This is a genomic window from Chryseobacterium electrogenes (genome assembly GCF_053553015.1).
Genome location: NZ_JBNPPB010000002.1, coordinates 346,029 through 461,371, shown reverse-complemented (window position 1 = coordinate 461,371; position 115,343 = coordinate 346,029). Strand labels below are relative to the sequence as shown.

The following is a 115,343-nucleotide window of genomic DNA, read 5'->3' as shown; positions in this document are numbered from 1 at the left end:
CGTAAGATCAGCAGTTTCAAAACTTGGGCGCTCTACCGACTGATTATTATTCTTTCCAATAATAAAACTGCCTTTATTAGGAATAACCTCTAGCCAACCTTGGGCCAGCAACTCATCATAAATTGCTACTACAGTATTTCTATGAATATCTAAAACAGTACTTAAAGTTCTTGTACCAGGGAGTTTAGTCCCTAGCGGTAAGATCCCTCGCTGTATTGCTTTAATAATTTGATTAGACACTTGAATATAGATAAAAACACTTGAATCTCTGTCTATTCTTACAAAACTTTGAAAAGGAATCTTAGCCGGACTATCCATAATATTAAAACTGGCACCATAACACAGTCCGGTAATTTACTAATTTCGCCGCATATAAACCCGACAAATACCAATGATTAGAAGATATAGAACAATGAATAATACAAAATTGAGAACCAATTGGACAAAAGAAGAAATAGAAGAGATTTATAACCTTCCCTTACTTGACCTAGTCCATAAAGCTGCTACCGTCCATAGAGAATGGCATAATCCTGAAGAAATCCAATTATCAACACTACTATCAATAAAAACTGGAGGCTGTCCTGAAGATTGTTCTTACTGCGGGCAGGCTGCGCGGTATCATACGGATATAAAAGTTCAGGCATTACTGCCTACTGAACAAGTGATTGAACACGCTCAAAAAGCGAAAGACAATGGATCTTCCCGTTTTTGCATGGCTGCAGCATGGCGAGAAGTAAGAAATAATCGGGATTTCGACAGAGTAATAGATATGGTAAAAGGAGTCAATAATATTGGGATGGAAGTCTGTTGCACGCTTGGCATGCTAACCGAGGATCAGGCAGTCCGTCTTCAGGAAGCGGGATTACATGCATACAATCATAATTTGGATACTTCCGAACAGTACTATGAAGAAATCATTTCAACAAGAACTTTTGACAATAGAATTAATACGATAAATAATGTAAGAAAAGCAGGAATTACAGTTTGTTCAGGAGGAATAATTGGCCTTGGTGAAACGCATGGAGACAGAATCTCTATGCTATTGACTTTGGCAACTATGCCAAAACATCCCGAATCTATCCCTATAAATGCATTAGCGAGAGTAACAGGAACGCCCCTTGAAAATAATAAAAAAACAGATACGTGGGAAATGGTAAGAATGATTGCGACAGCACGCATCATCATGCCATCATCAATGGTACGCCTCAGCGCAGGACGCATTGAAATGACTGATTTCGAACAAGCATGGTGCTTCATGGCAGGCGCCAATTCAATCTTTACAGGTGAAAGAGAAACCCTTTTGGTAACTCCAAATCCCGGCGTTTCCGAAGACTTGCAATTGCTCAACATCTTAGGTCTAAAACCCATGAAAAGGACTACCGAAAAAGTCTAAAAACTTTTATAATTAATATCAATTAAGGATTTAATTAAATGAATTTAAAACAACGAGATAGAAAGATCAATTAACACCCTTACATACAGATAAAATCAGATGAAACAAAAATCCCTTTTCAGTTTTGAAAAGGGATTTTTGTTTATGTTGAATCTATTTTTATTTGAAATAAATAATCCCCGAGGCAGAGCCTCGAGGAATTCTTTAGATTAAATTTTAACTATTCAATCTTCTTTACCAATAATTTACAATCTTTGTTTTTCTACCCTGATATGCTTCAATAAACAATTCACTTCTTTTATAACTATAATTAGAATAAAAAAAGCGAAGTATTTCTTTATACTTCGCTGTTCTAATTTAAAAAATTGCTTAAAAACCCTAAATTACATCTGGCTTTTTATGGTGTTTTTTCTTTTTCTTAGGGCGTTTGTTCCACCATACAATAGTCCCTGTTACAGGCAAAGAAGCACAAATTAAAGAAACAGCAAATGCCAATATTTTAGTTGGATAACCAGCAATACCGCCTGTATGCAAATCATAATTTTTGGTCATAATATAATCGCCAAGCTTCAAATTATCACTGCTTTTCATCTTTTTTAATTCGCCCGTTTTTTGATCAAAATAATACCATTTGTAAGCACTAGTTTTATTCTTCTCGAGTCTAACTTGTACATCCTGATCTTCATCAGATTCCTTTAGTCTCACAGAAACCATATCTGCTGTAGGATTAATTTTAATTGCGGTAGACAATGCGTCACTCAAGAGATCTTGGGAATTAAGCTTTAAGGTACTTTTTAATTGCTTTTCGGTTTTACTTTCAGCAAGCTTTTCGTTTCCGTTTAAAAATTTTGTTACTGATTTTTTAAAACCCGGAAAGGTAAAAGTTAATCCAAAAAAGGCAATGATTAAAGCAAAAATCAAAGATTGGAAACCGAAAACATTGTGCAAATCATATACTAAACGCTTCCACTTTACGCTGTAATCTACCCAGACTGCTTTTTTCACCATTTTCTTTTTCCATTTCTTAGGCCACCACAAGACCAAGCCACTGATGCATAAAACTATAAATATAATGGTAGAAATACCGACAATAGTTCCGCCCAGTTTTGAGCCTAAAAGCAAGTACCGATGCAGCTGCAAAACGATTTGAAAAAACTCAAATTTCGAATCTTCTACAAACTGAACTTTACCCAGATAGGGATCTACAAAAACCCTTTTATGATATACCACATAATCCGAATACCAATACTTCTTCTTATCTTGCTCCATAGCCCGGAAAACCCAAGTTCTGTCCTTGGCAGGATAGACATCTACGCGGCTGACCTCCTGCCCCTCGGGCAATGCTTTATTTGCTATAACCAACAATTCTGACAAAGGCTTAGCCTGCATCTCTACAGGCTTTTGCTCTTTAATTATAAATCGTTCGGGATATGCAATTATTTTAAGATCATCATAAAAAACGTAAATGCACCCTGTAATACTGACGATAAAAACGACAAGACCTACCGCCAGCCCCAACCACTTATGCAACCAAAGAAATGACTTCTTTATCATTTAAAATTTATAATTTATCATAAACATCGCCGTAGCGCCTACTCCTCTTACATAGTTTGCCGCATTTGCACTATATTGGCTTGCAACCGTATAATATTTCTGATTGAATAAATTATCAAGGCCAAGGCTCATTCCCCAGTTTTTATCCAACTGATAATTGGCTGAAAGATTAAAGAGATTTATGCTTTTCACAGGCGCCTCTCCACCCGCGTACAATCCTTTGGCATTGGTCTCAAACCTATCTCGGTTGCCCGTCATCAAACAATTCATCACAATGTTGAACTGCGAACTTGGCGCAAATCTTACATAAGCTGTAGCCTTGGGAGGTGCAATGCGAGAACCACTTAGATACTTTTTGCTGCCGTCTTCTTTTTCTGCTTTACCTTCTACATAAGCGTAAGTGGCGCCAGCTTTCCACATAGAAGAAATATTGGCATCAAGAGTAACCTCAAATCCTCTGGTATTTTCTGGTGCACGTTCTGGCCTTAGCAAACCTTCGCTATTCTCTACTATATTAACGCCATCACGAGATGTACTAATGAAGTAAGCAGCTGTTAATGCAAATATATCATATTTAGAAGAAAATCCTATTTCATAATTATTGGTCAGGATTGGCTTCGTATTTACATTCGTCAATGTACTTTCTTGCGCAGATCTTACCAATCGTCCTAATTCGTTCACAGAAAAACCTTGCGTAAAACTTACAAAAGGATTAAAAATCTCATACTTCGCATACCTCAATCCAGCATTAAAAGTGGCACCTCTGTATGGGAAAGAACCGCCTTGCACTGCAATCACGCCAGATCCGTCTGCTGCTGTCGCAAGCGTTTTAAAATCTTTCACCTTAACAGTTGCATCTTCATAACGAACACCCCCTTTGAAAATAAAATCTTGGGTTAGGTCTAATTTAACTTGAGCATAAGGTGCAACGCTCGTCATATTCATTTTTGGAACATAAACGCGGCCGTCTGTCAAATCCTGATAAGTGATATCGTTAAGAAGGTCTAGACCATAAGTCACCTCACCCGGCAAAGTGGCCAAGGTAAAAGGTGTGTTAAAATTCAATCTTAATCCTTTTTTGTTAGAATTAATCTGTGTTTGCCCTGGGCCATACCATGATTTTGTCGAAACAATATAACGGTTCATAGACTGGAAGGAATTCATATAAAACGAAGCATCAAACTGTGTTTTACCAAAGATATTTTTGTTGGTATATTTCAAAATCAAATTATGATTGAACGGCGTACCAGTATGTTTTCCCGGATCTTCGCCTCTCACGCCAATCGTAGGAGACTCGCCAAAAGCACCAACTTTGCTTATATATTTTGTATGCTGTGTGCTGTTGTAAAAATTATACATTAAGCTAACCGCAGAAGCTTCGTTTATATCATAATTAAACCTTGCGTAGACGTTGTTTTGGTAAGAATTGGACGTTCCATCAGTTTGTCCCAACACCAGACCTTCCGCATCGCGTTGCAAGCCTGTATAATCTATAGAACCGCCCACCATGTATGAAAACTTCTTCAGCTGACCAGACAGAAACTGAGATGCTCTGTAACCCAATGTGCCACCAGTATTATATGGATTACCCGACAGGCCAATTGTTGTCTGTCCAGAAATTGGATTTGAGTTAAAGTTCTTTTTGGTAATATAATTAATAATTCCACCTCCGGATCCGTTGCCGTAGATAGATGTAGCGCCTTTAATAACTTCAATACGCTCTATAACGCTAGGATCTATCGTCCTGATATCGCGAAAGCCGTTCATTAAAGGTGTAGACTGCGGAATCCCGTCTACCAAAACCAAAACAGTTCTACCTCTTAGGGTCTGTCCGGCATTATTAGATTTATTATTATTAACAGTAAGGCCTGGCACCAAATTACCGATGATTTGCGATAGATCTGTGGTAAATTGCAACTGCTCCTGGATTTGCTTTTGATTAATCACCGTGACTGAAGAAGGGATTTGGTTAATATTCTCCAATTTTCTTCCCGCAGTTACGACAACCTCATCTATAGCTGATTCTTTAACGGGTTTATCAATTTGCAAAGAGTCGACTGTTTGTGCATTTATAGTATATCCTGCCAACAAGAAAAATAATAATGAAGGCTTTATAGCTGTTGTTAAAGAGTTAATCTTCATAGTTTTTATTGATTCTAAATAAGCGCAAAGATAAACGAATTTATATCAATCTAAAATAATGAATAACATTTATTGAAAAATAAAAATGTAATAGCACAGGTCATTATAGACGCTACCTTATCTCAAAAACAGAAAAATATTTAGCAACTAAAACCATTTGGTCAATTAAATTTTAGAATAAAATGCTTATTTTTTTAGAATATTAATGCTTAATTATCCTTCAAAATCACCACAATCATGTTCTTTAAAAAGAGGTAATGCCACTTTGGTAGTATAATATCTAGACAGTCTTTTATTCTTCAAATCATTTTTTTTACCATCTATAACCAATTCGTAGACAGGTGCTTTATCAATCAGAGTTAATGTGTAGGTTCTATCTGAAGTTTTCAAAATAGTTTTATTTTCAGATGTAGAAAATGTGAAATCTTTAATTTCAAAAGTATCATTTTCATCGCAGACATTTGTCCATATTATTTTATTAGCGGTAACAGATAAACTTGTTAAATCACAAGCGTAACAATTACCGGAAAATTCTATACCATATTTATCGTAACCACTTGGGCTCTTACTATCCAACAGATCAATAGGTACTAATGACGTAAGATCGTTTGGTAAATTGACTTTTTTCCCATTATTTTCTATTGTTTCTTTACTAGAGATAGAATCTGTTTTTGCTTTTACACTTTCAATAATTTCTGATTTTTTATCGGTGGTAGGCGTACAAGAACTGATCAAAACAGTCATAACCAAAAGGTTCATTATTATATTTTTCATAACAGTAAAATTATAAATTAATAAGCTTTCACAACATCCCTATTTGCTGGGATATTCAGAAACTAATATTCTTCAAGTTATGTTAAATTGAAAAATAATGAGTCATTATAATCTTTATAAAAACATAGCTATTTAACTGAACTATAAATAATTTAAGATTGTTAGGTTTTTCACATCAATATTAATTAATTATATAATTTTCTTTAACTTAGCTTCTGTTAAAAATATTGACTTAGATTGCTAATTCTGAACCTTTAAAATATTCAAATTTAGGAACTTGAAAACTTTTAAAATAAGATTCGTCAATACTTTTAGCATTATATCTAATTTAACAAAATAACCATCAATGAATTATAGTATTTTTAGTCTAACAATTGGATTTATGATTTGGCTTTTGGCAACGATTATTTTTCGAGTTGCAGGTCAATACTTCTTTTTGACAAACAATCGTTATGTAATGATTGGGCTTTATTTAGTTGTAGTTCCCGTATTAGGGCTATTGTCAAATTGGGTTTTCAACAAATATAAATTGAATAAATTACAAGCAATTAAATCTGCTGCAATAATGGTACTTCCAGGAATGATAATTGATACATTTTGCATTCAGTTCTTTTCCTTTGTATTTCCTAATTTACCAGAAACTGATGCTGCTACTTTCGGCTCTTGGTTAATGTGGGCATACTCTACCGTTTTAGTTTTTGGATTGATGAGAAAGGAAAAAATATAAATATGATTTCCATAAACTATAAACTTTATTTGATGGAAATTATTTAAAAAAAATTGATTAGTAAAAATTTGAATATATTAATCATAAAACTAAAATAACATAAAATATATACATTGTGAATTGCTTTCATTTTAATGTATCTTTGAGATATAACACAACCAAGCGGTAATGATCTTGAAGTCTATTTACGTTGTGAATTGCTTTCATTTTAATGTATCTTTGAGATATAACACAACGCTACGCTTTTTTTTTCGCTGACAAGCAGAGTTGTGAATTGCTTTCATTTTAATGTATCTTTGAGATATAACACAACCGGAATACTATACTTAACCGGTAGCGCGTAGTTGTGAATTGCTTTCATTTTAATGTATCTTTGAGATATAACACAACATGCAATACTTCGATCAGGATGTTGCACAAGTTGTGAATTGCTTTCATTTTAATGTATCTTTGAGATACAACACAACGGATAAGAGGCGAAGAATTATTAATTAATAGTTGTGAATTGCTTTCATTTTAATGTATCTTTGAGATACAACACAACATTCTTACAACAATGCAATTGAAGCTGTTTGTTGTGAATTGCTTTCATTTTAATGTATCTTTGAGATACAACACAACTCAGAAATCCATTTCCCTATAATTAAATTTGTTGTGAATTGCTTTCATTTTAATGTATCTTTGAGATACAACACAACGAGTTCCAACCCATTGCAGTTGTACCGCCGGTTGTGAATTGCTTTCATTTTAATGTATCTTTGAGATACAACACAACTAACCAACCCTGTACCGCTTCAATTATCGCGTTGTGAATTGCTTTCATTTTAATGTATCTTTGAGATACAACACAACTAGGTCTTAATACAACCGTTCAGCATGAGAGTTGTGAATTGCTTTCATTTTAATGTATCTTTGAGATACAACACAACGTAATCAAAATTATTATTCCCATTATTACCGTTGTGAATTGCTTTCATTTTAATGTATCTTTGAGATACAACACAACGTAATCAAAATTATTATTCCCATTATTACCGTTGTGAATTGCTTTCATTTTAATGTATCTTTGAGATACAACACAACTCTTCAATTAGCATGAAAAGAAGAAGAGATGTTGTGAATTGCTTTCATTTTAATGTATCTTTGAGATACAACACAACAAATCGGATAACCAAGCCACAGACGATAGAGTTGTGAATTGCTTTCATTTTAATGTATCTTTGAGATACAACACAACAGGTGAATTTTATAAATGCACAGTTAATAAGTTGTGAATTGCTTTCATTTTAATGTATCTTTGAGATACAACACAACGATTGGCCACGTAGTTCAAGCTTACTATTCGTTGTGAATTGCTTTCATTTTAATGTATCTTTGAGATACAACACAACAAGAAGTATTGGCAACAAGTGGCGTGAATCGTTGTGAATTGCTTTCATTTTAATGTATCTTTGAGATACAACACAACTCTGTTGATTTTATAGACTCGTTTACTGCTGTTGTGAATTGCTTTCATTTTAATGTATCTTTGAGATACAACACAACATAAATTCAGATGCATTAAAACCAATTCCGGTTGTGAATTGCTTTCATTTTAATGTATCTTTGAGATACAACACAACTCAGCTTTTACAGCCACTTGTGCTTGAGCGTTGTGAATTGCTTTCATTTTAATGTATCTTTGAGATACAACACAACGCGTTCGTGACTAATCTTAGAAGTAAGATAGTTGTGAATTGCTTTCATTTTAATGTATCTTTGAGATACAACACAACAGAAATATGATCCTGACCAATGTCTTGAAAGTTGTGAATTGCTTTCATTTTAATGTATCTTTGAGATACAACACAACAATCCCAAGTTCTTGAATCTTTGACAAGCCGTTGTGAATTGCTTTCATTTTAATGTATCTTTGAGATACAACACAACATTGGACACCTTCAAAAATTAAATCATACAGTTGTGAATTGCTTTCATTTTAATGTATCTTTGAGATACAACACAACGGTCTGCCAGAGGTGGCACATCTCGTGTACGTTGTGAATTGCTTTCATTTTAATGTATCTTTGAGATACAACACAACGTCTTTGAATTAGAAACAACAGAAATAGCGGTTGTGAATTGCTTTCATTTTAATGTATCTTTGAGATACAACACAACCATAGGTTGGATCTGAAAAATCTTCATTAAGTTGTGAATTGCTTTCATTTTAATGTATCTTTGAGATACAACACAACTGAAGAACGAATTAAGAACAGTTAAAGTTGGTTGTGAATTGCTTTCATTTTAATGTATCTTTGAGATACAACACAACCATGGCGCTGAATAGGATTTAAGTTTTACAGTTGTGAATTGCTTTCATTTTAATGTATCTTTGAGATACAACACAACAATGTAATTTTCCGGGGTTACGTCTAACAAGTTGTGAATTGCTTTCATTTTAATGTATCTTTGAGATACAACACAACAAAAACGTTGGGAGTATTAGACGAGGGACGGTTGTGAATTGCTTTCATTTTAATGTATCTTTGAGATACAACACAACTTAGCCGAGAAAGTAGGCATTAAAGAGCCTGTTGTGAATTGCTTTCATTTTAATGTATCTTTGAGATACAACACAACATTGTTTGCGGTCTTTCCCCGTATGCCTGTGTTGTGAATTGCTTTCATTTTAATGTATCTTTGAGATACAACACAACGTGGACGGTTTTAATTAATTCCGGAACGCTGTTGTGAATTGCTTTCATTTTAATGTATCTTTGAGATACAACACAACCTCTCGATTAAATAAGTTTTTCCGCCGGCTGTTGTGAATTGCTTTCATTTTAATGTATCTTTGAGATACAACACAACGGATTGGATAACGCGAGCATTACGTCGGTCGTTGTGAATTGCTTTCATTTTAATGTATCTTTGAGATACAACACAACTTTTCCAAACGATAAATCAACTGGTGCGCCGTTGTGAATTGCTTTCATTTTAATGTATCTTTGAGATACAACACAACATTACATTTACACGAACGACGATTTGGCAAGTTGTGAATTGCTTTCATTTTAATGTATCTTTGAGATACAACACAACTGAATAACATTGGTCCAGGTATCAGGTGCCGTTGTGAATTGCTTTCATTTTAATGTATCTTTGAGATACAACACAACCAGTTTACGCAAATGGGATTGAAAGAAAGAGTTGTGAATTGCTTTCATTTTAATGTATCTTTGAGATACAACACAACGTTTAAGCTGGATAAAACACCTGATTCTCTGTTGTGAATTGCTTTCATTTTAATGTATCTTTGAGATACAACACAACCTCAAAACAAAACCCACTGATAACCAATGGGTTTTGTTTGTTTTTAGAATTTAAAATTTAGAATAATTCAAGTTGTTGGAAGGTTGGTGGTGGTTCTTCTTTATTCCTAGCAAAGAAAATTTCTATATCTCCAAATTGCTTATCCGTAATGCACATAATAGCAACTTTCCCAGCTTTTGGGAGCATAAACTTCACTCTTTTGATATGAACTTCTGCATTTTCTCGACTGGGACAATGCCTTACATACATAGAAAACTGAAATAAACTAAAACCATCATCTATCAAGCCTTTTCTAAAGCGATTGGCATCTCTCATATTAGCTTTGGTCTCGGTCGGCAAATCATATAATACTAAAACCCACATAATTCTGTAAGCGTTAAACCTTTCGGCATTCATATCAATTCGGGATAAGAAATCAATCTTTTTTCGCCTGTATAACATTTGTACAGCGATACGGCTGTCGTTTTTACCGCTATTAACAGAGGTCTTTTCTTCTGATCAATCAAGACATCTTTGGTAGCAATCTGAAGAATATGTGCTTTAAACTCTTTGGTTAACTCTTCTGTTGCTACATTTTTATTGAGCCAATCCATAACCAACCAATCTACAAAAGGGCGATAAGGCTCCATGAGGTCATCGGCAAGGCAATATGGATTATATTTATTCTTATGAAAAATTCCAAGAACTGGGAGCAACCCTGTTTCTACAATCGCCCTCGCAACAATACTTCTAAGCACGGCATAACCAAAATTAAAAAACTGATTAGGAGAATCACCGTAACGTTGTCTTAAGAAATCTAAGCTTATCAGATATTTCCAATAATGTTGTGCAGCAATACCTTCCATATTAGTTATATCACCACTTTTGACATTATTTTGATAGTCAATCATTGGCTCGTAATAATTTCCTAATCGACGGAGAACTTCTTTTTGATTTTCAATTTTACATTCGATAGTTTGTTTCCATAATTGTTTTTTGAGTGGTTCACTGGCTTCTAATTGATCCTTAACTCTATCCGAATGCTCGGTATGCCCGTGTAAGGGTAACATAATTCCGTGGGGCAAATGATGCGCATCACAACTAATAACCACTACATTATTTCCCATCATTTTCTGAATCAGCTGATGCGAAATCGTAATCTGAAAATGATCCAACATCAGCAAACCCAAATCTTCAACAGGAACTTTGCCTTTCGCAACTTTAGTTTCTGGACACAAGATATGCATCTGCTCATCTTTGAGCTTGAGATACGCGGGATTGCCAATGTAAATGGAACGGGTAATCATGGGTTATGCTTTTGAAATATTGCCTAGACGGTCAATGCTCAATTTAATCAAAATTTCTTTTTCTTTTGTAAATTCTATTTTATTTAATTGTGTAAATTCTACTTTATTGACTATTGTTGTGGCGACTTGACAAGGAATTACAGAAAGTCTATTGCCTGTAAAACTTACTATTTTATAAATATTTTTACTTTTATTGTTTGAAATTTTACTAAAATTTATTGCTTTTATATTTTCCATTTCATCACCATCAGGAATGTAAACCAAATCATTTGGGCATAGATAAAAATCATTTAACCCTTTAAAATCAACAACAGACAATCCTTGCTTTTGTCTTTCAATAACAATATTCAAAGGAATAGTTTCATAACTTCTTTTTCCATTTCGATCTTCATATACTGCAAAAAACAAGTTTGTTCCCTTAGCCGCCTCTACATATTTATCTTTCTTATTTCCAATTTGTCCAACTTGAAATTTACTACCCAATTCAAATACTCTTACTTTATTAATAGGTTGATGTGATTTCCCATCGTTATATTTTTCGATGTTATTATTCAAATCTTCGATTCCCTCTGGGGAAAATGCCAATTCTGCACTCCCTTTAAATTCTAAATAATTTTTAAGTATTTTTTGAATTCCAGTATCGGTAATTGCATTGATAGATTTCAAATCAAACGATGTATCTAGACTTTTTCTTGTTGCAGTCAAGATTTTACCTTTAGGCACTTTAATTCTTGGTAAATCTACTTTACCAGAAACCGTTTCCTTATGCATAGGTTTTCTTATCGCCCAATTTGTCCCTGTCTGCTCTACCCTTTCTTTAACTTTAACACCATCTTTCTCTACATATTTTTCATAATAATTAGTCGCTTTATTAATGACACGAAGATTTTGTTTAAAGCTTACTATGATTTTATCTAAATTATTTCTAGCTTCAACTGTAAAGTTATCCCATGGTTTTAAAAACTGTTTAGGTATTTCTCTTTCGATTCTTTCGCCAGTTTGTGGATGATTGTAAACCGTTTTCTCAAACTTCATCAATTTCTTTTTCAAATCGTAACGTTTTGTCTCTGATTTGGCAGATTGATTGTTAAGCAAATTAACGTGATCCTTAGTCGCACAAGCAATGACTAAAGCATCCAAAGCGTGATGACGATGGTCAATTCTCTTCTTTGAAAAACCTTTTGAAAACTCAACAGGAACAGTTGGTAAAAACTTCTGATGATTCTCGTTCCAAGCTGTGAAATCTGTCGAATTGGTCAGTTGATTCATTCTTTCAAAACGAGGTAAAATCAAATCATTCCAAACATCATTCAGTCCCCAATCTTGTTTTAATTGAGTGGTAATTTTCCCATTTCCTGGCACTATGTTTTTAGAATTTACACCGTCATCTGTTGCTTCTGACTTACCTTTTTTACGAATTTTATTTGCTTTTTCTTCATCTTTCTCTTTCTTTGCTAAAACCTCTGCATCTTCAATTATTTTTTTTGCTTGTTCTTCATCAATTCTCACGATATTGGAAAGTACACCAGAAATATATTTGCTAATATAGCGTGTATCGTTAAGTTGTCGTTCAATCATTTTCTCAGGAATTTCTTCCAAAAGAAGTTTAGTTCTTTTTCCGCGATTATTATTGTAATGTTTTTTTACAAAATCTTCATAAGCATCTTGTTTAAAAACAGTAACCGATTTTCCGTTTCCGCATTCAATTTTAGTTCCGCCAAATTGTTTTATAAATTCAAGTCCTATATAATTATCTTTCAATTTATTAACCGCAGACTCACAAATTACTTTATTACCAAAACTATCATCAAAATATCGGCTTTGCGGAATGATATGTTCAATTTCATATTCCGGTGTGAACAATTTATTCAAAGGAATAATTTGACCTGTATAAGGCGATTTATATTTTTGCTCCAACCAAAGTTTATATCTTTTCAAATCCGATGGAGAAGGTTGTGCAGTTTTGCTGATTTTCAGAATATCGTCCTCAATTTCAATATCGGATTTTAAAATTCCATCTTCATAAATTTTTAAAATCTCTTGTTGCATCGGAGAATACGGACGAACATTTTCTACTGCATTATCATTCATCATTTCTGCCAACAATGCTTTGATGCGAAGATTGGTATTTTCATTTTCCGTTATTCTTTTGGTGACATCTGCTCTTTCATCTTTTGTTTGTTTCATATCTCTCCCGAGTTCAATATGGATTTCATTGAAGAAATCTTTAGCGCCATTTCCGTATTTCAGCCAAATATCTTTCACCACACGAAGCGTTTCTGTAATAACTTGCTCTACAATAGGATTACGAAGCGAATGTTGTTTAAATTCTTTTAAAAACTCTTCTAAATCGTCTGCCGAATTCCATTTTCCAATCATAGAAGCTTCAGAATGCCTGCCATAAACAATATATTGAGCCAGCCACAATTGCAGACCTTGAAAATGACTTTCCATAGTGAGATTAATAGCTTTTTCTCTTACTTTGTCTTTAATGTTTTCGTCATATTCTCCAGTAATAATTTTCTGAATTTTGTCTTTTGAACACTTATCGATATCTGCATAATTCCAATATTTCCCCAATCGCATCAAAGGCAACAATTTCTTAATTGCTTTCTCAGAAAAAGAACCATACTCACTTTTAAACGGCGGGAATTTTCTAAAAGCATCAATGAAAGAATTTTCATCAAGATTATTTTTATTAGCAAAAGATTTCAATGCTTTTTCGTATTCAATTTTATCGTTAACGGAATAGATGATGTGCCAAATCTTTTGTTCAATTTCTCTTGTGAAAAAATCTTTGGAAATATTTACAACTTTATCTAAACGCGAAAAAATCATCGTTTTTGTTTCGTTGCAAGGATATTTCTTATCCTCTACATAATTCCAACGATGTGTTTTTTCATTTAACTTAAAATGTTTAAGCAAGGCTTTTTGGTCAACTTCTTTTCTGTTATTTAAGAATTCAAATAGATTTTCGAAGTTTTCTGTTGTATTTAAAAATTCTTTAGTAACATTAGAATCATCATCTTTTTTATAAATATTAAGATTATAAATCCATTGCCAAACTCTGAATTCCTGATAATAAGGATTAGATTTTGGAATAGCCTTAAGATATTGAGTATGCTCTACTCCATTTTCATCTTGGTATTTTCTATATTCCAAAGTACAGTTTGAAATCGACGATTTCTGGCTTCTCAAAGGTCTTTGGTAGAAAATTATATCTTCGATCAAAAGGTGAACAAAATCTTTTTTGCTCAAAGTCAATTGATGCGCTTCATTATTTTTATACAATTCTCTAACGCAATCATTGTAGAAATCATCATTTTGTAATTCTGGATGAAATGATTTCTGTGTTTTTAAAATCTGTTTAAGTTCTTCTTTATAAAACTTTCTCTCAATGGTACGGACTAACTTTCCTTTAATTTTCTGTTTTGGATTCTGAAGAAGAGTTTCATAGATATAAGTCCCGACAGTTTTGCGAGAATTGTAGATTTCTTGTTCTGTTTTCTTTTTAACCAAAGTCCAGTCATTTTCGCTTGGTGCACGGAAACTTCTTTTTTCATTTCCGTCTTTATCTGTTCTAACACTTCCATCATCATTTAAATCTGTAGTAACAATAAAATCTCTAGTTTTATTCTTCCAGTCAAACAAAGGCGCTTTGCTTGCACGTCTGTAAATCCAACCATTTTCTAAAATCAATGAATACCAAATGTCAGATTTTCCTTTTTGAGGTTCATCAGCCAAAACATCTATTATGGTTAAAGAATAGAATTCAACCAACTTATTTGGGGTCTCTTCCTCCTCTTCTCCACGCAATTGATAATAACCTCGTTTTTGATTAAAATTCAATAGAATCCAGGCTAGTTCTTCTTTTTCAATTTTTTGAGTTAGAGCCTTATTACGAAGATAATATATCGTCCAATCATAAGGAACTTTTTTATTATTTTCTAAAAGCTGAGGTTGGTGATTTTTAAAATCAGAAAGCATCTCATCAAATGAATCTTTAAAAATAAATTCATTAGCATTATAGACCAATTTCGGTTCTGACTCGCTTTTAAATTTACCAAATCTCTTTTCAAAATCAATTTGTATAGCATAATGATTAGGAAGAAAATTCAAAACATTTAAAACTCTATGAAGTCTTTCTCTTCTTAAAAGAAATCTTTCACGCAATCTTCTTACACCTCGATAACCTGTTCTTGATGCAGTCTGAGAAACAGAATTCCCTTTTCCGAAATCGCCCAAAATATCTTGAGACATCGGGATAATACGACTTCCCATCCCAAGAATTTCTCCTTGTTTATTTGTAAAATCTTGTTTGATTAACGCCCAACCAATCGAGTTGGTTCCTAAGTCTAATCCTAATATATTTTTGGCCATAGTTTTATTTTTCTGTAAACTCTCTAAAGATAAATAGTTATTATTAATATAAAATACGCAAAACCATAATTATAAATAATATTTATTACATATCTTTGTACAGAAAGCAATTCACAATAAGGATTATTCCGTTGTGAAAACATTTGGGTCACCTCTTGTCCATAATCAGGAGGTTTTTTTATGCCTAATTTTTTAGAGTACACTCATTTTGTTCAATAAAAAAGACATAAAAAAAGTAGCAAAGAAAATATCTCTGCTACTTACTAATTAATAGGTTTTATTTTTTTTATGGATTGGTAGAAAAAATAGATGCACTCGCAATCATCGCTCTTCTATTCATTTTTAAAATATCTCTCACCCATTCTGCAAAATCTTCTGGCTGAAGAACTTTATCAGGATTACCATCTGTTAATCCACCATTAATGCTCATATCAGAAGCAATGGTACTCGGCGTTAAGGTAATGACTCTAATGTTTTGCTTTCTCCATTCTGCCATCATAGATTGAGACAAAGAGATAACAGCCGCTTTGGACGCTGCATAAGCAGACATATTAGGACCGCCTTTAAGACCTGCTGTAGAAGCCACATTGATTATATCACCTTCTCCATTTTCTTTCAAGAAAGGATAAACTGCTTTGGCAGCGTAATAAACACCAAAAAGATTGGTTTTAATCACCTGTTCCCATGTTTCTGAAGACATAGCTTCTATAGAACCGAAATCTCCAATTCCTGCATTATTAACTAGAATATCTACTCCTCCAAGCTCTGAAACCAAGCCAGAAATACCAACTTTTACTGCGTCTTCATTATCAATATCAAAAACTGAGTAAAAGGCATTAACGCCCAAAGCTTTAATCTCGGCAACAGTATTTTTAAGATTTTCTTCGTTTCTTCCGGTAACACCTACATTAACGCCTTCTTGTGCTAAGATCAAAGCTACAGCTTTACCAAGACCTCTTCCACCGCCTGTTACGATTGCGTTTTTAGATTTTAATTCTGTCATTATTTTAGATTTTAATAATTAATATAAAACACAAATTTATCAAACAATTGTTTAAAAGAAAAATAAATTCTCTTTATGTTTAAAATGCTTAACAAAGGTAAAAATCTTCATATTGAAGAAAGCATAAAGCCTGTTAACTAATTCATAAATTAGCTCAAAAGTAAATATTAAAATTAAAAACATCAATTACAAAACAAAACTCTCATCGAGTTAATCCATACAATCAATAGCGCTATTCTTATTCGGTTATATATTTATTTTGTAAATTGACTTTAATTAAAAAAACAACAATGGCCGTCCCTACCAATAAAGAAGAATTGCAAAAGGCAATAAGCACAAATTATGAAAAACTAATAGCAGAGCTCGCAACTATTCCTAAAGAATTATGGACTCCCAAAAACTTAGAAGGACACGCAAAAGGCACAACAATGAGCATCAACAATCTAGTTGCCTATCTTATTGGCTGGGGAGAATTGGTACTAAAATGGAATGATAAAAAAGATAATAACGAAAATGTAGACTTTCCCGAAACTGGATATAAATGGAATGAACTGGGGAAACTTGCACAAAAGTTTTATCTAGATTACGAATCATATACTACCGATGAATTAACCACAAAACTAGATGACACTGTATCTAGAATATTAGACTTAATCCATACAAAATCTAATCAGGAACTTTACGAAGTCCCTTGGTACACAAAATGGACACAGGGAAGAATGATCCAATTCAACACATCATCACCTTACAGCAACGCAAGAGGAAGAATTAAAAAATGGAAAAAACTTTCACAATAGAAACTATTATCTTTTTTCAAATAACATAAAATTACTTCAATTGATCCGGGATGTCAGTAGTGACAAATCCTATTTTTTGGTTTTTAAGCATTTGAAAAATCTTAACATCATTAACCGTCCAAGAATTGGTAATCAAGCCTAAGGCATTAGCCTCCGAGATCCAAGTCGGATTTTTCTCAAAAATGCTGTAGTGGTAATCTATACCATCCAGACCTTCGGCTTTAATCTGCTGTGGCGAAAGCTCACCATTGAGATACTGAACTTTAAATTGAGGTTCAAGTCTTTTTACTTCTTTGCAAATATTGAGACTAAAGGAGATAAAGTCACATTGGTTATCCAGCTTAGCTTCTTTAATCAATGCAATGATTTTTGCGACCATTTCATTTTCCAATTCTTTGGTCTTGGCAGGTTTTATTTCGACAACTAATCTTAGCGCTTTATCTTTTTTAGCTTGTTTAAGATAATCTTTAAAAGTAGGGAAATCCTCTCCGTTAGATAGTTTCAGTTGTTTCAATGCTTTAAAATCCGTTTTAGAAATCTCCATATCACCGTGATGCTCGTCATGATTAACAACGATAACACCATCTTTGCTCATGCTTAGGTCAAATTCAGAACCGTATATTTTCAGTTCCTGTGCATTTTGCAAGGATTTCACGGAGTTTTCTGTCGTAGGAGGATTGGTCTTCCAATAGCCTCTATGTGCAACAATCTGGGTCTGTGCATTCATAATTACTGCTTGTAGTATGATGCTTGCTAAGATAACTTTTTTCATAATTAAAGAGTTAAAATTATAAGGAATTTAATAAATTATTATAAGCGGTTAAAATGTGTATTTTGCACCAATCTGGATCTGATAAGGATTGCCCGATAAAGGTTGTAATCCACTCGTGTTAAGATCATACTTAAGCGCCCTAGCAGCAGGGTCGAAACCGCTAATTCTATAAAGGGACATCGTATTGTAAGACTTATTAACGCCCCAATCTTTATTAAGAAGATTAGCCACATTAAAGATATCCATGGACAACTCAAAGGCTCCAATCTTTTCGAATTTTATCTTTTTGGCAACGCGTACATCCCACACCCCGTAGAATCCATTTTTACCGGCATTTCTTTCTACAATCTTATTGTTGTAATCTGTAATATAATTCTTAAGAGCCGATCCCACTTCTGGATTATCAATTAACGCTTGCGTAAGATTAGGGAAGATATAAGCCAAATCATTAGAATCTACAAAATCACCATTAACATTACCGCCAGCCGTTAACGAAAAACGTGTACCACCAATCCCTGAATACCTTAATCCTAAAGTAAATCCGGCAATAGTAGGCGAGTTACCATACAGCACCACTTTATGTCTAAACTGATTATCAGAATAGCTCATCGCCAACTGTCTAGGATCGCTGCTTACCATTGTAGATAATGTCGCAGAATTGGCAACATTACCGTTGAAGGATGTATTATCCTTAATGTCAGACCAAGTATAACTTGCTGTAATCTCTCCATCTTTCCAATAACGGTAGCTGGTATCTACCACCCATGAGAATTGATTAATCTTCCCATCGCTAACCAACTCTAGCACTCTACCAAAATTTTTATTAATACGGCCTTCTTTCCAATTCATTGATCCATTAGCCCCGACAGTCGCAAGCGGTACAAAAACGCCTCTTCCTCCTTCGGCATCCAAAGTAAAGTAAGGATTAGCTGCCATATTTCTGTCATAGTAATAATAATTATTTCTGCCCAACGCCATATAACCAGCTATACCAACTCTAAACCGCTCATTAAAGAAATGAGTATAAGAGATATTAGCTTTATAGACTACGGGTATTTTGGCATCTTTGCCCGTATAATTAATTGTAGGAACCTGATATTGTGCAAGAGATGGCACTGTGGCGTAATTGTTTCTATAACCGTTAAAATCAGGGACAAGACCAATCTTAGAAGGATCAACATCTACCGTAGCCAAATGTTTACCATCAAACACCAAATTATTAATCAACATATAATTGTTAATATCAGAAGAGAAGATACCGGCACCAAATTTCAAGAAATCTACGCTGTTTTCATTAACATTCCAATCAAACTGAAATCTAGGCTGGACAATAAAAGACTTGATCTTATTATCGGTCCTAATGCCCATCTCGTTATATAACTTCTCATTAAACTGGGCTTTTGGATAGCCACCATAATCTAATCTAACGCCCGCCATAAGGTCTAGTCCTTTTGCTATTTTAGTTTGAAATTGCCCGTACAATCCTACATTCCAGATGCTGGATTTTACAGAATAATCATCTACCAAAGGTACTTCTCTGTAGAATCTGTATGCGGTAAGGTTGTTAAAATTATACAAATTATCAGGATTGGTAGTAGCCTCTCTAAAGTGGAATCTACCATTAACCTCACTACCATAAACAGATCTGGCACGGGTATACATAATGTCTGTCCCAAAGGTATATTTAACTTTATCTGTGTTGTAATACAAGTTATCAACTATCTGGAAGACATTATTCTTAAAACCTTCCTGGGCAAAACGGTGCCCTCCAATCTGGATATTCGTGGCTTTATTGCCGTCAATATTGGTAATAACATTTTCTACAATTGCTCTCGGCATCGGATGGCCTAACTCATCATTCTGATAACTATTTTGAAACGCATATAAATACTGGACTTTCAGTTCATTGGTAATGTTAGATTTTAGGTTAGATCTTAATGTAAGCAAGAGGCTGTTATCCCAGTTTTTATCATTGCCATAAGACTCATAGAGACTAATTGCCGTATTATCTACCAGACCTTTTTTATTAATATCATATGTAAAATTGTTTCTTAAAGTCAAGAGGTTTTTATCATTAATCTGCCAGTCTAAACGTAGAAATCCAGCGTCAGAATTTCGGACTTTATCAAAACTTCCAAACTGTGGACCATTTCCCACTCCGTATTTTGTGCGGGCAATATTAAGAAACTTATCAAGTGTGGCATTAGTTACGTTTAATCTGAGTTCGTCCTCATGCGACTGAACATCAGCAATCAACAATGGTCTGGAATCCAACTGATGATCCCACGCTACAAAAAAATGCAACTTATTCTTAATAATAGGACCTCCTAAAGTAAACCCAAACTGAGACGTAGAGAAGTCATTGGTTCTCTTATTCCCTCTGATATCATAAGAACTGGATAGCCAATTGGTTCTCAAATATTCCCAGGCACTACCTGTAAACTTATTGGTTCCGGACTTGGTCACTGCACTAATGGTTCCACCACCGCTTCGCCCCAGTGTTACATCATATTGATTAGTTGCGATTTTAAACTCTCTCACCGCCTCAATCGAAATAGAAAAAGGAGCACCGCTTCGGCTTGTTGTTGCGCCAGAAGAGGTCGGGTTTTTAGCGGTCATTCCATCAATGATAAAGTTGGTAGAAGATCCCAACTGTCCTGAGAGATTACCATTCTTACCACTCAATGGAGAAAGTTCAGAAAGGTTGGCAAAGTTTCTACCATTAACAGGTAAGATGCCAATATTTTTTGAAGAAATAGCGGTTGCAGCACCTAGATTTCCTATTTTATTTTTAAGGTTTCCGAGAATAGTAACGCCTTCAATTTTGTTTTCTTGAGCTCCCAACTTAATATTAACTGTTACCTGATCGCCAAAATTCACATTATAACCTTCTCGCTTTTCATCCTCCACAATAACCGTATAAGGACCTCCTAAAGGTATTTCTTTAAAGATATATTCGCCTTGCAAGTTGGTTTCAGTTTCGGTTTTAAAACCTGTGGACTCATTAACGATGATTATTTTAACTTTTTTCTGTGCGCTATTATCGGTATTTGTAATTTTACCAGTGATTGACGCTTGTGTGGTCTGAGCATAAAATAAGCTCCCGAAAAACAAGAGTCCCAAAGTAATTTTGAATTTCCTCATAGTATTTTTTTATGGGACTAATTTAGAACAACGTCCCATCTGGTAGATCAATACAAGGTTAATATATCATCAATTCTATGAAAAGCATATCTTAATTTAATTTTAATCTTACAATAAATTAAGCATTTGTCACTTGCAAGATATTTCAACATTTAGGTCTCCTATTTTTTTAATTTGGCATTAGTTTATTTATTTTTGCTGAAAGAAAATATCCCATGTCCAATACCATCCAACATACTATAGAAAGCTTGAGAGAAGAGCTTCACCAACATAATTACAATTATTATATTTTGGATGAAGCAACGATTTCGGACTTCGAGTTTGATCAAAAACTGAAAGAACTGCAAGCTCTCGAGGCGCAACATCCAGAATTTTTTGACCAAAACTCTCCTACTTTGCGTGTTGGCGGTTCTGTGACTAAGAATTTCCCGACGGTACAACATCAATTCAGGATGTATTCTCTGGATAATTCTTACGATTTTGAGGATCTCGAAGATTGGGAAAAGCGAATTATAAAGACTATTGACGAGCCCGTAGAATTTGTCGCAGAACTAAAATATGATGGCGCTTCTATCTCTATTTTATATGAAAACGGAAAGTTGGTAGAAGCCGTAACGCGTGGCGATGGATTTCAAGGCGATGCTATAACCAATAATGTCCGTACAATTTCTGATATTCCCTTGAAGTTAAAAGGTGATTTCCCTGATCGTTTCTTCATCAGAGGCGAAATCTATCTCACCAGAAAAAACTTTGACAAAATTAACAAAGCCCGCGAAGAAGAAGGTCTCGATCTCTTTATGAATCCTAGAAATACAGCCAGCGGAAGCCTAAAAATGCAAGATTCTGGCGAAGTAAGAAAACGCAGCCTTTCGTCTGTTTTATATCAATATATTGCAGAAGATTTCCCTGCAGAAAGCCATTGGGATCTTTTGGCTAAAGCTAAGCAATGGGGTTTCAAAGTTTCTGAAGATCAGGCAAAATTATGCACAACGCTCCAAGATGTGAAAGACTTTATTACCTTTTGGGACACAGAAAGACATCAATTACCATTTGAGATTGATGGGATTGTGATTAAAGTTAATTCTCTTAAACAACAGCGACAATTAGGCTACACTGCAAAATCGCCACGTTGGGCGATGTCTTATAAATTTAAAGCAGAAAAAGTAGAAACACTTTTAGAAAAAGTGACCTACCAAGTTGGCAGAACTGGAGCTATAACGCCTGTTGCCAATCTAACGCCTATTTTGTTAGCTGGCACCGTTGTAAAGCGTGCTTCTCTCCACAACGAAGATATTATCAAAAAGCTAGACTTACACGATAATGATTACGTTTATGTGGAAAAAGGTGGCGAAATTATCCCCAAAATCGTTGGTATTAATTTAGAAAAAAGAAATCCTAATTCTAGCGCCATTTCTTACGCAACTAATTGCCCAGAATGCGGAACAGAATTGATTAAATTAGAAGATCAAGCGGCTCATTTTTGTCCTAATGATCTGCATTGTCCGCCACAAGTTGTCGGAAGAATGATCCATTACGTTTCTAGAAAAGCACTTAATATCGATAATCTTGGTGGCGAAACGATAGAACAATTATACCGCGAAAAGTTAATCGAAAATCCCGCTGATTTCTACGCATTGACCAAAGACCAATTGCTTCCCCTGGAACGAATGGCAGAAAAATCGGCGCAAAACATCATCGACGGCATCGAAAAATCAAAAGAAATTCCGTTTGAAAAAGTATTATTCGGGATTGGAATAAAACACGTCGGCGAAACGGTTGCTAAAAAATTAGCTAAGAACTTTGAGACTATTGATGCGCTAAAAGCAGCCACCCAAGAAGAACTAACGCAAGTAGAGGATATTGGTGGGAAAATTGCAGAAAGCATTGTTTTATTCTTTCAAAATTCCGAAAATTGGTTGATGATAGAACGTCTGAAAAATTATGGCGTACAACTAGAAAAAGGCGAAAATACCACCGAAACATTGAGCAATACCTTAGAAGGGAAAACTTTCTTGTTTACAGGAAAACTATCATTATTTACCCGAGAATCAGCAGAAGAAATGGTAGAAAAACACGGCGGAAAAAACATTTCTGCAGTTTCTAAAAACCTCAACTATCTCGTGGTTGGCGAAAAAGCGGGAAGCAAACTAAAAAAAGCACAAGATATTGGTACTATTATCATTTTGGACGAGCAAGAGTTTTTAGATTTAATTTCTTAAAATAAGATTATTTTATAATATGAAGATTATTTTTTTTCTTACAGTTCCTTTGCTTTTTAAAAGCCAAAGCATCAAAGTAGTTGATAGTCTTAATAATAAATCAATTCCATTTGCCAAAATAATTAGTAAAGATCATTTATACCTAACAGACTCTTCAGGGGTTTACATTTTTGAAAAAATCCCAACTGAAAACGTTACAATATCCGCACCTGGTTATGAAAATAAAGCAACCGAAATTAAATCTAATCTATTATTAACGCTAACTCCTAAGATTATTCCTATTGAAGAAGTTAAAATATCATCTAAAAAACTAGACATAGATAATATAATCGGCTACAAAAATGGAAAACAAATCACTTTTATAAGCGAAAACATAGAATATGCAATCGAATTAAAAAATGATTCTGAGCTAGAATGCAAAATTGATAATATAGAAATCCCCTTTAAAAAATCTAAAAATAAAAAAGGATATTTGCTATTAGATATGTACGAAAATAAGAATGGTCGCATTGGAAATATACTAAATAATCAAAATTACATTGTTCCTATTTCATCTGTTGATAAAAATAATTTATTAAAAGTAAAAGATAACATCTATTTTCATAAAAACGAATCCATCTATATCGCCGTAACTTGGATAGAAAACATAGCTAAAAACAGTGATAAATTTACCAATATTATTAGTTTTTTCAGCTTACCAAAAGGTAGCAATGGAAAAATGTATTCCCGAAGAACTACCTATCAATCATGGGATACTACGCCACTTATTGAAAATCAAGACACAAAATCAAGTTTTATTCCAGCTTTTAGAATACACACAAAATGCAGAAAATAAATAACATTTCAATTCATCTTAAATAATATTAAATATCATCAACCTCTCTAAATCGCGTTAGAAGAGGTTTTTTTTTATATGAAGAAAAGAAACTACTATTTTTTTCAAACTAAAATACTATAAAGTAAAAAAGTACATTTATTATCAATAACTTAAACCTGATCAGCAAATTCATTTCATTTTGATAGAATTATCGTAGCTTTAATTAAGAATTTTGATCAGAATGGATTTTATCAGCAAGTTAGATATTTTTAGAACAGCCAATGTAGAGAATGAACTCATACTCATTTTTATCTCAGTAATTATTGGATTGATTATTGGTGCAGAACGCGAATATCAAAACAAATCTGCTGGATTAAGAACCTTTATTTTAGTAAGTTTTGGCTCTTGTATTTTTACCATTCTCAGCGTCGAAATTGGCATACAAAATCCAGATCGTCTTGCCGCCAATATCATCACAGGCATCGGATTTTTGGGTGCTGGTGTAATTTTTAAAGATGATAACAAGATCGGAGGCATTACCACCGCTACAACCATCTGGGCAACTGCTTCTTTGGGTATGGCAGTCGGCTCTGGCCACATCTATCTTGGACTTCTTGGTACTGTTTTGGTGATGTCCATTTTGCGCGTTTTGGCTTATTTACAAGAGTATATTGACAATTATAATAAAATCAGAGATTACAGAATTGTGACTAATAATCTAGAAGATTTCGAGTATTGTAAAAGTCTTTTTGACGAATATAAACTCAAATATATTTTGACCAAACAACAATCCTCCCAAGATAATCTGGCGACAACGTGGCGACTGACAGGAAATAACAAAAATCACGACGCTCTTATCCAAAATCTGATGAGTAACAAAAGAATTAGCGCGTATCAATTTTAAAATAATATGGACAGAAAAAGCACAACAAAAACTGCAAAATCGACTAACAATAATATTTGGTTAAAAGATCCGGAAGCCCATGATTTTCCAGCAGCTTTTGATTATCTTGACTTGCTTTTCGAGCATAAAAAATGCAATGATCTAGTCAACAAACTGAAAAAAGCACCAACCATCCATAAGAAAGCCAAAGATCTTTTCCGTGCCAGCAGACTTCCACTTTTACCGAAAGATAATATCCACGTTCAGGAAAATTTACAAAAGATAAAAGACAAGAAAAAACTTTCGCCGATATTATTAGTTAGAGGCAAAAATGACCTTATTATTGCCGATGGTTACCATAGATTATGTTGCAGCTACTATCTTACTGAAGATCTAGAAGTGCCTTGCAGATTGGTGTAAACCTCTACATGAATCTATTGCTGAAGAATAATCTAATTTCAATCTAAGCAGATGAAAACACTGTCTAAAACAATTTATATTACCATCTTCTTTTTGATCTTTTCAATTATGATCAGCTGCCAAAATACAAATAACGGTACTTATTACGAAATGATTGGAAACCTAAAACTTAATTACAGCATTAAAGGAAAAGGCCCTGTCATGATTGTAGGGCATATCAATTCTGGAAAAATTGGTTATGAACTTAGCTTACAAGCTTTGGAAAAGCATTTTACGATGGTCTATTATGAACCCCGAGGAACAGGTATGTCTCAGGCACCACAAACACTTGATGGCTATAATCAAGATGAGATATTACAGGAAATTGACGCGTTAAGAAAATATTTAAAAGTGGATAAAATTTGGTTATTTGGACATTCTGACCAAAGTGCCATCACTTTAGAATATGCTTTAAAATTCCCTAAGAATACTGCAGGACTCATCTTGACAGGCACTAGCTTAATTGGAACACAACAGGAAACATGGGATCGAAGAAAGAAGTCCGAAACTCGGCGTGCAAAAGAATCGGCATGGTTTGCCAAAGTCCTTCAAGATTGGGATTATATGATTGCGAATCACAGCCAAAATGATGCAGAAGGCCAAGACATTTCGGAAGCCCCAATTAAATGGTGGTGCTACAATAAGGAAAGTGCTAACAAAGTCATTCCGATTGTTAAACAAATAGCAAAGGCAGGAAGGCGAAAACCGATTAATGGGATCTACTGGACAGAAAGACAAAGCGAAAGACAAAAATACCTCGATACTCAAAAGCAATTCCCTAGCATCAGCACTGATATTTTGATTATTAATGGCACACAAGACACCAACAACCCTGTCCAATATGCCGAGGACTTACACAAAGTACTGCCTACCTCGAAACTTGTATTCATAGAGCAAGCTGGACATTTTCCATGGATTGAAAATCCTGAAAAAACTTTTCAAGCCATAGAAAGCTGGTTAAAAACCAAGAATAAACAATCATCATCAATAATTAACTGACGCCATTAGGCTAAAGGAAGAGTATTAATATTTAATATGATTATCAAACATTTCTAATGCTGTTTTCAATAAACCGATTAGGCCAATCCCGAGGACGATTAAGCCTAAAGAAATTTCTTTTAAAGCACCATCATTATTTATAAAATAACCTAAGAAACCCAATATAAAAATCAATAAAGTTAATGCTGAAATCAAAACAATGGCACGTTTTCCTTTCTTGGGATTTTGCCAAATTTTCTTTGAGAATTGATTTTGGGTTTTAGCGGTATCTTGTAAGGTAGAAAAGCTGATACCAATTCCCATAAAAACAAGCGCGATATTGGCATTAACGAGAAAGCTCTTAACATCCGAATTAACAAAAAAATTATAATAAGGCTTTAGCATAAAAAATAAAGCCAAAAGTAAAAAAGGATATTGCAGATAGCTAATTATATGAAACAATTGCTTTATGTCGTTAGATTTCATTAATATATCGTCGTATTTTTAGTTTGAATCAAATTAATAATATCGTAAAAATATGATTTTATATTTTAAAATAACAAGTTATTTTTTTTATGACAAGTTAGTATCAATGGTTTCTGGTTTCTAAAATCCAACTTCTAAAATAGCCCCGATAGAAGCGGCATCCTTTGCTGGGCGAATGAGGCGGCGGAGCGTAGCGGAGCCATCCGAGTGAGCCAAGGAAAGATATAGCGGATAGCGGGAATTGCTCCTAAAAAAAACTCAGAACCAACAATTGATTCTGAGTTTTTTTAGGAGATTAAAATAATACTAATGCATAGCTTCGCTTAGGTCAATCTTACCGCCTCCTTTTCGTTCTCTTACAAACAAAACAAAAGGAATACAAATAAGAAAAATAATCCCTAAATAAAGAAATACATCCATATAAGATAAAACAGTTGCCTGCTTAGTAACGGCATAATCCAAAGATTTGTACGCCGATTGCAAAGCCACATCTGGCGACAATCCTTTTACCATAAAGCTAGCTTTGAGCCCTGCTACTCTTTGCTGAACGTCCAGATCATTGATATCCAAATGTGAAACAAGGTTACTTCTGTACAATTCGCTTTTGTTAGCGATAAAGGTTGTAATGGCAGCAATCCCGAAAGACCCTCCTAACTGTCTCATCATCCCTGTAAAAGCAGCACCTTGACCAATTTCTTGCCCCTTCAATGTACTTAATGACAATGACGTAATTGGGATAAATAATAAGCCCAATCCACAACCTCTTACAATTAACATCCAGAAGAAAGCATCTTTGCTGGTATCTGGTGTCAAGATTTTGTAACCCCAGAAGCTATATACAAAGAATATAAACAATCCCAATGCTACTAATATCTGTTGCTTGACACCTTTGGTCAATAATCTACCAATAATCGGCATCATAAACGCCGTAGTTAGCGCCGCCGGAATCATTAATGCCCCAGATTGCAACGCTGTCCATCCTAAAATACTTTGCGTATACAATGGTACTATAAAGGTTGATCCATATAAGCCAAATCCTAAGACAAAAGACATAGCAGTACCAATTCTTAGATTTCCGTTTTTCAAAACACGAAGTTCTACAATTGGATACTTGAAGGTTAATTCTCTCCAAATAAACAAAATAAATCCAACTGCTGATGTTATCGTCAGTGTAAGAATTGCTTTACTCTCAAACCAATCGTCTTCATGACCTTTTTCTAATATATATTGAAGTGATCCTACAGTGATAGCCAATAAGACAATCCCAATCCAGTCTACATCCGAGGCTTTTCGTTTTTCGGCATAACGTGGACTTTTTATAAACTGAAGTGTCATTATCGTTGCAATAATCCCAATCGGAATATTAATATAGAAAATATATGGCCAGCTGTAATTGTCCACAATATAACCTCCCAATGGCGGCCCTAAAGTTGGTCCAATGATAACTCCTAAACCATAAATAGCCTGCGCCATGCTTCGTTTTTCTATTGGATAGGCTTCTGTAATGATAGTCTGTGAGGTTACCAATAAAGCACCACCACCAATACCTTGACATAGTCTGAAGAATACCAACTCCCAGATATTAGTAGCATTACCACATAAAAACGAAAATATCGTAAAGATAATAATGGAAGCCGCGAAATAATTTCTACGTCCAAATTGTTGTGACAACCAACTGGTCATAGGAACTATAATGACGTTACCAATGGCATAAGCCGTAATTACCCAACCTACCTCAGAAAGTGTTGACCCGAGATTACCTTTCATCTCATTGAGGGCAACATTAACGATGGTAGAATCCACAATTTCTAGAAGTGCACACAATATCACTGTTACGGTGATAATGGCTCTTCGGAAACCGTACTCTACTAATGAATCATCTTGCATAATTTCAATTAGCTTTTAAGGGAAACCACTACTTTTACGTTCATCCCAGCACGAAGTTTCTCCATTACTTTAGGATCAATATGATCAAAGGTAATTTTTACAGGAAGGCGTTGTACTACTTTTACAAAGTTTCCACTGGCGTTATCTGGCGGCAATAATGAGAATGTAGATCCCGTTGCTGGCGAGAAAGAACTTACCACACCATGAAATTCTTGATCTGGATACGCATCTATCTCGATATTTACTTTTTGACCTTCAACCATTTTGGCTAATTGAGTTTCTTTAAAGTTAGCAACTACCCATTTTGAATTGGTTGTCACCACACTGAAAATCTGAGAACCCGCTTGTAGAAACTGACCTTTATGCACTGGCACTTTAGAAACTATACCATCTTCTGGCGCCAAAATTACCGTGTAAGACAAATTAAGTTTTGCATTATCTACATCTACTTGTCTTTGCTTAACTACAGAATTAGCAACGCCTATTTGTTGTGATGTTGCCACAGATTGTGAACTTACGCTACCAGTCTGTTGTGTCGCTTGATTTCTTTGTTCTACTAAAATTTGCAATTGCTTATCAGCAGATTGTTTTGCGGCAAAAGCTTGCTCGTATTGCTGTTGCGTAATCGAATGATCTTTAACCAAAACCGAATAACGTTTAAGATCTTGCTCTGTTCTCCAAACGTTAACTTTAGCGGCTTCTATCTGAGCATCTGCTGTAGAAATTGCCGCTTTAGAAGCATTGATATTTTGTGATGCTGCATTAGCGCCTGCTTGTGCTGAGTTAACATTACTCATCGCAGTGCCCAAAGCTGCTTGCGCTTGGTCCAATATTATTCTTTGGTCACGGTTATCCAAGATAACCAAAGTATCTCCTTTTTTAACCAATTGATTGTCTTTAACCTTAACTTCAGAGATATATCCTGAGATTTTAGAAATAACTGGTGTCACATCTGCTGCTATTTGTGCATCATCTGTCTCCTCATGCGCTTGCGAATAAGTATATTCTCTAAAACCAAAGTAGCCTCCTACAGTTACAGCAAGTGCTAGTACGATATAGAAAACGGGACTTTTTTTCTTTTTCGTCACGTTTTCTTCTTGAGTTTTATTTTGTTCTGACATTGTTATAGATTATTATATGTAAGTTTTATTAATTGATATTTCCTGTTGTTTGTAGTAATTTTTTGTGCGCTAAAGTTGCATCAGCTCTAGAGTTGATAAGATTAACCTGAGCAGAAAGTTTTGCGGTGTCTGCATCCAAAAGCTCTGTCATTGTCGCCAATCCATTATCGAATTTATTTTTTGTGATTCGGTAATTTTCTTCAGCTTGTTCTACAGCTCGTTGATATACATCAATCTTTTTATAGGCAAAAATTTCATTTTGGAAATCTCTTTTCACCTCTAATGTGATATTATCATAAAGAAGCTCGTTAGTCGCATCCAATTGTTTTGCGTTAGCTTCGGCTTTTACCACATCAGAATTTTTCTTCCAGATATTAGCTAAATTATATTGTACGCCCACTCCTACATTAACCGCATTAGTAACCGTTAAAACTTTAGGCACATCTGCAGCAATATAACCACCAGTCAATGCAATCGTTGGAAGATTTTCAGCTTTTGCCGCTTTTCTCCCCAATTCAATAGCTCTTTTTTGATAATCTAAAGCTTGAAGATCTTTTCTATTTTTAAAAGCTTCTGCAAGATATTGGCTGTCTGTAGATATTTCTCTTTCTGCAATATAATTAGGATCAATATCAATTTCTATATTATCAGCAAGACCCAGCAACAGATCCATATTGATGTTAGCAATACTATAATTATTGTGCGCATCTAACAACTGAAGTTCTATATTAGATGTCTGAAGTTGTGCCTTCAACCGGTCATTTCGGGCAATAACGCCATTATCTTCTAGCTTAATAAATGATTGATCTCTTTTCTCTGAAGCCGACAAACTTTCTTCTAACAACTTAATCGCTTGGGATGCTTTAAAAAGATTATTATAAGCTTGTGCCACATTATAAGCAACAGCAATCTTATCATTTTCGGTGCTTAATTTGGATGCTTCTACTAGATATTTTGCGGACTCAATACCATATTTTATACGACCACCTGCAAAAATCGGAAAAGATAGATTGGCAGATCCATACATAACTTGATGAACATCCACGCCACCGCCGTTACCTGCTGGACCTCCTACTTTCAAATCTACAGTAGGTTTTAATGGCATATACATATAAGTTCCTGAGACCTTAAGATCTGGTAACTGCTTATTTTTAGCTTCGAGAAGGTTAGCCGTAGCTTCTTCTATTTTGGCTTGATCTACCTTAAGACTTTTACTATTTTTAATTCCCAATTCTATAGCTTCTTCTAGAGAAATACTACGCTTTACCTGGGCATTAAAAGAAATAAAACCGCTAAAAAGCAGTAATATTATCAGACTCGTTTTCTTATTTTTCATGATAACCTAAAAGGTATTTTAATATATTTTTTAAATTTTCTTTTAATCCGTTATAATATTTTTCATCAAAATCAGCGTGATCTTGTTGTCCGAAAAATTCTTTGTACATATCCTTCCCATTAATCCCCGCGAATAAAGATCCCGCGATAGTAGAGTGAACAAATTCTAGCTTAGGTTTTTTGGTAAAAACACCATTCTTGTAACCTGACTCAAAAAGTTCTTTGTAAAAATTAAGAAAAGACATTTTGGATGTTTTCAAAAACTCTACGATGTAGCAATTATTATTTCTTAACTGTTCTCTTTGTACTATTTTATAAAAAGATTTTAGCTTAATGATGCGACTCATAAATTGATCTACAAGATTGCTCATTTTTTGCCACTCGTCTACGCCAGGCTGATCCATGATTTCCTTAGCAAAAGATTGGCTTTCTTTCATTCTATATTCGAAAATCCTTTCATAAAGTTTTTCTTTAGACCCGAAATAATAAGAAATCATCGATATATTAACCTCTGCTTCTTTGCAAATTTCTCTTGTAGATGTACCCGAAAAGCCTTTTTGAGCAAAAATTTCTTCGGCTACAATAAGAATATGTTCTTCTTTTGAAATCTCCATAAGTATAAAATTCGGGTGCAAATGTAGTGCATGAAAATAAAAAATCAAACGATTGATTGATTATTTTTAATTGAATTTTTCTTCGTTTCAATAGAGAAAAACAATAATAGCGTAAAACCCACAGTATATCAGTAAAGAACAAAGAATTGAACTTTATGATTTTGAGAATATCACAATAAAAAAGATTGAAAAAATTAGAAAATAATCTTTGCTTACTTAAGCTTTTCTATGAATGTAACGGGTTAACTTAATGCCCATATCAGTCCATACAATTTTGGCATTGGCGTTTCTGGATATGTGATAGCTAGCCTCGGAAATTTCTTCTAGGATAGACTCGATATTAGCGCCATGTATATAATTACTGAAGGCATTCCAATTAAAATTATTGAGACTTAGATTTTTATAAACAAGATTCTGATTACCGTAATTCTGTAATAATGCCAACCTAAAAATCTCCGTACAGTAAGATAAAAATTTGATTTGGCGATCTCTATTCCAATTGCTAATATTACGTGCCCATTTTATAATCTCTCGGATAACTTCTGGTTTTTTCTTTGCCATAAAAGCATTTCTCACCCATTGTACAAATAGTTCTTCAAACTCTTGATCGCTATTTTCATGGTTAAGCAACTTTATGGCATTACCCCAGTTTCCTTGTACATTAAAGGCAATTTCTTTGGCTGCTGATTCATCAATTTTCTCTTTAGTCATGATGTGTTCTACCAAAATATCATCATCAATCCTTGGTATGTTCACCAATTGACAACGTGAGAGGATCGTTGGCAAGATATCATCCGCAGAGTTGGCACATAATATAATAATTGTTTTTTGCGGCGGTTCTTCTAGAAATTTTAATAATTTATTAGATGCTTCGTCGTTCATCTTATCAGCGCGCCACACGATAAGGATTTTACTCCCACCTTCGAAACTTTTTAAGGAGAATTTTTTGTTCATATCCTCCGCTTCGCTGGCAGAAATAAAGAATTGCTTTTTTTCTGAATCCAGATAATTAGTCCAATCATCAAAGTTAGAATAAGGATTGGCTAAAATCATCTCGCGCCAATCAGGAAATAACCGACTGCTTAAGGAAATATTTTTTTCTGAATAAACTGGAAAACTAAAGTGCAAATCTAAATGATTGAGATGCTCCACCTTGCTGGCAGAGGTAGGATTTTCTTTGGACAGAATTTCTTTAGCGAAAGCCAGAGCCATCGGTAAGGTACCATAACCTTCTTCGCCTACAAAAAGTTGTGCGTGTCCTACTCTTTGATTTTGAATACTTTCTTGCAGCAACTTTATCAAGTCTTTATGCCCAACGATATCTTCCCAATTCATAACAACAAATATAAAAAATAAGAACTTAATGCGAAATTTTCTCTCCTAAATAAAAGCCAATAATCTAGAATTAATTTATATCCTACATAATTGCTTAATTTATTATAAAATTGACATCTTATTTTACTTAACAAACTTTAACGCCAAATTAATTTTCTCATTCCATTATTAATTAAGATATTTGCGCTTGATTAAATTTAACGGATGAAAAAGGTTTTTGTATTATCATCTATAACTGCAGGATTATTTCTTAATGCACAAAGTATAGGTAATTCCCCATATGGCGCTTACGGAATTGGAGATGTAAAGTTTGATAACACAGTTGATATATCCTCTATGGGAGGTGTGTCTACAGCATATATATGGGATTTTAATAATAATTTTAATTTTAGAAACCCAGCAGCCAATACCAATATGGAGTTAGCAACTCTTAAAGTAGAAGGTAGCAATGAGAATAATTATTACAAGACCGATTACAACAATACGAGTAGTACAAAACATTCTACTTACTTGTCTAATATCGCTATTGCACTTCCTATTTCTAAGAAAATAAAATTCGGGATGGGCTTCCAGCCATATAGCTCGAAACAATATGAGATTCTTAGAACAGAAGATTTAGGAAACAATACAATCATTGGACATAAGTACACCGGAAAAGGTACTCTTAATACAGTACAAGCTGCATTTTCTTATCAAATAAATAAAGAATTTGCCCTAGGTCTTAGATCTAATTTTTACTTTGGAAAACTTAAAGATATAGAAGAAGTTACCTATGCTGATGCTATCTTAATTAATGGTTATGAAAATACCAATAAGATAAAATCTTTTAATTTCACATTAGGATCTACGTATCAGAAGAAGTTGGCTAACGACAAGAAACTAACTTTAGGAGCTACTTATACCTTTGGTAATACAGGTACTATGCAAAGTGTATACACCAACAGTACTTATTATTACACAACAGGAGATATAAAAAACTCTGAAACTATTATTGACCAAAAATATTCTAGTGCTAAAAATTTCCTTCCAAGAGAAGCATCTTTAGGTCTTGGATATGGTCATGATACCAAATGGTTCTTAGGAACACAGGTAGATTATAAAAAGGGTGAAGATTTCAACTTCTTAGGACAAAACATACATTACAAAGATTCTTATAGAGTATCTGCTGGTGGATGGATATTACCTAATTACAACGACTTCAGAAATTATTTTTCTAGAGTAATCTATCGATATGGTGCATATTATGAGAAAGGTGGACTTAGCTTAATGGGTAAAGACATCAACAAGTATGCAATTACAGGAGGTGTTACTTTACCATTCCAAAAAAGTAATATCAACCGTATGAACTCCATAGATCTTGGTATAGAATTAGGTCAAAGAGGAACGATAGAGAATAACTTAATTAGACAAACATTCTTTAACCTACGTGTCGGCATTAATTTTGGGGACAAATGGTTTGGGAAACGTCTTTACCAATAATATTTTAACTTTACTAATGTCAAAAATAATTAGTAAAATACAACATAACAAAACATTAGGAAGCAAGATTTTATTGAGCTTCCTAATGTTTTTTGTTTTGCAATCTTGTGATGAAGATATTACTAAAAGTAATAATAAGAAAAAAACAAATTTCGCATCACAAATCATCTATAATGCCAACATAATACAAAGAGACTCTGGACAAGTAAAAGTACGATTTATCGCACCTTTATTAGAAAAATATGAGCTCATAGACTCTCCTTATGTAGAAGCAAAAAAAGGAATTTATCTTGAATTTTTTGATCTTAAAAAATCCGAAATCCCAGGAAAAGTTTGGGCTAAATATGCTAAACTTGATGAGAAAAAAGATTTTTATTTTGCAAAAGGTCGCGTTAAGATCATTACCAACGAAGGTCAAACTTTTGTAACAGAAACCATTAATTGGGATAAGAGAAACAAAAAAATGTACACCAAAGATACTGTCTTTGTCTCTGATAAGGATGGGAATATCTTAGTTGGTGCCAACGGAATGGAAGCTAAAGATGATTTCTCAGAGTACACATTCTATAACAGTTCTGGTAACTTCAACACAAAAAATCTTCCGGAAACCAGTAGATAATGGGCGTTTCTAATTATTACGCAATCGGATTAATGTCCGGTACAAGTCTTGACGGCTTAGATATTTGTTACGTTAATTTTCTAAAAAAGGAAAATAACTGGAACTTCGAGATCATACAAGCAGAAACGATTAACTACAGCGAAGATTGGTTTTTCAGATTAAAAAATGCAATTAATCTAGACTCTCAGGATTTACTCGCGCTTAATTCTGAATATGGCTTTTTTCTCGGTGAGCAAGTCCTTCATTTTATAACCAAACATAATATTGAGAATATCGATATTATTGCTTCTCATGGACACACCATTTTTCATCAGCCAGACAGAAAGTACACTTTACAGATTGGTGATGGACGAGCTATCCAAATTTTAAACAAAAAAAATATTGCTTATGACTTCCGTAGTCAGGATGTTTTATTAGGAGGCAACGGTGCGCCTTTGGTCCCCATTGGCGATCATCATTTATTTTCAGAGTATGCAGCTTGCATCAATCTTGGCGGTTTTTCTAATATTTCGCTTGTAAAAAATGAAAAACGATTGGCTTTTGACATTTGTCCGGTTAATATTGTCTTGAATGATTTGGCTTCAAAACTAGGGGAATCAATGGACGAAAACGGCAATATTGCCAAGTCAGGAACCATTAATCCTACAATTCTTAAACAATTAAATCAATTGGAATTTTATCAAAATCCAGCACCAAAATCTTTGGGAATAGAATGGGTATTGAGAGAGATTTCTCCTTTATTAATTAATGATTCTGTAGAAAATCTTATTGCTACTTTCACAGAACATTGCGCTACTCAAATTGCAAATATTCTGATCCAAGAAAATATCTCCAATGCCTTATTAACAGGCGGTGGCGCTTACAATAATTATTTAATTAACAAAATAAAAGCAAAAACTAAAACCGAAATTATTATTCCATCACAAGAAATAATCAATTTTAAAGAAGCTTTAATTTTTGCCTTTATGGGAGTATTAAGATTAAACAATGAGATTAACGTATTATCTTCTGCTACAGGAAGCTTACACGATCATTGTTCAGGACTGTTATTATCTCAGTAATTTTATAATTGCTCGATTTTATCCGTCAATGTGTTGATAAAATTTTGCAACGGTTTTTCTACCATCATTTTTATAAAAGGATTAAATTTCCCTTCAAATAATAATTGTACTTCAGTCTGAGTATCAGAAACTGTAGTCATATTTCCTGTTAATGCAAAATCAAGACTAGAGCTCGCGGATTTTAAAATCACTTTATTATCAGAAACTTCGTCAATTTTTAGCGCGATTTCTGGCATTCCTTTCAATCCAAATTTAAAACCATCTTCTCTTGCTTCAAAGTTCTGAAGACTGTCTGGCATTAGTGCTTCATAATCTTTTGGTGACTTAAGCATTTCTACTAATTCTTTGGATGATTTATTTACGATAATTTTTCTTCCTTCTAAATTCATTTCTCTATTTTTGTAATTAATTAAAGCCTTGCAAATGTATAACGTTTTTATCAATGAAAAAAGATTAATTCTCAATAACAATCCCGAAAATACTGAGAGAAACATAGTTTATGAAGATCCACATCAATTTGATATGGTTTTAGATTTATTACAAAATACTTCAACTAAAGATGTAACGATATATTTCCAGGATATTGAGACACTATGGAAGGATTTCCAGGCACATTTCAAAAATATTTTTGCTGCTGGTGGCGTTGTTAAAAATGCTGATGACAAGATTCTTTTCATTCACCGACTAGGAAAATGGGATCTGCCGAAAGGTAAAATAGAAAAAGGAGAATCTAATGATGAAGCAGCCTTGCGAGAAGTAGAAGAAGAATGTGGCATTACGCAGTTAGAGATTATACAATTTATTAACTCTACCTATCACATCTATGTTGATCGTGATGGCACCAATATTCTAAAAACAACACATTGGTATAACATGAGATATCGCGGGACAAAAGAACCTATCCCTCAGATTGAAGAAGGTATTAATGAAGTGTCTTGGAAAAATAACTCAGAAATAGAGCGTGATGTCTTACCAAGCACCTTCAAAAATATTGTTTTAATTCTAGAAAATTACAAGCAAAAGAATCAATAAAAACAAAACCAGAGCATTAACTGTTCTGGTTTTATTTTTTAATTTATATAAAATCAATAGATCGCTCAAGAGCAATTCCTCTAGAACCCTTTAAGAGGATATTATGAGTTTTAATTGGATTAACTTTGAGATAATCAATTAATTTTTCTGTAGAATCAAATGCCAATTGTGACTCATTAACATCTTTAAAACAAGCACCAACCGTTATAATTTCATCAAATTGAATAGATTGTGCTAAGGCTAAAATTGATTGATGTTCTGCAAAACTTTCTTCGCCAAGCTCCAACATATCACCCATAATTATGGTTTTAGAACCTTCAAAAGTTTTAAAATTTTCTAAAGCAACAGTCATACTACTAGGATTGGCATTGTATGTATCCAATACTAAAGTTTTACCATCTTTTTGCTGAACCTGAGAGCGCATATTACTAGGGAAATAAGATTCGATTGCAGATTTTATTTGGTCAAATTCTATCCCAAAATGTAATCCTAAAGCTACACCAGCAGAAAGGTTGGTAAAATTATAATGACCTGTAAGATTAGATAATAATTTGTGATTTTGGTATGATAAACCAACAAAATGATCTTTAGCAAAAACCTCGAAAAAATAGTCTGAATATGAACTTCCAAAACTTATGATATGAGGATAATCTTTACTTTTTTCTAACTGAATTGTATCAAGCTCATTAATTAATATTGTCTGTTGATTTGATTTTAGATAATCATATAACTCAGACTTACCTTTTATAACGCCTTCTACTCCACCAAAACCTTCTAAATGTGCTTTTCCAAAATTAGTAATATAACCAATATTAGGCTGAGCAATATTACAAAGTTGCTCGATTTCTTTTTGATGGTTAGCACCCATCTCCACAACAGCAATATCATGCTCAGGCTTTATGGATAAAAGTGTTAGCGGAACACCGATGTGATTATTAAGATTACCAAAAGTATATTGAACATTAAATTTCTGGCTCAGCACTGTACTAATCATTTCTTTAGTTGTTGTTTTGCCATTGCTCCCTGTCAATCCAATAATAGGAATTGTAAGTTGTTGACGATGATATAATGCTAATTCTTGTAAAAAATCCAGTGTAGAATTAACGTAGAAAATATTTTGGTCTGTATTTTCAAAAGAAGAATCTTCTACAATAACTGCTAATGCACCGTTATCAATAGCTTCTTGAGCTTTTACAGCGGCATTATAGCTCTCACCAGAAAAAGCAAACAAAATATCATTATGACTAACTTTTCTACTATCAATAACACAATTATTAGATTGCTTATATATGGAATAAAACTGTTCTACATTCATATTTCAAAATTAATATTTCTAATCCTTATAACACAAAAAAAGCAGTAGAAATTCTACTGCTTTTATATTTTCTTAAAGACTCAATTATCTTTTTGTTCTTTTACCAGCTTCTTTTGCATCTTGAGCAACACGGAAACCAATCCACCCGAACGCTTTAGACTCATCTTTAAAGCGTCTTTGTCCTGGATCTAACCAATATGCTGAGTCTAACCATGATCCGCCTTTTACAACTCTAACTGTATTAGAAATATTAGTTGTTACTAGGCCTTTTTTATCTTTTTGTAACTTTACATTACCATTCTTATCAACAACAAATCTTGTTTTTGTAGAATTGTACATGTTATAAGCTGTACTATCATTTTGTAATCCTCCTGCATCTAGAGAAGATTGAAAATCTCCATCTCTATAATTACGATCATCAGCTACTACTTTTTTCTCAACATCTCCAGGAAGACCTCTGTAGACCAAACGTCCATCAGCTAAAGTGTCATACTTAATATTAGAAGCATCAACTTTCTTATAAGTGCCATCTGGATTTTTAACAGATTGCATTACTACATTACCTCTAAAATAATTGAAATCACTAAAATCTTCATCTATCTGAGGACGGTAAACATCCGCTACCCACTCTGAAACGTTACCATACATCCCGAAGATACCAAGATCGTTAGAAGGATATTGTTTTACGTCTGAGGTAGTAGGCGATCCATCATTTTTCCATCCAGAAACACCAGAATAATCTCCTCTACCTTGTTTAAAGTTTTCTAAATACATCCCTCTGTTTCTACCTTTTTTACCTTTAAGACTTACAATCTCTGGAGTTTTACCTTCATAATTATTGTATTGTCTTTTTTTCTGTAATCCTAATGCAGCAAACTCCCACTCTACCTCTGTAGGTAATCTAAATTTCTCTACAATTCCAGAAGTTGTTCCTCTGTTAGCTGCAGCTATACGTTGATTAGATGTTTTAATACCCGTTGATTTTTCTAGTTTTGCCTTATTAACAACACCTTCTAGATCGGGATCGCTAGATTTATATTTTTCTAAGCTAAAAGTACTTTCACCTTGGAAGTTACCATCATTGGTATATAAATCTTTGCTTATTACTCCTTTTTGCATTAGTGCCTTTTCGTTAGCACGATCTGTTAACCAGTTACAGTATTTAGTAGCTTGCAACCAAGAAACACCTACTACAGGATAATAATCATATTCTGGAGAACGGAAATAGGTTTCTGAAAAGTCATTTCTAGATAGCTTATTGTTCCATACTAAAGTATCTGGAAGAGAACCGTTATAAATATGCTTAAAACTAGGATCAGATGGTGGAAAAACGAATTTTAACCAAGTCACATATTCTCTATATTCAGAGTTAGTGATTTCGGTTTCTCCAATAAAGAATGAGCTTGTCTGCATACGACGTGGCGTATTATTCCAGTCATGCATGACATCATCTGCTACTAATCCCATGGTAAACGTCCCGCCTTCTACGTAAACCATATTAGGCCACGCTTTTTGCTTTTGCTGTTTTCCAGAAAAAAAGTACCCATTCTTATCATTAGGTTTCCAACCAGTAGTGCTGGTGAAACGCTTAGTTCCTCCCCCTTTTTTGGTATTACCGCCTCCGCAACTTACAAGAATCATAGCAGACCCTACTGCAAGTATAGAAAACAACTTAATTTGTTTCATAGTTGATATTAACATTTACAAAGTACAAAGAAAAAAATAATAATTTAATAAATCAAATAAAGATTTGTTTTTTTACAAAACGTTTATAAATTAATTTTATTGTTATGTATCTTTTTTTTAAAAAATTCGTTTATTTTGTAGATTATAAAACGATGCAATGAAAGAAAGATTACTTTTCGTAATATATTTAATAATTAGCCTTCCACTTTTCTCCCAAAAAGTCATCCTTAAATGGGAAGGTTCTAAAAGTGTAAATTATGGGACTGAAAAATTAAATTTCCCTTACTTTACCAACGAGGGATATACATCTGGTACAGACGGAATAAGCTACACTACTTCTGTTAAAAATAGCGGCAACACGATTAATGTCGAAAATATGCAATGGGTAAAAATAGACCCTAAAGATTATTTTGACATTAACCCAAGTAGTTTACCTAACAGAGATAACATTGCAATTATATATAACAACTATAATAGTTCTAATAATGCTATTGAGTCCTCAGTAAGTGTTAATACCTTAAAACAAGAAAACAACACGGTCTATAGATTGTTATCATTTGATATTACAAACACTGGTAAGCCATATGTAAGAAAAATTGCAAAAAAAATAGGAAATACAGAAAATCCATTAAAAAACGGAACATTCTATAAAATAAAAGTAGATAAAAGTGGGGTTTTTAAAATTACGAGAAAATTCTTGCAAGATAACGGTATCAATCCAAGCAATATAAATCCTAAAAACTTCAGAATCTATGGTAATGGAGGGCTTATGCTACCAGAAAATAACCTAGATAACCGTTATGATGGTTTACAAGAAAATGCCATACAAGTTATCGGAGAAGATGATGGCGTCTGGAATGAAAATGATTATGCTCTTTTTTATGCACAAGGCCCTAATGGTTACAACTTATACAATGGCGCTAGTAGAAATACAAGAAAAGAAACAAGAAGTGATACGCCTTATAATCTCATAAATATATATGAAAACTTTGCCTATTATTATATCAATTTTGATGTTGGACCTGGCAAAAGGGTTAATGATGATAATATCAATGCGCCTGCAGAATTAATTACTCGATATGATGACTATCAATATATTAATGAGGAAAAATTCAATCTATTAAAACTCGGAAGAGTATGGGTGGGAGATTCTTTTATAGGGAATAAAAAAGTTAGCTTTAATACAAGGTCTGCACTAAAAAGTGATGATGAAATAAAAATCAGAACTAGAGTAATAAGCTTTAACGGCAAAGGAAACTTCATCACCTTTAATATTAATAATAATCCTCCAGATCAATACAACCCGTCTGATGAATATAGCCCTATAGTTATTAATAAAACTATATTTGGGTTAACCGGAAACAGCATAGACTTCAATTATACAACCAATATGAGCGTTAACCCTAATGGTCAATTCTATTGGGATTATGCTGAGGCTACTTATCCTCAAGATTTGACTTTTAATAATAGTCAAATGAATTTCCGAAAGTATAATATTGATGAAGGAAGTCAAGATCTTTATGGTTTTTCTATGACGAGCATTAATGGCTTAGAGCAGATTTGGGATATTTCTGATATAACCAATGCCAAAAGAAAGATTAACAAAAGCGGAAGTAACTCAGTTTTTAATTTTGGTTACCTAGCAAATAGCACAGTTTTTAATAACGAATTTGTTGCCTTCAATCAATCGGCGGCCTTTAATCCTCAATTTGTTGCTAGAATAGACAATCAAGATCTATCATCTATTACCAATGTAGATTATCTAATCATTACTCAGCCTAATATGCTAGGCGAAGCACAAAGATTGGCAAATTACCATAGAACAAAAAATGGATATAATGTAGAAACTGTAGATGTTAACAAAATATACAATGAATACAGTAGTGGAAGCAAGGACATAACGGCTATTAGAGACTTTGTCACAAAACTAAAAAGACAATCCAATACTCTAAAATATGTTTTTATCTTAGGAGACACCTCTTATGATTTTAAAAATCGAATACCTAATAATTCTGACATTATACCTAGTTATCAAAGTGAATACAGTGGTGACCTAACATCCTCCTACGTAACAGATGATTATTTTGTAATGACAAGCCCTCAAGATGCTAGCGAAATAATCCGACTTATCCCAGATTTACCCATTGGCAGATTACCAGCAGCCAATATCTCGGAAGCAAAGTTATTAATTGATAAAACATTGGCCTACTACAATGCTCTACCTGGGCAATCTACACCTTTTGGAGAATGGAGAATGAAGTTAGATTTTGTCGTAGATGACGATTTCGATAATAATCTCCCCTTTCATAAGACTATAAACAACGCAATCGTTGCCAACTTCGAAAATAATACTGATAAACCAGAATATAACATTAGAAAATTATACCTTGATGCTTTTCCTGCAGAAATATCTGCCGGAGGACAAAGATATCCGCAGATTAATCAAGCTATAAGTAATGATATTAGTAATAGTAATATGATTTTTTATTTTGGGCATGGTGGTATTAATGGTTGGGCGCAAGAACGTGTATTAACATCGTCAGAAGTCAATAATTTCAATAATTACAACTCTGTATTTTCTAGATTCCCTCTAGTATCTACAATTACCTGTGAGTTTACCTTATGGGATGACCCTAACACCAACTCTGTTGGAGAACAAGTCATAAAACAGAAAACAGGAGGTGCAGCAACAATGATAACCTCTAGTAGAAAAATAGGTGTATCTTACGGAGAAGAATTTTCATCTAAATTTATCAACAAGCTATTTACACTCTCACCAGATCAGGATTTTTATACCTTAGGTGATGCGTTTTTATCTGCAAAAAAAGAACATAAAGCTCATGCTGATCATTTAAGAGTTAATTTTTTAGGAGACCCTGCAATGAAAATGGCTCGCCCAAAAAAACAAATGGAAATTACAACTATACCTGATCAGATTAGAGCTCTAGACTTTATAAAAATCAATGGTCAAGTCAACAAAGCTGATGGCAGTCTTGATAGTAGCTTCAATGGACGAGTGATCATCAATATATTTGAGCAGAAACTTAACAAGTCAACACTTAATAATGACAAATTACCTCCTAAAGGCAATCCCCCTGTATCCATGCTTATGAATTACAAGGAAGAAGGAAGCCCTATCGTAAAAGCATCCGGGACTGTTGTTAATGGCAAATATACTGTAGAATTTTATGTCCCTAAAGATATTAATTACGAAATAGGAAATGGTAGGATATTAGCCTATGCAGATAATAAAAGTTTTGATGTTTTCACAAATAAAGTTCAAAAAATCGGTGACATCAACCCTAATGGCGTTAATGATCAAGAACCTCCAAAAGTTAACTTATACATGAATAATACTAACTTTGCCAATGGCGGGATCACAGATCAGAACCCTACACTTCTAGCTTGCCTTACAGATAATCTCGGCATTAACTCTACTGGATCTGGTATTGGCCATGATATTACAGTAATCTTAGACGGAGAAGTAATTAATACTGTTGTACTTAATGATTTTTTCTCTGCTGGAGAAGGCAACGGATGTATTAATCCAAGTTTAGCAGATTATCAAAAAGGCAATGTGTCCTTTCCTTTCAGAAATTTAAAACCAGGAGAACATCAATTAACCTTTAAAGTTTGGGATATTAACAATAATTCTACAACATCTACGTTAAACTTTGTAGTTAAAGACGAATCCAATCAACAATTAATAATTAACAGACCTCTTAATTGGCCTAATCCATTTACCAATAAGACTTATGTTCAATTTGAACATAATTGTGATGAACTTTTAGACGTTAACGTTCAGATTTACACTATTACAGGAAAATTGGTGAGAACATTAAGCGCCAATGTTACCGCAGAACCATTCTTAGAAGGTTTTAGAACACCAAGACAAGCCATAGAATGGGACGGAAAAGACGATTTTGGAGATACTGTAGCAAAAGGTACATATATTTTTAAGATATTTGCACGTAGCCAAAATCAAGATAAATGCAAAGGAAGCGCTACAGCTGTAGAAAAAATGGTACTACTAAAATAAAAAATTAAATAATTTATAATAAACAGCAATTATTGCTCAAAAAAAACAAAACATGAATTTTACAAAAAAACTCTTTTTAGGTTTTGGCTTGGGAATTGGCGTTGCCTCTTATGCTCAGGAAATTAAGCCCGTACTAACAGGAGCTCCTTTTCTTAGAATTTCTCCAGATGCCAAATCAGGAGGTATGGGAGATCAAGGGGTAGCAACCTCTAGTGACGTATTTTCACAATTTTGGAATGCTGCTAAATATCCCTTCGCAAAAAACTCATCAGCAGTTGGTGTTAACTACACACCGTATATGAGTAAATTAACAAGTGATGTATTTTTACTCTACGGATCTTACTATACATTCTTAGATGACGAAGAAAGATCTACATTAAGTGCCAGTCTTTATTACTTCAATATGGGAGAAGTTAATATGACTTCTCTAAATGCGGCTACAGGAACTGTCGAAGATGGTGGAACTGTAAAACCTAATGAATTTTCATTAGATTTAGCTTATGGTTTAAAACTTTCTGACAATTACTCTATGGCAGTAACAGGGCGTTTTATACGTTCTGATCTAGGTGCCGGCTTTAACTCTGATAATACAATGAAAGCTGCTAATACATTTGCAGTAGATGTTGCAGGTTACTATATGTCACCTAAGCATCAAAGTTTTGGAGATTATGAAGGTCGCGTAAAAGGTGGTTGGGCAGTACAAAACTTAGGTCCAAAACTAGATTATACAGGCGATGAAAACTCAAGATCTTACCTCCCAACTATGGCTAGATTAGGTGTTGGATATGACTTATATATTGATGATCTTAATAGATTCAGCTTAAGTGTTGAAGGATCAAAACTATTAGTACCTGGGCCTCAATTTATCGGAAACGATAGCGACGGAAGACCTCAATATGAGATCGCCAACGTTGGTCCAATTGCAGGAATTGGTAAGTCATTTAATAACAAAAAAAGTATCATGTTAAGTGGTGGCGCAGAGTATTCTTATGATGATGCTTTTGCTATCAGAGCTGGTTACTTTACAGAGAGTCAAGCGCAAGGAGCAAGACAATTTGCAACTGTTGGTGTTGGTCTTAAGTATCAATCATTCGGGTTAGATCTTTCTTATCTTGTTAATATGTCAAAAGTAAACACGGCTCTAGATAACACATTAAGATTTGGATTAACTTGGAATATCGGTAGCGAAACCTATAATTCTCAAGATTATTAATTTTAACATATTAGTTAAGATAAAAACTTATAAAAGCCTCAATATTGAGGCTTTTTCTGTTATTTTTGTAACATGATGAACTACTCTTCAGAACTTAAAAAATTCCTTACAAGTCAATATATTTTTGCTGGTGCAAGAATAGCTTTGGCGATCATTATTCCGAGTGTCATACTAGCACATTTCGGTTTATTACAAGAGTATTTCCTCTTTCCTATCGGTACCAGTTTTGTAGGATTAGTAGATCAGCCAGGCCCATTTATTAGAAGACGTAACACTTTAATATTCGCTATTATAAGCTTTGTAACGATTGCGTGTATTGCCACTTTAGTAAAAGACATCCCAATTGCAGTCTACCTAGAAATCATTATTCTCGGTATGTTCTTTTCATTGATAGGTGTCTATGGGACAAGACTCGCCGGCCTTGGATCTTTATCATTAGTCGTTCTTAGTATCTTTATTGACGGGCATCTTACGGGACATGAAATTATAAAAAGCATTGCTATTTTTCTTGCTGGTTGTACATGGTTTTTAGTTATATTTCTGATTGTATCAACATTACAGCCTTACCGTCTAGCCAGTCAAATGGTTGGCGAAAATTATCTAGAATTAGCAGATTACCTCAGAATTAAAGCGAGGTTTTACAAGAAAAATGAAAATATAGACGATCTGATTAATCAGTTAATTTCTCAGCAGGTTAAAATCAAAGATCATCAAGAAGCAACGCGCGAAATTGTTTTCAAAACCAGAAAAATCGTTAACGAATCTACAACGCAAAGCCGAATTCTGATGTTGATGTTTCTCAATTCTATTGATCTATATGAGAAGCTTCTTACTTCAGAAAATGATTATCGAAAACTAAACAAAGTCTTTGGTGAAACAGAAATATTAGGTAATATGCACAATTACCTTTTGGATCTTGCAGACGAAATCACCAACATTGGTATATCACTACAAGGTGGTATTAGGGCTAAAGAAGGCATTAATTTTGACAACGAACTCAAAAAAGTGTACGACACCTTTTATGAGCACCGCCTAAAAGAGCTTAACTCTAGGACGCTAGAAGATTTTATATTACTTCGTCAAGTATTAATGCGCATAACGGATGTTACAGACGAAATAAAAACCATTTTTAGGGTCTATAGACAAGATATTAAAATGGCAAAAAGTCTTTCTACTGCATTAGATTTAGAAAAATTTGTCCCAAAGCAAGAGAAGCTTAACTTTAAAATTTTAATTAACAACTTTTCTTTACAGTCAGGGCACTTTCGTCATGCTGTAAGAGTAACTTTAGCTTTACTTATTGGATACTTATTTTCTAAATTAGAATTTTTAAGCATTGGACATTCATATTGGATTATGATTACCATTACTGCAATTCTAAAACCAGCATACAGCACAACAAAACATAGAAACTGGTTAAGACTTTACGGGACTATTGCGGGCGGAATATCAGCTTACATCCTACTCTATTTTATCAATAACGGAACCGTTTTGTTATTTATATTACTAGCGTCTATGACCTTATGTTTTAGTCTATTAAGATCAAAGTACTTTTGGGCAGTTTTTTTCTTAACCGTCTACGTATTCTTATCTTTTAATTTTTTGAAACCAGGCAATATCAATCTAATTTTCAAAGACAGAATAATAGATACAGCTATTGCTGGAGCGGTGACTTTTTTGGTAGCTTATTTTATTTTGCCAGTTTGGGAGCATACACAAAATTTGGATTTGATGAAGAAATCTGCCAAAAGTAATCTAGAATACTTTAGAGTTGTGATGGATTTTTTCATTCATAAAAAAGAAAATAATGAAGAATATCGTCTTAAAAGAAAATCAACCATAATAGACTTAGCCAATCTTTCTGACAATTTCCAAAGAATGATTTCTGATCCTAAGAATCAACAGAAAAAATTAGAAACAGTGCATCAATTTGTAACAACGGCACACTTATTAACAGCATACACGGCGTCACTATCTCAGTATGCTAATAACAAAGATTTTTATCCAGAAATTGATAGTCAAAATTGGAAAATAAAAATATCTTCAGAATTAATAAGAACCAACTCTTTGCTTCTTAAGGAAGATTACGACGAAAAAATCATTAATCAAAGCCAGATAGAACCAGACGATCACGTAGACGAATTATTACAAAAACGCCGTCAAGAATTGGACGACCAAGATTATATTGACCGTAGGGATTACACTAAAATTAGTCACTTAACAGAGCTGAAAAATATTCAGGATCTATTAGAATTGATATATGATGTCGCCAAAGATCAAAGGAAAGTTGTAGAGAATTATTATAAAACTCAGTCTACAACAGCAAAACAGTAATCATCAAAAAATGAAACTTTAGCTTTATAAAAATCTTCATTTTCGGAGTCATATACGCGTGCTTTAACTTCAAAATTTTGGTTTAAAACAAAAGGCATAACGTCATAATGTTTTTTTAGCGACCAATGTTTACTATGATGGATTTTGTACAAAGACTCCTTGACGCACCATATCGCAGTAAGAAAGTCTATTTCTTGAGAATTATCTATAAAAGCATCTTCATTCAGGATAAATTTATGTCTGATTTTGGCGATTTTATCTTTTAACTTTTCTAGGTCAATGCCTATTTTTTGTTGAGAAATCGCCAATGCCGCCAACGGAAAAGAATGACTTATAGAAATCTGATAATCTAATGGTTCTAAAAAAGGTTCGCCATTATCTTTATATAGAATTTTGTGATTAGGTAAAAGCTTTTTCAGCATTTTACGAACCATTAATACTTCAATTATTTTTTTTGAATGAAAATCTTTGACCTTATTATAATTCTCTGGTTCTAACAATTCTTGCATATCTAGAACTTCTGCCTCATCATATTTCCAAATTAATATCTGGGCTGTATCATCAGAAAAATCTTTGTATAAAGGCATAAGGAATAATTATGGCTCAAAATTAGTAAAAACTTACAGAGTGCAAAAACCTATAATGAATTACCTCATCTTAAATTTTCCTTAAATTTTCAGTATTAATATTTTTTTAACAAAATCATTATTAAATTTGTACCATCAAATGAGAAAAGGAATTGTCTATATTTTAATGAGTATATTTTTGCTATTTATAGCAGAAAGTAAGAATTATGCTTATTTTCAACATACATTCGGTAGTCATTCTTCTAACTCCTTGACTTCCAAATTAGCAAAAAAACATTACAACACCTTATCTTTAGAAAAATCATCATCTCAGCATCATGACGATTCTCTAGATTTTCCAGAAGAATTGAAAACTGAAGCTTTACAATATTCTAATATATTACAAGCTGTAACATTAGTCAGTCTATTAGGCTTAGGCTACATTTTAAATTTACTTTATCTTAAAAGAAAAAAACGTTTCTTTATAGATATAACAAACATTTCCCCATCTACCAGAACATTTATTCTTTTTCAATCCATTAGAATATAAAATTCTCTACTGTAAAAAACACAATATTTGTTGTTTTAGGAATGATTTTTGACATCAATTCCTCAATATTATTTACCAAAACTATATCATTTTAGGATTGGTCGTCTACCCCATTATTATTTCTACAATTAAAATTAAAAGTATGAAAAGAGTTGCATCTTTATTTGCACTCAGCACATTGTTATTTTTGGCAAGCTGTAACAAGAAAAAAGAAGAAAAAGAGGAAGAAAGCATCTATCCCGTAACCTCTCCTATTAAGATGGATACAATTATTACAAAAGAATTTGTATCTCAAATTAGATCAGAAAAAAACATTGAGATCCGTGCTCAAGAAAAAGGCTTTCTAGAGAAAGTTTTTGTAGACGAAGGTCAATACGTAAATGCAGGACAAGTCTTGTTCCGTATTATGCCACAGCTATATCAGGCAGATGTACTAAAAGCAAAAGCAGAGGTTGCCCAAGCTCAGATAGAACTAGAAAATGCCAGCACGCTTGCTAACAACAATGTGGTTTCTATCAACGAAAAGAAAATGGCAAAAGCCAAATTAGATGCGGCAAAAGCTGAATTAAATTTAGCTCAGACTCACCTTTCTTTCACGACCATCAAAGCACCTTTCTCTGGAATCATCAACCGTCTTCCTCTAAAAATAGGAAGTCTTGTAAGCGAAGGCGATCTATTAACAAGCCTGTCTGACAACGGTGGAATTTTTGCATATTTCAATGTATCAGAGCCAGAATACCTTAATTATCAGATGCATTCTGACGATCGCGGCAACGATTTAGTTTCTTTAATATTAGCTAACGGCGAGGCTTATACTGACAAAGGTATCATCCAGACCATAGAAGGAGAATTCGATAATGAAACAGGAAATATTGCTTTTCGTGCTAAGTTCCCTAATCCAAAAAAACTCCTAAGAAATGGCGAAACAGGTAAGATATTAATGACTCTACCGTTAAAAAATGCGATAATCATTCCGCAAAAAGCAACCTACGAAATACAAGATCAAATCTATGTTTTTGTTGTTGATAAAAATGGAATAGTAAAATCTAAAAATATCAAAATTGCGTATGAACTTTCTGATTTGTACGTAGTTTCTTCAGGATTAGATACTGGAGATAGAATTCTATTAGAAGGTGTCCAAAAAGTAAAAGACGACCAAAAAGTGAAAGTTAAGTTTCAAGATCCGAAGACCGTTCTTCAATCTTTGAAATTAAATGCTGACTAATTTTTCATTATTAAGAAAAAAATTATGTTTAAGAAATTCATACGCAGACCCGTTCTGTCTATTGTAATCTCATTGATTATAGTGTTCTTGGGAATTTTAGCTTTAATGTCGCTTCCCGTAACACAGTTCCCATCTATCTCTCCTCCTAAAGTAAATATTACCGCATCTTATCCTGGCGCGAATAATGAGTTGCTTATTAAGTCTGTAATTATCCCGCTAGAAAGATCAATCAACGGTGTTCCTGGGATGAAATATATGGCATCCAATGCTGGTAATGATGGTGAAGCTGCAATCCAAGTTGTTTTTGACCTTGGTACAGATCCCAATGTTGCCGCGGTTAATGTACAGAACCACATTTCTTCAGCTATTAATAAATTACCTCCACTTGTGGTAAGAGAAGGGGTTAAAATTACTCGTGAAGAACCTAACATGTTAATGTACATCAATCTTTACAGTGATGACCCAAAAGCCAATCAAAAATTCTTGTTCAACTATGCTGATATTAATGTTCTTTCAGAGTTAAAAAGAATAAAAGGTGTTGGTACAGTTGATATATTAGGAACCAGAGAATATGCCATGCGTATTTGGTTAAAACCTGATAGAATGACGGCTTACAACATATCTTCTGATGAAGTAATGAGTGCTTTGGATTCTCAAAGTATAGAAGCTTCACCTGGTAAAACCGGAGAAAGTTCAGGTAAAAGATCTCAATCTTTTGAGTATATCTTAAAATATCCTGGTCGTTACAACAACGAAAAAGATTACGGAAACATCATTCTGAAATCAAATGCCAATGGTGAGTTTGTAAGACTTAAAGATATTGCTGATGTAGAGTTTGGAAGTTCTATGTATGATATCTACTCTACGCTTAATGGCAAACCTTCTGCGGCAATTACCGTAAAGCAATCTTACGGCTCCAATGCCAGTGAAGTTATCAAGAATGTAAAATCCTTAATGGAAGATCTACAAAAGACTAACTTCCCGAAAGGAATGCATTATGAATTAAGTTATGACGTTTCTAGATTCTTGGATGCTTCTATAGAAAAGGTTGTTCATACTTTATTTGAAGCCTTCATATTAGTGGCGATTGTTGTATTCTTATTTTTAGGAGACTGGAGATCAACTTTAATTCCAACGATTGCTGTTCCGGTATCGCTAATTGGTACTTTCGCGGTTATGTCAGCATTTGGTATTACTTTAAATATGATATCGCTTTTCGCTTTGGTTATGGCAATTGGTGTCGTCGTCGATGATGCGATTGTCGTCATAGAAGCCGTCCATGCCAAGATGGAAGAAAAAGGATTATCACCACTGAAAGCTACGGAAGAAGCAATGCATGAGATTAGTGGTGCAATTATCGCTATTACTTTGGTTATGGCTTCGGTATTTATTCCTGTTGCTTTTATGAGTGGTCCTGTTGGGATATTTTATCGTCAGTTTTCTATCACGATGGTTTCTGCAATTATTTTATCAGGAACAGTTGCTTTAACATTAACGCCTGCTCTTTGTGCTTTAATATTAAAAAATAACCACGGTAAAGTAAGAAAGAAAACACCTATCAATATTGTTTTAGATAAATTCAACAATACCTTTACCAAAGGACAAGGTAAATATGAAGGCTTATTGAAAAAAACAGTAACTAAGAAATTCTTTACCTTACCCGTATTATTAATTTTCTGTCTTGGCACTTATCTTCTCAGCAACAGCTTACCTTCAGGATTTGTACCAGCAGAAGATCAAGGGATGATTTACGCCATTATACAGACGCCGCCAGGATCAACCTTAGAAAGAACTAATCAGATTGCTTTACAATTACAAAAAGCAACCGAAGATGTGGATGGTGTACAATCTGTATCATCACTAGCTGGTTATGAAATTTTGACAGAAGGTACAGGATCTAACTCAGGAACTTGTCTTATCAACCTCAAAAGCTGGGACGAAAGAAAAGAATCTGCGGCAGAGATTATAGAATTATTGGAGAAAAAAGCTAAGGAAATCCCTGGTGCTAATATAGAATTTTTCCAACCGCCATCTATCCCTGGTTATGGTGCAGCTGGAGGATTTGAACTTCGTCTTTTAGATAAAGCAGGAAGTGGTGATTACCGCAAAATGGAAACTGTAAGTAATGATTTTGTTAAAGAATTGAAAAAGCGTCCAGAATTAGGTTCAGCCTTTACTTTTTACTCAGCGAGTTTCCCTCAATATATGCTAAAAGTAGACAATGACTTGGCAGAGCAAAAAGGTGTTTCTATAGACAAAGCGATGGATAACTTATCAACTTTAATTGGTTCTAACTACGAGACCAGTTTTATTAGATTTGACAGACCTTATAAAGTTATTGTACAAGCAGGCCCACAATATAGAGCTTTACCAAGCGATATATTAAAGCTTTATGTTAAAAATGACAAAGAACAAATGGTGCCTTATGCAGACTTTATGAAGTTAGAAAAAGTATACGGTTTATCAGAAATCACGCGTCATAATATGTACAATGCCTCAGAAGTAAGTGGATCTCCGGCGCCGGGTTACAGTAGTGGACAAGCAATTAAAGCCATCCAAGAAGTTGCTGACAAAACTTTACCAAGAGGTTACGGCATCGATTGGGCGGGGATTTCTAAAGATGAAGTATCTCGTGGAAACGAAGCTGTTTATATCTTCTTGATTTGTTTAGGATTCGTTTATCTAATTCTTTCTGCACAATATGAAAGTTTCATTCTTCCTTTACCTGTAATTTTATCATTACCAACGGGGATTTTCGGAGCGTTCTTATGTTTAAAATTATTAGGATTAGAAAACAACATTTATGCTCAAGTTGCAATGGTCATGCTTATCGGGCTTCTTGGTAAGAATGCAGTATTAATTGTAGAATTTGCCGTTCAGAAAAAAGCAGAAGAAGGAATTTCGGTTGCCAAAGCAGCTATAGAAGGCGCAACGATACGTTTCCGTCCAATCTTAATGACTTCATTTGCATTTATTGCAGGACTTATTCCTTTGGTAATGGCAACAGGTCCTGGTGCAATTGGTAACAGAACAATTGGTACAGCAGCAGCTGGCGGGATGTTAATTGGTACAATTTTCGGATTAATGATTATCCCTGGTTTATATTATATTTTTGGTAAAATTTCGGAGAAAACTAAGTTATCTTACTATGAAGAAGAAAACCCATTAACAGAACAAACCGAACCTTACAAACACGATGACAAATATGAAGACTAATAGAATAGTAATCACAATACTAGGAGTTTCCTTGGCGCTTGCAAGTTGTAAAGCACCACTGGCAACCCAGACTCAAGATAAACTAAAAGAAAATCTTCCGCAGAACTTTAACCAAACAGAAGCGGTGACAGAAAACAACTCTGGCATCACACCTTGGAAACAGTTCTTTACAGATCCTAACTTAGTCAGTCTAATTGACGAAGCCTTAAAAAATAATCAAGAATTATTAATCACGCTTCAACAGATTGAGATTGCAAAAAGTGACGTTCTTTACAAAACAGGAAGACTAAAACCAACTGTTAGCGCGGGCATTGGTGCTGGTGTAAAAAAAGCAGGACGCTACACTAGCGAAGGTGCTGGTGATGCCACAACAGAAATTAAACCCGGAAAAGAAATGCCCGATCCACTTGGGAATTTTGAAGCTGGCTTTTCTGCAGATTGGGAACTTGACATTTGGCACAAGCTAAGAACCGAAAAAAAATCTGCGGTAGCACATTATCTATCTACGGTAGAAGGTAAAAATTTCGTTTTGTCTAGCTTAATTGCAGAAGTTGCAGAAAATTATTACGGCCTTTTGTCTTTGGATAATCAGTTGGATATGATCCATCAATATATGGAACTTCAAAAGAAAGCTCTAGAAGTTGCCAAAATCCAAAAACAAGCAATGGCAGCAACCGAATTGGCTGTAAAAAAATTCGAGGCAGAATTGGCAAAATCAAGCGCTACCGAATATGATCTTAAACAGCAAATTACCGAACAGGAAAATCAAATAAACGCTTTGTTAGGGCGTTTCCCGCAACCTATTGCAAGGAATAAAGAAAGCTTTATGACGATTATTCCGCAAACGGTTTATACTGGCGTACCTTCTCAATTACTAGCCAACAGACCTGATATTAAGCAAGCTGAATTAGAATTGCAAGCGGCAAAATTAGATGTAGAAGCTGCGAGAAAAGAGTTTTATCCAAGTTTAGAAATTAATGCAACTTTGGGTCTAGAAGCTTTCAAACCATCTTATCTGGTAAAGATGCCACAATCTATCGCTTATAATCTTGCAGGAGAATTAGCTGGTCCGCTTATTAATAAAAGTGCTATTCAGGCTAATTTTAAATCGGCAGATGCCAAACAAATCCAAGCATTATATGAATACGACAAAACGATTCTGAATGCTTATCTGGATGTTGCTAATCAAATGTCGAAAATCAAAAACCTGGATCAATACTATCAATTAAAATCCCAAGAATCCAAAGCTCTAGATCAATCCATTGATATTGCCAATCAATTGTTTAAAAACATGAGAGCCGATTACCTCGAAGTTCTGATGAATCAACGCGATGCTCTGGATGCAAAAATGGAATTAATTGATGCTAAAGAAAGACAGTTAAGTACAGTTGTCAGCATATACAAAAGCCTTGGTGGCGGCTGGAAATAACAAAATATAAATTTTTTCTCTCTAAACGCTGGGCGGTTTTAATCTTCGGATTGAAATCGTCCTTTTTTTATTTTAAATGGTTGATATTTGTAACGAACATCAATTAAAAATGTCTAATGAAACTACAACAAAAATTTATTTCTAATAAAATGATTAACTCTATAAAATATATAATTCTTTGTTTCGCCGTAGTTAATTTTTCTTTTGCACAGACGAAAACTGAAACTATAAACATTGCAAAAACTGAAAAAATCAATTCTAAAATATTAAATGAAAATCGTACCATCAACATTTATTTACCTGAAGAATATGATGCAACAAAAACCGAAAAATATCCTGTTATTTATATTTTGGATGGAGGAATAGACGAAGATTTTTTTCACCTTACCGGGATTGTTAGATTTAATTCTCAATCCTGGGTTAACCGATTGCCACAATCTATCGTTGTCGGAATTGAAAATATTAACCGCAGAAAAGATTTCACTTTTGCCGTGACTAATACAGATTTTATAGAGAAAGAAGGTTTCAAAAAAGAGCAATTTCCACAATACGGAAACTCAGAACAATACATCGCCTTTTTGGAAAAAGAATTACAACCTTACATCAGCAAAAATTATAATTCAAATGGCAAAAACACTATTATTGGTGAATCTTTAGCAGGTCTTTTAACAACAGAAATTTTACTGAAAAAACCTCAACTTTTTGACAATTATATCATCATCAGTCCAAGTCTGTGGTGGGGAGAAAAGCAATTATTAAAAGACGCTAATTCTTTAATCCAAAAAAATCTTAAAAAGAATGTCAATGTCTATATTGGTGCGCCTAGCAAAGATGAAGATGTTAAAATGTACAACGAAGTAAAAAGTCTTTATAAAATTTTGGAAAAGCAAAAAAACATCAAAATCAGTTTCGATTATATGCCAGAAGAAACGCATGCAACGGTGATCCACCAAGCGGTTTATAATGCCTTCAGGGTTTTTAGTAAGAAAAAATAATATTAAAATGATTTTCTATCAAAGTACCTCAATTGAAATTGTATAAAAAAGCTTCGACGAGCTCAGCGAGACAACTCGAATAACTTTTTCTTCCTGATAAATGATATCAGGCTGAGCCTGTCGAAGTCATTAAGTGATAAAACAGAACATCCTATTAAAAAAAGCGATATTTAACCATATCGCTTTTTTAATTAAATTATTTCAAGATTTCTTTTAAGAATAACAACGTATGATTCCATGCGCGGTCAGCCATAACTTTATTATATTCTTGAGATTCTGGATTGGTAAATGTATGACCAGAATTAGCATAAGTAATGATTTGCCAATCGGCTTTACCTTCATTCATTTCTTTAACTAAATTATCATAATCTTCCTTAGACACACTTTTGTCATTAGCAGGATACTCCACCAGAATCTTGGTTTTAATTAAATTATTAGGACGATCAGCCGCCTTGGACAAACTCCCATGAATACTAACAACGCCAGCCACAGAAAAATCTCCACGAGCTACTTCTAAAGCACCTGTCCCACCAAAACAATAGCCAATAACAGCAATCTTATTAGCAATCGCTCCTTGCTTTTTCAATTCTTCTAAAGCCAAAGCTATACGATGTTGATAAGCTTTAAAATCACTTTTGTAAGACCCTGCAATTTTTGCTGCAGATGCGTTATCCACAGGACTATTTCCCTCGCCATAGATATCTGCGATAAAGGCAATATAGCCTTGTTTTTCTAGATCCAAAGCGGCTTGTTTGGCTTCATTGTCAATGCCTTTCCAAGCGGGAAGAATCAAAACGCCAGGCAGCTTTTTACCCGCGTTAGCACTCACCATTCCATTTAATTGTTGGACACCATCTTTATAAACAATCGTTTTTAGTTTTTGCGCGTTAGCATTCATTCCAAAAGCGACTAATAAGCATGTAATAATTGTATTTTTCATAATATTAAATAGTTATAATATAATTTTATTGAATATTTTATGTCTTCAAAATTAATAGATTCCATTGAAAAAAATAGCATTCTAGATTGAATTAGATGTTTTTATATCTTGATTATATGTCGTAATTTTGCACTTTAATTTAAAATAGAATTTTAATTTATTTAATTATAAATATGAGTACAACACAATACGTTCCTTATAAAGTTAAGGATATTTCTCTAGCAGAATGGGGAAGAAAGGAAATTACATTGGCCGAAGCAGAAATGCCAGGATTAATGGCTATCCGTGAAGAATACGGTCCATCTCAACCGTTAAAAGGTGCAAGAATCGCAGGATGTCTTCACATGACAATCCAGACAGCTGTATTGATCGAAACTTTGGTAGCTCTTGGTGCAGAAGTAACTTGGTCTTCTTGTAATATTTTCTCTACTCAGGATCACGCTGCTGCGGCAATTGCTGCTGCTGGGATTTCTGTTTATGCATGGAAAGGTCTTAACGATGTGGATTTTGACTGGTGTATCGAGCAAACTTTGTTCTTTGGTGAAGATAGAAAGCCATTGAATATGATCTTGGATGATGGTGGTGACTTAACTAATATGGTTTTTGATAAGTATCCAGAATTCACAAAAGATATCAAAGGTCTTTCTGAAGAAACGACAACTGGTGTACACAGATTGTACGAAAGAATGAAAAACGGAACTTTGGTAATGCCTGCTATCAACGTAAATGATTCTGTGACTAAGTCTAAATTCGATAACAAATATGGTTGTAAAGAATCTGCAGTTGATGCTGTAAGAAGAGCGACTGACCTTATGTTAGCGGGTAAAAGAGTTGTTGTATGTGGTTACGGAGATGTTGGTAAAGGGACTGCGGCTTCTTTCAGAGGTGCAGGATCTATCGTTACTGTTACTGAGATTGACCCAATCTGTGCATTACAAGCTGCAATGGACGGTTACGAGGTAAAAAGACTAGAAACAGTTGTTGACAATGCTGATATCATCATTACGACAACAGGTAACTTTAATATCGTAAGAGGCGAGCATTTCCTTAAAATGAAAGATAAAGCTGTTGTATGTAACATCGGTCACTTCGATAACGAAATCGATATGGCTTGGTTAAATGCTAACTATGGCACTACAAAATCTGAAGTTAAACCTCAAGTTGACATCTACACTATCGAAGGTAAAGAAGTAATTATCTTGGCTGAAGGTAGATTGGTAAACCTTGGTTGTGCTACAGGTCACCCATCTTTTGTGATGAGTAACTCTTTCTCTAACCAGACTTTGGCTCAAATCGAATTGTGGACTAACTCTGCAGCTTACGGAAACGAAGTGTATATGTTACCTAAGCACCTTGATGAAAAAGTAGCTGAGCTTCACCTTAAGAAATTAAGCGTTGAACTAGAAGTTCTTTCTCAAGAACAAGCTGATTATATCGGTGTTCCGGTTGAAGGTCCTTTCAAACCAGAGTATTACAGATACTAAGATTTCTTAGAAATCTCAATGATAATTAATCCCTTTATTTTAGAATAGAGGGATTTTTTATTACTGATATATTGACTTAGAAATAATCCTAGTTTAGTTTTTCAATTTTAGAAATTGAAGTTGCTTTTTTAATTTTAATCAATTTTATGACGCGATAAGAATTAGGAATATCTAACATATCTGGATTATTATCGCTACCATAGTATTTTACTTGGAGTTTATTGTCTATAACTTTAAGCTGATCTAATGTAATATCAGAATATTTTTTCCCGTCTAGATTAATATTAACGAGCAAAAGACTATTGGCATTAAAGTCCACTTCTGGAGATCTAATACCAGGCATCCTTGTACTATTAATAGCTCCGAAAATAGCCCACAATTCTTCATTAGAATTAACTAGAGAAAAATCAGGATAATCAGTAAGTGAGTTCTCTTTTAGAGTTAATAATACTTGTGGCTTCTCTTGAGATATAGATGTATCTGCATTATTTTTGGTAGCTTTACAACTAATAATCAATAAGAAGATTGACAATAATATACTAATTTTTTGTTTCATAATCTTGTAATTAAAATAAAAAAGCCCCATTAATATGAGGCTTTAAAGTTATGATATTTCTATTTATTTTATGATTAATTTTTGATTTAAAATATTTTCACCATCTATGATTCTAAGGACATATACTCCTTTTGTCAAATGACTAAAGTTAAAGCTTTTATCTTCTTTCTGTGCACTATCTACAATCTTAGAATCTACTAATTGTCCTGATATATTGTAAACTTCTAATTTATATGATTTTGAAGATGCATTATATCTAACATTAAAATTACCATTAGATGGATTAGGAAATACTTTCGCTGTATTTACTGCAACATCTTTAACTGCTAACTGTATGTCCTTATATTCTTTTTTGCAAATTTTTACTCCTAATTTATTAATTTTCCCCACAGCTCCAGAAACCTTATCTACTACACGAAAGTAATATGTTGCTTCAGTAGGTTTCCCGATATAATTAGATAAATATTCTGGAGTTGGAGGCTGTATAACTGCTCCTTGTGTACAATTAGAGTTAAAGACAGAACTTCCATTTATATTAAATATATAATTAGGATATGGATTATCCCCACATCCGCTGTTAATCAGAGTCCTGTAATAATTATCTACCCCCACTCTAGCTAGTAAAATCTGTAAATCACTTGATCTTGGATGAGTAATATCCGTAATAATGCTAATATCTTCAACTAATCCTGAAGCAGCATCACTTACTTTCACATTTTGATTAATAAAATTCCCATCTGGGATATCAATACTGGATGTATAATACTCATTGCAGACTAAAGATACTTCATAATCAACAGCAATGCTAGGTGATGCTGCATAAAATATATTATCAATAGCTTCTACAATTATATTTGCTTTTTTAGATTTTAAAGAAGATGGTATTGTAATAATCTCTGAGCCATCATTAGGAGTACTATCTACCAAAGTTGTAAAGGTCTTTCCATCGTCTGTTGTCAAACTTATTTTTACATTTTTAGCATTAATGACACCTGTATCGGTACCAGAAACATCCCACTTCAGCTCAAAGCTTTGTCCTGACCTTATCGTTTGGTTTAGATTAATATTACTAATTCTGAAAGGTGCATTATCAGTGACATTAACTTTCATTCCTGCACTACCCGTCTGTCCACCTCCAATTTTATTATCTCTAACTGATAAGACAAAATTCATCGTTTTACTAACTGTTGGAGGTTGATTCCAGTTAGTAGTTAAACTACCATTGAGCACATCTCCAATTGGCGGAAAATATTGTACAGGACTATTGTGAGCTGCAAAAACCCTATAATTAGCACCATTACGATTTTCAGAACTTGGATTTTTAAAGTTATTTCCTGTGAAGTCTGTTAATGGATCATTTTGTTCCCAAGAATAAGTTAAAACATCTGCAGAATCATCATCTGTAGCAGAACCAGTTAATCTAAAAGCAGTTCCTTGTGGTATAGAGTAATCTTGACCAGCATTAACAATCGGTACATTATTATTGTTGTCAATCTTGGTCCCGCAAGTCTGTCGAGAAAGATAATTATTAATCTGCACCATTGTATTGTTATGAAACTGAGGAATAAAAGTCCCTTGTACATCATGAGTACCGGTAACACCAGGATATCCCATAACCGTCACACCACTTCCAATCTCTCTATTGGCTTGATATCCTTCGTTTCTGGCATGAGTGTGATTACCTCCAAACTGATGTCCCATCTCATGTCCTGCAGCCACCGAAAAAGAAAAACCTTCTGGCTTATTTGCCTCAACATATCCCATATAAGCAGATCCTTTTGTCGTATTTCTACAAACGGACCCAATAGCTCCTGCATTACCTCCACCAACTTTATTTGTAAACAAAATACCTAAATCATAATTAGCTGCTCCAATTTTGGAATTTAGTTCGCTTTGAGTTTTAGCATTTAAATTTTCTGAAGTATAAGGATCCGACTCCTTTGTTAAAAAGGTAATCTTGTCCATATCATCAACTAATTCAAATAGGATAGATAGATCATTTTCATAGATTGGAAAAATAATAGACAAGCTCTCGACTACAGCAGCTAATGATTTCTCAATCGTCACATCTCCACCTTTGGCATGATACAAATTATAATTATAATCTGTTACAACTGCCAATTTATATTTACGATATTGCTTAGGATTATCTCTTTTAGTTAATGTATTAGTTCCGTCATTAAAAGCTGACTCTACCACCGTTCCACAATTAAAAGCACTAAGTCCTGACAATTCATTCTCTCCGTATATTCCGTATGTGTAAGCGTCTCCATCTATTTTGTTGATCATTTGTTTTTCTTCACCACCGTACATCAATGCAGAAAAACCTTTGCTTGGAGAGAATGAAGCTGTTATTCTAACATTTGGATTATCTAATGAGTAGCCATAATAAGACTTTATATTAGGATATTTTTCTTTTAGCTTTGGTGACAAAAGCTCTCTTTCTACTAAAACAAATCTTTCATTAGATTTTTTAGTCGGTAAAACTATTTGTAATTGTTTTGACTTAGCTAAGCTATTTAAGCTTGAAATCTGACTTTTCAAATTCACTTTTTTAACATTAGATATGCCTTGTGTATTTCTTATTGCCAAATCAGAAATCTGATCTTGATTAACCTGAGCGGTTGTAAACACAAAACTTAATGCAATACTAGCTAGTAAAAATTTTTTTTTCATAATATTTCAATTAATATAGATTTTTCAATATAAAATAAAAATACAACTAAATGTAAATTCAATTTCTTAAAAAGAATAAGAATAATATTCAAAATTAACAAAATTTAAATTAAAAATAATAAAAAACAAACAATTCCGATTAAAATTTTTCACTTAGTAAATTACACGTATATAATCTCCTGTACCTTATGCACTTCAATAAAATAAAATCAGTAATATCGAGTTAGATATTTCGTCTTTTAAAACAAAAAAAATAAATCATCTTAAGATATTTTCATTTTCAAATCCTTAATTTTACTCACATTTTATAAATTATGGATCTCAACTTAAGGACGGTTACCGTCACACGATATATCTTGCCTTTGCGCGAAGGCGGCTCTCTGCCAGCTTTGGTAGATGCAGATGATGATTTTAAATATGTTTTGAAATTCCGAGGTGCAGGACATGGCGTAAAAGCTCTAATATCAGAATTAATCGGTGGAAAAATAGCGCAAGTTTTAGGTTTTAGAACGCCAGAACTGGTGTTTGCTAATCTACCCGAGGATTTTGGAAGGACAGAAGCCGACGAAGAAATTCAAGATTTACTTAAAAATAGTGCTGGACTCAACCTTGCGCTTCATTATCTTTCTGGCGCAATCACTTATGATCCCGCAGCTGTAAAAATTGAAGCTCAATTATCTTCTGAAATTGTTTGGTTAGATGCTTTTTTGACCAATATCGACAGAACTTTCCGTAATACCAATATGCTAATGTGGCACAAAGAATTATGGTTGATAGATCACGGTGCTTCCTTATATTTTCATCATTCTTGGGACAATTGGGAAAAGAACGCCATAAGTCCTTTTACGATGATAAAAGATCATGTCTTATTACCTCAAGCTTCAGAGCTAGATGCCGTGAATGAGAAATTCAAATCTATATTAACTAACGAAATACTGAAAGAAATTGTAGAATTAATCCCAGAAGATTGGCTACATTGGAACGATACCGATCTTTCTCCATCCGAAATCAAAGAAGTGTATTTTCAGTTCTTAACCAGACGACTAAGCCATTCTGATAACTTTGTAAATGAAGCGAAAAATGCAAGAGCTAAAATTATATGAGTACGCGGTCATTCGCCTAGTTCCTAAGCCAGAACGTGAGGAGTTTCTTAATGTTGGACTAATTCTTTTCAGTAAACGGGAAAAATTAATTAAAGCTAAAACCTTTTTATCAGCAGAAAAACTGGCTTGCTATTCTTGCGAAACAGAACTTGATGACATTATCAACCATCTTACTTCTTTCGAAAATGTTGCTAACGGCGACAAGAAATCTAGCCCTATCGCTTTAATGGATATCCCAGAGAGATTCCGATGGTTAACAGCGGTTAGAAGTTCTATCATACAGACTTCTAGACCTCATCCTGGCATGACAAAAGACTTAGAGACTACTTTTGATACTTTGTTTACAGAATTAGTACTTTAATAAAAATAGGCTTGCTTAATTAGTATATTTTTAAAATTGATAATATATTAATTAAGCAAACCTTTATATCGTTATTTCACAATCTGAGTACTACTCTTCTTCCCTATTTACCAAGTCCATAGAAAACGCTGGTAAACAAATTGCAACATATCTACAAGGCTCAGAAAATGGATTAGAATATCTGACTCTTGCGCCTTTCTCTATCAGGATACTTTGACCTGATTCTAAAACCACAATATCACCATCAATCTCCAGTTGCTTTTTACCAGAAATAATTATGGTAAACTCATCAAATTGTGGCGTCTGATGTGGCTCGCTCCAATTGGGCGGCGCAATCATATGCGCAATAGAAACATTAGAATTATCAGTAGAATTACCCCAATGTTCTTCTATTAGTTTTCCGTCTGTTGTAGGAACAACAAAGGGATTGGATTGGATTTTATATTTTTTCATAATAAGAAATATGTTATGTTTTAATATTGAAATAATATACAATTCAAAGCCTAAAAGCTTTAAATTATTTTTCAATTATTTTTCAGCATCTGAATTTTAAAAAAAAATTACTCTGGTAAAGCTTTCCACTTATGCAATACTGAGGTATAAATCCACATAAAAACTAAACTAATAAGCAAAATAATCCAGCTTATATTAGCTGCTCCCAATGTATCAAAAACAGTTACACAAGATACATAATTACCATTGACATCCACAACATCAGCACAATTAGCTTTCTCGTGTTGATTGATAATACCAAAAATCAAGAATACAAACAAGGCAAAACCAGTCATAGAAATCGTCATAAATATTGAAGATACAAACTTCCCAATATTTTTCATGATAAGAAGAGGAAATAACAAGATAGTAAGCCCAATTAACAACATTAAGTACATCATATGGAACTCACTAAATCTAGCGTATACCATTCTACTAATTAACCCAATCAATACAATAACTAATATCAAAACGCCAACAGAAATAATACTAAATAGTAACGACCTAAGCCCCATAATTCTAAAGCTAAAAATAACTATTGCCAATGCAAAAGCAATCCAAATAGATATATGAATAGAATTGCTCATGTAATCATAAGTCTTGATTGTATCAACATTTACCAATAAATTCTTCAATTGATCTGAAAAATAATACTGATTAGTGAGATTTTTCTTAAAATAATTCTCTGGCGAAAGTTCTTTCTCTACACTTGGATTAAGATTCTGAATAATGACATCTGCATTCACAACATTTCCAGAATAATCCATAGCGGCAGCATCTACTGCTGCTTCTGCATAGGCATTTTCATCATAATTAACAGAATTGGCATCATATTCTTCACTAGGAAGTGGCAAGTACTTTTTGATAAAATATTTAACTTCAAAAAGATCCGGATGATAAATCATTTTTGCCCAAGCCTTAGCTTCTAAGTTATTTTTAATTTTTAAATCTTTAGAAACGACTAAAAAATCATTAAGTAATTTTTCTATTTCTGCAGGATTTTTACGATCCAAAAGCTCCGTCAAATTTTTATTAACTCTAGCTTCTGCCTTTTTGGTGATAAGTTCTTCATCAGAATAATTGCTTTGATAATTAGGATATCTATAATTGCTTTGATCTCCGTAATCATAGAAAACTTTAGAAAAGTTATAATAACTTAAAGCCGTAGTCTTAATATAAGGAGAAAGATCTATAACTTCTTTCTTGAAATAATAAATCATAGAATTCTCACCGCTTTGAGTATAAGCAATTGCCGTTTTATTAGTATTTTCTGGCTCAGGAATTATAAAATCCCCATCTTTATCCCTCTTCTCACTGGTCTTACTATAAACAGAAAAGTATTGATAAACCTGATCGTAATACACAAAGTACTTTTTACTTTGATCTATATTATTAATATTTCTTTCACAGTACAAATCAAAAAAAGGCTTTGGGTACAATCTATTATCTAGAGTATAATCTTTTGTATTCTGGGATAGAAAAGGTGCAACTGTATTAATAAGCTCAATATCTTTGACCATCTTTTCGTCGTTATATTTTTGGCTAATAAATAACTTGAAGCCAAACATATACGAGAAGTAAAATGTAATACACGCAAAAATAATCACAAAGTATTGCACAAACTGAAAAAACAATTGAAACTTAGATTGTGGATAAAAGTTTTTAAAAGCATTATTCTTAAACATCAGAATAAGCCAACCCACAACCATTAACAAAGAGATAATAAGATTAATATAGATAAGCCCATTCCTGAAGTAATCGTCAACCGCATTGGTCTGTTGCAGAGTCTGTGGATTTTGGTGGGAAGAGAATCCAATCGCAAAAAAAAGAATATGAATAAAGATTGCAGATAATAACATCCACACAATCTTGGTGTTCCAAAGGCTAGGATATTTCTCTAACAAATATTGATTGATTTGAGTAATTTTTTTCATTATAAAGTGGTCAAAAAATTATAGATTTTAGCTAACAAAAAAACGTCTGGTGGAAGAAGAAATATCTCTAAGGTAGATGATATCAATTTTAGCATTTCCTAAAGCAGAAATAACAGACGAAAACTCGGTCTGATTGCTAAAATGCGCGACATAAATCCCTCCATTAAAACTTAATTTCTCCAGAGCAAACCCTTCAAAAACTTGTAATAATTTTTCCCTAGACTCAGGAGAATCTATCTCAATGATAAGCCCGCTAGACTCGCTTGTAGACAACTCTGAGTTATCTTTATATTGTCCATTTTTAAGGAAAATAACTTTATCCGATACTTTTTCTACCTCATATAACTGTTGAGAACTTAATATCAAAGCAATCGGATTATTAACCGAATTAGAGATGGATTTCAGATCTTCCAAAATGACTTGTTGTGCTACGACATCTAAGTTAGCCAGCGGCTCATCCAAGAGCAAAATTTCTGGCTGTCGCAATAAAGTTCTTGCCAACTCAAAGCGCATTTTATAACCAGAAGATAGCTCGCTCCACTTAAGATGTTTGTAGTTCCAAAGTCCCAATCGTGCAATCATCATCAAGGTTCTGGTTTCGTTTTCTGCAGGATTAACACCGTAATTAGAAAGTACAAATTTCAGATTATCCTTAAGACTTCCGTACCATTTTTCGGTGCGTTGCGGGATGTACACCAACTTAGTTCTAAGATCATAATCATTAACCGGAGCCGAATTAAAATTATAAAACAAGTCACCTTCATTATATGCTATTTCTTTTGCCAAAATCCTCAGCAAAGTCGTTTTTCCGTTTCCGTTTTCTCCAACTAAACCATAGACCTGACCTTTATTAATCTCAATAGAAACAGGTCCTAAAGAAAATCGTTGACTTCCGTAAGACTTTTTAATATTTTGAGCTTTAAGAACGGATTTTTCGCTAGAATGTTCTTGCACCGCTATCTGTTCTATTTCTGATAAAAGCTGTTTTGCCTTTTGGATTAGATCATCGGTATTGCTTGGATTTTTTTCTTTCCAATCTGTGAGAGCAATTGCTTTTTTGTAGACATCCATATTCTGAGTATCCATAGCACAATCGAGCAATTTTCTATAACCTAAAACAGTGTCTTTATTATCAAAAAAGTGAAAAACTTCTTTCACTCTTTTTTCGTGTTTCGTCATTTGTGAGTTTATTTAGAATGATTTAAAGATAACATTTTTAATCTTTAGTTAAACGATTTCTGGCTTTAATTTATTTTAAAACAATATTCAAAATTATCATTAATAACATGAAAATTCTATAACACAAACAATAAATTAAATTTAAAATAATGATAATCAATTGATTGCAAATAATTAAATTAAATTCAAGACCAAATACATAGTATAACAAAGTATTTTGTTTTACATTTGAAAAATGAATGAAGATTTTATACAAAGGTGGATTTCGCAACTTAAAAAGGGAACATTATCATTTCTTGTTTTGTCGATTTTAAAAAATGGTCAAGAATTTTATGGTTATGACCTCATCAACGAAATCAAAAAAAAGACTGAAATTGATATTGCAGAAGGCACTTTATATCCTTTGCTTAATCGTTTAAAAACCGAAAATTTAGTAACCTCTAATTGGGTAGAACAAGAATCTGGCATCCCAAGAAAGTATTATAAAATCACGGATCTCGGAGCCAATACTGTTTCTGAAATGAAAAACTATTGGTCACAGCTTAACTCAACCATTAATTCTATTTAAAATGAAATTTAAAGAAATCGCATTTTCTGACCAAAATGCTTCTAGAATATACAAAGACTATATCTCAAGAGTCCAATTATCGACCAAAATTTTGTCGCCAGAGAATAGAGAAGAAATTCTCATGGAGATTAATAGCCATATTTACGAAAGCTTTCATAATAATACAGAACATCAAAATGACGTAGAAAAACTACTCAATATTCTTGATAAAATTGGTAAACCTGAACTATTTTTAAAAGAATTAGTTGCCGAAAAAAAGCTAGAAGAATCTACCAAATCCTTTAACCCGATAAGTATTTTCAAAGCGTTGATTCTAAATCTTGGCAATGGATTTTCTTATGTTTTATTTTTCATTCTTTATTTGTCTTTATTCTCTTTTGTCTTTTTGATTTTCGCTAAATTATTTGATCCCAAAAATGTCGGTTTTTTCTATAAAGCAAACGATTTCTTTATTTTAGGAAAACTAAGTTTAGCCAACGAAAACCACCAACAATATGAGTATTTAGGAAATTGGTTTATTCCTGCAATGATAGTCATCACAATCCTATTTTACTTCATTCTTACTTTACTTTTGAAATTAAAAAAATCACTTAATAAACAATTAAAATGAAACTAAAAATCTTTCTTAGCTTGACCTCACTGGCGATATCGGTAAGTTCTTACGCTCAAGCTTTTAACAAAGAAAAACTGGATCAATATTTCCATCAATTAGAAACGAATAATAAATTTATGGGAAGCCTCGCAGTCTCTCAAAATGGTAAAGTTATCTATGTTAAATCTCTAGGCTACGCGGATGTTGCAACTCAACAAAAAGCCAATGAAAATACCAAATACAGAATTGGGTCTATCTCCAAAACCTTTACAGCTATTTTACTTCTAAAAGCGGTTGAAGCTAACAAATTAAAGCTATCACAAACTATTGATAAATATTTCCCCACGATTATTAATGCGGATAAAATAACCGTTCAGAATCTTCTTAACCATAGAAGTGGCATCCATAATTTTACCGATGATAAAGATTACCTAAGCTGGAATACCCAAGCAAAATCCGAAAAAGAAATGATTGCCATCATTACCAAAGCAGGAAGTGATTTTGTGCCAGACACTAAGTCTTCATACAGTAATTCTAATTATGTTTTGTTGACTTATATTTTAGAAAAAACATTCGGGAAAACTTATGCAGAATTGCTAAAACAACACATTACAATACCACTTAACCTTAAAAACACCAATCTCGGCGGAAAAATTAATCCGAAAAATAATGAAGCATTATCTTATGATTTTGATAATCAATGGTTTTTAGAGCCAGAAACTAACATTTCTGTTCCGTTAGGTGCGGGCGGTATTGTTTCTACGCCAAGCGATCTGATAACATTCGGGAATGGATTATTTGGCGGAAAATTAGTTTCTAAAGATCATTTAGAATTAATGAAAACTATCAAAGATGGTTATGGATCTGGTCTTTTTAAATTTCCATTTCATGAAAATAGCGGTTACGGACATACGGGTGGCATTGATGGATTTACGAGCAGTTTTTCACATTTTGATAATCAAGATGTAACCTTTGCATTGACTTCTAACGCTTCTATTTACAACAATAACAATATTGCAATCGCTGTACTAAGCGCAGTTTACGGTAAAGAATACGAGATCCCAAGCTTTAAAAATTATACGCCAAAGCCTGAAGAAATCGCTAATTATCTAGGATCTTATTCTTCTAAAGATCTTCCCATAAAAATTGATATTACCAATAACAAAGGCATACTAACGGCACAAGCCACTGGACAAGGCGCTTTTCCTTTAGAAGCTAGAGAACAGAATATTTTTGCTTTTGAACAAGCTGGTGTCATCTTAGAATTTAATCCAAAAGAAAAACAAATGACCTTAAAACAAGGCGGCGGAACATTCGCTTTTACAAAAGATTAAGGAACTATTTTCAATAAAAAAACCTCGCAGTCCGTTGCGAGGTTTTTGATTTTATCAGAATTGAGTCAGACATTAATTTAGCTTCTTAATTCTTATCATGCCTTTATTTTCGTGGAATAACATACAGACTGCTTTTCCTTCTTTTTCCTTGCATTCTTTGGTATAATAATAAATAACCGAAACTTTAGCGCCATCTTCTTTGTCCGCTAAAATAGCATCATTGCAAACCAAATAATCGCCTTTTCCTTCAAACTGAACGTAAGTTCCTGAGCAATCCCTAACAATTTTTCCTGTATCTAATCTGTCATGCACTACAGCGCCACAAGAAAAAATACTCGCTAGTAACAATCCTGATCCAAGAATTCCTAATAATGTTTTCATAGTTTAATATTTAATTCAAAAATACATTATTTTCAACTTTAGAGCCTTATATTATTGTCGTTAAAACTAAGACATAGTTTATCATTTTATACAATAATCAAATCCATCTTAAAATAAGCTAAATATAAAATCTAATTATCAATCTGTACTCATAATACACAATTCACATTTTGTTATTTACATACAATACCGATAAGCATTATCAATAGAAAAACAACAAATGATAATAAATATATTTTACACAATTATCAACATAATCAAATAAAAAATTCTCAATTTAACACTTTTAATATGATTTTATGACTTTTAACATGTTCTTACGATTTTTTATTCATCGCTCTTTAGTTTAGTATAACAACACTACTTTTGCACTCTATTTATATTAAGTCTAAATAAGTATTATGAAAAAAACTGTATTATCGTTCGGAATTTTATCCTCAATAATTTCTTTTTCACAAGAGCATGAATCTGATTCTCTGAAACATGTAAAATCAATTGATGAGGTCCAGATAAGCTCTACTAGAATACCCGAAATTAAAACTAACGCCGCTGCAACAGTGACTATAATTACTGAAAAACAAATTCAGGAACTCACAAAAGTGTCAGCAGATATGTCTCAGATTTTAGGTATGATTGTGCCAGGAATTGCACTTTCTAGCAACACAACCAGTAACAGAAGTCAGTCTTTGAGAGGAAGAAGTATGTTGGTCCTTATAGACGGCATCCCTCAATCTACTCCATTACGATCTACGGATAGAGACATTAGAACAATAGATCCTGCAGCCATAGAAAGAATAGAAATCATAAAAGGAGCAACTTCTTTATACGGAAACGGCGCAATAGGAGGTATAATGAATGTAATTACAAAAAAGGAAAAAGATAACAGACCCTTTGGAGGACAGACAAATTTGTCTATTACAGATCGTAATTTTTTTGAAAACAAAAGAGGTTTTGGATATAGATTCAATCAACAATTTCATGGTAAAATCAAGAAATTTGATTACCTCACCAATGTTACCATCAACCAAACTGGATCTGCTATAGATGGAGAAAAAAAATACATATCTCCAAGATATGGTCTAGGCGATACCAGAACCATCAATGTATTAGCAAAAATAGGTTACGACTTCAATGAAAACAATAGAATTGATGCTATGTATAATTACTATACAAGTACTCAAGATACACCTCTAATTGCTTCTGGAGGTGTTTATTTGGATTCTCCGAGAATAGGGATTATAGGGGATAAAGATCCACAAGCCGAAAATGAAGGAACCAAATATAACCATAACGCTTACATAAAATACCACTCAAAAAATATCTTCTATAATACTAACTTTGAGCTATCTCTTTACACTCAAAGTCTGTACACTATATTTGATTTCCGAAAGCACAATCCTAAATCTCCTCGCTGGGAAAGCACCAGTGGACAAGCAACTATAAAAGCTGAAAAATTTGGCGCACGAGCTCAGTTTGTAACCAAATTAAATTTGTCAGAAAGAATATCTACTAATATATTATATGGTTTCGATTATCTTAATGATGTAACCAGCCAACCACTTACAGATGGCCGAATGTGGATTCCGGAAATGACATCCAATAGTGCCGCACCTTTCATCCAGACCAAAACCACTTTTTATGATAATTTCAATCTAAAAGTAGGTCTAAGATATGACAACATCTCTGTACATGTACCTGATTATAACGTAATCCCTCTAAAAGCTGGAGATCCTACTATTAATGTATCTGGTGGCAATCTTAAATATAATAATGCAGCCTTTAACACTGGTTTGGCTTATGATAAATACAAACCTTTCCAGCCATTTATCGCGTTTTCGCAAGGTTTTTCCATCTATGATCTCGGTAGAACTTTGAGAGCTGCAAAAGCAGATATTCTACACAAAATAGAAACCGATCCTGTAAAAACTAACAATTACGAAATCGGAGCATATTCTGAAATTGGTAATTTCTTAACCTTAAACGCAGCATTCTTCCATACCTTTTCTAAACTTGGAAGCGACTTGGTTTCCGAAAATGGTTTTTGGGTAGTTGATCGTTCTCCACAAAAAATCTCAGGATTTGAAATCAGTGCAGACGCAAAAATTACTAAAAAAATTGGCGCGGGTGGAAATTTCACAACTCTAGAAGGTAAGAAAAAATCTACATCAGGAGACTGGGACAGCTACATGAGTGGACTCTCTATCCCCGCTTCTAAAACTACACTATACGCTAGTTATAAACCTTCTACAAATTCTTATATTAATCTATATTACATTCATACTGGTAAAAGAGACCGCTTCCAAACCAACGCAAAAGGTGCTTATGAGGAGGGCGAAGGAAGAGTAAATTCTATAGATTTATTTAATTTGAGTGCGGGTTTTACACATAAAAACGTCACCTACAGTCTAGGAGTTGAGAATCTTTTTGATAAAGCCTATTATACTCCTTCTTCAATGCTTATTGCACGAAATGCTGAGTACGCAAGAGGAAACGGACGTTACGTTACGTTAAGTCTTGGGTACAAGTTTTAATTATTTAATTTTACATTTTACAATAAAGCCTCACAAATTTCAGTATTTGTGAGGCTTTTATTATTAAATATTACAACTTAAAAGATATTCAATTTTAGAAAATTGATAATTAATATGACTGGAACAAAAACAATTACAAAAGCTAAAGAATAAGCAAAAAACTTCATCAGCAGAATTTTCTTTTTGTTGAAAATAGCGCCTATCAAATAAACTATAAAACAAATTAAAGCTATTATAAAATTAATTAAAACCATAATTGCAACATAGTATATTAAAAATACCGCTGGCGGAATTATAATCCCCGAAATAAGCCCATACAAAAAGCCGCACACAAATAATGAAACAAGTAAAACAGACGCATAAAGTAATCCTTTTTTTAAATAAAAAATAAAATTGCCTTTTGGTATTTGGGTTTTTACACTTTTTTTCTTTTCTGTTGCTGATGCATTAATTCTATTTTTTTGCTGCTTTTTATATCTAGGCCACCAGATAATAATACCTGTGATAAACAGTATTACTGGTATCAAACTGCCTAAAAGTGCTAAAATCCTTGTAGGCCAACCTCCAAAAGTCCCGTAATGCAAAGGCGTTACCCAACTTAAATATGACTTGCCAGCAGTAGGAAAATCAGCTTCACTATTAAGAAGAATTTTACCTGAGTATTGATCTACTATTAGCATAAGTCTATTGCCCGTATGAGCTTTACCTTTTGTATAAGCATCAAATCTATAAGAACCGTCCTTATCTTTAGGAATACTAATTCCCTTTATCTTAGCTTCCGGAAACAATACATATACCTTATCAGCTAACTGCTTAGGAGTTAATGGGTTTTGATTAGGGATAATTACTGATTTTGAAGAAAAAATAGACGCTACAGATTGTGGTGAGTTACCATTAATCATAAATAAAAAAGCAATAAAAATGGTATTAAATGTGATAACAAACCCAGTTAATGCCAAAGTAATAATAACTGGCGCACTAAATACGCCCAGTATATTATGCCAATCATAGTTTTGTCTTTTAAAACTTGTTTTAAAATCTACCGAAAGGCTTTTGCGTAGGTATTTAATTTTTTTTGGTAACCACAGCCGTATTCCACTGATTGTTAAAATAATCAAAGACAAAGCCGCAAACCCTACGATATATCGCCCTGCCTGCGGTATCAATAAAGTACGGTGGATGACTGTAACCACCCTGATAAAAGAACTACTAGCTATTCTTTTTCCCGAAATCTCTGCCGTGTAAGGATTAACAAAGAATTCGTTTTCGTCCTCTGTCCCAAAAAAGCGATATGCAGAAAGTGGATTTTCTTCATCTGTATCGATAATATATTCGAACTTTTTTTCTGGATATTTTTCTTTTATAATCGGAATAATTTCTTCAATCGGAATTCTATTATTGGTCTTTGCAATGGTAAAAAGTTCTGGATTGAGAGATCTATCAATTTCATCTTGAAAAATAAGAATACTCCCCGTAAGACCTACTATAGCAATGATAAATCCAGCGAAGAGTCCTAGATATAAATGCCACTTGCCAAACCATCTTTTTTGGTGAAAAGCCCACAGAATTTTTTTTAGCTTAATAGATTTTAATGTTCGTCGTTTCTTCAAAAACATCATAAACAAAGTATTTTGTGTAAAGTCTATCGATTAATAATCTAATTACTTTTAAAATTTTAAAGCAACACTAGCAATTATTTGACGAGGCATCTGTGGAGAAACAGACCAGTTACCAGTCCATATTTCTTCATCCAATAAGTTATTTGCACGTAAGCCTAAACTATACTTTGAGTTGTCGTATGATATTTTGGCACTCACTAACGAATATGCAGGTGCAATGAAAGCGCCATCTGGATTCTGATTCATAACATAAGTTTCGCCAACATAATTAATACCTGCACCAAAGCTCATATTTTTCAGAATTGTTTTAGAGAAATGATAATGTCCCCAGACATTAAATTGATTATAAGGTCCAGAACCCGCTGGTCTAAGCCCTTCTACAGTATAATCTCCTTTTGTCATATTACTGTCGTTATATGCATATCCCAACATAACATTAAGATTAGGTAAAGGATTACCTAAAAGCTCTGCCTCAAATCCTTTGCTTCTTTGGGTACCATCTTGTATGCTAAAGAACATATTATTAGGATCTATTCTTACTTTATCATCAACTTTGATATCATAATAACTTAGACTTCCTGTAAATAATCCATGGAAAAAACCAAATTTAACCCCGGTTTCCCACTGAGATGCATATTCTGGCTTAAATGAATTACCTTTCTCATCTGTCCCTGCAACATTCTTGAAACCAGACTGATAATTAGCAAACAAAGATATTTTATCTAATATAGGTTGATATACTAAACCAAATTTTGGAGAAAATGCCGTCTGATTAAAACCTCCATTCCAAGTATTAGTAATACCATTATAACTTCCTTTGGCATTAAAACGGTCATATCTTATTCCCGCATTAAGCAATAGCTTTTCTGTAACGTTAAGTACGTTATTAATATATCCACTGTATATATTAGTATTACTATCGTAGTTATTTTTTTTAGATTGATTGTTCTCTAACAAATTATCGATAGCATATCTTTCAAAATTATAATAATTAGGATTTTCTCCATTAACTTTAACAACATCAAAAATAGATTCATAACCAACCGTAAATAGTTTCCCCATGTAATTACGCCAATTAGACACACCCTTATAATGATAATAATCTAGACCAATTACCATACGGTTTCTTAACCCTCCAATATTAAAATCTCCTATAAAATTTTGTTGAATATCGTGTGAATCTACACTACTTTCGAATTTTCTTGATGTCCTAGCAATATAATCTGCGCCTGCTGTACCGTAATTAATCTGTCCTGTTGGGAAAGAAGTAAGAACTGCCGGCACAACGTTAGGTAGTATAATATGTCTAGTCTCGTAACCATCATCAGATCCGGAACTAAAAATACCTGATGTTATAGATTTCCATTGATTATTTATCTTATATTCCGTTTCAAAATTGATATTAAAACCTTGAGAATTTGCAATCATATTCTTATTGGTGAAAGAACGTTTTCTATCCAATCCTATCTCATTAACATTATTAGTCCCAAAAGCTTCTTTTATGCTATTAGGCATTTTGCTCAAAATATTATCAATATAAGCCTGAGGTACATTTTCTCCAGTTAATATCTGTTGCAAATATTGCTTAACAGAAGATGGCAAAATAGAAAACATAAAGCCATTTACCTTACCTGCAGATTCTGTACTAAAAAACTCTGAATTAATATTAATTTTCAGGTCATCATTTAATTGATAAGAAAAAGAAGGTGCTATGAGTGTATTTCTAAAATAGCCTCCATTATCCATAAAAGTTCCTTGGTTGGTATAAGAAGCATTAAGTCTAGATAAAAGTGTTTTTTCTTGATTAATAGGCAAGTTAACATCTAATCCAACTCTTTGGAAATTATATGAGCCAACACTAGCCTCCGTTGCAATATCCAATTCTTTATATGGCTTTTTTGTAACCCTATTAATTAATCCACCATAAGTAGTAACAACTCCCCCGAAAAGTGTTGCAGAAGGACCCTTTATAACCTCTATCATCGATACATTTTGTACATCAGTACTCAATGCTATATCACTTGCCAAGCCATTTGTAGCACGGATTTGTGTAGAAAAGCCTCTCATTACAAAGCTACCTCCACCATACATAATATTACCTGTCCAGCCATCGTTTGATTTATTAAGACCTGGTGCATAGCGCACAACATCTTCCAAATCATAAATCTTCTGCTGCGTAATTAATCTGCTGGTAATACCTGTGTATACCTGAGAATTTTCAAGATTTTTTAATGGCATTTTACCAACATAATTACTTTTATCAGAAATCACGGATTTGGTACCAATAATCTCAACCCCATCAATATTGGTTGATTTTATAGAATCATTTACTTGTTGAGCATTGATAAACTGAGATAACAACAAACAAGAAACAATTGCTTTTTTCATAATAGATAATTTTCTGCGAAAGTAATTAATTTTATTTATTCTAAATAAGATTATTTTTATTTTTTGAAAATTTAATATTAATATATTATAACAGTGACCCTAAACATAATTTTATAATTATAAATCAAATTAATAAAATCCACAAAATAAAAATCCTCGAAAATCAAAAAACTTTCGAGGATTAAATATTTAAGAATAATCTAAAGAATTACATCGCATTCATCTTGAAGCTCATACTTTCTATTACTTTTAGGATAGCTTCTACCGTATCCATTGAGGTTAGACATGGCACGCCATTTTCTACACTCATTCTTCGGATCTGGAAACCGTCTCTTTCGGCTTGTTTTCCTTTGGTCGTCGTATTAACCACATATTGAACTTTTCCTTTCTGGATAAGATCAATCAAGTTAACATCTTCCTCTCCTATTTTGTAACCAATTTTTGTCGGAATTTCATTTTCCTCAAAAAACTTAGCCGTGCCTTCTGTTGCCCAGATGCGGAATCCTATTTCTTGGAATCGTCTTGCCAACTCTGCTGCTTCCTTTTTATCTTTATCTGCCACCGTAAACAGGATTGAACCATGCATTGGCACCTTTCTTCCCGCTGCAACAAGTCCTTTATACAAAGCTTTTTCTAGAGTAGAATCTTTGCCCATTACTTCGCCAGTAGATTTCATTTCTGGACCCAGAGAGATATCAACTTTCGTTAATTTACTGAAAGAAAATACAGGAACTTTCACATAAACGCCTTCTTTATTAGGAACTAATCCATTTTTATAACCTAAGTCTTTTAGCTTTTGACCTAATATCGCTTTGGTAGCAAGATTCGCCATTGGGACATCGGTAATTTTTGATAAGAAAGGAACTGTTCTGGATGATCTTGGATTAACTTCTATAACATAAACATTACCTTCAGAAATCACATATTGGATATTCATGAGTCCAATCACATTAAGTCCTTTTGCCAACCTCGTTGTATAATCTACCAAAGTATCAATCTGAGAAGCTGATAAATTCTGTGGTGGATAGACCGCGATAGAATCTCCTGAGTGCACGCCAGCTCTTTCGATATGCTCCATAATCCCCGGAATAATTACTGTTTCTCCATCGCAAATGGCATCAACTTCTACTTCTTTACCAGTAAGATAACGATCAATCAAAATCGGATGTTCTGAGTTCTCATTAACCGCATTGGTCATATAATGATCGAGTTCTTTGGCATCGTAAACAATCTCCATCGCACGTCCACCAAGAACATAACTTGGTCTAACTAATACAGGGAAACCAATTTCGTTGGCGATAACTAAAGCTTCTTCTTTAGTGAAACAAGTCTTTCCTAAAGGTTGAGGAATATCTAAATCCTGCAGGGCTGCTTCAAATTTATTTCTGTTTTCTGCGCGATCAAGATCTTCTAAAGATGTACCTAAAATCTGAACACCATGCGCTGCTAATTTATCCGCCAAATTAATCGCTGTCTGACCTCCAAACTGCACCACAACGCCTTTTGGTTTTTCTAAGTCGATGATGTTCATCACATCTTCTTCGGTAAGCGGTTCGAAATATAATTTATCCGAAATGGAGAAGTCTGTAGAAACCGTCTCAGGATTATTATTGATGATAATCGCTTCGTAACCCATCTCTTTAATCGCCCAAACTGAATGTACTGTGGCATAATCAAACTCTACACCTTGTCCAATTCTTATTGGTCCTGATCCTAGAACGATAATTTTTTCTTTATCTGTTACAACACTTTCGTTTTCTTCCTCGTAAGTTCCGTAGAAATATGGTGTTTCTGAAGCAAATTCTGCCGCGCAAGTATCTACCATTTTGAAAACTGGAATCACGCCATTATCTTTTCTGTATTGATACACTTCACGTTGTGTCACTTCCCAAAGATGTGCGATGTTAAGATCGGCAAAACCTAATTGTTTGGCTTTAATTAAAGTTTCGAGATCCCACTTGTTATCTGCAATTTCTTTTTCGAAATCCACTAATTTTTTAAGTTTCCAAATAAAGAATTTATCAATCGTACTCCACTCTACAATCTGCTCCCAGTCATAACCTCTGCGCAAAGCATCGCAAATAATAAACAATCTTTCGTCATCACACACACGGATTCTTCTTTCGATTTCTTCAGGAGTTAATGCGTCTGCTTGTTTCTTTTTTAAGCCTAAATGTCTCAGACCAGTTTCCAAAGAACGAACGGCTTTTTGCAAAGATTCTTCAAAGTTTCTTCCGATGGCCATCACTTCACCTGTGGCTTTCATTTGGGTGGATAATCTTCTGTCTGCCGTCTCAAATTTATCAAAAGGAAATCTCGGAAACTTAGTCACCACGTAATCTAAAGCTGGTTCAAAACAAGCATAAGACGTTCCCGTCACAGGATTCATGATTTCGTCTAAGGTTAAACCTACAGCAATTTTAGCCGCAATTTTGGCAATCGGATAACCTGTCGCTTTACTCGCTAATGCTGAAGAACGAGATACTCTTGGGTTAACTTCGATGATATAATAATCAAAAGAATGTGGATCTAAAGCTAACTGAACATTACAACCACCTTCGATGCCTAAAGCTCTGATGATCTTAAGCGATGCATTTCTCAACATTTGATACTCTCTATCCGAAAGCGTCTGAGAAGGTGCAACAACGATAGAATCTCCCGTGTGAACGCCCACTGGATCTATATTTTCCATATTACAAACCACAATCGCATTGTCGTTGGCATCACGCATTACTTCGTATTCGATTTCTTTGAAACCCGCGATGGATTTTTCGATCAAACATTGGGTAACCGGCGAATATTTCAGTCCTAGTTCGGAGATTTCTCTAAGCTCGGCTTCATTAGAGGCAATACCGCCGCCCGTACCGCCCATCGTAAAAGCAGGACGGACAATGACAGGATAACCAATTCTATCAGCGAATGCCACCGATTCTTCCACCGTGTGCACAATGTCGGATTCTGGCACAGGCTCATTCAGTTCGCGCATCAATTCTCGGAACAAATCTCTGTCTTCTGCTCTGTTTATGGCAGAAAGTTTGGTTCCCAACACTTCCACTTTGCATTCTTCAAGGATACCAGACTTGTCTAATTCTACCGCCATATTAAGGCCTGTCTGCCCACCCAATGTTGGCAAAAGCGCATCTGGACGTTCTTTTCTGATGATGTGGCTTACAAACTGTAAAGAAATCGGTTCGATATAGACTTTATCTGCAATTTCTACATCAGTCATAATGGTGGCAGGATTAGAATTAATCAAAATCACCTTATAACCCTCTTCTCTTAACGACAGACAAGCTTGTGTGCCTGCGTAATCAAACTCTGCCGCCTGACCAATGATGATAGGCCCAGAACCGATTACTAATATTGTTTTTATGTCTTTTCTTTTCATTTTTTTTACTAGATTTTAGATGTGAGATATCAGATTTTAGACTTCTCACTTAGAAAATTTATTTTTTTCAGTTTAGATTCTTTACTTCGCTTTGCTACGTTTTATAATCAAAGATTAGACGTAGTCAATGACAAACTGAATGTTTTACTTATTCTTAAAATTTTCCATCATCTCGATAAACTCATCAAATAAATAGTTTGCATCTTCTGGCCCTGGACTAGCCTCTGGATGATATTGCACAGAGAAACAAGGGTGAATCTTATGCTTAATCCCTTCATTAGTTTTGTCATTAAGAGCAATGTGAGTTTCTACAAGATCTGTGGATTTTAAACTGTCTTGATCTACGGCGTAACCGTGATTTTGAGATGTTATAGCAACTTTATTTTTAGCTAAATCCAAAACAGGATGATTACCACCTCTATGTCCAAATTTTAGTTTGAAAGTCTTAGCACCACAAGCCAAAGCAACTAACTGATGACCGAGACAAATCCCGAAAATCGGCACTTTCCCAAGCAATCCTCTAATCATATCCAAAGCCTGAGGCACATCTTGTGGATCGCCAGGACCATTGGATAGCATAATGCCGTCCGGATCCATCATCAGGATTTCTTCGGCGGTGGTATCTTGTGATACCACTATGATATCACAGTTTCTTTGGGATAATTCTCTAATGATTCCTAATTTGGCACCAAAATCCACCAACACCACCTTGAAACCTCTTCCTGGATTAGCATAAGATGTTTTGGTAGAAACTTGCTCCACTTGGTTAATCTGGAAAATTTTAGATTTAAGTTCTTCAATAACTGAGCTTTCATCGGCGTCTGCATTAACAATCTTGCCTTTGACAACACCTTGATTTCTCAAAATTCTGGTTAATCTTCTCGTGTCAATCCCAGAAATACCAGAAAGATTCTTTCTCTCAAAAAACTCGTTTAAGTCCATTTGAGTTCTGAAATTGGATGGTAAATCACAAATTTCTTTGACAATTAGACCTTTAATCGCAGGTTCTATACTTTCGTAATCGTCACGGTTAATGCCATAATTTCCGATCAAAGGATAAGTCATGCACACCATCTGTCCGCAATATGACGGATCAGAGATAAGCTCCTGATAGCCGGTCATTCCGGTATTGAAAACTACCTCGCCATCGGTATCATGATTAGCGCCAAAACCATTTCCTAGGAAGATTTCGCCAGTTTCTAAAATTAATTTCTTTTTCATTTTTTTATTAGATGTTAGATTTCAGACCTTAAAAAATCAGACTATATTTAGCCTTATTTATAAAATCGTCTATCTTATTTCGTTGATTCAAATTCAAATCCTTGTTGCTCCAAAGCGTCTTTTAGAATTGCCATTCTTGCAAAAACGCCATTTTGCATTTGTTTAAAAATTCTTGATCGCTTGCCTTCTACCAAATTTGTATCAATCTCAACACCTCTATTAATTGGTGCTGGATGCATAATTATAGCATTAGGCTTCATCATTTTCTCTCTCTCTTTGGTGAGTCCATATTTTTTATGATATTCTTCTGGCGAAAAACTGATTTTAGAATCGTGTCTTTCATGCTGAATTCTCAATAACATTAATACATCAACCTCTTTTATTAGTTGGTCTAGATCAAGAAAAGTTCCGTTGATAATTGTCCCTTCATCAAACCAATGCTCTGGTCCAGAAAAGTAAACTTTAGCACCTAACTTCCTCAAGGCTTCGGCGTCAGAATTAGCAACTCTACTGTGTTTTACATCGCCTACAATCCCTATTTTCAGGTTCTCAAACTTCCCAAATTCCTGGTAAATTGTTAACAAATCCAAGATACACTGCGAAGGATGATTTCCTGTGCCGTCTCCTGCGTTAATAACTGGAATATTGATATTTTTCAATTCTTCATAGAAACGATCTTTCTTATGTCGAATAACTACTAAATTAACTCCAATACTTTCGATGGTTTTTACGGTATCAAAAAGACTTTCGCCCTTGTTAACCGAGCTGTGCATAACATCAAAAGGGATAACTTCTAATCCTAGCTTTCTCTCCGCAACATCAAAACTAGTTTTAGTCCTTGTACTATCTTCAAAAAAAAGATTAGAAACAAAAACTTGACCTTTAACTTTCATCGATCTCCCTTGAGAGATGTCTGTCGCATCTTGGATTATTTTATTAATCTTATCGACACTTAATTCTGTTGTATTTAGCATAATAATTTAGTTTTTGAACACAAAAAAAGCGAAGACAACAATCTTCGCTTTTATTAATAAATATCGTAAAGGGCGGCATCGCCCGGTAAATCTAATGATATCAATACTATTTTATTCATTAACTGCAAAGATAGAAGTTTTTATGTAATCCACAAAAATTAAGTTATTAAAACTAAGTATTTTTTATCTTATCATGGTTATTGTATTTTATTTTCTATTTTTGTTAAAATCTAAATTATTATGGACGCGAAAGACAGGATGATTCTCGGTATTCTTCAGGAAGATTCAACTTTATCAGTAAAAGAAATCTCTGAGAGAATTGGTCTAACTTTTACCCCAACCTACGAACGTATAAAGCAACTAGAAAAACAAAATATCGTTGAGAAATATGTTGCTCTCCTTAACCGAGAAAAACTAGGCCTTAACATTGTTATGTATTGTAATATTCGCCTAAAAGAGCAGTCTAAAAAAATGTTAGAAGCTTTTGAAGATTATATTATGAAATACGATGAGATCCAAGAAATCTTCAGCCTTTCTGGCGAATATGATTATATGCTAAAAATTGTTGCTAAGGATATTAATTCTTATAACGACTTTACTGTTAATGTGATTTCTAATACGCCTAATATTAGTCAATACCACAGCTCTATCGTATTACATGAGGTTAAAAAAACAACAACTTTCAAGCTAGATTAAGCTCTTAATTTCTCTTTAATTTTGTTAAACTGATATTCGATTTCTTCTAGACCGAGATTTCCGATGCTGCCTTTGTGCGTGTGATTGAGATGTTCTGTTTTGAAATCAAATTCGTTATTCTCTATCTCCTGGCCAACTTTGACATAAGCATCCCGGAAAGATAATCCCGCTTTTACTTCTTCATTAATTTTCTCAACACTAAAGAGATATTTATACTTTTCGTCTTCCAAAATATGGTTTTTAACTTCAATATTTGGTAAAGTATAATTAAGAATCTCAAGACATTCTTTAAGAGAATCTATTGCCGGAAATAATATTTCTTTTGTTAATTGTAAATCTCGATGGTAGCCAGAAGGCAGATTATTAGTCAGCAAAATCAACTCATTAGGTAACGACTGAATGCGATTACAACGTGCTCTTACCAACTCAAAAATATCTGGATTTTTCTTGTGCGGCATAATGCTACTTCCTGTTGTAAACTCCTTCGGGAAGCTAATAAAATCAAAATTCTGACTGAGATACAAACAAACATCATAAGAAAATTTACTCAACGTTCCTGCCAAAACAGACATAGATGACGCCAGCAATTTCTCTGATTTCCCACGTGTCATCTGAGCATAAACCGAATTAAAATTAAGCGTCTTAAAACCTAAATGATATGTCGTACTTTCTCTATCAATCGGAAACGAAGAACCATATCCAGCCGCCGAACCCAGAGGATTCTTATTAATGATATTTTTAACAGACAACAACAATTCTAGATCGTCCACCAAAGCTTCTGCATAAGCCCCAAACCAAAGCCCAAATGATGATGGCATCGCAATCTGAAAGTGCGTATAACCTGGTAACAAAACATTTTTATGCTGATGCGCCAAAGTAATTAAATGCTGAAAAAAAACATCCGTCAACTCCCCAATTTCTCTAATTTCTTCTAACAGATATAACTTGATATCCAACAAAACTTGATCGTTTCTTGATCGCGCCGTGTGGATTTTCTTCCCGACATCTCCTAGTTTCTCAATTAAAATAGATTCTATCTGAGAATGAATATCTTCTGCAGATTGATCAATCACAAACTGATTATTCTCAATATCAACCAAAATTTGATCTAAAACCGCCAACATATCTATCGATTCTTCTTTTGAAATAAGACCAACTTCAGCGAGCATTTTGCAATGTGCAATAGACCCCAACACATCATATTTTGCAAGTCTATCATCAAAATCTAAATCTCTACCCACCGTAAAAGTGTTAACGATATCATTCGATTTTTGCTGATCTTTTTGCCAAATTTTTTTCATTTTAATAAATTTTTGAAACTAAATTTTAAAAGGATAAAAATTAATTCTCCCCGTTCAAATTTTAACTTCGATTAAAGAACTTTCTCTAAAATATTGATGTAAATCTCAATACCTTCTTTAAGTTCTTGGATATAAATAAACTCATCTGCCGTGTGTGATCTCAGACTATCTCCAGGTCCAATCTTAACCGATGTACACGGAATAATCGCCTGATCGGACGATGTTGGAGATCCGTAAGTTGTCCTCCCCAAAGCAATCCCAGCTTGTACCAATGGATGACCGATATCGATCTTAGAAGAGTTAAGCCTGAAAGATCTTGGCGTCAAAGTAGATTTCATCTCTGACTGAATAATGTCAAAAACTTCCTGATTAGTATAAGCGTCCGTCACACGAACATCTAATGTAAAGTTGCATTTTTCTGGCACGACATTATGCTGAGTCCCTGCATTAATCACAGAAAGCGTCACTTTTACCTCACCCAAATAATCTGAAATCTTCGGGAATTTATAATTAAGAATATGTTGCAAATCTGCCATGCATTTCTCAATGGCATTGTCATCATTAGGATGCGCCGCATGAGAAGCCGTGCCAATCATTTCGCCATCAATGACCAAAAGACCTTTTTCTGCAATAGCGAGATTCATCTTGGTAGGTTCTCCAACAATGGCAAGATCAATCTTAGGAAGTTGCGGAAAAAGCGCTTCGATGCCGTCTAATCCAGAGATTTCTTCTTCAGCCGTCAATGCAATAATGAGATTATGTGATAGATTTTCTGCTTCATAAAAATGAAGAAAAACCTGCGCCATTGTCACCAAAGAAGCACCAGCATCATTACTTCCTAAGCCAAAAATTTTCCCTTCTTTTTCCACGGGAATAAAAGGGTCAAGAGTATAAGCTTTATTAGGCTTTACTGTGTCGTGATGCGTATTGAGAAGAATTGACGGTTTAGCTTCATCAAAATGTTTGTTGGTTGCCCAAATGTTATTTTTAAAACGATTAGTTGTAATATTTTTCTCTTTAAAAAAACTCTCTATCACTAAAGACACATCATATTCATCTTTGCTAAGAGAAGGCGTTGCGATAAGTTTCTTTAATAATTTGGTGGCGTTATCTAGCAATTCTGTTGTGTTATAAACAGATTTCGGTTCCTTGGTTGTCATGGGTTATATGTTGTTGTAATTTGGTTTCGTTGATTAAGAAAACCTTGTTCACATTATTATCTATTGCCGAAAAAGCATTTTTAAGTTTTGGTAAAATACCTTTATTAAGTTTTCCAGCTTTTATTAATTGTTTATATTTTTTTTGATCTAAAGTTTCAACGACAGACTCAGGATTGTTAATATCTTCTAACACGCCATCTTTATCGAAACAAAATAAAAGTTCTACTTCAAATTTACTAGACAATGCTTGCGCCAAAACAGATGCAATAGAATCTGCATTGGTATTAAGCAAATCGCCGTGATGATCGTGCGTTATTGCAGAAAACACAGGAATAAGATTGAGTTTCAAGAACTTTCTAATCATTTTAGAATTGACACTTTTACGGTTAACATCTCCTACAAAACCATAGTCTACATTAACAATTTCTCTTTTTTCTGCCTGAATAAGATTAGCATCTGCACCAGAAAATCCCATCGCATTGCAATCCCATTGTTGTAGTTTTGCCACGATATTTTTATTGATTTTCCCAGCATAGACCATGGTTGCAATATCCAAAGTATCTGCATCTGTAACGCGTCTGCCATCTACCATCTGCTGCGGAACATGAAGTTTATCTGCCAAAGTGTTGGTTAATTTTCCGCCACCGTGAACCAAAATTTTAGGTACAGAAATCTTCGCAAACTTCTCTAGAAAAGCATCCAGATCTTTTTCGTCGTCAATTAAAGCACCGCCTATCTTTATGATATATAATTTATCTTTCATGTCATTCACATTTGTCATTTTTAGAAACGAGATATCTTCTTGATGATCTGCAACTTCTTTATCTATTTTGTTCTTCTATAATAAGACCGTTTATAATTGATCTAAAATTTTGCTAAAAACAGCCTGAGCAGAGAAAATTCGGTTTTTTGCTTGTTGATAAATAATTGAATTATCACTATCCATCACATCATCGCTCAACTCTACATTACGACGCACAGGAAGACAATGCATCACTTTTGCGTTATTAGTTAGCTTCAACTTTTCTTGGGTTAGCAGCCATTGATCTTCAACATTCGGCATTGTTGCATAATTCTCAAACGACGACCAATTTTTAACATAAACAAAATCAGCATCTTTCAAAGCTTCATCCTGATTATGAACCACCACCGAGTCCTTAACAAAAGCTGGATCCAAATCATAATGTTCTGGATTAGCAATCACAAAATCCACATCCATCTCTTGCATCCATTCTGCAAAGGAATTGGCAACCGCATGAGCAATCGGCTTTACGTGAGGCGCCCAAGTCAACACAACTTTTGGTTTTCTTTTTTCTGTCCAGTTTTCCGTGATTGTGATACAATCTGCAAAACTCTGCAATGGATGTCTGGTAGCAGATTCTAGAGAAACAACCGGCACTTTGGCGTATTTTAAAAACTGACTCAAGATACTCTCGTTAACGTCATCTTCTTTGGATGTCATGCCCGCAAAACAACGCACTGCAATGATATCACAATATTGATTAAGCACTTCTATTGCATCTTTAATATGCTCTACCGTACCGCCATCCATCACAGCACCATCTGCAAATTCTAGATTCCAGGCTTCTTGAGCGGCATTAAGAATGAGAACATTTAGTCCTAAATTCTGCGCAGCAATCTGGCTGCTTAATCTCGTTCTCAGGCTAGAATTAAGGAAAACCAAACCAATGGTTTTTCCGTTTCCTTTATTGGGTTCTGCCAATGGATTTACCTTAATCTCAATGGCTTTTTTTATCATGGATTGAAGATCATTAATATCTTCTACTGATGTGAAATTTTTCATTTTTGTTGTTTTATAACCATTGTAAATTTTGAATCTTAGATTTTCGTAATCAACTTTGACTTTGTTGTCGACATCGCAGCCCGGCCTGAGTGGAGCTCTTTTTCTTTTTCCTAAAAAAATAAAAAAGCGGGAACGGAGGACGGAAATAGCTGCCAAAATTATTCTAATTGCTACTCGTTAAGATCTCTTTTTTGTCAATGGATTTTAAAGTTTTTTCTAAAGCTTCAATAAAAATATCGGCTTCTTCTGTTGTAATATTAAGTGCTGGCAAAATCCTCAAAACCGCTTTATCATTAGCATTTCCGGTGAAAACATGATGCTTAGCCAGCAACTCAGCACGGATCTCTGCGCATGGAACATCCAGCTCGATCCCGATCATCAAACCTCGACGCCTGATGGATTTTATATGATTAAAACTTTTAATATTATCCTCTATGTACGCTCCAATTTTCTCAGCATTTTCTACAAGATTTTCGTTTTTGATGACGTCCAAAACTGCAATTCCTGCCGCACAAGCCAAATGATTACCGCCAAAAGTTGTTCCCAATAATCCGTTGCTGGCTTCAAATTTCGGGTTAATCATAACGCCCGCAATCGGAAATCCGTTGCCCATACCCTTCGCCAAAGTGATAAGGTCCGGCTGAATATCAAATTCTTGATGCGCGAAAAACTTGCCCGAACGTCCGTAACCCGACTGAACTTCGTCTAAAATCAAAACCGAATTATGTTCTTTGCAAAGCTTTGCTATACTTTTTATAAATTCTTCAGTTGGCAAGATAATTCCACCAACGCCTTGAATGCCTTCTATGATGACGGCAGAAATTTCATTTTTATGTTGATTAAATAGTTCTTCTAACTGAGAAACATTGTTAAAATCACACTTGATAAAATTCTCCGATTGATTGACTGGCGCAACAATTTTTGGATTATCAGTGACCGCAACCGATGCAGATGTACGACCATGAAACGCACCAGAAAAGTAAATGACTTTCTTTTTTCCGTTGTGAAAAGATGCCAATTTCAAAGCGTTTTCGTTAGCCTCTGCGCCAGAATTACAAAGGAAAAGCGTGTAATCTTCATAACCCGAAATCTCGCCTAGTTTTTGTGCTAATTCGGTTTGCAAATGATTCTGCACCGAGTTAGAATAAAATGATATTTTATCTAATTGATCTTTCAGTTTTGTCTGATAATGCGGATGATTATGCCCAATGGAAATCACTGCATGACCACCATAAAAGTCTAAATATTGTTGTCCATTGTCATCCCAAAGAAAAGAACCTTGAGCCTTTACAGGATTGATATTAAATAAAGGATATACGTCAAATAAATTCATTATCTTAATTGTTATAAGTTGGTTGTTGACTTGTCTTAAAATGCTATCGATTTTAAATTAAGTCCAAGATTCTGATCCCAGCCATTAGCGAGATTCATGTTTTGTACCGCTTGCCCAGAAGCGCCTTTCAAAAGATTATCAATTACAGAATGAACCACGATCATATCCTTATTTTTTTCAATATGAATTTTGCACTGGTTGGTATTGACTACTTGTTTCATATCAATTGGCTTCTTCGAAATTGACACAAAAGAATGATTATGATAAAACTTTTCATAAAGATCAAATAATTCATCCAACGAAAGATCTGACCTCAAAGTAGAACTTGTAAAAATACCTCTCGCAAAATCACCTCTCCAAGGCACAAAATGTAACTTAATCTCATTTTTATTAAGTTGATTAACATTCTGTACAATCTCATCAACATGCTGATGAGTCAATGTTTTGTAAGCAGATATATTATCATTTCGCCATGTAAAATGCGTCGTTGACTGTAAAGATTGTCCAGCACCTGTACTTCCCGTAATTCCCGTTGTGTAAACTTCCGCTAATAATTGCTTCTCCGCTAATGGCAACAACGCCAACTGAATTGCCGTCGCAAAACACCCTGGATTTGCAATGCTTTTGGCAGATTGTACATCAGGTTTGTTAAGTTCTGGAAGTCCATAGATAAACTGACGATCTCCCAACTGATTGTCTAAACGAAAATCATTTCCTAAATCTATTACCAAAGTATCGTCATTAATAAGATTCTGAAGTAACCAATTGCGACTTTCCTGATGAGGCAAACACAGAAAAAGAATATCAACTGATTGAATATCGTTAGTTAAAGTCAGATCGCAAACTGATTCTAAATCTGGATATAATTCAGAAATTCTCGTCCCAGAATTAGATCTACTGAACAACATCTTAATCTCTATATTAGGATGAAATACTAGCAATCGCACTAATTCTGATCCTGTATAACCTGTTGCTCCAATGATTCCTACTGATTTTTTCATTTGTATTTTTAAACGCTAAATGCGTCAACTTTTATTTTAAATTTCGATTTTCTGGATTAGATACTTTTTTTACTTTTCTAAAAAAAACATTTTTCAACCATTGAATCGCTCGCAGCCCGACCTGAGTGGAGCTCATTTTCTTTTTTTTTTAAAAAAAAGAAGAAAATAGCGGGAACGGAGGGCGGAAATAGCTGCCAAAATAATATTATAAACTCTTATTAATCTGATGATAAATGGACAATGAATTACTTAAAACTTTAGTAAAACCTTTGACATCTTGCCCACTCCAAGCGAGATTAGCTTCGCCGTAGCTTCCAAATTTATCCGACATAAGATCATTCTCAGATTCAATCCCGTTCAAAACGAATCGATAAGGATAAAGTGTTATGAATACTTTTCCGTTAACGGCTTTTTGAGAATTGCTGAAAAACGCTTCTATATCTCGCATTACAGGATCAAGGAAAAGCGCCTCGTGAAGCCAGTTTCCGTACCAATCCGATAATTGTGATTTTATAGTTTGTTGGTATTTTGATAAGGTATGCTTTTCTAATAAATGGTGTGCTTTTATAATCACCAAAGCTGCTGCTGCCTCAAATCCTACCCGACCTTTAATCCCAACAATCGTGTCTCCAACGTGGATATCGCGACCAATGCCATAGGCCGAAGCCAAGGTTTCTATATTATGAATTGCAGTCACCGGATTATCAAATTGAACGCCGTTAACAGTTATAATCTCACCATTCTTGAACTCGATTTCTAACTCAAAAGATTCGGTTTTTACAACCTGTGAAGGAAAAGCATTTTCTGGCAAATGATGACGTGATGTCAGTGTTTCTTTACCACCAACCGAAGTCCCCCAAAGCCCTTTATTAATGGAATATTGCGCTTTTTCGAAATCCATATCATAGTCATGTTCTTTAAGAAAATTAATCTCTTCTTCTCGAGACAAGGACTGATCGCGAATCGGCGTTATAATTTCCATCTCAGGACACATCACCTGGAAAATCAAATCAAATCTAACCTGATCATTTCCCGCGCCAGTACTACCATGCGCAATCGCCGAAGCATTAATTTCTCGTGCATATTTTGCGACATTCTGCGCCTGAATGGTGCGCTCAGCGCTCACCGACAAAGGATAAGTATCATTTTTCAGAACATTTCCAAAGATTAAATACTTTACGCAATCGTTATAATAGTCGTTTTCTGCATTGATAAAAGTATAAGATTTGACACCCAGTTTCTCTGCACGAGATCTTAATTCAGCTTCGTCATTATCATCAAACCCTCCTGTATTAATAGTCACAGCATGAACATCGTAGCCTAAAATCTGACTCAAATATTTTGCACAATATGATGTATCCAGACCTCCACTAAATGCTAATACTACACTTTTCTTCATCTTCGTTATTTTTTTGTTCTATATTATTAGGTGCAAGATTTGGTGTAAAAAGCATCGCCGTACAAAGGCAATTTTTCCGCTCCTTACTCATTAAAATATCGTAGTTAACACAGTTCTTACAACCACTCCAAAATTCTTCATCTTGCGTTAATTCTGAATAAATAACTGGTTTATAACCTAACTCACTATTAATTTTCATCACCGCTAAACCAGTTGTTAAACCAAAAATCTTAGCTGTAGGATATTTTTCTTTAGACAATTGAAATACTTTTTTCTTAATCTCAGTCGCCAAACCATGATTCCTAAAAGGCGGCGAAACAATTAATCCAGAATTAGCTACAAATTTCCCATGTGTCCAGGTTTCCACATAACAAAAACCCGCCCAGACACCATCGTCATCCAATGCAATCACCGCATTGCCATCTATAATCTTTTTACTGAGGTAACTCAGACTTCGCTTAGCAATGCCTGTTCCTCTTTTTTTTGCAGAATCCTCCATTTCCTGTTGGATTTCCTCAACATATTTCAAATGTTTATCTGAGGAAACTTCTATTTTCATGTATTTACATCTATTAAAGCGGCAAATTTAAGATAAAATAACTTTACAAAACAATTTTATTTAAAAAAATTAACTTACAATTAATCAATAAAAGCAAATAATATCTTCAAACATGTATAAAAAAAGATAAAAACACCTGTTACAAAAGTTCAATTACCTAATTATTAGATATATAACATTATTAGTATTAATACCTCATTAAGCAATTGTTAAAAATTTTGCTAATTTTTATTACAAAACTGCATTGTGTATTATACATTTTTAGTAATTTAGAAACGCATAATGATTAATAGATTACAAGCTTAATTAAGGAAACATTAATCTTTCTTAATCATATCAAAATTTTATGAAATCAAATGCACTTTAACTTTAAAAGAATAAAAAGTCACCCCTATGAATAAGTACCAAATACATAATTTACCTGATTATTTTAAAGAGTATAAAAAATCCATAAAAAACCCTAAGAAATTTTGGGATAAGATTGCGGATGAAAATTTTGTTTGGTACCAGCGCTGGAGTAAAGTTGTTGATTTTGATATGGAAGAAGCCAAAATCAAATGGTTTAAAAATGCAAAACTTAACATTACAAAAAACTGTCTAGACAGACATTTAGAATCTCGCGGTGACAAAACTGCCATCATTTTCGAACCTAATAATCCCGAAGAAGAAGCACAGCATATAACATACAAAGACCTCCACGAAAGAGTTTGTAAAATGGCTAATGTTCTTGAAGAAATGGGCGTACAACGTGGAGACCGCGTGTGTATCTACCTCCCGATGATACCAGAACTTGCGATCACCATGCTAGCTTGCGCCAAAATGGGTGCTGTACATTCTGTTATTTTTGCAGGATTTTCTGCTTCAGCTATTGCATCTAGAGCTAATGATTGCAGTGCAAAACTCATCGTTTGCTCTGATGGAAGCTACCGAGGTAACAAAACTCTCGACCTAAAAAGTATTGTAGACGAAGCTTTAGAAAAAACAGAAACAATAGAAAAAGTATTAGTTGTAAAAAGAACTCACAACGAGATCCAACTAAAAGAAGGTCGCGATTTTTTAGTCGACGATTATTTTCCAAAGGCTTCTTCTGATTACGTCACGAAAGTTATGGATGCAGAAGATCCTTTATTTATACTCTACACATCTGGATCAACAGGAAAACCAAAAGGCATGCTGCATACTTGCGCTGGCTACATGGTCTACACTGCTTACACTTTCAAAAATGTATTTGATTATCAAGAAAATGATATTTATTGGTGTACAGCAGATATTGGTTGGATCACAGGACATTCTTACATCCTCTACGGACCACTTTGCAATGGCGCAACAACCGTCATCTTCGAAGGTGTGCCAACTTATCCAGAACCAGATCGTTTTTGGCAAGTTATAGGCAAACATAAAATCACTCAGTTTTATACAGCACCTACCGCGATCAGATCTCTCGCTAAAGAAAGTACAGATTGGGTAGACAAGCACGATCTAAGTTCTTTAAAAGTAATAGGATCAGTTGGAGAACCTATCAATGACGAGGCTTGGCATTGGTTTAACGATCATGTTGGTCAAAAAAAATGTCCGATAGTTGATACATGGTGGCAAACAGAAACTGGCGGAATATTAATCTCTCCCCTTCCTTTTGTAACACCAACCAAACCAACCTACGCTACACTTCCACTTCCTGGTATACAACCTGTATTAATGGACGATAAGCGTAACGAAATCACAGGAAACCAAGTTACAGGAAATCTATGTATAAGATTCCCATGGCCAGGAATTGCCAGAACAATCTGGGGAGATCATCAACGTTACAAAGAAACTTACTTCAGTGCTTTTCCTGGTAAATATTTTACAGGTGATGGCGCATTACGAGATGAAGTTGGCTACTACAGAATTACTGGTCGTGTAGATGATGTTATCATAGTCTCTGGTCACAATCTTGGTACAGCGCCAATAGAAGATAGCATTAACCAACATCCAGCCGTAGCAGAATCTGCAATTGTAGGGTACCCTCACGATGTTAAGGGCAATGCATTGTATGGCTTTGTTATTCTTAAGGAAACAGGAGAAAGTCGTGATAAAGACAACCTGAAAAAGGAAATTAACCAATTAATTTCTGATCAAATTGGACCAATTGCTAAGTTGGATAAAATACAATTTGTATCCGCATTACCTAAAACAAGATCTGGAAAAATCATGCGTAGAATATTAAGAAAAATAGCAGAAGGTGACTTCTCTAACTTTGGAGATATATCAACTTTATTAAACCCTGAAGTGGTTGAAGAAATTAAAAATGAAAAATTATAAAACATCAAATTAAATACAAAAAAAGGCGGAAATTAATATTTTCCGCCTTTTATACAGTATTCTGATTACAGATAATTAACCTCTTAATTCTGCGCCAAGCTCTTTCTCAAAAGACTTAATCAAAGCATTCATAACTTCTGAGATATCTTTATCTTCTAGAGTTTTTTCCTCATTAAGCAATTCAAAACTTACAGCATAAGACTTCTTACCTTCTGGCAAATTCTTACCTTCGTAAACATCAAAAAGATTAATTTCTCTTAAGAAAGGTGACTTATTTTTCTTAGCCAACTCATAAACTTCCGCATAAGAAATTGACTTATCAACCAACAACGCAAGATCTCTTCTGGTTTTGTTAAATTTAGGAATATCCACAAATTTAAAATTATCCGTACTTCTTAAAGCCTGACAAATTTCTAGCTCAATCTCAGCATAAAAAACATCTTGATCAACATCAGCATCTTTCAATAAAGCTGGTGCAACTTTCCCTAATCTAGCGATTGTTTTCCCTCCAGAAATTAACTCCAATGCATCAGAAAAACGAGTGTCTTCTAGAGCTTTTTCGGTGATATTAATATTTAATTTATCTAAAAGGATTTTAACATAAGCTTTCAATCTAAAGAAATCTGCACTGCTCTTAGGCTGCAACCAGTTCTCTGAAACATCTCTTCCTGTTGTTAAAATTGCCAATTGTTTTCTTTCTTCATATTTCTCGAATTTGTGATAAATTTTACCCAACTCGAAGAATTTAATATTTGGATTTTTACGATTGATATTATAAGCTGCATTTTGCAAAAGACCTTCTAATAAAGACTTTCTCATCGTAGACAACTCATTACTTAATGGATTAAGCAACTTAACAGCATTAGTTTCATCCTTAACAGATGTCAAAGAATTATTCATCACCTCGTTAAAACCTTGACTCTGTAATGTTCTAGCCCAAGCGTTCTCTAGAACATCCTGATCATTAAGATTAAGTTTCACATGAGAGAAAGACATTTTCTTAGGCGCATCTATTTTGTTATAGCCGTAGATTCTTAAAAGCTCTTCTATAACATCAATTTCTCTGGTAACATCTGCACGGTACGCAGGAACTGATAACTCTAGTCCATTTGTAATTTCGTTAAGCACGGTAATTTCAAGAGATTTTAAAATTTCTTTGATCTTCTCACGGTGGATTTTGATGCCTAGAATCTGATCAACTTTAGAATGACGAAGCACAACATAATGTGGCTCTATCTTAGTTGGATAATGCTCTAGAATATCACCTACTAACTTACCTCCTGCAATATCCTGAATTAACTTAATAGCATGTGTTAATGCTGTCTTAGTATTATTAGGATCTACACCTCTCTCAAAACGGAAAGATGTATCTGTATTCAATCCATGAGCTTTAGAAGCTTTTCTAATCGCCACTGGATTAAAGTAAGCACTTTCTAAAAATATAGTTTTGGTCGTAGCAGAAACTCCACTATTCTCTCCACCAAAAACTCCGGCAATACACATTGGATCTTGATTACCATCTTTTATCATAATCTCAGAACCGTTAAGCTTTCTCTCAACTCCATCTAGAGTTGTGAAAACTTTTCCTTCTTCCGATTTACCAACAATTACTGTTTTATTTGCAATTTTATCAGCATCAAAAGCATGCAAAGGTTGCGCGTAAGCATGTAGAATATAATTAGTAATATCTACAATATTATTAATAGGCGAAAGTCCAATCGATTTAATACGATCTTGCAACCAAGCTGGCGAATCTGCAACTTGTACATTTTCTATCACAGCGCCAAGATAACGCGGCGTTAATGCAGCATCTTCAATTTCTATTTTAAAATCATGAGAACCTTGCGATTGCAACGCAACAGACTCTACTTTTGAAAATTCTGAACCTAGATTATTAGAAGACAAATAAGCATGAAGATCTCTAGCAACACCATAATGTGACATTGCATCCGTACGATTAGGCGTTAATCCTATCTCATAAACTTCATCATTAGTTAACTCAAAGTAATTAGCAAATGCATCACCAACTTTATAGTTAGTTTCGTCTAAAACCATGATACCTGCATGATTATCTGACAATCCCAACTCATCTTCTGCACAGATCATCCCTTCTGAAGCTTCACCACGGATTTTTGCTTTTTTAATTTCGAAGAAATTACCAGTTTTGTCATAGATTTTAGCTCCTACAACTGCAACAGGTACAATCTGCCCAGCAGCAACATTAGGCGCACCACAAACAATATTAAGAACATTACCGTTACCAACATCGACTGTAGTTTTACTTAACTTATCTGCATTAGGATGTTTCTCACAAGTCAAAACCTTCCCAACAACGATACCTTCTAAGCTACCTTTAATGCTTTCATATTTATCAATACCTTCTACTTCTAGACCAATATCTGTAAGAAATATCCCGATCTTTTCTGAAGTTAAATTGGTTTTAATATAATCTTTAAGCCAATTATTTGATATTTTCATTTTAAAATTTAATTTAAAAAAGAGAATTCACAATTAATAATTATTGTATTTTCTCTAAAAAAGTTATAGATGTTAAACAAAATTTGAGACTTACGTCTCAAATTTAATTATTTATATTTTCTAATTTACAATCCTATTACAGGCATAGAAAGCATAAGAATATTTTCATTATCTTCTAAACCATCCACAGGCTCTATGATACCAGGTCTGTTAGGCTGTGACATTTTGAAAGTGATATCATCAGCATTTAAAACAGATAACATTTCTGTTAAAAATTTAGAACTAAATCCGATATTAATATCTTCGCCATTATAATCACAAGGGATTTGCATATCCGCCTTGTTAGCATATTCTGTATCTTCTGCATGAAGATGAAGAACATTACCTGATAGCTTAAATCTCACTTGATTGGTTGACTTGTTAGACATGATAGAAGCTCTACGTATAGAACCTAATAACAAACTTCTGTTAATCGTCAACACATTAGGATTTTCTTTAGGAATTACGGCGTTGTAGTTAGGATATCTTCCGTCTATCAAACGACAGATCCATGTATTATTACCAAAAGTAAATTTCGCCATATTTTCATTAAATTCTATTGTCACCTCGTCGGCAGAATTATTTAGAATATTTTTGAAAATAGCCAATGGTTTTTTCGGCATAATAAACTCCATAGGCTCTGCATTCTGCAAATCGGTTCTTTTATAAACCACCAATCTGTGAGAATCTGTAGAAACAAAATTAGTCTCTGTCTCTCCAAATTGAAACAAAACACCAGTCATCACAGGACGAAGAGAATCATTACTTGTCGCAAATAAAGTATTGCTCAAAGCTTCTGCCAATACACCACCAGGCATGATTACTTTCTGAGAAGCATCAAATTCTGGTAATTCTGGATAATCTTCTGCATTATCTAATGCAACAGAAAAATTATCCTTTTCGTCCAAAATTTCTAAGACACTCCCATTACCTTCTGGCGCATCTTTGATCACTAAAGTCAAAGGTTGCTCACCATAGGTTTTTAAGAAATCTTGAAAAATCTTAGCAGGTACGGCCATCTTCCCACTGTCATCAGACATGACATCGATTGATGTTATCAAGGTTGTTTCTCCATCAGAAGCTGTGATTTTTAAGTTATTTTGTTCTAACTCAAAAAGATAGTTCTCCAAAATAGGTCTGGATTGCGAACCAGAAATCACGCCACTTACAGTCTGTAAGGCTTTTTGTAATTCGCCACTAGCAACAATAAATCTCATAAAAGCTAATTATTTCGATTCACAAAGATAAAAAATTAATGCTGATTCTGATTCTGATTTCTAATAAATTACTAACAATTTTACGTTTTATCTATATTTGTTGATAATTTTAAAGTCAATTAAATCAATTAAATTTACGGAATGAAAAAACCGCCTTTGTACAGAAGCTTTTATTTCACTTTTAAAGGTTTAGCATTCTTGATAAAAAATGAAAGAAATTTCCAGATTCATTGTTTAGGACTGTTGATTAATTTATGTTTAATCTTCATTTTAGGACTTCAACCTTGGGAAATCGTCGCTATTCTGGGTATTTCTTTTTTCGTATTAACTACCGAAGCCATTAACACTTGCATCGAAAAAATTTGCGATTACATTCAACCTGATTTTGATAAAAAAATAGGCATTATAAAAGATATTGCTGGCGGAGCAGTTCTATTATCCACAATATCCGCCATCGTTGTTGGCTTAATCATCTACTGGAAATATATTTTCTAAAAAAGCCAAGTTTTTACAATAATAAAAAAAAGCCAATCGCAATGACTGGCTTTAATAGTATCAAATTATTAATCTAATATCCGTGAAGATTAATATCATCTGTGGCTTTAATCTCTACTCTTTTGCCCATTTTTTTCTGTATGATTTTAAAATGATGCAAATCATCATCTGTTAACAATGTAATCGCCATACCAGACTTTTCTGCACGTCCTGTTCTTCCTATTCTATGAACGTAGTCTAATGGTGAACGTGGCAATTCATAATTAATAACAACTTCTAAATCATCAATATGAATCCCACGACCAATAAGATCCGTCGCTACCAAAATCTGATTATCGCCTTCTTTAAAATCCTTAAGCCCCGATGTTCTTGCTCCTTGAGATTTCTTCCCGTGGATTGCGCTTGCCGGAATTTTATTTTTCTTTAATTTTTCAACTAAATTATCTGCAGTTCTTGTGGATGATGCAAAAATCAAAGCTTGTTTTATGCCTTGTTCTTTTATCAAATACCTCAAAAAAGGTCCTTTAGACTCATTGGTAACATGGTAAGCAATCTGTGTAATTTGATCTACATCTATTTCTTCCTTCTTGATTTCTACCAAAGTAGGATTGATGGTTAAACGTTTTTTGATATCTTCAACCTTATCATTAAGCGTTGCAGAAAATAAAGCAGTCTGTTTTACAACCGGCATCAACTGAAAAAGCTTGTTCATTTCTTCATCAAAACCCAATTGAAACATTTTATCTGCCTCATCAATCACCAAATGTTTAATCTGAGAAATACTAATTGCCTTATGCTCAATCAGATCCAGCAATCTCCCAGGCGTTGCGACCAAAACTTCTACACCAAAAAGGCCTTTCATCTGAGGATTAATAGAAACTCCGCCATATACCGCCATGGTTCTAATTTCTCGTTTTAAGTTCTCTGTAAAAGCACGAAAGACATCATCAATCTGTACTGCTAATTCTCGCGTAGGAACTAAAACCAGAACTTGTACATTACGATCTTTTTTCACTTCTTCATTCTGAAGCTTATCTAGAATAGGCATAACAAAACATGCTGTTTTCCCAGAACCCGTCTGTGCAATGCCCATCAAATCTTTTCCTTCTAACAGTACTGGTATAGTCTGTTCTTGGATAGGAAAAGGCTTGAGAAAACCTAACTTCTTAACCGATTTTATAATATTGTGTGATAATCCTAAAGATTCAAAAGACATAAAAATTCGTTTTATTTTGGCAAAGATAATCTATTAAATATTGTATGGGATTCAATTATCATTTTAGAATCAGCACAACCATAAATTTAATTTAAAAAAAAATCCCATTTGAAAAAATCAAACAGGACTTAATTATTCTTGTTATTTCTTAATAAACTTCTCCGTAAACTCTCGATCTTTCGTTTTAATTTTAATTAAATAAATACCAGCTGAAAGATTTTCTAGCTTAAGTTGATTAGAAGATTTCGCAGTTAAAACTACTTTAGCATTAACATCAAAAATAGTTATATTTTCTATCTTTTCTTGAGATTCTATATTCAAAATATCACTAACCGGATTGGGATAAATCTTCAACGATTTTTGAGAAACATCATCAACCGCCAACTTGTTAAGATCCTGAATTTTCACATTATCCACTTTAAAACCTGATCCTTCATTATCCAATTCGAAATCAAATTCTAAAATCGACCTTATACTTTTATTAAAAGTCGTCGTGGTAACTTTAACATTATCTACAAAATAATCTATTTTTTTTGCGGTAAAGTCAATATTTACTTTCAGATTATACCATTTTTTCTGCACCCAATTAATGGTTACACCGCTGTCGTCATTACCAATATCTATCTCGTCATCATAAAAAAAGCGAAATCCTCCGATACGCTCATACGGCTTTATATCTGAACTATAAAGCGTTAACATATCATAATCTGACGCACCTCTAGAATCCAAATAAACATCAGCAGAAATAGATATTTTATTATATTGAGGCACTTTATAAAGAATCCCTCCCCAATTTCCTTCTTGTGCTTCATTAGATATAACATGCACAGAATTAACACCATCAGACGCAATAGAGTTAACAATATTAGAATGGTCTCTATCAACATATCCCCAATTGTTCCAGCCTTTTTGCCCATCAAAAGCACCTAGTACAAAGCCTTCTTGTGCTTCGAATGAGATTTTAGTTTCTTGTGCATAAGCAGATATATTAAACATAAATACACTTGCAAAAGCCAATAATAGATTTTTCTTCATAGAAATATTAATTTAGTTAAAAGGATGGCAAATGTAACTATAATTACCTATCAACAACACTACACATCACCCAAAATAAGTAAGATTAATGCAAATTATAAACACAATACATTATTGTTACCATAAAATAACTTCAATAATGCATTATATTAATTAGTTATTAATTAATTAAAATCCGTAATTTTGCACTTTCTTAATAATTGTATGGAAAGTATAAAAGTTCACGACAAAAACTTCGTCCCTTATCTAAAACACGAAGAAATCTTAGAAATCGTCGATAGAATGGCGAAAGAAGTTTACGAAGAATATAAAAATGAAAGACCTATTTTCATCGGCGTACTAAGCGGTGTTATACAGTTTTTTTCAGATTTTATTAAAGCTTATCCTGGCGAATGCGAGATTGGCTTTATCAAAATGAGTTCTTACGTTGGGACACAGTCTTCAGGAATCGTTTTCAAAGAAATGGAACTTACCAAAGATGTTAAAGACAGACATATCATCCTTATGGAAGATATTGTAGATACAGGAAATACGGTTGAAAATCTTTTCCAATATTTTACAGAAACACAACGTCCTAAGTCTGTAAAAATAGCATCTTTATTATTAAAGCCTGATGTTTACAAGAAGGAGTTCAAGATAGATTATGTAGGTAAAGAAATTCCTAACAAATTTGTACTAGGTTACGGATTAGATTATGATGAATTAGGCAGAAACCTCAAAGATCTTTATCAATTAGAAGACGGTAGTATTAATCACTAAATTATAGTGTGATACTTTATCATACTTAGAAATAAATCTAAAATAAAATGATTAACTTAGTATTATTTGGTCCTCCGGGAAGTGGAAAAGGGACGCAAGCGCAACATCTTATCGAGAAATACAATCTAAAACAAATTTCTACAGGTGACCTTTTCCGTTTTAATATCAAAAACAATACAGAATTAGGCATTCTTGCAAAGTCTTACATAGACAAAGGACAATTGGTTCCGGATCAAGTAACCATTGATATGTTAATAGACGAACTAAGAAAACCAACCGATGCAGCAGGTTTTATATTTGATGGTTTTCCTAGAACAGCAACACAAACCGAAGCATTAGAGCAAATTGTAGAGAAAGAGCTTAACGCTAATATCAGCATTTGTCTAGCATTAGTTGTAGAAGATGATATCCTTGTCAATCGTCTTTTAAAAAGAGGAGAAACCAGCGGAAGAACAGATGATAGCAACGAAGAAATCATCCACAACCGTATCAAAGAATATTATGCAAAAACTGCCGAAGTAGCAGAGCTTTATAAGCAACAAGGCAAATATGTAGAAGTTAACGGGATTGGAGACATTCCGGAGATTGCAGAAAAACTTTTTGCAGAAGTAGAAAAAATTAAATAACATAAAAAGTTATAGCTAATGAGTTATAAGGTATGATCTTTTCATAACTTATAACTCATTGTTCATAAATAAAAAATAGTAGTATGTCCAATTTTGTAGATTACGTAAAAATTCATTGTAAATCAGGTCACGGTGGTGCCGGCTCTGCACACCTTCGTAGGGAAAAATACATTCCGAAAGGAGGTCCAGATGGTGGAGATGGTGGTCGTGGTGGTCACGTTATTATGAAAGGTAATGCTCAAGAATGGACGCTATTACCACTTAGATACACACGTCACGTTAAAGCAGAACGTGGTCAGAATGGTTCTAAAAACCAATTGACTGGTGCTTATGGTGCTGATATTTATATTGAAGTTCCATTGGGTACGATTGCCAGAAACGAAGAAGGCGAAATCATTGGTGAAATCATGGAGGATGGTCAAGAAATCATCTTGATGGAAGGTGGTAAAGGAGGTCTTGGTAACGAGCACTTCAAATCGTCTACTAACCAAACGCCAAGATATGCTCAGCCAGGTATGGACGGACAAGAAGGTTTTGTGGTTTTCGAACTAAAAATATTAGCAGATGTTGGACTAGTAGGTTTCCCTAATGCAGGTAAATCTACCTTATTAGCTTCAGTTTCTGCGGCTAAACCTAAAATTGCTAATTATGCCTTCACCACATTAACACCTAACTTAGGGATTGTAGATTACAGAAATTACAAATCTTTTGTAATGGCAGATATCCCAGGTATTATAGAAGGCGCAGCAGAAGGCAAAGGTCTTGGTCACCGTTTCTTACGTCATATTGAGCGTAACTCTATCCTACTCTTTATCGTCCCAGCTGATTCTGAAAATCATTATAAAGAATTCGAGATTCTAGAAAAAGAATTGAAAGAATATAACCCAGAGTTATTGGATAAAGATTATGTTATTTCGGTTTCGAAATCAGATCTATTGGATGATGAACTAAAAGGTGAAATCTCAGCAGAATTCCCAGAAAATAGAAAACCTATATTCTTTTCTGGCGTTACCGGCGAAGGATTAATGGAGCTTAAAGATGTTATCTGGAAAAAACTACACGGTTAATACCTAATCATTATAAAATTTAAAATAAAGCCTTTCAAATAACATGAAAGGCTTTATTTTTTTTAATGTATCTTTGCACTATATTTCGCGGCATTCTAAAGCCACCTAGTAATATTAAATTACTTAAAATAATCGTGCTCTTTTGGGCAGATTTGCTCAAAATGTAGAAGTAAACCACTTCGCCCGCATTAATTTTAATACAATTATACATTGTTATTTAGCGACTTACAAATCATTAAGCCTATCTTAGATGCGCTTAATCAACAAGGTTATGAAAAACCTACACCTATCCAAGAAAAAGCAATTCCGACTATTCTTAACGGACAAGACTTCTTAGGATGTGCCCAGACCGGAACAGGAAAAACAGCAGCTTTTGCAATTCCTATCCTACAAAATTTAGCAAAAAATCATTCTCCTAATAATAAAAAGATTAGAGCCTTAATCTTAACTCCAACCAGAGAATTAGCCATTCAGATTGAAGATAATTTCAAAGATTATGGTAAAAAATTACCGATAAGATCATTGGTAATTTTCGGAGGTGTAAAGCAAGGTGCGCAAGAAACAGCGCTTAGAAAAGGCGTAGATGTATTGATCGCAACGCCAGGTAGATTATTAGACTTTATCAACCAAAGAATTATCAGCATTAGAGATCTAGAAATTTTTGTTCTGGATGAAGCTGATAGAATGTTAGATATGGGTTTTGTACACGATGTTAAAAAAATCCTGAAACTTATCCCTCAAAAAAGACAAACCTTATTTTTCTCTGCAACCATGCCGAAAGAGATAAGTTCACTAGCTGACAGTATTCTTCATAACCCAGTAAAAGTAGAAGTAACGCCAGTATCTTCTACGGCAGAAACGATCCAGCAAAGTGTATTTTTGGTAGATAAAGATGATAAATTAGACCTACTAATTCACGTTCTTAAAGATCCTAAAATAGATCAACTTTTAGTATTTTCTAGAACAAAACATGGCGCTGACAAAATTGCCAGACGACTACAGAAAGATAATATTTCTACGGAAGCTATCCACGGAAATAAATCTCAAAATGCACGTCAGAATGCGTTAAGCAATTTCAAGTCTAAAAAAACAAGAGTTTTGGTGGCGACAGACATCGCTGCGAGAGGTATTGATATTGATGAGTTGAAATACGTTCTTAACTTTGAATTATCAGACGTTGCAGAAACTTACGTCCACAGAATTGGAAGAACAGGTCGTGCTGGTAACGAGGGAACATCGTTTTCTTTCGTAGATGGATTAGACCTTATTAACCTAAAAAACACCGAAAAACTAATCGGAAAAAGCATCCCAGTAATGAAAGATCATCCTTATCATACGGATAATCTTGTGGTACAAAAAAGGGATTCTAACAACAAGCCTTTTACGCAAAGAGCTAAGCCAGCAGCGCAACAACGCTCTGAGAAGCCAAAAAATAAAAGTAATTTCTACAGAAAGAAATAACTAAAAAACGGAAGCTAATTAGCTTCCGTTTTTGTTTATAATATAATGCCTAAGGCCAATTTATTTTTAACAGGATTAGCATACATCCCAAGATAATGTTGCAGCTTATAGTCATCATTTTTATCAATGCTCATCTCTAATCTTCTCACAAAGAAATCTTTTTCTTTTTCAGTATAATAGTTTCTGAATTGATTGCTATTATTCTGAATATCAAAAGCTATAAAATTATTAGGGAACAAGTGAAAATTACTAATAATCTGATCGTCTATTTTTTTAGAAATACACTGGATTCTTTGATTATTATTTTCTGTAGCCTCAGAAATCAAATTCAAATCTTGATTAAGACACGTGCCAAAATGAATATGAATTCTCTTTTTCTGTCCTAATACACCAGCCATAACGTTATTGAAATCTTCGTTCTTATGCTTAACAACCGATTTAGAATGTTGAGATTGATGTGCTTTATCAGTTTTTAATTTATCCGTCGGGTCAAATTCATAAGAAATACTCACTGGGATTACATTAAGTCTAGTAAAATAATCACAAACATTGTCTTTGCCATTAGCCATTGCCAACATTTTTAGAACGCCAGGATGTGTTGCATCGTTACCATCTTTGGTCCTGCCTTCTCGTTGTGCAATCCAGACACATTGCTTTTTTTCTAGAATTAAATTCTGAATATACTCAGAAAGGATTTGGCTACTTTTCAATAGTTCTCTTGGGGAAACATCTCTTTTAACTAAAAAGTTACGATTAAGCTTTGCCAAAACCATAAAAATATCTCGCGTCACCAAGTTATCACCAATCGCGGAAGCTGTTAACTGAAAACCATTTTGTAGTAATGCCAAATTTATCAAACTTGTATCCAACAAAATATCTCTATGATTAGAAATATAAAGGTGTGTTTTATTAGCGTCGATATTCTCTAATCCAGACACGCTAAGTCCGTCTGAAGAGAGTTCTAAAATTTTAAGAATACTTTTGGATATGACTTTATCTTGATAATCTTCAATTGAAAAAATGGAACTGAAAATTTCTTCAAAATCTTTACTTTGAAGATCTGGAAAAGTAAACTTCATCATAGCCTGCATCATCGGATGTTTCAACATCGATTGTAAAGCAGGTTGTACTTCTTCTGGATTATAAAATCTTATGGTGTCAAATGGACTTGTATCTGGCATCAAATTTATATTAAATTGAAAATATATTGTCGGCGTTTTCCGTTGTTATACGGTTTATTTCGGTAAATGAAATTCCGTAGATGTCTACTAATTTTCCTGCAACTAATTCTACATAAGCACTTTCATTGCGTTTTCCACGATAAGGAACAGGCGCCAAATAAGGAGAATCTGTCTCTAGAACGATTTTATCCAACGGAATTTCTTTAAGAAACTGATCTATCTTCCCATTTTTGAAAGTCACAACACCTCCAATTCCTAGGCTGAAACCAAGATCTATAGCTCTATTAGCTTGGTCTAGATTTCCAGAAAAACAATGGAAAATACCACGTAATTTTGGATGTTTTTTTCGGTCTAAAACATCAAATGTTTCATCAAAGCTATCTCTCGTATGGATCACAATCGGTAAGTCACGCTCTATTGCCCAATCTATTTGCTTCTCGAAGGCTTTAACCTGAATGTCCAAAGTAGATTTATCCCAGTACAAATCTATCCCAATCTCTCCAATAGCACAAAAAGGTCTATCGTTAAGCCATTTTTCTACGATTTGCAATTCGGTTTCCCAAGATTCTGGCAATACAGAGCAAGGATGAAGCCCCATCATAGAAAACATATTATCAGGATATTGAGATTCTAAATCAATCATTTTCTGATGCGTCTCAGAATCTATAGCTGGTAGAAAAAACTTTTCAACACCTTTATCCAAAGCACGTTGTATCATCTCTGATCTGTCCTCGTCAAATTGTTCTGAATATAAATGGGTATGTGTGTCTATCATTATTGATGTGATAATAGGTTGAAAATTGATGCAATAATTAGCTGATGTACGCTATAAAGCCAAATTATCTCTCTGTATCAGAAAAAATATTATGTTTTACTTTTTCTTGTTGTGTCTTTATTCTTTCTTGTAATGCATCTTGAAAAGCAATAAATTTTGGATTTTTATCATCATTTGATTTATGATTCAATCCTTGTTGGATTTTAAAATTCTCATTGATGAAAGCTTTAGTTTCGTCAGAGAAAAAGGCACTTCCGAACTTTTCAAAAATATACTGTACTGCTTGAGAATTAGGATGGATCATATCATCTTTGTAGAATCTATAATCACGTAAGTCATCCATCAATATTTCATAAATTGGCAAATAATGACAATTACTATAATTAGGAATTACATCATGGATTGCTGTTAACAATTTAGCTTTACTCAAGCTATTCTCTACCATCCCATCTTTGGTATGACGTACAGGCGATACCGTGAACAAAATCTGAACGTCTTCTTGACAAATATCTTTAAGGTTTTCTATCGTTTGAGATATACTTCCCTGCAACTCTGCATCTGTTAAATATCTTTTCTTAAAGAATTTTTGTGGGATCTTGTGACAATTAGCAACCAACTGATTTTTTGGCAAAAACTCATATACAAAAGCTGTCCCATAGGTAATAATTACCCAATTGGTAGTTTGCAAAAAATGGTTAGCTTGGTGCAACTTATCATTAATCATATCCAAAGTCTGGTGAGAAAATCTGGAATCAAAAGAAGAATGATGATCCAGACTCATAAACAAATCATTGGCCAAAATAAGATCTGACTCTTGATAACTAATCGCTTTATAAATCCTATCCAAAGATAGATTAATAGCATAAGGATTAAACAAGGTGCCGTAAGGATTATTGAAACTCTGCAGCTGTCCTGCAGACAACTTCTCATGAAGTTCTGTGGCAAAACAAGATCCTATGGAAAATATGGAATCTTCTAGATTTATCTTTTTTTCTACAGCATTAATATCAACTTCGGTTCTAAAAATCATAGGATTATAATATAATTTTAAATTAAAAAATTAACTGTCTCTTTTTAATAAATAATTAGCAAGCTCAACAAAAGGTTTTTTCATGTCTTCTGGTAAATTAATTTTATTAAGGAAATTTTGTGCAATTTCATTATGATGTTGTACTAGTCTAAGTACTTTCTCTTCGACTTTTGTTCTACGGAAAATCTTCTCTACGCTGTAGATTTTATCAACATTATCCGTTTTTTTAGAATACCAATAATTAAGTTCTTTTCGTTCTTCGTCATTAGCATATTCTAATGCCAAAAGGTAAAGAATGGTCTTTTTATTTTCATAAATATCACCTGCATGTTTCTTACCAAAAGATTCTTGATCGCCATATACATCTAGATAATCATCCATAATCTGAAAAGCAATTCCTACATGTTTTCCAAAATTATATATTGCTTCAGAATCTGCTTGAGATGCCCCAGCGATTAATGCTCCAATTTGGAAAGATGCTGCACTTAATGATCCAGTTTTATAGGTTATCATCTTAATGTAATCCTCATTAGAAACATCATTTCTATTTTCGAAATTAACATCATACTGTTGCCCTTCACAAAGTACCAAACCTGTATGAATAAATATTTCCATACATTTTTTATACAACTCAGGTTCTAAATCTCCAAAAAACTCTAATGCCTTAAAAAGTAATGCATCACCAGAAAGAATACCAACATTAATACCATGAAGAGTGTGTATTGTCGGCTTATTACGACGAAGCGGAGCCTCATCCATAATATCATCGTGGATTAATGTAAAATTATGAAAATACTCTATTGCCAAAGCTGGCTTTATTGCTTTATCAAGATCACCTCCAAATAGATCACAAGCCATCATAACCATCATAGGTCGTAATCTTTTGCCACCATGAGAGATAATATAATTCATAGGATCATACAACTCAGAAGGCTGACTGGTAAAAATATGCTGATCTATTGCTTTTGATACAATTTTTTGATAATCTTCTAAAAATTCCATATAAAGTTCATTTAGCGCAAAAATACAATTTTTAAATCTTATCAAGGAAAATTAAAACGTACTATTACCGCACAAAACAAAAAAAACTTTGCCTAGATAGACAAAGTTTAATTTTATTTTAAAATTCTAAAGATTTAGAAAGCTATTACAATTAAGTAAGTAATCCCTGCAACAATTGCACTGATAGGAATGGTTAATACCCAAGCCCACAAAAGGCTTACAGTAACACCCCATCTTACAGCAGAAACTCTCTTAGTAAGCCCTACTCCAATAATAGCACCTGTTACGGTATGCGTTGTAGAAACAGGAATACCGAAGTGATCCGTGATAAATAAGGTAAGAGCACCGGCAGTCTCTGCACTTACACCTTCTAATGGTGTAACTTTAGTAATCCTAGTCCCCATAGTTTTAATAATCTTCCATCCACCGCTCATTGTCCCTAGGGCAATTGCAATAAAAGATACTAATGGAACCCAGATATAATGCTCTGTAAAATAATTAAATCTTTGATCGCCTACAAGATTAAGATAAACAGGATCTTGAAGCATATTAACATGATAATAAATTACCGCTGCTCCAATAATACCCATTACTTTCTGAGCATCATTAAGACCATGTCCTAAACTGAACATTGCAGAAGAAACAAGCTGAAGCTTCTTAAATTGCTTATCTGCCTTATGTGGATTAGATCTTTTGTAAAGTTGTATAATAATCAAAGTGATAATTATTGATATAATCATCCCGATAAAAGGTGCCATAAAAATGAACAAAAATATCGGAATAACAACCTTAAACTTAACAATATCCTGATCAAATAACTGCCTAAAAGCCTGTCCTAAAGTCTCTAAAAACGAGTAATCCGGATAAGCTAATTTGGCTGCATGATAATCCATAGTCAAAGCATGCATTAACGCTGCACCAATAAAACCACCAATTAATGTATGAGAAGATGAAGACGGTATACCGAACCACCATGTCAAAAGATTCCAAGCGATAGCGGCAATAAGTCCAGCGAAAATAACTTCGAGGTTAATAAAATTTTCGTTAACCGTTTTGGCTATTGTATTACCAATCTTAAATTCACCAATGATATACATGGCGATAAAAAATGCAGCAAAGTTCCAAACGGCAGCCCATAATACAGCCTGAAAAGGCGTTAATACTTTTGTGGATACAATCGTTGCAATAGAGTTAGCAGCATCATGAAATCCGTTGATATAGTCAAATATTAATGCGAGTGCAATAATAACAATTAATAAAATTGGAAAATCCATTCTTTTTTATTTTGGTTACTGAATAGATTTATGCGTATTTTATAACAATACTTTCCATAGTATTAGCTACATCTTCTGCTTTATCCGTAACAATTTCTAAATAATCTAAAATAGATTTTTGTTTGATAATTAATATTGCATCATTCGTTTCGAAAAGCTTTACGATAGATTGGCTCAATACGTCATCTGCAATATTTTCGTAAGAATTAATCTTGATACAAGATTCTTTAACCTCATTAGGGTTTTTAAAATCTTTAAGGTTTTCCAAAGCTTTTTTAATCTCTAAACAAGACTTATAGATTAATAAAGAAAACTCAGAATAAGATTTGTTTTCTGGAGCTTTATAAAGATAGATATACTTGGCAGAAGCATAGATATAATCTGCAATATCATCTAGTCCCGTTGCCAGATGGCTAATATCTTCACGATCAAAAGGAGTGATGAAATTCTCGCCTAATTGGACAAAAACTTCATGAGTAAGATCATCCATTTTATGCTCGTAATCGCTCATCTGATTAAGCATAGACTCGTCGTTGATATCAAATTCTAGTAATCCTTCGTGGAAGTTTTTTGACATGTCAACTAAGGCATCTGCTATTTTTTCGAAAAGATCAAAGAAAATTTTGTCTTTCGGCTGGAAGGCTCTAAAGATATTTCCAATTCCCATTTTAGTTCAATTTTTTAATTATGCAAATATCCATATTTATGAAGCGTTAAATAATAACTTTATGTTAAATAATCATTAACATTAAATTCAAATTACAATCCAATAAAAAAGGCCTAAACATAGCGTCTAGACCTTAATTTATAAGATAATTGGTATCAATTAGTTAGCAACTTCTGCTCTCATATCTTTACCTCTGAATTTCTGAGTTTCTAATCCTTTTAGGACTTCATCTTTGAAAGATTTTTCTACTTCAAAGAAAGAAAATTTCTCTAAAATTTCTATATCTCCAATATCTGCACGTTTCTTAGACTTAGATGTAGCTTTATTGATGATCTCCAACATATCCATTTTCTTCAACTGATCTTTTTTCCCTAAGTTAAAGAAAAATCTAACCATGTTTTCAGAATTACGTTTTGGACGACGCTCTCTGCTACCACCATCTCTATCTCTTCCACCGTCACGATCTCTTCCGCCATCACGGCTTCCTCTATCGCGATCTCTTCCTCCTCTATCTCTATCGCCTCTGTCACGATCTCTACCTCTACCATCTCTATCACGATCTCTACGGCTACCACCTCTGTCGTCACTGTTAAATTTAGCATCAACTAAATCGTTGTGATTCTGGTAATACAATGCCATATCTTTCAATTGGAATTGCAATAACTGGTGTACCAATTCTTCTTTGGTAAAGTTAGAAAGATCTGGAATAAGACTTTCGTCAAATTCGAAGATATTTTCGTGCTCAGTCAATAGTTTTTCGAAAACACCACCTACTTGAGACTTAATAATCTCTTGTCCTGTTGGTATTTTTTTCTCTACGATATCAATCTTAGTAACAGATTTAATCTGCTTCAACTTACGGCTTTCTTCTGGCTTAATAAGTGCCATAGAAATACCATCTTTACCAGCTCTACCTGTACGACCACTTCTGTGTACAAACACTTCTGGATCATCTGGTAAAGAAAAATGGATAACGTGCGTTAAAGAATTAACATCTAATCCTCTTGCTGCAACATCGGTTGCTACAAGGATATCAATGTTCTTAAGACGGAATTTCTTCATTACAGTATCTCTTTGTGCTTGAGATAAGTCACCGTGCAAAGCATCAGCAGCATATCCGTTTTGCATTAAGAAATCTGCAACTTCTTGCGTTTCCATTCTTGTTCTACAAAAGATAATTGAATACTGATTAGGATTAGCATCAATTAATCTCTTAAGAGCTTCTTTTTTCTGACGGTAACCTACCACATAATACTCATGCTTGATGTTCTTCTTAACCTCGTTAATAGAACCCACAGAAATACGGTGAGGATTAGTCAAATAATTCTTAGAGATACGCTCTACCTCTTTGTTCATCGTTGCAGAGAACAAGAAAGTTTGCTTAGTCTCAGGCGTTTCTTGCATGATCGTTTCTAGATCATCTTTGAAACCCATAGACAACATCTCATCAGCTTCATCTAAAACTAACCAGTTAATGGCAGAAAAATCTAAAGCTTTACGATTAATAAGATCTATCACACGTCCTGGTGTCCCCACAATAATCTGTGGTTTGTCACGCAAAGAGCGGATCTGATCCATAATACTACTACCACCGTAGACTGCTGTAGTCTTAATCTCTGGTAGATATTTAGAATAATTCTTTATGTCTTTTGTAATCTGCAGACATAATTCTCGTGTCGGACAAAGCACCAAAAATTGGATTTTGCGACTCGTTTCGTCAATCATATCCAAAATCGGAAGCGAAAACGCTGCTGTTTTGCCTGTCCCTGTCTGCGCAAGTGCGATTAGATCGCGTATATCAGATAAGATAAAAGGGATAGTCTGTTTTTGGATTTCTGTAGGGCTTTCGTAGCCCAGCTCGCCAATCGCTTTCTGAATGTCAGAATTAAGATTGGACTCGGAAAATAACTTCATTAAGTTGTATAAAATTTTTGCAAAGGTACAATTTTTATTTTGATAATTTTAGATTACTTTTATTAACAAAAACATATATCACTCTTAGAGCCTCTAGATATCATAGTTATTTTTAATTAAAAAATTTATTTTATTATAATTAATTCAAAATAAATAAACTGTTTTATCGTTAGAAAGCATATTTTCCTATCATGAAACTTTACAGTCAATTAGCTGAATACTTGCAATACATTTCGCCTTCATTTTATAAAAAACGTTTTTACAAAAAACTTATTAGTCTTACGCCTAAAAATATTATTGAAAGATCTGTAGAACCAGAGTTTCTTTGGTTCTCCAATTATCTCGATAAGAACTCCGTATTTCTGGACATTGGTGCCAATGTTGGCGCTTACATTTTCATTTTAGAAAACAGGCTAAAACACGAAAACATCTACGCCTTTGAGCCTAATGCTAAACTTTACAAACGCCTGAATCGCTTATTTCCATTTATCAATCTTTTCGACATTGCATTGTCTAATGAGAACACAGAGGCCGAATTCAAAATACCAATCATTAATGGTCAAAACATCCATACACGAGGCACTTTACAAGTCGATTTCCTGGAAGAAAATGAAGAAAGAACAGTTTTACAAAAGGTAAAAGTGAGACCTTTGGACGAACTAAATCTTAATATATCACGACTTGATTTTATAAAAATTGATGTAGAAGGTAACGAAATGCTAACCTTACGCGGCGCCAAAAATACCATCTCCCAACACCGCCCAACATTAATGGTAGAAATGGAACAACGTCACCATAAAGAACCTGTATGGCAATTAATCTCCGAAATAGAAAGTTGGGGTTACAAAGCCAACTACTTAGAGCGCGAAACATTTAAATTAAAAACATTAACAGAAGAATTCTTACTTTTGCAAAACGCTAAAGATGTTAAAAATTATAAATTTTACATCAATAATATAATTTTCTTACCGAATAACTAAATAACAAACATGAGTGTTGTCGCGCGTCAAGGTTTTAAATATTCCATCATTGGTTACCTTGGTACTCTCTTGGGTATCTTTTCTACATTTTTCATATTTACCAATGACATGGAGTTTTATGGCAAGTTGCGCCTTATACTTCCTGCGGCAGAGATGCTGCTTCCGATTGTCGTTTTCGGGTTGTCTTTTTCTAATGTTAAATTTTTCCACCAAACCAATGAAGATGGCAAACATCACAATCTACTGAGCTTATCTTTAGTTGGTATCGTCATCAATTTTGTAATATTTGTTGCTGCGTTTTTCCTTATTTGCGAAATATTCCCAATTCTTAAAGATTCTAAATCTTGGGAAATGAAAGCCATCATATTGCCGCTAATATTAGTACTGGCGCTATCTGCGGTTCTTAACAAATACATCAGTAATTATAAACGAATTGTTATCCCGAATATCTTCGAGAATATCGTCCCAAAAGTAGCTAACATAGGTGCTTTTTGTCTGTTTTTTTACTTTATGTTTTCGGAGAAAGTTGCTTACAGCTTCTTTTTAGGAATGTTTGTCCTGACGTTTTTCGGATATTTAATTTACGCCAATAAACTAGAAAAAATAAGACCTGATTTCAGTTTAGATTATGTTAAACAAAATCAATTTTGGAAGCTCATCATCAGTTATAGTTTTTTTGGTTTTTTAGGCAATATCGGGAATTTCTTAGCAACGAGAATCGATAATATAATGATTGCAGAATATATAGATTTTGAAGCCAACGGAATCTACAGCACCATACTATCCATCGTTACTATCGTTAATATTCCACAGATGGGATTATTTAATATTTCGGCTCCGATTATTAATAAAAACATTGCAGAAAATAACTTTACAGAATTAGATCGTTTTTACAAAAAAACATCACTTAGTTTATTCTTTTTAGGATTGGCATTATTCTCATGCATCTTGGTTGGCTTCCCATTTTTAACAGATTTAATTAAAAACGGCGACCTATTAAAACAGGCAGAACCAGTAGTTTGGATTTTAGGATTTGCTTTTATGTTTGACTTAGCAACAGGCTTTAACAGTCATATTATATCATTGTCAAAATACTACAAATTCAATATCGTTGTGATGCTATTTTTAGCAGTAATGACGATAAGCCTCAACTTTTTGTTCTTAAAGAATACTAATCTTGGTATTATTGGCGTGGCCGCAGCTACAGCTATTTCTTTGACATTATTCAATCTAATAAAAATCATCTTCAATTATATAAAATTCAAAGTACAGCCCTTCACGATAGAAATGCTTTACGCGCTAATTATAAGCTCTTTAGCAATTAACATTGTGATATTACTACCTAACTTCGACAGTAGTATTATTAATCTTTTCTATAAACCTGCAATTGTACTAATAGTATTATTCATTGGAAATCACTTTTTAAAAATCTATCCTTTAGACAAATATCTTAACAAGGATTTTATTAAAAGTTTATTCAAGTTTTAATGGACTAAAATAATTGAAATAACATTAAGATCGCTTCGTACAAAATGCTATCAATCAATGTTATGAAATTCTAGTCACAAAATATTAGTTTTTGAGAATCCACTAATTTTTTATCACTATAAGTAATAATTTCTTTTTGATTAATTTTTAATTTGTTCCAATAATAAGAACCAGCAAATCTACTTTCAACAATTTCTGCATCTATACCTTGACTAGAGGTTTTTATCTGATTAGGGAAATAATAATTTTTCTGTAGGTTCCATTTTATTTTTTCTTCGTCAGAAAATACATTAACTTCTCCTAGCAATCTTGCAACATACTCGTTATAAGGCTGATGATAAGTAGCTTCTGGAGAATCATTCTGCAATAATCGACCATCTCTAAGTACGATAACCTGATCTACCCAAGGTAATATTTCTTCTAAATTGTGTGTAGAAATAATTACTGATAAATCTTTATCTTTAACATAACTGAAAAATCGATCTCTCAACTTATACCTTCTCGAAGAATCTAAATTACTAAAAGGTTCATCCAGTAACAATAACTTTGGCATCACAGACAATGCTCTCGCAATCGCAACTCTCTGCTGTTGACCACCACTCAAATTCTTTGGTAAAACCTTGGCGTAATCTTCTAAGCCTACCACTTCCAAAAGCTCAGAAACCTTTTCTTTCTTTTCGGTCAAATTAATGTTAGAAATATACTTACCAATATTATCATAAACCGTTGCGTAAGGCATTAGATCGTAATTCTGAGCAACCAATTTCATGTCTGCCTCACCAGGAACAAGATTTCCTTTTGGGCCTTTTAAAACTACATTATCAAAAATAATATCACCATTTTGCCAATCATGAAGACCATAAATCAAACTCAACAACGTAGACTTACCACAACCGCTTTCTCCTGCGAGTGCAATAATTTTCCCTTTTTCTAACTTCAGATTAAAGTTTTGAAATAGTTTTTCATTGGTCAAATAACCAAAATCCAAATGATTAATTTCTAATAACATCTTACAAAAATAAGGATTTTATTAATTCTAAAAATTTGATTATCTTAGCCAGAATAACAAAACTAAACTTTACAAAAAAATGAAAAAATCCAGTTATTTTATCGCTTTAGCCATTGCCCTATCTTCTATTACAGCAATCTCTTGTGGCAAAGACAAACCTGTTACTAGCGAATCT

At 33.8% G+C, this 115,343-nt stretch carries 89 protein-coding genes and 1 CRISPR repeat array (2 of these 90 cut by a window edge); of the genes, 37 read left to right on the top strand and 52 right to left on the bottom strand.

Features of this window, described 5'->3' with window-relative positions; all coding sequences use genetic code 11:
* Positions 1 to 318, bottom strand: partial view of a biotin biosynthesis transcriptional regulator BioL gene (bioL, locus tag ACQQ6V_RS02055; protein ID WP_448843934.1) — the start only. The gene continues 1,164 nt to the left of window position 1, outside the view; the window shows 318 of its 1,482 coding nt (coding positions 1-318); its start codon is at positions 316 to 318; its stop codon lies beyond the left edge, outside the window.
* Between the two features lie 94 nt (positions 319 to 412).
* On the opposite strand from bioL, the gene bioB reads away from it, so the two are divergent.
* Positions 413 to 1,393: a biotin synthase BioB gene (gene bioB / locus ACQQ6V_RS02050; RefSeq protein ID WP_448843933.1), complete on the top strand. Its 981-nt coding sequence runs from the start codon at positions 413 to 415 to the stop codon at positions 1,391 to 1,393.
* Positions 1,394 to 1,771: 378 nt separating this feature from the next.
* Here bioB and ACQQ6V_RS02045 read toward each other — a convergent pair whose 3' ends face one another.
* The 3 genes from ACQQ6V_RS02045 to ACQQ6V_RS02035 all read right to left on the bottom strand — a co-directional run bounded on the left by ACQQ6V_RS02045 (position 1,772) and on the right by ACQQ6V_RS02035 (position 5,833).
* On the bottom strand, positions 1,772 to 2,947 hold the full coding sequence (locus tag ACQQ6V_RS02045; RefSeq protein ID WP_448843932.1) for a PepSY-associated TM helix domain-containing protein: 1,176 nt from the start codon (positions 2,945 to 2,947) through the stop codon (positions 1,772 to 1,774).
* Entirely contained in the window at positions 2,948 to 5,089 is a 2,142-nt protein-coding gene (locus ACQQ6V_RS02040; RefSeq protein ID WP_448843931.1) for a TonB-dependent receptor, read from the bottom strand.
* A 213-nt stretch (positions 5,090 to 5,302) separates the two neighbouring features.
* Positions 5,303 to 5,833 carry a hypothetical protein gene (locus ACQQ6V_RS02035; protein WP_448843930.1) on the bottom strand — a complete coding sequence of 177 codons (531 nt, stop codon included), beginning with the start codon at positions 5,831 to 5,833 and terminating at the stop codon, positions 5,303 to 5,305.
* 376 nt (positions 5,834 to 6,209) lie between these two features.
* Here ACQQ6V_RS02035 and ACQQ6V_RS02030 point away from each other — a divergent pair, with 376 nt between their 5' ends.
* Positions 6,210 to 6,590: a DUF5367 family protein gene (locus ACQQ6V_RS02030; RefSeq protein ID WP_448843929.1), complete on the top strand. Its 381-nt coding sequence runs from the start codon at positions 6,210 to 6,212 to the stop codon at positions 6,588 to 6,590.
* A 112-nt stretch (positions 6,591 to 6,702) separates the two neighbouring features.
* Positions 6,703 to 9,905: direct repeats of the CRISPR family, unit length 47 nt; unit sequence GTTGTGAATTGCTTTCATTTTAATGTATCTTTGAGATACAACACAAC.
* Between the two features lie 57 nt (positions 9,906 to 9,962).
* Here the strand turns inward: ACQQ6V_RS02030 and cas2 are convergent.
* The 4 genes from cas2 to ACQQ6V_RS02010 form a co-directional block, all read right to left on the bottom strand.
* Positions 9,963 to 10,301 carry a CRISPR-associated endonuclease Cas2 gene (gene cas2 / locus ACQQ6V_RS02025; protein WP_448843928.1) on the bottom strand — a complete coding sequence of 113 codons (339 nt, stop codon included), beginning with the start codon at positions 10,299 to 10,301 and terminating at the stop codon, positions 9,963 to 9,965.
* Positions 10,298 to 11,191, bottom strand: coding sequence for a type II CRISPR-associated endonuclease Cas1 (gene cas1, locus ACQQ6V_RS02020; RefSeq protein WP_448843927.1), 894 nt, complete (start codon positions 11,189 to 11,191; stop codon positions 10,298 to 10,300). The genes cas2 and cas1 overlap by 4 nt, the downstream gene beginning before the upstream one ends.
* 3 nt (positions 11,192 to 11,194) lie before the next feature.
* The gene (gene cas9 / locus ACQQ6V_RS02015; RefSeq protein WP_448843926.1) at positions 11,195 to 15,571 is read right to left on the bottom strand and encodes a type II CRISPR RNA-guided endonuclease Cas9; all 4,377 of its coding nucleotides are present in this window, start codon (positions 15,569 to 15,571) and stop codon (positions 11,195 to 11,197) included.
* Between the two features lie 286 nt (positions 15,572 to 15,857).
* Positions 15,858 to 16,574 (bottom strand): 3-ketoacyl-ACP reductase, encoded by a 717-nt coding sequence (locus tag ACQQ6V_RS02010; protein ID WP_448843925.1) that lies wholly within the window; start codon positions 16,572 to 16,574, stop codon positions 15,858 to 15,860.
* A 266-nt stretch (positions 16,575 to 16,840) separates the two neighbouring features.
* On the opposite strand from ACQQ6V_RS02010, the gene ACQQ6V_RS02005 reads away from it, so the two are divergent.
* On the top strand, positions 16,841 to 17,371 hold the full coding sequence (locus ACQQ6V_RS02005; protein WP_448843924.1) for a ClbS/DfsB family four-helix bundle protein: 531 nt from the start codon (positions 16,841 to 16,843) through the stop codon (positions 17,369 to 17,371).
* 31 nt (positions 17,372 to 17,402) lie between these two features.
* Here the strand turns inward: ACQQ6V_RS02005 and ACQQ6V_RS02000 are convergent, their stop codons facing one another.
* The gene (locus ACQQ6V_RS02000) at positions 17,403 to 18,143 is read right to left on the bottom strand and encodes a glycerophosphodiester phosphodiesterase family protein (protein ID WP_448843923.1); all 741 of its coding nucleotides are present in this window, start codon (positions 18,141 to 18,143) and stop codon (positions 17,403 to 17,405) included.
* A 48-nt stretch (positions 18,144 to 18,191) separates the two neighbouring features.
* Positions 18,192 to 21,287, bottom strand: coding sequence for a TonB-dependent receptor (locus ACQQ6V_RS01995; RefSeq protein ID WP_448843922.1), 3,096 nt, complete (start codon positions 21,285 to 21,287; stop codon positions 18,192 to 18,194).
* A gap of 215 nt (positions 21,288 to 21,502) precedes the next feature.
* Here ACQQ6V_RS01995 and ligA point away from each other — a divergent pair, with 215 nt between their 5' ends.
* The 5 genes from ligA (at position 21,503) to ACQQ6V_RS01970 (ending at position 26,664) form a co-directional block, all read left to right on the top strand.
* Complete coding sequence (ligA, locus tag ACQQ6V_RS01990) at positions 21,503 to 23,506, top strand: NAD-dependent DNA ligase LigA (RefSeq protein ID WP_448843921.1); 2,004 nt, start codon at positions 21,503 to 21,505, stop codon at positions 23,504 to 23,506.
* A 19-nt stretch (positions 23,507 to 23,525) separates the two neighbouring features.
* Positions 23,526 to 24,341: a hypothetical protein gene (locus ACQQ6V_RS01985; protein WP_448843920.1), complete on the top strand. Its 816-nt coding sequence runs from the start codon at positions 23,526 to 23,528 to the stop codon at positions 24,339 to 24,341.
* A gap of 223 nt (positions 24,342 to 24,564) precedes the next feature.
* The gene (locus ACQQ6V_RS01980; RefSeq protein WP_448843919.1) at positions 24,565 to 25,227 is read left to right on the top strand and encodes an MgtC/SapB family protein; all 663 of its coding nucleotides are present in this window, start codon (positions 24,565 to 24,567) and stop codon (positions 25,225 to 25,227) included.
* A 6-nt stretch (positions 25,228 to 25,233) separates the two neighbouring features.
* Positions 25,234 to 25,626, top strand: a complete 393-nt coding sequence (locus ACQQ6V_RS01975; RefSeq protein ID WP_448843918.1) for a hypothetical protein — start codon at positions 25,234 to 25,236, stop codon at positions 25,624 to 25,626.
* A 108-nt stretch (positions 25,627 to 25,734) separates the two neighbouring features.
* The gene (locus ACQQ6V_RS01970) at positions 25,735 to 26,664 is read left to right on the top strand and encodes an alpha/beta fold hydrolase (protein ID WP_448843917.1); all 930 of its coding nucleotides are present in this window, start codon (positions 25,735 to 25,737) and stop codon (positions 26,662 to 26,664) included.
* Between the two features lie 24 nt (positions 26,665 to 26,688).
* Here the strand turns inward: ACQQ6V_RS01970 and ACQQ6V_RS01965 are convergent, their stop codons facing one another.
* From ACQQ6V_RS01965 to ACQQ6V_RS01940, 6 genes are all read right to left on the bottom strand, one after another.
* Positions 26,689 to 27,129: a hypothetical protein gene (locus tag ACQQ6V_RS01965; protein WP_448843916.1), complete on the bottom strand. Its 441-nt coding sequence runs from the start codon at positions 27,127 to 27,129 to the stop codon at positions 26,689 to 26,691.
* 306 nt (positions 27,130 to 27,435) lie between these two features.
* On the bottom strand, positions 27,436 to 29,016 hold the full coding sequence (locus ACQQ6V_RS01960; protein WP_448843915.1) for a DHA2 family efflux MFS transporter permease subunit: 1,581 nt from the start codon (positions 29,014 to 29,016) through the stop codon (positions 27,436 to 27,438).
* 8 nt (positions 29,017 to 29,024) lie between these two features.
* The gene (locus ACQQ6V_RS01955; protein WP_448843914.1) at positions 29,025 to 30,137 is read right to left on the bottom strand and encodes an HlyD family secretion protein; all 1,113 of its coding nucleotides are present in this window, start codon (positions 30,135 to 30,137) and stop codon (positions 29,025 to 29,027) included.
* 28 nt (positions 30,138 to 30,165) lie between these two features.
* Entirely contained in the window at positions 30,166 to 31,473 is a 1,308-nt protein-coding gene (locus ACQQ6V_RS01950; RefSeq protein WP_448843913.1) for a TolC family protein, read from the bottom strand.
* Positions 31,463 to 32,086 carry a TetR/AcrR family transcriptional regulator gene (locus tag ACQQ6V_RS01945; RefSeq protein ID WP_448843912.1) on the bottom strand — a complete coding sequence of 208 codons (624 nt, stop codon included), beginning with the start codon at positions 32,084 to 32,086 and terminating at the stop codon, positions 31,463 to 31,465. The genes ACQQ6V_RS01950 and ACQQ6V_RS01945 overlap by 11 nt, the downstream gene beginning before the upstream one ends.
* A gap of 216 nt (positions 32,087 to 32,302) precedes the next feature.
* Positions 32,303 to 33,421 carry a DNA polymerase III subunit gene (locus tag ACQQ6V_RS01940; RefSeq protein WP_448843911.1) on the bottom strand — a complete coding sequence of 373 codons (1,119 nt, stop codon included), beginning with the start codon at positions 33,419 to 33,421 and terminating at the stop codon, positions 32,303 to 32,305.
* Between the two features lie 204 nt (positions 33,422 to 33,625).
* Between ACQQ6V_RS01940 and bamG the strand changes: the two genes are divergently transcribed.
* The 3 genes from bamG to ACQQ6V_RS01925 all read left to right on the top strand — a co-directional run bounded on the left by bamG (position 33,626) and on the right by ACQQ6V_RS01925 (position 36,580).
* Positions 33,626 to 34,900, top strand: coding sequence for a beta-barrel assembly machine protein BamG (gene bamG, locus ACQQ6V_RS01935; protein WP_448843910.1), 1,275 nt, complete (start codon positions 33,626 to 33,628; stop codon positions 34,898 to 34,900).
* Between the two features lie 85 nt (positions 34,901 to 34,985).
* On the top strand, positions 34,986 to 35,519 hold the full coding sequence (gene lptC, locus ACQQ6V_RS01930) for an LPS export ABC transporter periplasmic protein LptC (protein WP_448846167.1): 534 nt from the start codon (positions 34,986 to 34,988) through the stop codon (positions 35,517 to 35,519).
* The gene (locus tag ACQQ6V_RS01925) at positions 35,519 to 36,580 is read left to right on the top strand and encodes an anhydro-N-acetylmuramic acid kinase (protein ID WP_448843909.1); all 1,062 of its coding nucleotides are present in this window, start codon (positions 35,519 to 35,521) and stop codon (positions 36,578 to 36,580) included. The genes lptC and ACQQ6V_RS01925 overlap by 1 nt, the downstream gene beginning before the upstream one ends.
* A 2-nt stretch (positions 36,581 to 36,582) precedes the next feature.
* Here ACQQ6V_RS01925 and ACQQ6V_RS01920 read toward each other — a convergent pair whose 3' ends face one another.
* Positions 36,583 to 36,969 carry an SRPBCC family protein gene (locus tag ACQQ6V_RS01920; RefSeq protein WP_448843908.1) on the bottom strand — a complete coding sequence of 129 codons (387 nt, stop codon included), beginning with the start codon at positions 36,967 to 36,969 and terminating at the stop codon, positions 36,583 to 36,585.
* 34 nt (positions 36,970 to 37,003) lie between these two features.
* Here ACQQ6V_RS01920 and ACQQ6V_RS01915 point away from each other — a divergent pair, with 34 nt between their 5' ends.
* Positions 37,004 to 37,612 (top strand): NUDIX hydrolase, encoded by a 609-nt coding sequence (locus tag ACQQ6V_RS01915; protein WP_448843907.1) that lies wholly within the window; start codon positions 37,004 to 37,006, stop codon positions 37,610 to 37,612.
* A 43-nt stretch (positions 37,613 to 37,655) separates the two neighbouring features.
* Here the strand turns inward: ACQQ6V_RS01915 and ACQQ6V_RS01910 are convergent, their stop codons facing one another.
* Together ACQQ6V_RS01910 and gldJ are read right to left on the bottom strand one after the other, a co-directional pair.
* Positions 37,656 to 38,927 carry a UDP-N-acetylmuramoyl-tripeptide--D-alanyl-D-alanine ligase gene (locus ACQQ6V_RS01910; protein ID WP_448843906.1) on the bottom strand — a complete coding sequence of 424 codons (1,272 nt, stop codon included), beginning with the start codon at positions 38,925 to 38,927 and terminating at the stop codon, positions 37,656 to 37,658.
* 84 nt (positions 38,928 to 39,011) lie between these two features.
* On the bottom strand, positions 39,012 to 40,613 hold the full coding sequence (gene gldJ / locus ACQQ6V_RS01905) for a gliding motility lipoprotein GldJ (RefSeq protein ID WP_448843905.1): 1,602 nt from the start codon (positions 40,611 to 40,613) through the stop codon (positions 39,012 to 39,014).
* A 157-nt stretch (positions 40,614 to 40,770) separates the two neighbouring features.
* Between gldJ and porU the strand changes: the two genes are divergently transcribed.
* The 3 genes from porU (at position 40,771) to ACQQ6V_RS01890 (ending at position 48,199) form a co-directional block, all read left to right on the top strand.
* Positions 40,771 to 44,652, top strand: a complete 3,882-nt coding sequence (gene porU, locus ACQQ6V_RS01900) for a type IX secretion system sortase PorU (protein WP_448843904.1) — start codon at positions 40,771 to 40,773, stop codon at positions 44,650 to 44,652.
* 52 nt (positions 44,653 to 44,704) lie between these two features.
* Complete coding sequence (gene porV / locus ACQQ6V_RS01895) at positions 44,705 to 45,865, top strand: type IX secretion system outer membrane channel protein PorV (RefSeq protein ID WP_448843903.1); 1,161 nt, start codon at positions 44,705 to 44,707, stop codon at positions 45,863 to 45,865.
* A gap of 72 nt (positions 45,866 to 45,937) precedes the next feature.
* On the top strand, positions 45,938 to 48,199 hold the full coding sequence (locus ACQQ6V_RS01890) for an FUSC family protein (RefSeq protein WP_448843902.1): 2,262 nt from the start codon (positions 45,938 to 45,940) through the stop codon (positions 48,197 to 48,199).
* Here the strand turns inward: ACQQ6V_RS01890 and ACQQ6V_RS01885 are convergent.
* Entirely contained in the window at positions 48,175 to 48,786 is a 612-nt protein-coding gene (locus ACQQ6V_RS01885; protein ID WP_448843901.1) for a 4'-phosphopantetheinyl transferase family protein, read from the bottom strand. The genes ACQQ6V_RS01890 and ACQQ6V_RS01885 overlap by 25 nt on opposite strands.
* A gap of 139 nt (positions 48,787 to 48,925) precedes the next feature.
* Here ACQQ6V_RS01885 and ACQQ6V_RS01880 point away from each other — a divergent pair, with 139 nt between their 5' ends.
* From ACQQ6V_RS01880 to ACQQ6V_RS01860, 5 genes are all read left to right on the top strand, one after another.
* Positions 48,926 to 49,315, top strand: a complete 390-nt coding sequence (locus ACQQ6V_RS01880; protein WP_448843900.1) for a hypothetical protein — start codon at positions 48,926 to 48,928, stop codon at positions 49,313 to 49,315.
* Between the two features lie 142 nt (positions 49,316 to 49,457).
* Positions 49,458 to 50,540 carry an efflux RND transporter periplasmic adaptor subunit gene (locus tag ACQQ6V_RS01875; RefSeq protein ID WP_448843899.1) on the top strand — a complete coding sequence of 361 codons (1,083 nt, stop codon included), beginning with the start codon at positions 49,458 to 49,460 and terminating at the stop codon, positions 50,538 to 50,540.
* Between the two features lie 24 nt (positions 50,541 to 50,564).
* On the top strand, positions 50,565 to 53,756 hold the full coding sequence (locus tag ACQQ6V_RS01870; protein WP_448843898.1) for an efflux RND transporter permease subunit: 3,192 nt from the start codon (positions 50,565 to 50,567) through the stop codon (positions 53,754 to 53,756).
* On the top strand, positions 53,746 to 55,185 hold the full coding sequence (locus ACQQ6V_RS01865) for a TolC family protein (RefSeq protein WP_448843897.1): 1,440 nt from the start codon (positions 53,746 to 53,748) through the stop codon (positions 55,183 to 55,185). The genes ACQQ6V_RS01870 and ACQQ6V_RS01865 overlap by 11 nt, the downstream gene beginning before the upstream one ends.
* 116 nt (positions 55,186 to 55,301) lie before the next feature.
* The gene (locus tag ACQQ6V_RS01860; protein ID WP_448843896.1) at positions 55,302 to 56,180 is read left to right on the top strand and encodes an alpha/beta hydrolase; all 879 of its coding nucleotides are present in this window, start codon (positions 55,302 to 55,304) and stop codon (positions 56,178 to 56,180) included.
* 196 nt (positions 56,181 to 56,376) lie between these two features.
* Here ACQQ6V_RS01860 and ACQQ6V_RS01855 read toward each other — a convergent pair whose 3' ends face one another.
* Positions 56,377 to 57,120 carry a dienelactone hydrolase family protein gene (locus tag ACQQ6V_RS01855; RefSeq protein WP_448843895.1) on the bottom strand — a complete coding sequence of 248 codons (744 nt, stop codon included), beginning with the start codon at positions 57,118 to 57,120 and terminating at the stop codon, positions 56,377 to 56,379.
* Positions 57,121 to 57,293: 173 nt separating this feature from the next.
* Here ACQQ6V_RS01855 and ahcY point away from each other — a divergent pair, with 173 nt between their 5' ends.
* Positions 57,294 to 58,604, top strand: a complete 1,311-nt coding sequence (gene ahcY / locus ACQQ6V_RS01850) for an adenosylhomocysteinase (RefSeq protein ID WP_448843894.1) — start codon at positions 57,294 to 57,296, stop codon at positions 58,602 to 58,604.
* An 88-nt stretch (positions 58,605 to 58,692) separates the two neighbouring features.
* Here ahcY and ACQQ6V_RS01845 read toward each other — a convergent pair whose 3' ends face one another.
* Entirely contained in the window at positions 58,693 to 59,160 is a 468-nt protein-coding gene (locus ACQQ6V_RS01845) for a hypothetical protein (protein WP_448843893.1), read from the bottom strand.
* A gap of 63 nt (positions 59,161 to 59,223) precedes the next feature.
* A complete protein-coding gene (locus ACQQ6V_RS01840) occupies positions 59,224 to 61,836 on the bottom strand; it encodes a zinc-dependent metalloprotease (protein ID WP_448843892.1) in 2,613 nt (870 codons plus the stop codon).
* 314 nt (positions 61,837 to 62,150) lie between these two features.
* Between ACQQ6V_RS01840 and ACQQ6V_RS01835 the strand changes: the two genes are divergently transcribed.
* Both ACQQ6V_RS01835 and ACQQ6V_RS01830 read left to right on the top strand, forming a co-directional pair.
* Entirely contained in the window at positions 62,151 to 62,939 is a 789-nt protein-coding gene (locus ACQQ6V_RS01835) for a HipA family kinase (RefSeq protein WP_448843891.1), read from the top strand.
* Positions 62,917 to 63,300 (top strand): DUF3037 domain-containing protein, encoded by a 384-nt coding sequence (locus ACQQ6V_RS01830; RefSeq protein ID WP_448843890.1) that lies wholly within the window; start codon positions 62,917 to 62,919, stop codon positions 63,298 to 63,300. Before ACQQ6V_RS01835 ends, ACQQ6V_RS01830 begins: the two co-directional genes overlap by 23 nt.
* Positions 63,301 to 63,390: 90 nt before the next feature.
* Here the strand turns inward: ACQQ6V_RS01830 and ACQQ6V_RS01825 are convergent, their stop codons facing one another.
* The 3 genes from ACQQ6V_RS01825 to ACQQ6V_RS01815 form a co-directional block, all read right to left on the bottom strand.
* Positions 63,391 to 63,753: a cupin domain-containing protein gene (locus ACQQ6V_RS01825; protein ID WP_448843889.1), complete on the bottom strand. Its 363-nt coding sequence runs from the start codon at positions 63,751 to 63,753 to the stop codon at positions 63,391 to 63,393.
* Positions 63,754 to 63,860: 107 nt separating this feature from the next.
* The gene (locus tag ACQQ6V_RS01820) at positions 63,861 to 65,726 is read right to left on the bottom strand and encodes an MFS transporter (RefSeq protein ID WP_448843888.1); all 1,866 of its coding nucleotides are present in this window, start codon (positions 65,724 to 65,726) and stop codon (positions 63,861 to 63,863) included.
* Between the two features lie 27 nt (positions 65,727 to 65,753).
* Positions 65,754 to 66,905: an ABC transporter ATP-binding protein gene (locus ACQQ6V_RS01815; protein ID WP_448843887.1), complete on the bottom strand. Its 1,152-nt coding sequence runs from the start codon at positions 66,903 to 66,905 to the stop codon at positions 65,754 to 65,756.
* A gap of 235 nt (positions 66,906 to 67,140) precedes the next feature.
* Between ACQQ6V_RS01815 and ACQQ6V_RS01810 the strand changes: the two genes are divergently transcribed.
* Genes ACQQ6V_RS01810 through ACQQ6V_RS01800 form a run of 3 tightly spaced genes read left to right on the top strand, consistent with a single transcriptional unit; the run spans position 67,141 to position 69,399 of the window.
* Entirely contained in the window at positions 67,141 to 67,473 is a 333-nt protein-coding gene (locus ACQQ6V_RS01810) for a PadR family transcriptional regulator (RefSeq protein ID WP_448843886.1), read from the top strand.
* A gap of 1 nt (position 67,474) precedes the next feature.
* Complete coding sequence (locus ACQQ6V_RS01805; RefSeq protein ID WP_448843885.1) at positions 67,475 to 68,083, top strand: HAAS signaling domain-containing protein; 609 nt, start codon at positions 67,475 to 67,477, stop codon at positions 68,081 to 68,083.
* On the top strand, positions 68,080 to 69,399 hold the full coding sequence (locus ACQQ6V_RS01800; protein WP_448843884.1) for a serine hydrolase domain-containing protein: 1,320 nt from the start codon (positions 68,080 to 68,082) through the stop codon (positions 69,397 to 69,399). The genes ACQQ6V_RS01805 and ACQQ6V_RS01800 overlap by 4 nt, the downstream gene beginning before the upstream one ends.
* Positions 69,400 to 69,471: 72 nt before the next feature.
* Here ACQQ6V_RS01800 and ACQQ6V_RS01795 read toward each other — a convergent pair whose 3' ends face one another.
* Complete coding sequence (locus tag ACQQ6V_RS01795; RefSeq protein WP_448843883.1) at positions 69,472 to 69,780, bottom strand: hypothetical protein; 309 nt, start codon at positions 69,778 to 69,780, stop codon at positions 69,472 to 69,474.
* A gap of 401 nt (positions 69,781 to 70,181) precedes the next feature.
* Between ACQQ6V_RS01795 and ACQQ6V_RS01790 the strand changes: the two genes are divergently transcribed.
* Positions 70,182 to 72,311 (top strand): TonB-dependent receptor, encoded by a 2,130-nt coding sequence (locus tag ACQQ6V_RS01790; RefSeq protein WP_448843882.1) that lies wholly within the window; start codon positions 70,182 to 70,184, stop codon positions 72,309 to 72,311.
* A 77-nt stretch (positions 72,312 to 72,388) separates the two neighbouring features.
* On the opposite strand, the gene ACQQ6V_RS01785 is transcribed toward ACQQ6V_RS01790, so the two are convergent.
* The 5 genes from ACQQ6V_RS01785 to ACQQ6V_RS01765 form a co-directional block, all read right to left on the bottom strand.
* The gene (locus ACQQ6V_RS01785) at positions 72,389 to 73,930 is read right to left on the bottom strand and encodes a PepSY-associated TM helix domain-containing protein (protein WP_448843881.1); all 1,542 of its coding nucleotides are present in this window, start codon (positions 73,928 to 73,930) and stop codon (positions 72,389 to 72,391) included.
* Between the two features lie 48 nt (positions 73,931 to 73,978).
* Positions 73,979 to 76,318, bottom strand: coding sequence for a TonB-dependent siderophore receptor (locus ACQQ6V_RS01780; protein ID WP_448843880.1), 2,340 nt, complete (start codon positions 76,316 to 76,318; stop codon positions 73,979 to 73,981).
* A gap of 208 nt (positions 76,319 to 76,526) precedes the next feature.
* Positions 76,527 to 79,706 (bottom strand): carbamoyl-phosphate synthase large subunit, encoded by a 3,180-nt coding sequence (gene carB, locus ACQQ6V_RS01775; protein WP_448843879.1) that lies wholly within the window; start codon positions 79,704 to 79,706, stop codon positions 76,527 to 76,529.
* Between the two features lie 144 nt (positions 79,707 to 79,850).
* The gene (locus ACQQ6V_RS01770; RefSeq protein ID WP_448843878.1) at positions 79,851 to 80,927 is read right to left on the bottom strand and encodes a carbamoyl phosphate synthase small subunit; all 1,077 of its coding nucleotides are present in this window, start codon (positions 80,925 to 80,927) and stop codon (positions 79,851 to 79,853) included.
* Positions 80,928 to 81,001: 74 nt separating this feature from the next.
* Positions 81,002 to 81,901, bottom strand: a complete 900-nt coding sequence (locus ACQQ6V_RS01765; protein ID WP_448843877.1) for an aspartate carbamoyltransferase catalytic subunit — start codon at positions 81,899 to 81,901, stop codon at positions 81,002 to 81,004.
* 240 nt (positions 81,902 to 82,141) lie between these two features.
* On the opposite strand from ACQQ6V_RS01765, the gene ACQQ6V_RS01760 reads away from it, so the two are divergent.
* A complete protein-coding gene (locus ACQQ6V_RS01760; protein WP_448843876.1) occupies positions 82,142 to 82,597 on the top strand; it encodes an Lrp/AsnC family transcriptional regulator in 456 nt (151 codons plus the stop codon).
* Here the strand turns inward: ACQQ6V_RS01760 and argH are convergent.
* From argH to ACQQ6V_RS01720, 8 genes are all read right to left on the bottom strand, one after another.
* On the bottom strand, positions 82,594 to 83,898 hold the full coding sequence (gene argH / locus ACQQ6V_RS01755) for an argininosuccinate lyase (protein ID WP_448843875.1): 1,305 nt from the start codon (positions 83,896 to 83,898) through the stop codon (positions 82,594 to 82,596). The genes ACQQ6V_RS01760 and argH overlap by 4 nt on opposite strands.
* 71 nt (positions 83,899 to 83,969) lie before the next feature.
* Positions 83,970 to 85,058 (bottom strand): M20 family metallo-hydrolase, encoded by a 1,089-nt coding sequence (locus ACQQ6V_RS01750; RefSeq protein WP_448843874.1) that lies wholly within the window; start codon positions 85,056 to 85,058, stop codon positions 83,970 to 83,972.
* Positions 85,027 to 85,821 carry an acetylglutamate kinase gene (gene argB / locus ACQQ6V_RS01745; protein ID WP_448843873.1) on the bottom strand — a complete coding sequence of 265 codons (795 nt, stop codon included), beginning with the start codon at positions 85,819 to 85,821 and terminating at the stop codon, positions 85,027 to 85,029. Before argB ends, ACQQ6V_RS01750 begins: the two co-directional genes overlap by 32 nt.
* 90 nt (positions 85,822 to 85,911) lie before the next feature.
* Positions 85,912 to 86,862, bottom strand: a complete 951-nt coding sequence (locus ACQQ6V_RS01740) for an N-acetylornithine carbamoyltransferase (RefSeq protein ID WP_448843872.1) — start codon at positions 86,860 to 86,862, stop codon at positions 85,912 to 85,914.
* Between the two features lie 163 nt (positions 86,863 to 87,025).
* Entirely contained in the window at positions 87,026 to 88,195 is a 1,170-nt protein-coding gene (locus tag ACQQ6V_RS01735) for an aspartate aminotransferase family protein (RefSeq protein WP_448843871.1), read from the bottom strand.
* Between the two features lie 35 nt (positions 88,196 to 88,230).
* Complete coding sequence (argC, locus tag ACQQ6V_RS01730) at positions 88,231 to 89,196, bottom strand: N-acetyl-gamma-glutamyl-phosphate reductase (RefSeq protein WP_448843870.1); 966 nt, start codon at positions 89,194 to 89,196, stop codon at positions 88,231 to 88,233.
* A gap of 205 nt (positions 89,197 to 89,401) precedes the next feature.
* Positions 89,402 to 90,595 carry an argininosuccinate synthase gene (locus tag ACQQ6V_RS01725; RefSeq protein ID WP_448843869.1) on the bottom strand — a complete coding sequence of 398 codons (1,194 nt, stop codon included), beginning with the start codon at positions 90,593 to 90,595 and terminating at the stop codon, positions 89,402 to 89,404.
* Positions 90,567 to 91,154, bottom strand: a complete 588-nt coding sequence (locus ACQQ6V_RS01720) for a GNAT family N-acetyltransferase (protein WP_448843868.1) — start codon at positions 91,152 to 91,154, stop codon at positions 90,567 to 90,569. The genes ACQQ6V_RS01725 and ACQQ6V_RS01720 overlap by 29 nt, the downstream gene beginning before the upstream one ends.
* Before the next feature lie 393 nt (positions 91,155 to 91,547).
* On the opposite strand from ACQQ6V_RS01720, the gene acs reads away from it, so the two are divergent.
* Positions 91,548 to 93,455: an acetate--CoA ligase gene (acs, locus tag ACQQ6V_RS01715; protein WP_448843867.1), complete on the top strand. Its 1,908-nt coding sequence runs from the start codon at positions 91,548 to 91,550 to the stop codon at positions 93,453 to 93,455.
* A gap of 75 nt (positions 93,456 to 93,530) precedes the next feature.
* Here the strand turns inward: acs and pheT are convergent, their stop codons facing one another.
* Together pheT and dnaN are read right to left on the bottom strand one after the other, a co-directional pair.
* Positions 93,531 to 95,933, bottom strand: coding sequence for a phenylalanine--tRNA ligase subunit beta (gene pheT, locus ACQQ6V_RS01710; RefSeq protein ID WP_448843866.1), 2,403 nt, complete (start codon positions 95,931 to 95,933; stop codon positions 93,531 to 93,533).
* Positions 95,934 to 96,058: 125 nt separating this feature from the next.
* Positions 96,059 to 97,189 (bottom strand): DNA polymerase III subunit beta, encoded by a 1,131-nt coding sequence (dnaN, locus tag ACQQ6V_RS01705; RefSeq protein ID WP_448843865.1) that lies wholly within the window; start codon positions 97,187 to 97,189, stop codon positions 96,059 to 96,061.
* 141 nt (positions 97,190 to 97,330) lie between these two features.
* On the opposite strand from dnaN, the gene ACQQ6V_RS01700 reads away from it, so the two are divergent.
* Positions 97,331 to 97,684: a diacylglycerol kinase gene (locus tag ACQQ6V_RS01700; RefSeq protein WP_448843864.1), complete on the top strand. Its 354-nt coding sequence runs from the start codon at positions 97,331 to 97,333 to the stop codon at positions 97,682 to 97,684.
* A gap of 73 nt (positions 97,685 to 97,757) precedes the next feature.
* Here the strand turns inward: ACQQ6V_RS01700 and ACQQ6V_RS01695 are convergent, their stop codons facing one another.
* Together ACQQ6V_RS01695 and ACQQ6V_RS01690 are read right to left on the bottom strand one after the other, a co-directional pair.
* Positions 97,758 to 98,900, bottom strand: coding sequence for a DEAD/DEAH box helicase (locus ACQQ6V_RS01695; RefSeq protein ID WP_448843863.1), 1,143 nt, complete (start codon positions 98,898 to 98,900; stop codon positions 97,758 to 97,760).
* 141 nt (positions 98,901 to 99,041) lie between these two features.
* Positions 99,042 to 99,935, bottom strand: a complete 894-nt coding sequence (locus ACQQ6V_RS01690) for a T9SS type A sorting domain-containing protein (RefSeq protein WP_448843862.1) — start codon at positions 99,933 to 99,935, stop codon at positions 99,042 to 99,044.
* A 204-nt stretch (positions 99,936 to 100,139) separates the two neighbouring features.
* Here ACQQ6V_RS01690 and ACQQ6V_RS01685 point away from each other — a divergent pair, with 204 nt between their 5' ends.
* The 4 genes from ACQQ6V_RS01685 (at position 100,140) to ACQQ6V_RS01670 (ending at position 103,848) form a co-directional block, all read left to right on the top strand.
* Positions 100,140 to 100,694 carry a phosphoribosyltransferase gene (locus tag ACQQ6V_RS01685; RefSeq protein ID WP_448843861.1) on the top strand — a complete coding sequence of 185 codons (555 nt, stop codon included), beginning with the start codon at positions 100,140 to 100,142 and terminating at the stop codon, positions 100,692 to 100,694.
* 47 nt (positions 100,695 to 100,741) lie between these two features.
* On the top strand, positions 100,742 to 101,320 hold the full coding sequence (locus ACQQ6V_RS01680) for an adenylate kinase (protein WP_448843860.1): 579 nt from the start codon (positions 100,742 to 100,744) through the stop codon (positions 101,318 to 101,320).
* Between the two features lie 83 nt (positions 101,321 to 101,403).
* A complete protein-coding gene (gene obgE, locus ACQQ6V_RS01675; protein WP_448843859.1) occupies positions 101,404 to 102,387 on the top strand; it encodes a GTPase ObgE in 984 nt (327 codons plus the stop codon).
* 210 nt (positions 102,388 to 102,597) lie between these two features.
* Positions 102,598 to 103,848: a DEAD/DEAH box helicase gene (locus tag ACQQ6V_RS01670; RefSeq protein ID WP_448843858.1), complete on the top strand. Its 1,251-nt coding sequence runs from the start codon at positions 102,598 to 102,600 to the stop codon at positions 103,846 to 103,848.
* A 35-nt stretch (positions 103,849 to 103,883) separates the two neighbouring features.
* Here the strand turns inward: ACQQ6V_RS01670 and ACQQ6V_RS01665 are convergent, their stop codons facing one another.
* The 7 genes from ACQQ6V_RS01665 to ACQQ6V_RS01635 form a co-directional block, all read right to left on the bottom strand.
* On the bottom strand, positions 103,884 to 105,029 hold the full coding sequence (locus ACQQ6V_RS01665) for a 1-acyl-sn-glycerol-3-phosphate acyltransferase (RefSeq protein WP_448843857.1): 1,146 nt from the start codon (positions 105,027 to 105,029) through the stop codon (positions 103,884 to 103,886).
* Positions 105,030 to 105,039: 10 nt separating this feature from the next.
* The gene (locus tag ACQQ6V_RS01660) at positions 105,040 to 105,804 is read right to left on the bottom strand and encodes a TatD family hydrolase (RefSeq protein WP_448843856.1); all 765 of its coding nucleotides are present in this window, start codon (positions 105,802 to 105,804) and stop codon (positions 105,040 to 105,042) included.
* 64 nt (positions 105,805 to 105,868) lie between these two features.
* Positions 105,869 to 106,834 (bottom strand): GSCFA domain-containing protein, encoded by a 966-nt coding sequence (locus tag ACQQ6V_RS01655; RefSeq protein WP_448843855.1) that lies wholly within the window; start codon positions 106,832 to 106,834, stop codon positions 105,869 to 105,871.
* Positions 106,835 to 106,864: 30 nt separating this feature from the next.
* Positions 106,865 to 107,836, bottom strand: a complete 972-nt coding sequence (locus tag ACQQ6V_RS01650; protein ID WP_448843854.1) for a polyprenyl synthetase family protein — start codon at positions 107,834 to 107,836, stop codon at positions 106,865 to 106,867.
* 134 nt (positions 107,837 to 107,970) lie between these two features.
* Positions 107,971 to 109,110 carry an inorganic phosphate transporter gene (locus ACQQ6V_RS01645; RefSeq protein ID WP_448843853.1) on the bottom strand — a complete coding sequence of 380 codons (1,140 nt, stop codon included), beginning with the start codon at positions 109,108 to 109,110 and terminating at the stop codon, positions 107,971 to 107,973.
* Positions 109,111 to 109,138: 28 nt separating this feature from the next.
* Complete coding sequence (locus tag ACQQ6V_RS01640; RefSeq protein ID WP_448843852.1) at positions 109,139 to 109,777, bottom strand: DUF47 domain-containing protein; 639 nt, start codon at positions 109,775 to 109,777, stop codon at positions 109,139 to 109,141.
* 159 nt (positions 109,778 to 109,936) lie between these two features.
* A complete protein-coding gene (locus ACQQ6V_RS01635; protein ID WP_448843851.1) occupies positions 109,937 to 111,691 on the bottom strand; it encodes a DEAD/DEAH box helicase in 1,755 nt (584 codons plus the stop codon).
* Positions 111,692 to 111,882: 191 nt separating this feature from the next.
* Here ACQQ6V_RS01635 and ACQQ6V_RS01630 point away from each other — a divergent pair, with 191 nt between their 5' ends.
* Positions 111,883 to 112,671, top strand: a complete 789-nt coding sequence (locus tag ACQQ6V_RS01630; RefSeq protein ID WP_448843850.1) for an FkbM family methyltransferase — start codon at positions 111,883 to 111,885, stop codon at positions 112,669 to 112,671.
* A 9-nt stretch (positions 112,672 to 112,680) separates the two neighbouring features.
* A complete protein-coding gene (locus ACQQ6V_RS01625; protein WP_448843849.1) occupies positions 112,681 to 114,159 on the top strand; it encodes a lipopolysaccharide biosynthesis protein in 1,479 nt (492 codons plus the stop codon).
* Between the two features lie 70 nt (positions 114,160 to 114,229).
* Here ACQQ6V_RS01625 and ACQQ6V_RS01620 read toward each other — a convergent pair whose 3' ends face one another.
* On the bottom strand, positions 114,230 to 115,168 hold the full coding sequence (locus ACQQ6V_RS01620) for a sulfate/molybdate ABC transporter ATP-binding protein (protein WP_448843848.1): 939 nt from the start codon (positions 115,166 to 115,168) through the stop codon (positions 114,230 to 114,232).
* Positions 115,169 to 115,247: 79 nt separating this feature from the next.
* Here ACQQ6V_RS01620 and ACQQ6V_RS01615 point away from each other — a divergent pair, with 79 nt between their 5' ends.
* A protein-coding gene (locus ACQQ6V_RS01615) for a YceI family protein (protein WP_448843847.1) crosses the window boundary here: on the top strand, positions 115,248 to 115,343 show its beginning. It continues 567 nt past the right edge of the window; the window shows 96 of its 663 coding nt (coding positions 1-96); its start codon is at positions 115,248 to 115,250; the stop codon falls past the right edge of the window.

What these genes read in the sequence shown, in the direction of transcription:
- dnaN (WP_448843865.1), bottom strand. Translation starts at nt 97,189, where the DNA reads ATGAGATTTATTGTTGCTAGTGGCGAATTACAAAAAGCCTTACAGACT.
- ACQQ6V_RS01650 (WP_448843854.1), bottom strand. Translation starts at nt 107,836, where the DNA reads ATGGAATTTTTAGAAGATTATCAAAAAATTGTATCAAAAGCAATAGAT.
- ACQQ6V_RS01960 (WP_448843915.1), bottom strand. Translation starts at nt 29,016, where the DNA reads ATGCAAGATGATTCATTAGTAGAGTACGGTTTCCGAAGAGCCATTATC.
- ACQQ6V_RS01955 (WP_448843914.1), bottom strand. Translation starts at nt 30,137, where the DNA reads ATGTCAGAACAAAATAAAACTCAAGAAGAAAACGTGACGAAAAAGAAA.
- ACQQ6V_RS01880 (WP_448843900.1), top strand. Translation starts at nt 48,926, where the DNA reads ATGAGAAAAGGAATTGTCTATATTTTAATGAGTATATTTTTGCTATTT.
- argB (WP_448843873.1), bottom strand. Translation starts at nt 85,821, where the DNA reads ATGAAAGATAAATTATATATCATAAAGATAGGCGGTGCTTTAATTGAC.
- ACQQ6V_RS01765 (WP_448843877.1), bottom strand. Translation starts at nt 81,901, where the DNA reads ATGCTAAATACAACAGAATTAAGTGTCGATAAGATTAATAAAATAATC.
- ahcY (WP_448843894.1), top strand. Translation starts at nt 57,294, where the DNA reads ATGAGTACAACACAATACGTTCCTTATAAAGTTAAGGATATTTCTCTA.
- ACQQ6V_RS01800 (WP_448843884.1), top strand. Translation starts at nt 68,080, where the DNA reads ATGAAACTAAAAATCTTTCTTAGCTTGACCTCACTGGCGATATCGGTA.
- pheT (WP_448843866.1), bottom strand. Translation starts at nt 95,933, where the DNA reads ATGAAAATATCAAATAATTGGCTTAAAGATTATATTAAAACCAATTTA.
- ACQQ6V_RS01835 (WP_448843891.1), top strand. Translation starts at nt 62,151, where the DNA reads ATGGATCTCAACTTAAGGACGGTTACCGTCACACGATATATCTTGCCT.
- ACQQ6V_RS01950 (WP_448843913.1), bottom strand. Translation starts at nt 31,473, where the DNA reads ATGAAAAATAAGAAAACGAGTCTGATAATATTACTGCTTTTTAGCGGT.
- ACQQ6V_RS01690 (WP_448843862.1), bottom strand. Translation starts at nt 99,935, where the DNA reads ATGAAGAAAAATCTATTATTGGCTTTTGCAAGTGTATTTATGTTTAAT.
- cas2 (WP_448843928.1), bottom strand. Translation starts at nt 10,301, where the DNA reads ATGAATGCCGAAAGGTTTAACGCTTACAGAATTATGTGGGTTTTAGTA.
- ACQQ6V_RS01790 (WP_448843882.1), top strand. Translation starts at nt 70,182, where the DNA reads ATGAAAAAAACTGTATTATCGTTCGGAATTTTATCCTCAATAATTTCT.
- ACQQ6V_RS01700 (WP_448843864.1), top strand. Translation starts at nt 97,331, where the DNA reads ATGAAAAAACCGCCTTTGTACAGAAGCTTTTATTTCACTTTTAAAGGT.
- ACQQ6V_RS01620 (WP_448843848.1), bottom strand. Translation starts at nt 115,168, where the DNA reads ATGTTATTAGAAATTAATCATTTGGATTTTGGTTATTTGACCAATGAA.
- bioB (WP_448843933.1), top strand. Translation starts at nt 413, where the DNA reads ATGAATAATACAAAATTGAGAACCAATTGGACAAAAGAAGAAATAGAA.
- ACQQ6V_RS01855 (WP_448843895.1), bottom strand. Translation starts at nt 57,120, where the DNA reads ATGAAAAATACAATTATTACATGCTTATTAGTCGCTTTTGGAATGAAT.
- ACQQ6V_RS01665 (WP_448843857.1), bottom strand. Translation starts at nt 105,029, where the DNA reads ATGCCAGATACAAGTCCATTTGACACCATAAGATTTTATAATCCAGAA.
- ACQQ6V_RS01875 (WP_448843899.1), top strand. Translation starts at nt 49,458, where the DNA reads ATGAAAAGAGTTGCATCTTTATTTGCACTCAGCACATTGTTATTTTTG.
- ACQQ6V_RS02035 (WP_448843930.1), bottom strand. Translation starts at nt 5,833, where the DNA reads ATGACTGTTTTGATCAGTTCTTGTACGCCTACCACCGATAAAAAATCA.
- ACQQ6V_RS01640 (WP_448843852.1), bottom strand. Translation starts at nt 109,777, where the DNA reads ATGGGAATTGGAAATATCTTTAGAGCCTTCCAGCCGAAAGACAAAATT.
- ACQQ6V_RS01810 (WP_448843886.1), top strand. Translation starts at nt 67,141, where the DNA reads ATGAATGAAGATTTTATACAAAGGTGGATTTCGCAACTTAAAAAGGGA.
- ACQQ6V_RS02045 (WP_448843932.1), bottom strand. Translation starts at nt 2,947, where the DNA reads ATGATAAAGAAGTCATTTCTTTGGTTGCATAAGTGGTTGGGGCTGGCG.
- argC (WP_448843870.1), bottom strand. Translation starts at nt 89,196, where the DNA reads ATGAAAAAATCAGTAGGAATCATTGGAGCAACAGGTTATACAGGATCA.
- ACQQ6V_RS01735 (WP_448843871.1), bottom strand. Translation starts at nt 88,195, where the DNA reads ATGAATTTATTTGACGTATATCCTTTATTTAATATCAATCCTGTAAAG.
- porU (WP_448843904.1), top strand. Translation starts at nt 40,771, where the DNA reads ATGAAAGAAAGATTACTTTTCGTAATATATTTAATAATTAGCCTTCCA.
- ACQQ6V_RS01645 (WP_448843853.1), bottom strand. Translation starts at nt 109,110, where the DNA reads ATGGATTTTCCAATTTTATTAATTGTTATTATTGCACTCGCATTAATA.
- ACQQ6V_RS01725 (WP_448843869.1), bottom strand. Translation starts at nt 90,595, where the DNA reads ATGAAGAAAAGTGTAGTATTAGCATTTAGTGGAGGTCTGGATACATCA.
- ACQQ6V_RS01920 (WP_448843908.1), bottom strand. Translation starts at nt 36,969, where the DNA reads ATGAATTTAGAAGGAAGAAAAATTATCGTAAATAAATCATCCAAAGAA.
- ACQQ6V_RS01695 (WP_448843863.1), bottom strand. Translation starts at nt 98,900, where the DNA reads ATGTCTTTTGAATCTTTAGGATTATCACACAATATTATAAAATCGGTT.
- bamG (WP_448843910.1), top strand. Translation starts at nt 33,626, where the DNA reads ATGAAAAAGGTTTTTGTATTATCATCTATAACTGCAGGATTATTTCTT.
- ACQQ6V_RS01870 (WP_448843898.1), top strand. Translation starts at nt 50,565, where the DNA reads ATGTTTAAGAAATTCATACGCAGACCCGTTCTGTCTATTGTAATCTCA.
- ACQQ6V_RS01820 (WP_448843888.1), bottom strand. Translation starts at nt 65,726, where the DNA reads ATGAAAAAAATTACTCAAATCAATCAATATTTGTTAGAGAAATATCCT.
- ACQQ6V_RS01660 (WP_448843856.1), bottom strand. Translation starts at nt 105,804, where the DNA reads ATGATAGACACACATACCCATTTATATTCAGAACAATTTGACGAGGAC.
- porV (WP_448843903.1), top strand. Translation starts at nt 44,705, where the DNA reads ATGAATTTTACAAAAAAACTCTTTTTAGGTTTTGGCTTGGGAATTGGC.
- ACQQ6V_RS01825 (WP_448843889.1), bottom strand. Translation starts at nt 63,753, where the DNA reads ATGAAAAAATATAAAATCCAATCCAATCCCTTTGTTGTTCCTACAACA.
- ACQQ6V_RS02030 (WP_448843929.1), top strand. Translation starts at nt 6,210, where the DNA reads ATGAATTATAGTATTTTTAGTCTAACAATTGGATTTATGATTTGGCTT.
- ACQQ6V_RS01830 (WP_448843890.1), top strand. Translation starts at nt 62,917, where the DNA reads ATGCAAGAGCTAAAATTATATGAGTACGCGGTCATTCGCCTAGTTCCT.
- lptC (WP_448846167.1), top strand. Translation starts at nt 34,986, where the DNA reads ATGTTTTTTGTTTTGCAATCTTGTGATGAAGATATTACTAAAAGTAAT.
- ACQQ6V_RS01940 (WP_448843911.1), bottom strand. Translation starts at nt 33,421, where the DNA reads ATGAATTGGGAAGATATCGTTGGGCATAAAGACTTGATAAAGTTGCTG.
- ACQQ6V_RS01995 (WP_448843922.1), bottom strand. Translation starts at nt 21,287, where the DNA reads ATGAGGAAATTCAAAATTACTTTGGGACTCTTGTTTTTCGGGAGCTTA.
- ACQQ6V_RS01635 (WP_448843851.1), bottom strand. Translation starts at nt 111,691, where the DNA reads ATGAAGTTATTTTCCGAGTCCAATCTTAATTCTGACATTCAGAAAGCG.
- acs (WP_448843867.1), top strand. Translation starts at nt 91,548, where the DNA reads ATGAATAAGTACCAAATACATAATTTACCTGATTATTTTAAAGAGTAT.
- ACQQ6V_RS01975 (WP_448843918.1), top strand. Translation starts at nt 25,234, where the DNA reads ATGGACAGAAAAAGCACAACAAAAACTGCAAAATCGACTAACAATAAT.
- ACQQ6V_RS01840 (WP_448843892.1), bottom strand. Translation starts at nt 61,836, where the DNA reads ATGAAAAAAAAATTTTTACTAGCTAGTATTGCATTAAGTTTTGTGTTT.
- ACQQ6V_RS01925 (WP_448843909.1), top strand. Translation starts at nt 35,519, where the DNA reads ATGGGCGTTTCTAATTATTACGCAATCGGATTAATGTCCGGTACAAGT.
- ACQQ6V_RS01795 (WP_448843883.1), bottom strand. Translation starts at nt 69,780, where the DNA reads ATGAAAACATTATTAGGAATTCTTGGATCAGGATTGTTACTAGCGAGT.
- ACQQ6V_RS01845 (WP_448843893.1), bottom strand. Translation starts at nt 59,160, where the DNA reads ATGAAACAAAAAATTAGTATATTATTGTCAATCTTCTTATTGATTATT.
- ACQQ6V_RS01630 (WP_448843850.1), top strand. Translation starts at nt 111,883, where the DNA reads ATGAAACTTTACAGTCAATTAGCTGAATACTTGCAATACATTTCGCCT.
- gldJ (WP_448843905.1), bottom strand. Translation starts at nt 40,613, where the DNA reads ATGAAACAAATTAAGTTGTTTTCTATACTTGCAGTAGGGTCTGCTATG.
- ACQQ6V_RS01685 (WP_448843861.1), top strand. Translation starts at nt 100,140, where the DNA reads ATGGAAAGTATAAAAGTTCACGACAAAAACTTCGTCCCTTATCTAAAA.
- ACQQ6V_RS01740 (WP_448843872.1), bottom strand. Translation starts at nt 86,862, where the DNA reads ATGAAAAATTTCACATCAGTAGAAGATATTAATGATCTTCAATCCATG.
- carB (WP_448843879.1), bottom strand. Translation starts at nt 79,706, where the DNA reads ATGAAAAGAAAAGACATAAAAACAATATTAGTAATCGGTTCTGGGCCT.
- ACQQ6V_RS01805 (WP_448843885.1), top strand. Translation starts at nt 67,475, where the DNA reads ATGAAATTTAAAGAAATCGCATTTTCTGACCAAAATGCTTCTAGAATA.
- ACQQ6V_RS01750 (WP_448843874.1), bottom strand. Translation starts at nt 85,058, where the DNA reads ATGACAACCAAGGAACCGAAATCTGTTTATAACACAACAGAATTGCTA.
- ACQQ6V_RS01760 (WP_448843876.1), top strand. Translation starts at nt 82,142, where the DNA reads ATGGACGCGAAAGACAGGATGATTCTCGGTATTCTTCAGGAAGATTCA.
- ACQQ6V_RS01770 (WP_448843878.1), bottom strand. Translation starts at nt 80,927, where the DNA reads ATGAAAAAGAAATTAATTTTAGAAACTGGCGAAATCTTCCTAGGAAAT.
- ACQQ6V_RS01910 (WP_448843906.1), bottom strand. Translation starts at nt 38,927, where the DNA reads ATGAATGTAGAACAGTTTTATTCCATATATAAGCAATCTAATAATTGT.
- ACQQ6V_RS01860 (WP_448843896.1), top strand. Translation starts at nt 55,302, where the DNA reads ATGAAACTACAACAAAAATTTATTTCTAATAAAATGATTAACTCTATA.
- ACQQ6V_RS01865 (WP_448843897.1), top strand. Translation starts at nt 53,746, where the DNA reads ATGAAGACTAATAGAATAGTAATCACAATACTAGGAGTTTCCTTGGCG.
- ACQQ6V_RS01980 (WP_448843919.1), top strand. Translation starts at nt 24,565, where the DNA reads ATGGATTTTATCAGCAAGTTAGATATTTTTAGAACAGCCAATGTAGAG.
- ACQQ6V_RS01625 (WP_448843849.1), top strand. Translation starts at nt 112,681, where the DNA reads ATGAGTGTTGTCGCGCGTCAAGGTTTTAAATATTCCATCATTGGTTAC.
- ACQQ6V_RS01655 (WP_448843855.1), bottom strand. Translation starts at nt 106,834, where the DNA reads ATGATTTTTAGAACCGAAGTTGATATTAATGCTGTAGAAAAAAAGATA.
- ACQQ6V_RS01915 (WP_448843907.1), top strand. Translation starts at nt 37,004, where the DNA reads ATGTATAACGTTTTTATCAATGAAAAAAGATTAATTCTCAATAACAAT.
- ACQQ6V_RS02000 (WP_448843923.1), bottom strand. Translation starts at nt 18,143, where the DNA reads ATGAAAAAAGTTATCTTAGCAAGCATCATACTACAAGCAGTAATTATG.
- ACQQ6V_RS02040 (WP_448843931.1), bottom strand. Translation starts at nt 5,089, where the DNA reads ATGAAGATTAACTCTTTAACAACAGCTATAAAGCCTTCATTATTATTT.
- ACQQ6V_RS01785 (WP_448843881.1), bottom strand. Translation starts at nt 73,930, where the DNA reads ATGATGTTTTTGAAGAAACGACGAACATTAAAATCTATTAAGCTAAAA.
- ACQQ6V_RS02010 (WP_448843925.1), bottom strand. Translation starts at nt 16,574, where the DNA reads ATGACAGAATTAAAATCTAAAAACGCAATCGTAACAGGCGGTGGAAGA.
- ACQQ6V_RS01945 (WP_448843912.1), bottom strand. Translation starts at nt 32,086, where the DNA reads ATGGAGATTTCAAAAGAAGAACATATTCTTATTGTAGCCGAAGAAATT.
- ACQQ6V_RS01890 (WP_448843902.1), top strand. Translation starts at nt 45,938, where the DNA reads ATGATGAACTACTCTTCAGAACTTAAAAAATTCCTTACAAGTCAATAT.
- ACQQ6V_RS01780 (WP_448843880.1), bottom strand. Translation starts at nt 76,318, where the DNA reads ATGAAAAAAGCAATTGTTTCTTGTTTGTTGTTATCTCAGTTTATCAAT.
- ACQQ6V_RS01720 (WP_448843868.1), bottom strand. Translation starts at nt 91,154, where the DNA reads ATGAAAATAGAAGTTTCCTCAGATAAACATTTGAAATATGTTGAGGAA.
- ACQQ6V_RS01815 (WP_448843887.1), bottom strand. Translation starts at nt 66,905, where the DNA reads ATGACGAAACACGAAAAAAGAGTGAAAGAAGTTTTTCACTTTTTTGAT.
- ligA (WP_448843921.1), top strand. Translation starts at nt 21,503, where the DNA reads ATGTCCAATACCATCCAACATACTATAGAAAGCTTGAGAGAAGAGCTT.
- ACQQ6V_RS01965 (WP_448843916.1), bottom strand. Translation starts at nt 27,129, where the DNA reads ATGAAATCTAACGACATAAAGCAATTGTTTCATATAATTAGCTATCTG.
- obgE (WP_448843859.1), top strand. Translation starts at nt 101,404, where the DNA reads ATGTCCAATTTTGTAGATTACGTAAAAATTCATTGTAAATCAGGTCAC.
- argH (WP_448843875.1), bottom strand. Translation starts at nt 83,898, where the DNA reads ATGAAAAAAATTTGGCAAAAAGATCAGCAAAAATCGAATGATATCGTT.
- ACQQ6V_RS01985 (WP_448843920.1), top strand. Translation starts at nt 23,526, where the DNA reads ATGAAGATTATTTTTTTTCTTACAGTTCCTTTGCTTTTTAAAAGCCAA.
- ACQQ6V_RS01970 (WP_448843917.1), top strand. Translation starts at nt 25,735, where the DNA reads ATGATCAGCTGCCAAAATACAAATAACGGTACTTATTACGAAATGATT.
- cas9 (WP_448843926.1), bottom strand. Translation starts at nt 15,571, where the DNA reads ATGGCCAAAAATATATTAGGATTAGACTTAGGAACCAACTCGATTGGT.
- cas1 (WP_448843927.1), bottom strand. Translation starts at nt 11,191, where the DNA reads ATGATTACCCGTTCCATTTACATTGGCAATCCCGCGTATCTCAAGCTC.
- ACQQ6V_RS01680 (WP_448843860.1), top strand. Translation starts at nt 100,742, where the DNA reads ATGATTAACTTAGTATTATTTGGTCCTCCGGGAAGTGGAAAAGGGACG.
- ACQQ6V_RS01885 (WP_448843901.1), bottom strand. Translation starts at nt 48,786, where the DNA reads ATGCCTTTATACAAAGATTTTTCTGATGATACAGCCCAGATATTAATT.